Origin of the sequence: Microbacterium sp. P26, assembly GCF_023712585.1 — a bacterium.
GTDB lineage: Bacteria > Actinomycetota > Actinomycetes > Actinomycetales > Microbacteriaceae > Microbacterium > Microbacterium algihabitans_A.
In genome coordinates this window covers 225,286-340,628 of record NZ_JAMAXZ010000002.1, presented here as the reverse complement: position 1 = coordinate 340,628, position 115,343 = coordinate 225,286, and the positions used below count along the sequence as shown (strand labels likewise).

Annotated in this window: 103 protein-coding genes and 2 pseudogenes (2 of these 105 only partly in view); 56 read left to right on the top strand and 49 right to left on the bottom strand. The window is 70.5% G+C overall.

Features of this window, described 5'->3' with window-relative positions:
* Together chrA and M3667_RS05225 are read right to left on the bottom strand one after the other, a co-directional pair.
* Positions 1 to 202 carry the beginning of a chromate efflux transporter gene (chrA, locus tag M3667_RS05230; RefSeq protein WP_251505911.1) on the bottom strand. 992 nt of this gene lie to the left of the window's left edge, so only the first 202 of its 1,194 coding nucleotides appear in the window; its start codon is at positions 200 to 202; its stop codon lies off the left edge, out of view.
* Between the two features lie 40 nt (positions 203 to 242).
* Positions 243 to 1,199: a Gfo/Idh/MocA family protein gene (locus M3667_RS05225; RefSeq protein ID WP_251505909.1), complete on the bottom strand. Its 957-nt coding sequence runs from the start codon at positions 1,197 to 1,199 to the stop codon at positions 243 to 245.
* A 106-nt stretch (positions 1,200 to 1,305) separates the two neighbouring features.
* Here M3667_RS05225 and M3667_RS05220 point away from each other — a divergent pair, with 106 nt between their 5' ends.
* The 8 genes from M3667_RS05220 to M3667_RS05185 all read left to right on the top strand — a co-directional run bounded on the left by M3667_RS05220 (position 1,306) and on the right by M3667_RS05185 (position 9,903).
* Complete coding sequence (locus M3667_RS05220) at positions 1,306 to 2,460, top strand: polysaccharide deacetylase family protein (protein WP_251505906.1); 1,155 nt, start codon at positions 1,306 to 1,308, stop codon at positions 2,458 to 2,460.
* Positions 2,461 to 2,618: 158 nt separating this feature from the next.
* On the top strand, positions 2,619 to 3,746 hold the full coding sequence (locus tag M3667_RS05215; RefSeq protein WP_251505902.1) for a glycosyltransferase family 2 protein: 1,128 nt from the start codon (positions 2,619 to 2,621) through the stop codon (positions 3,744 to 3,746).
* Positions 3,747 to 3,780: 34 nt separating this feature from the next.
* On the top strand, positions 3,781 to 4,038 hold the full coding sequence (locus M3667_RS05210; protein WP_103206884.1) for a glutaredoxin domain-containing protein: 258 nt from the start codon (positions 3,781 to 3,783) through the stop codon (positions 4,036 to 4,038).
* Positions 4,039 to 4,048: 10 nt separating this feature from the next.
* A complete protein-coding gene (locus M3667_RS05205; protein WP_251505899.1) occupies positions 4,049 to 4,987 on the top strand; it encodes a hypothetical protein in 939 nt (312 codons plus the stop codon).
* A gap of 37 nt (positions 4,988 to 5,024) precedes the next feature.
* Positions 5,025 to 6,263, top strand: a complete 1,239-nt coding sequence (locus M3667_RS05200; RefSeq protein ID WP_251506515.1) for an aminotransferase class V-fold PLP-dependent enzyme — start codon at positions 5,025 to 5,027, stop codon at positions 6,261 to 6,263.
* 58 nt (positions 6,264 to 6,321) lie between these two features.
* Positions 6,322 to 8,070 carry a sodium:proton antiporter gene (locus tag M3667_RS16975; RefSeq protein WP_251505896.1) on the top strand — a complete coding sequence of 583 codons (1,749 nt, stop codon included), beginning with the start codon at positions 6,322 to 6,324 and terminating at the stop codon, positions 8,068 to 8,070.
* 95 nt (positions 8,071 to 8,165) lie between these two features.
* On the top strand, positions 8,166 to 8,918 hold the full coding sequence (locus M3667_RS05190) for an SDR family NAD(P)-dependent oxidoreductase (RefSeq protein WP_251505893.1): 753 nt from the start codon (positions 8,166 to 8,168) through the stop codon (positions 8,916 to 8,918).
* A gap of 508 nt (positions 8,919 to 9,426) precedes the next feature.
* The gene (locus M3667_RS05185; RefSeq protein WP_251505888.1) at positions 9,427 to 9,903 is read left to right on the top strand and encodes a dehydrogenase; all 477 of its coding nucleotides are present in this window, start codon (positions 9,427 to 9,429) and stop codon (positions 9,901 to 9,903) included.
* A gap of 128 nt (positions 9,904 to 10,031) precedes the next feature.
* On the opposite strand, the gene M3667_RS05180 is transcribed toward M3667_RS05185, so the two are convergent.
* The 8 genes from M3667_RS05180 to M3667_RS05145 form a co-directional block, all read right to left on the bottom strand.
* The gene (locus tag M3667_RS05180) at positions 10,032 to 12,371 is read right to left on the bottom strand and encodes an excinuclease ABC subunit UvrA (RefSeq protein WP_251505885.1); all 2,340 of its coding nucleotides are present in this window, start codon (positions 12,369 to 12,371) and stop codon (positions 10,032 to 10,034) included.
* Between the two features lie 217 nt (positions 12,372 to 12,588).
* On the bottom strand, positions 12,589 to 14,136 hold the full coding sequence (locus tag M3667_RS05175) for a DEAD/DEAH box helicase (RefSeq protein ID WP_251505883.1): 1,548 nt from the start codon (positions 14,134 to 14,136) through the stop codon (positions 12,589 to 12,591).
* A 184-nt stretch (positions 14,137 to 14,320) separates the two neighbouring features.
* A complete protein-coding gene (locus tag M3667_RS05170) occupies positions 14,321 to 14,893 on the bottom strand; it encodes a DNA-3-methyladenine glycosylase I (RefSeq protein ID WP_251505879.1) in 573 nt (190 codons plus the stop codon).
* Positions 14,894 to 15,014: 121 nt separating this feature from the next.
* Positions 15,015 to 17,117: an acyl-CoA dehydrogenase gene (locus M3667_RS05165; RefSeq protein WP_251505876.1), complete on the bottom strand. Its 2,103-nt coding sequence runs from the start codon at positions 17,115 to 17,117 to the stop codon at positions 15,015 to 15,017.
* Between the two features lie 242 nt (positions 17,118 to 17,359).
* The gene (gene recQ, locus M3667_RS05160) at positions 17,360 to 19,402 is read right to left on the bottom strand and encodes a DNA helicase RecQ (RefSeq protein WP_251505872.1); all 2,043 of its coding nucleotides are present in this window, start codon (positions 19,400 to 19,402) and stop codon (positions 17,360 to 17,362) included.
* Between the two features lie 169 nt (positions 19,403 to 19,571).
* A complete protein-coding gene (gene eccCa / locus M3667_RS05155; protein ID WP_251505869.1) occupies positions 19,572 to 23,576 on the bottom strand; it encodes a type VII secretion protein EccCa in 4,005 nt (1,334 codons plus the stop codon).
* A complete protein-coding gene (locus M3667_RS05150; protein WP_251505866.1) occupies positions 23,573 to 24,580 on the bottom strand; it encodes an RDD family protein in 1,008 nt (335 codons plus the stop codon). The genes eccCa and M3667_RS05150 overlap by 4 nt, the downstream gene beginning before the upstream one ends.
* Positions 24,577 to 25,941, bottom strand: coding sequence for a hypothetical protein (locus tag M3667_RS05145; RefSeq protein ID WP_251505863.1), 1,365 nt, complete (start codon positions 25,939 to 25,941; stop codon positions 24,577 to 24,579). The genes M3667_RS05150 and M3667_RS05145 overlap by 4 nt, the downstream gene beginning before the upstream one ends.
* A 291-nt stretch (positions 25,942 to 26,232) precedes the next feature.
* Here M3667_RS05145 and M3667_RS05140 point away from each other — a divergent pair, with 291 nt between their 5' ends.
* The 10 genes from M3667_RS05140 to M3667_RS05095 all read left to right on the top strand — a co-directional run bounded on the left by M3667_RS05140 (position 26,233) and on the right by M3667_RS05095 (position 34,975).
* A complete protein-coding gene (locus M3667_RS05140) occupies positions 26,233 to 26,544 on the top strand; it encodes a WXG100 family type VII secretion target (protein ID WP_144830137.1) in 312 nt (103 codons plus the stop codon).
* Between the two features lie 29 nt (positions 26,545 to 26,573).
* Positions 26,574 to 26,861: a WXG100 family type VII secretion target gene (locus tag M3667_RS05135; protein WP_230704084.1), complete on the top strand. Its 288-nt coding sequence runs from the start codon at positions 26,574 to 26,576 to the stop codon at positions 26,859 to 26,861.
* A 113-nt stretch (positions 26,862 to 26,974) separates the two neighbouring features.
* Positions 26,975 to 27,370, top strand: a complete 396-nt coding sequence (locus M3667_RS05130) for a hypothetical protein (protein ID WP_251505860.1) — start codon at positions 26,975 to 26,977, stop codon at positions 27,368 to 27,370.
* 38 nt (positions 27,371 to 27,408) lie between these two features.
* Positions 27,409 to 28,665, top strand: a complete 1,257-nt coding sequence (locus tag M3667_RS05125) for a S8 family serine peptidase (protein WP_251505859.1) — start codon at positions 27,409 to 27,411, stop codon at positions 28,663 to 28,665.
* On the top strand, positions 28,662 to 30,227 hold the full coding sequence (locus tag M3667_RS05120) for a hypothetical protein (RefSeq protein ID WP_251505857.1): 1,566 nt from the start codon (positions 28,662 to 28,664) through the stop codon (positions 30,225 to 30,227). Before M3667_RS05125 ends, M3667_RS05120 begins: the two co-directional genes overlap by 4 nt.
* A gap of 54 nt (positions 30,228 to 30,281) precedes the next feature.
* The gene (locus M3667_RS05115; protein WP_251505855.1) at positions 30,282 to 30,599 is read left to right on the top strand and encodes a WXG100 family type VII secretion target; all 318 of its coding nucleotides are present in this window, start codon (positions 30,282 to 30,284) and stop codon (positions 30,597 to 30,599) included.
* Positions 30,599 to 30,892: a WXG100 family type VII secretion target gene (locus tag M3667_RS05110; RefSeq protein ID WP_144830152.1), complete on the top strand. Its 294-nt coding sequence runs from the start codon at positions 30,599 to 30,601 to the stop codon at positions 30,890 to 30,892. The genes M3667_RS05115 and M3667_RS05110 overlap by 1 nt, the downstream gene beginning before the upstream one ends.
* A gap of 69 nt (positions 30,893 to 30,961) precedes the next feature.
* Positions 30,962 to 32,296 (top strand): type VII secretion integral membrane protein EccD, encoded by a 1,335-nt coding sequence (gene eccD, locus M3667_RS05105; protein WP_251505852.1) that lies wholly within the window; start codon positions 30,962 to 30,964, stop codon positions 32,294 to 32,296.
* 4 nt (positions 32,297 to 32,300) lie between these two features.
* Complete coding sequence (gene eccB, locus M3667_RS05100; protein WP_251505850.1) at positions 32,301 to 33,629, top strand: type VII secretion protein EccB; 1,329 nt, start codon at positions 32,301 to 32,303, stop codon at positions 33,627 to 33,629.
* Positions 33,626 to 34,975 carry a S8 family serine peptidase gene (locus M3667_RS05095; RefSeq protein WP_251505848.1) on the top strand — a complete coding sequence of 450 codons (1,350 nt, stop codon included), beginning with the start codon at positions 33,626 to 33,628 and terminating at the stop codon, positions 34,973 to 34,975. Before eccB ends, M3667_RS05095 begins: the two co-directional genes overlap by 4 nt.
* Before the next feature lie 15 nt (positions 34,976 to 34,990).
* Here the strand turns inward: M3667_RS05095 and M3667_RS05090 are convergent, their stop codons facing one another.
* Both M3667_RS05090 and M3667_RS05085 read right to left on the bottom strand, forming a co-directional pair.
* Positions 34,991 to 36,364: an FHA domain-containing protein gene (locus M3667_RS05090; protein ID WP_251505845.1), complete on the bottom strand. Its 1,374-nt coding sequence runs from the start codon at positions 36,362 to 36,364 to the stop codon at positions 34,991 to 34,993.
* A gap of 29 nt (positions 36,365 to 36,393) precedes the next feature.
* A complete protein-coding gene (locus M3667_RS05085) occupies positions 36,394 to 36,624 on the bottom strand; it encodes a hypothetical protein (protein ID WP_251505842.1) in 231 nt (76 codons plus the stop codon).
* Between the two features lie 25 nt (positions 36,625 to 36,649).
* Here M3667_RS05085 and M3667_RS05080 point away from each other — a divergent pair, with 25 nt between their 5' ends.
* The 3 genes from M3667_RS05080 (at position 36,650) to M3667_RS05070 (ending at position 38,671) form a co-directional block, all read left to right on the top strand.
* Positions 36,650 to 37,168, top strand: a complete 519-nt coding sequence (locus M3667_RS05080; protein WP_251505839.1) for a CGNR zinc finger domain-containing protein — start codon at positions 36,650 to 36,652, stop codon at positions 37,166 to 37,168.
* Between the two features lie 148 nt (positions 37,169 to 37,316).
* Positions 37,317 to 37,652, top strand: coding sequence for a GNAT family N-acetyltransferase (locus M3667_RS05075; protein WP_251505834.1), 336 nt, complete (start codon positions 37,317 to 37,319; stop codon positions 37,650 to 37,652).
* Positions 37,649 to 38,671: a pirin family protein gene (locus tag M3667_RS05070; RefSeq protein ID WP_251505831.1), complete on the top strand. Its 1,023-nt coding sequence runs from the start codon at positions 37,649 to 37,651 to the stop codon at positions 38,669 to 38,671. The genes M3667_RS05075 and M3667_RS05070 overlap by 4 nt, the downstream gene beginning before the upstream one ends.
* Before the next feature lie 4 nt (positions 38,672 to 38,675).
* Here the strand turns inward: M3667_RS05070 and M3667_RS05065 are convergent, their stop codons facing one another.
* Positions 38,676 to 39,869 (bottom strand): M15 family metallopeptidase, encoded by a 1,194-nt coding sequence (locus M3667_RS05065; protein ID WP_251505829.1) that lies wholly within the window; start codon positions 39,867 to 39,869, stop codon positions 38,676 to 38,678.
* A gap of 72 nt (positions 39,870 to 39,941) precedes the next feature.
* A complete protein-coding gene (locus tag M3667_RS05060; protein WP_251505826.1) occupies positions 39,942 to 40,634 on the bottom strand; it encodes a hypothetical protein in 693 nt (230 codons plus the stop codon).
* 131 nt (positions 40,635 to 40,765) lie between these two features.
* Between M3667_RS05060 and M3667_RS05055 the strand changes: the two genes are divergently transcribed.
* Positions 40,766 to 41,872, top strand: a complete 1,107-nt coding sequence (locus M3667_RS05055) for an Rv2578c family radical SAM protein (RefSeq protein ID WP_251505824.1) — start codon at positions 40,766 to 40,768, stop codon at positions 41,870 to 41,872.
* Between the two features lie 72 nt (positions 41,873 to 41,944).
* Here M3667_RS05055 and M3667_RS05050 read toward each other — a convergent pair whose 3' ends face one another.
* Positions 41,945 to 44,263, bottom strand: coding sequence for a DEAD/DEAH box helicase (locus M3667_RS05050; protein ID WP_251505821.1), 2,319 nt, complete (start codon positions 44,261 to 44,263; stop codon positions 41,945 to 41,947).
* Between the two features lie 403 nt (positions 44,264 to 44,666).
* On the opposite strand from M3667_RS05050, the gene M3667_RS05045 reads away from it, so the two are divergent.
* From M3667_RS05045 to M3667_RS17115, 3 genes and pseudogenes are all read left to right on the top strand, one after another.
* A complete protein-coding gene (locus tag M3667_RS05045) occupies positions 44,667 to 45,299 on the top strand; it encodes an antibiotic biosynthesis monooxygenase (protein WP_251505818.1) in 633 nt (210 codons plus the stop codon).
* Positions 45,296 to 46,201, top strand: a complete 906-nt coding sequence (locus M3667_RS05040; protein WP_251505816.1) for an aldose 1-epimerase family protein — start codon at positions 45,296 to 45,298, stop codon at positions 46,199 to 46,201. The genes M3667_RS05045 and M3667_RS05040 overlap by 4 nt, the downstream gene beginning before the upstream one ends.
* Positions 46,202 to 46,444: 243 nt before the next feature.
* Positions 46,445 to 47,068 (top strand): annotated as a pseudogene (locus M3667_RS17115) (DUF998 domain-containing protein); the annotation flags it as partial.
* Positions 47,069 to 47,570: 502 nt separating this feature from the next.
* On the opposite strand, the gene M3667_RS05035 reads toward M3667_RS17115, so the two are convergent.
* From M3667_RS05035 to M3667_RS05010, 6 genes are all read right to left on the bottom strand, one after another.
* Positions 47,571 to 50,732: an efflux RND transporter permease subunit gene (locus tag M3667_RS05035; RefSeq protein WP_251505813.1), complete on the bottom strand. Its 3,162-nt coding sequence runs from the start codon at positions 50,730 to 50,732 to the stop codon at positions 47,571 to 47,573.
* Positions 50,733 to 50,812: 80 nt separating this feature from the next.
* A complete protein-coding gene (gene crcB, locus M3667_RS05030; protein ID WP_251505811.1) occupies positions 50,813 to 51,178 on the bottom strand; it encodes a fluoride efflux transporter CrcB in 366 nt (121 codons plus the stop codon).
* Positions 51,175 to 51,540 carry a CrcB family protein gene (locus M3667_RS05025; RefSeq protein WP_251506512.1) on the bottom strand — a complete coding sequence of 122 codons (366 nt, stop codon included), beginning with the start codon at positions 51,538 to 51,540 and terminating at the stop codon, positions 51,175 to 51,177. The genes crcB and M3667_RS05025 overlap by 4 nt, the downstream gene beginning before the upstream one ends.
* Positions 51,541 to 51,555: 15 nt before the next feature.
* Complete coding sequence (locus M3667_RS05020) at positions 51,556 to 52,371, bottom strand: hypothetical protein (RefSeq protein WP_251505809.1); 816 nt, start codon at positions 52,369 to 52,371, stop codon at positions 51,556 to 51,558.
* A gap of 239 nt (positions 52,372 to 52,610) precedes the next feature.
* Positions 52,611 to 53,576, bottom strand: coding sequence for a DNA topoisomerase IB (locus M3667_RS05015; protein WP_251505806.1), 966 nt, complete (start codon positions 53,574 to 53,576; stop codon positions 52,611 to 52,613).
* A 3-nt stretch (positions 53,577 to 53,579) separates the two neighbouring features.
* Positions 53,580 to 53,849 carry a Rho termination factor N-terminal domain-containing protein gene (locus M3667_RS05010; protein ID WP_251505803.1) on the bottom strand — a complete coding sequence of 90 codons (270 nt, stop codon included), beginning with the start codon at positions 53,847 to 53,849 and terminating at the stop codon, positions 53,580 to 53,582.
* 193 nt (positions 53,850 to 54,042) lie between these two features.
* Here M3667_RS05010 and M3667_RS05005 point away from each other — a divergent pair, with 193 nt between their 5' ends.
* From M3667_RS05005 to M3667_RS04995, 3 genes are all read left to right on the top strand, one after another.
* A complete protein-coding gene (locus M3667_RS05005; protein ID WP_186325427.1) occupies positions 54,043 to 54,207 on the top strand; it encodes a hypothetical protein in 165 nt (54 codons plus the stop codon).
* A gap of 310 nt (positions 54,208 to 54,517) precedes the next feature.
* The gene (locus tag M3667_RS05000; RefSeq protein ID WP_251505800.1) at positions 54,518 to 55,363 is read left to right on the top strand and encodes a DUF4097 family beta strand repeat-containing protein; all 846 of its coding nucleotides are present in this window, start codon (positions 54,518 to 54,520) and stop codon (positions 55,361 to 55,363) included.
* Entirely contained in the window at positions 55,363 to 55,968 is a 606-nt protein-coding gene (locus M3667_RS04995) for a PadR family transcriptional regulator (protein WP_251505797.1), read from the top strand. The genes M3667_RS05000 and M3667_RS04995 overlap by 1 nt, the downstream gene beginning before the upstream one ends.
* 4 nt (positions 55,969 to 55,972) lie before the next feature.
* Here M3667_RS04995 and M3667_RS04990 read toward each other — a convergent pair whose 3' ends face one another.
* Positions 55,973 to 56,503, bottom strand: a complete 531-nt coding sequence (locus tag M3667_RS04990; protein ID WP_251505794.1) for a universal stress protein — start codon at positions 56,501 to 56,503, stop codon at positions 55,973 to 55,975.
* 160 nt (positions 56,504 to 56,663) lie between these two features.
* On the opposite strand from M3667_RS04990, the gene M3667_RS04985 reads away from it, so the two are divergent.
* Positions 56,664 to 56,846, top strand: a complete 183-nt coding sequence (locus M3667_RS04985; protein WP_056225789.1) for a DUF3073 domain-containing protein — start codon at positions 56,664 to 56,666, stop codon at positions 56,844 to 56,846.
* A gap of 134 nt (positions 56,847 to 56,980) precedes the next feature.
* Here the strand turns inward: M3667_RS04985 and M3667_RS04980 are convergent, their stop codons facing one another.
* Genes M3667_RS04980 through purM form a run of 3 tightly spaced genes read right to left on the bottom strand, consistent with a single transcriptional unit; the run spans position 56,981 to position 60,819 of the window.
* Entirely contained in the window at positions 56,981 to 58,198 is a 1,218-nt protein-coding gene (locus M3667_RS04980) for a CynX/NimT family MFS transporter (protein WP_251505791.1), read from the bottom strand.
* On the bottom strand, positions 58,195 to 59,670 hold the full coding sequence (purF, locus tag M3667_RS04975; protein WP_251505788.1) for an amidophosphoribosyltransferase: 1,476 nt from the start codon (positions 59,668 to 59,670) through the stop codon (positions 58,195 to 58,197). The genes M3667_RS04980 and purF overlap by 4 nt, the downstream gene beginning before the upstream one ends.
* A gap of 6 nt (positions 59,671 to 59,676) precedes the next feature.
* A complete protein-coding gene (gene purM, locus M3667_RS04970; protein ID WP_251505785.1) occupies positions 59,677 to 60,819 on the bottom strand; it encodes a phosphoribosylformylglycinamidine cyclo-ligase in 1,143 nt (380 codons plus the stop codon).
* A 93-nt stretch (positions 60,820 to 60,912) separates the two neighbouring features.
* On the opposite strand from purM, the gene M3667_RS04965 reads away from it, so the two are divergent.
* A complete protein-coding gene (locus M3667_RS04965; RefSeq protein WP_251505783.1) occupies positions 60,913 to 61,524 on the top strand; it encodes a zinc-binding alcohol dehydrogenase in 612 nt (203 codons plus the stop codon).
* A gap of 6 nt (positions 61,525 to 61,530) precedes the next feature.
* Here the strand turns inward: M3667_RS04965 and M3667_RS04960 are convergent, their stop codons facing one another.
* The gene (locus tag M3667_RS04960) at positions 61,531 to 61,866 is read right to left on the bottom strand and encodes a potassium transporter Trk (protein WP_144830260.1); all 336 of its coding nucleotides are present in this window, start codon (positions 61,864 to 61,866) and stop codon (positions 61,531 to 61,533) included.
* 79 nt (positions 61,867 to 61,945) lie between these two features.
* Positions 61,946 to 62,302 (bottom strand): sterol carrier family protein, encoded by a 357-nt coding sequence (locus tag M3667_RS04955; protein ID WP_251505779.1) that lies wholly within the window; start codon positions 62,300 to 62,302, stop codon positions 61,946 to 61,948.
* Positions 62,303 to 62,589: 287 nt separating this feature from the next.
* Here M3667_RS04955 and purD point away from each other — a divergent pair, with 287 nt between their 5' ends.
* Positions 62,590 to 63,861, top strand: a complete 1,272-nt coding sequence (purD, locus tag M3667_RS04950; protein ID WP_251505776.1) for a phosphoribosylamine--glycine ligase — start codon at positions 62,590 to 62,592, stop codon at positions 63,859 to 63,861.
* Positions 63,862 to 63,982: 121 nt separating this feature from the next.
* On the opposite strand, the gene M3667_RS04945 is transcribed toward purD, so the two are convergent.
* The gene (locus M3667_RS04945; protein WP_251505773.1) at positions 63,983 to 65,392 is read right to left on the bottom strand and encodes an ice-binding family protein; all 1,410 of its coding nucleotides are present in this window, start codon (positions 65,390 to 65,392) and stop codon (positions 63,983 to 63,985) included.
* A 179-nt stretch (positions 65,393 to 65,571) separates the two neighbouring features.
* Here M3667_RS04945 and M3667_RS04940 point away from each other — a divergent pair, with 179 nt between their 5' ends.
* The 3 genes from M3667_RS04940 to M3667_RS04930 are packed head-to-tail and all read left to right on the top strand — an operon-like array spanning position 65,572 to position 67,025.
* Positions 65,572 to 65,913, top strand: coding sequence for a TfoX/Sxy family protein (locus tag M3667_RS04940; RefSeq protein ID WP_251505770.1), 342 nt, complete (start codon positions 65,572 to 65,574; stop codon positions 65,911 to 65,913).
* 9 nt (positions 65,914 to 65,922) lie between these two features.
* Positions 65,923 to 66,516 (top strand): class I SAM-dependent methyltransferase, encoded by a 594-nt coding sequence (locus tag M3667_RS04935; RefSeq protein WP_251505767.1) that lies wholly within the window; start codon positions 65,923 to 65,925, stop codon positions 66,514 to 66,516.
* 2 nt (positions 66,517 to 66,518) lie between these two features.
* Entirely contained in the window at positions 66,519 to 67,025 is a 507-nt protein-coding gene (locus tag M3667_RS04930) for a GNAT family N-acetyltransferase (protein WP_251506509.1), read from the top strand.
* 92 nt (positions 67,026 to 67,117) lie between these two features.
* Here M3667_RS04930 and M3667_RS04925 read toward each other — a convergent pair whose 3' ends face one another.
* The 3 genes from M3667_RS04925 to M3667_RS04915 all read right to left on the bottom strand — a co-directional run bounded on the left by M3667_RS04925 (position 67,118) and on the right by M3667_RS04915 (position 71,291).
* Positions 67,118 to 68,680, bottom strand: a complete 1,563-nt coding sequence (locus M3667_RS04925; RefSeq protein WP_251505764.1) for an MFS transporter — start codon at positions 68,678 to 68,680, stop codon at positions 67,118 to 67,120.
* Positions 68,677 to 69,300 carry a helix-turn-helix transcriptional regulator gene (locus M3667_RS04920; protein ID WP_251505761.1) on the bottom strand — a complete coding sequence of 208 codons (624 nt, stop codon included), beginning with the start codon at positions 69,298 to 69,300 and terminating at the stop codon, positions 68,677 to 68,679. Before M3667_RS04920 ends, M3667_RS04925 begins: the two co-directional genes overlap by 4 nt.
* A 224-nt stretch (positions 69,301 to 69,524) precedes the next feature.
* Complete coding sequence (locus tag M3667_RS04915; protein WP_251505758.1) at positions 69,525 to 71,291, bottom strand: BCCT family transporter; 1,767 nt, start codon at positions 71,289 to 71,291, stop codon at positions 69,525 to 69,527.
* A 121-nt stretch (positions 71,292 to 71,412) separates the two neighbouring features.
* Here M3667_RS04915 and M3667_RS04910 point away from each other — a divergent pair, with 121 nt between their 5' ends.
* The 5 genes and pseudogenes from M3667_RS04910 to M3667_RS04890 form a co-directional block, all read left to right on the top strand.
* The gene (locus M3667_RS04910) at positions 71,413 to 72,345 is read left to right on the top strand and encodes a phosphoribosylaminoimidazolesuccinocarboxamide synthase (RefSeq protein WP_251505755.1); all 933 of its coding nucleotides are present in this window, start codon (positions 71,413 to 71,415) and stop codon (positions 72,343 to 72,345) included.
* Positions 72,346 to 72,464: 119 nt separating this feature from the next.
* Complete coding sequence (locus tag M3667_RS04905) at positions 72,465 to 73,802, top strand: uracil-xanthine permease family protein (RefSeq protein ID WP_251505752.1); 1,338 nt, start codon at positions 72,465 to 72,467, stop codon at positions 73,800 to 73,802.
* A 275-nt stretch (positions 73,803 to 74,077) separates the two neighbouring features.
* Complete coding sequence (locus M3667_RS04900; RefSeq protein WP_251505750.1) at positions 74,078 to 74,290, top strand: hypothetical protein; 213 nt, start codon at positions 74,078 to 74,080, stop codon at positions 74,288 to 74,290.
* A 105-nt stretch (positions 74,291 to 74,395) separates the two neighbouring features.
* Entirely contained in the window at positions 74,396 to 75,727 is a 1,332-nt protein-coding gene (gene nhaA / locus M3667_RS04895) for a Na+/H+ antiporter NhaA (RefSeq protein WP_251505747.1), read from the top strand.
* Positions 75,728 to 75,883: 156 nt separating this feature from the next.
* Positions 75,884 to 76,057: pseudogene (locus tag M3667_RS04890) on the top strand (MerR family transcriptional regulator); the annotation flags it as partial.
* A gap of 103 nt (positions 76,058 to 76,160) precedes the next feature.
* Here the strand turns inward: M3667_RS04890 and M3667_RS04885 are convergent.
* From M3667_RS04885 to M3667_RS04825, 12 genes are all read right to left on the bottom strand, one after another.
* On the bottom strand, positions 76,161 to 76,970 hold the full coding sequence (locus M3667_RS04885; RefSeq protein ID WP_251506506.1) for an aldo/keto reductase: 810 nt from the start codon (positions 76,968 to 76,970) through the stop codon (positions 76,161 to 76,163).
* Between the two features lie 69 nt (positions 76,971 to 77,039).
* The gene (locus M3667_RS04880) at positions 77,040 to 79,619 is read right to left on the bottom strand and encodes a glycoside hydrolase family 78 protein (protein WP_251505744.1); all 2,580 of its coding nucleotides are present in this window, start codon (positions 79,617 to 79,619) and stop codon (positions 77,040 to 77,042) included.
* Positions 79,616 to 80,623: an NAD(P)-dependent alcohol dehydrogenase gene (locus M3667_RS16755; protein WP_285837452.1), complete on the bottom strand. Its 1,008-nt coding sequence runs from the start codon at positions 80,621 to 80,623 to the stop codon at positions 79,616 to 79,618. Before M3667_RS16755 ends, M3667_RS04880 begins: the two co-directional genes overlap by 4 nt.
* A gap of 29 nt (positions 80,624 to 80,652) precedes the next feature.
* On the bottom strand, positions 80,653 to 81,549 hold the full coding sequence (locus tag M3667_RS04865; RefSeq protein WP_251505740.1) for a carbohydrate ABC transporter permease: 897 nt from the start codon (positions 81,547 to 81,549) through the stop codon (positions 80,653 to 80,655).
* Positions 81,550 to 81,554: 5 nt separating this feature from the next.
* Positions 81,555 to 82,439, bottom strand: a complete 885-nt coding sequence (locus M3667_RS04860; RefSeq protein ID WP_251505738.1) for a carbohydrate ABC transporter permease — start codon at positions 82,437 to 82,439, stop codon at positions 81,555 to 81,557.
* 69 nt (positions 82,440 to 82,508) lie between these two features.
* Entirely contained in the window at positions 82,509 to 83,804 is a 1,296-nt protein-coding gene (locus M3667_RS04855) for an extracellular solute-binding protein (RefSeq protein WP_251505736.1), read from the bottom strand.
* 93 nt (positions 83,805 to 83,897) lie between these two features.
* Positions 83,898 to 84,950, bottom strand: a complete 1,053-nt coding sequence (locus M3667_RS04850; RefSeq protein ID WP_251505730.1) for a LacI family DNA-binding transcriptional regulator — start codon at positions 84,948 to 84,950, stop codon at positions 83,898 to 83,900.
* A gap of 86 nt (positions 84,951 to 85,036) precedes the next feature.
* Positions 85,037 to 86,050: a LacI family DNA-binding transcriptional regulator gene (locus tag M3667_RS04845; protein ID WP_251505727.1), complete on the bottom strand. Its 1,014-nt coding sequence runs from the start codon at positions 86,048 to 86,050 to the stop codon at positions 85,037 to 85,039.
* 257 nt (positions 86,051 to 86,307) lie between these two features.
* Positions 86,308 to 87,762: a glycoside hydrolase family 1 protein gene (locus M3667_RS04840; RefSeq protein WP_251505724.1), complete on the bottom strand. Its 1,455-nt coding sequence runs from the start codon at positions 87,760 to 87,762 to the stop codon at positions 86,308 to 86,310.
* Between the two features lie 29 nt (positions 87,763 to 87,791).
* Entirely contained in the window at positions 87,792 to 88,697 is a 906-nt protein-coding gene (locus tag M3667_RS04835) for a carbohydrate ABC transporter permease (protein ID WP_251505721.1), read from the bottom strand.
* Entirely contained in the window at positions 88,694 to 89,779 is a 1,086-nt protein-coding gene (locus tag M3667_RS04830) for a carbohydrate ABC transporter permease (RefSeq protein WP_251505718.1), read from the bottom strand. Before M3667_RS04830 ends, M3667_RS04835 begins: the two co-directional genes overlap by 4 nt.
* A 75-nt stretch (positions 89,780 to 89,854) precedes the next feature.
* Positions 89,855 to 91,126 (bottom strand): ABC transporter substrate-binding protein, encoded by a 1,272-nt coding sequence (locus M3667_RS04825; protein WP_251505715.1) that lies wholly within the window; start codon positions 91,124 to 91,126, stop codon positions 89,855 to 89,857.
* A gap of 227 nt (positions 91,127 to 91,353) precedes the next feature.
* Here M3667_RS04825 and purS point away from each other — a divergent pair, with 227 nt between their 5' ends.
* The 7 genes from purS to M3667_RS04790 all read left to right on the top strand — a co-directional run bounded on the left by purS (position 91,354) and on the right by M3667_RS04790 (position 97,564).
* Positions 91,354 to 91,602, top strand: coding sequence for a phosphoribosylformylglycinamidine synthase subunit PurS (gene purS / locus M3667_RS04820; protein WP_251505713.1), 249 nt, complete (start codon positions 91,354 to 91,356; stop codon positions 91,600 to 91,602).
* Positions 91,599 to 92,306, top strand: a complete 708-nt coding sequence (gene purQ / locus M3667_RS04815) for a phosphoribosylformylglycinamidine synthase subunit PurQ (protein ID WP_251505711.1) — start codon at positions 91,599 to 91,601, stop codon at positions 92,304 to 92,306. Before purS ends, purQ begins: the two co-directional genes overlap by 4 nt.
* Before the next feature lie 82 nt (positions 92,307 to 92,388).
* A complete protein-coding gene (locus M3667_RS04810; RefSeq protein WP_251505710.1) occupies positions 92,389 to 93,819 on the top strand; it encodes a LuxR family transcriptional regulator in 1,431 nt (476 codons plus the stop codon).
* Positions 93,820 to 93,853: 34 nt separating this feature from the next.
* Positions 93,854 to 94,561 (top strand): GntR family transcriptional regulator, encoded by a 708-nt coding sequence (locus tag M3667_RS04805; protein ID WP_251505709.1) that lies wholly within the window; start codon positions 93,854 to 93,856, stop codon positions 94,559 to 94,561.
* 107 nt (positions 94,562 to 94,668) lie between these two features.
* Positions 94,669 to 95,163, top strand: coding sequence for an ureidoglycolate lyase (locus M3667_RS04800; protein ID WP_251505707.1), 495 nt, complete (start codon positions 94,669 to 94,671; stop codon positions 95,161 to 95,163).
* A gap of 2 nt (positions 95,164 to 95,165) precedes the next feature.
* A complete protein-coding gene (locus tag M3667_RS04795; protein WP_251505705.1) occupies positions 95,166 to 96,638 on the top strand; it encodes an NAD(P)/FAD-dependent oxidoreductase in 1,473 nt (490 codons plus the stop codon).
* The gene (locus tag M3667_RS04790) at positions 96,635 to 97,564 is read left to right on the top strand and encodes an NAD(P)-dependent oxidoreductase (RefSeq protein WP_251505703.1); all 930 of its coding nucleotides are present in this window, start codon (positions 96,635 to 96,637) and stop codon (positions 97,562 to 97,564) included. The genes M3667_RS04795 and M3667_RS04790 overlap by 4 nt, the downstream gene beginning before the upstream one ends.
* Positions 97,565 to 97,651: 87 nt before the next feature.
* Here the strand turns inward: M3667_RS04790 and M3667_RS04785 are convergent, their stop codons facing one another.
* From M3667_RS04785 to M3667_RS04760, 6 genes are all read right to left on the bottom strand, one after another.
* Entirely contained in the window at positions 97,652 to 98,464 is an 813-nt protein-coding gene (locus M3667_RS04785) for a lytic murein transglycosylase (protein ID WP_251505701.1), read from the bottom strand.
* Positions 98,465 to 98,564: 100 nt separating this feature from the next.
* On the bottom strand, positions 98,565 to 99,776 hold the full coding sequence (locus tag M3667_RS04780; RefSeq protein WP_251505700.1) for an ROK family protein: 1,212 nt from the start codon (positions 99,774 to 99,776) through the stop codon (positions 98,565 to 98,567).
* 107 nt (positions 99,777 to 99,883) lie between these two features.
* A complete protein-coding gene (gene mmsB / locus M3667_RS04775) occupies positions 99,884 to 101,104 on the bottom strand; it encodes a multiple monosaccharide ABC transporter permease (protein ID WP_144830375.1) in 1,221 nt (406 codons plus the stop codon).
* A 5-nt stretch (positions 101,105 to 101,109) separates the two neighbouring features.
* A complete protein-coding gene (gene mmsA / locus M3667_RS04770; protein ID WP_251505698.1) occupies positions 101,110 to 102,639 on the bottom strand; it encodes a multiple monosaccharide ABC transporter ATP-binding protein in 1,530 nt (509 codons plus the stop codon).
* A gap of 130 nt (positions 102,640 to 102,769) precedes the next feature.
* Positions 102,770 to 103,891: a multiple monosaccharide ABC transporter substrate-binding protein gene (gene chvE / locus M3667_RS04765; RefSeq protein WP_144830380.1), complete on the bottom strand. Its 1,122-nt coding sequence runs from the start codon at positions 103,889 to 103,891 to the stop codon at positions 102,770 to 102,772.
* Between the two features lie 216 nt (positions 103,892 to 104,107).
* Positions 104,108 to 104,677 (bottom strand): NTP transferase domain-containing protein, encoded by a 570-nt coding sequence (locus tag M3667_RS04760; RefSeq protein ID WP_251505695.1) that lies wholly within the window; start codon positions 104,675 to 104,677, stop codon positions 104,108 to 104,110.
* Between the two features lie 51 nt (positions 104,678 to 104,728).
* Here M3667_RS04760 and M3667_RS04755 point away from each other — a divergent pair, with 51 nt between their 5' ends.
* The 10 genes from M3667_RS04755 to M3667_RS04710 all read left to right on the top strand — a co-directional run.
* Complete coding sequence (locus M3667_RS04755; protein ID WP_251505692.1) at positions 104,729 to 105,709, top strand: XdhC family protein; 981 nt, start codon at positions 104,729 to 104,731, stop codon at positions 105,707 to 105,709.
* Positions 105,706 to 107,004, top strand: a complete 1,299-nt coding sequence (locus M3667_RS04750) for an amidohydrolase family protein (protein ID WP_251505690.1) — start codon at positions 105,706 to 105,708, stop codon at positions 107,002 to 107,004. Before M3667_RS04755 ends, M3667_RS04750 begins: the two co-directional genes overlap by 4 nt.
* Positions 107,001 to 107,627, top strand: coding sequence for a helix-turn-helix domain-containing protein (locus M3667_RS04745; RefSeq protein ID WP_251505688.1), 627 nt, complete (start codon positions 107,001 to 107,003; stop codon positions 107,625 to 107,627). The genes M3667_RS04750 and M3667_RS04745 overlap by 4 nt, the downstream gene beginning before the upstream one ends.
* 15 nt (positions 107,628 to 107,642) lie before the next feature.
* A complete protein-coding gene (locus M3667_RS04740; protein WP_251505686.1) occupies positions 107,643 to 108,590 on the top strand; it encodes a PDR/VanB family oxidoreductase in 948 nt (315 codons plus the stop codon).
* Positions 108,591 to 108,882: 292 nt separating this feature from the next.
* Positions 108,883 to 110,133, top strand: coding sequence for an amidohydrolase family protein (locus M3667_RS04735; protein ID WP_251505684.1), 1,251 nt, complete (start codon positions 108,883 to 108,885; stop codon positions 110,131 to 110,133).
* Between the two features lie 27 nt (positions 110,134 to 110,160).
* A complete protein-coding gene (locus M3667_RS04730; RefSeq protein ID WP_230704039.1) occupies positions 110,161 to 110,937 on the top strand; it encodes an ABC transporter ATP-binding protein in 777 nt (258 codons plus the stop codon).
* The gene (locus M3667_RS04725) at positions 110,934 to 111,827 is read left to right on the top strand and encodes an ABC transporter permease (protein ID WP_251505681.1); all 894 of its coding nucleotides are present in this window, start codon (positions 110,934 to 110,936) and stop codon (positions 111,825 to 111,827) included. The genes M3667_RS04730 and M3667_RS04725 overlap by 4 nt, the downstream gene beginning before the upstream one ends.
* A 116-nt stretch (positions 111,828 to 111,943) precedes the next feature.
* Positions 111,944 to 113,122 carry an ABC transporter substrate-binding protein gene (locus M3667_RS04720; RefSeq protein ID WP_251505678.1) on the top strand — a complete coding sequence of 393 codons (1,179 nt, stop codon included), beginning with the start codon at positions 111,944 to 111,946 and terminating at the stop codon, positions 113,120 to 113,122.
* A gap of 222 nt (positions 113,123 to 113,344) precedes the next feature.
* A complete protein-coding gene (locus M3667_RS04715; protein WP_251505675.1) occupies positions 113,345 to 114,676 on the top strand; it encodes an FAD-binding oxidoreductase in 1,332 nt (443 codons plus the stop codon).
* A protein-coding gene (locus M3667_RS04710; RefSeq protein WP_251505671.1) for a creatininase family protein crosses the window boundary here: on the top strand, positions 114,673 to 115,343 show its 5' portion. The gene runs 109 nt beyond the window's last position; only the first 671 of its 780 coding nucleotides appear in the window; its start codon is at positions 114,673 to 114,675; its stop codon lies beyond the right edge, outside the window. Before M3667_RS04715 ends, M3667_RS04710 begins: the two co-directional genes overlap by 4 nt.

Genomic DNA, 115,343 nt, shown 5'->3' with positions numbered 1-115,343 from the left:
AGCCGACCTGGCTCGAAGCCGGTCCGGGCAAAAACTGGCACAGCGCGACGAGGTCGGCGTAGGCGCGGTCGTCCATCCACCGGCGTCGCACGACGAGGTCGTCGCGGAAGTAGCCGAGATGCGCGACGGGTCCCCCGAACGACGTCACTCCGAGGCGTAGGAACGCCCGGAACACCTCTCCCACCCGGCCGTCTCGCGTCATCCGCCGATCCTCTTCCTCAGGGGAAACGGGAGGTGAATCCTCAGACCAGCGGAACCGCGAGGATCTGGTCGATCGCCCGCAGCGTGAGACCGGTCAGCTCCTGATCGCGGGCGATGTCGACGCCGCCGATCGCCTCGCGGAAGCGCTCGATCTCTCCGACCATCGGGTTGTCGGGGGCTTCGACGCGGACGACCTCTGCCGCGCCCCCGCGCGGAGTGAGGGTCAGCAGTCGAGGGGCCTCGATCGCATCGATCGCGAGAGAGGCGTCTTCGCCCTGGATCTCGCTGAGCAGAGAGGTGTCGGTGATCTTCGACCACGCGACGTCGGCGAGAAAGCCGTCGTAGACGGCGAGCGCCGAACCGAGGCCGTCAGTCGCGGAGGCGATGCCGACGCGTGCGCCCTGCAGTGCGCGCGGCGCCCCGAACAGCCGCACCAGAACGTGCAACGGATAGACCCCGAGGTCGCGCAGCGCACTGCCGCCCAGCGCGGGGTCGAAGATGTTCGTCTGCTCCCCCGCGAGCACGTGGTCGTACCGCGCCGAGCGCTTCTCGTACCGGAACGAGACGCGACGCAGTCGTCCGAGCCGGGGCACGAGCCGCGCCACTTCCGCCAGCCCGGGGTCGTACGCACTGCGCATGGCCTCGAGCAGCACGACGCCCCGCTCGCGTGCGTGAGCGACCGCTGCATCCCACTCGTCCGCGGTCAGGACCGCGGGCTTCTCGACGAGGGCCGGGATGCCGGCATCCGCCGCTGCGCGCACCTGCTCCGCGTGCACGGCGTTCGGGCTCGCGAGGTACACGGCGTCGACGTCGGGGGCGGCGAGGAGGGCGTCGAGCCCCTCAGCGGTGCCGGGAGCCCCCACGCGATCGGCGAACTCCCGCGCCCGCGCCGCGTCGCGGGAGGCGACGCGCGACACCTCGACCCCGTCGACGACACCCACCGCGTGGGCGAACTGCTCGGAGATGGAACTCGTGCCGACGATGCCGATGCGGATCATTCCTTCATCCTCCCGCGACGGGCGGGCGCGGATCGAATCGCGTATCCGAGCGTTCGCGTCATCTCACTATGCTCTCGCCGATTCGCCCACCCGATCCCGAGGCCCCATGCACAGCACCCGAGTCGCGCAGCGCCGCCGCACATCGCGCGCCGTCCGTCGACGCCGCTCCGTCGTCGCCGCCGTCCTGTCCGTCGCCCTGATCGCCGCCGGCGTGACGGCCCTCGCGGTGACGCGCGGCGTCGCTCGGCCGGAGGCCGGCGCCTCGCCCACCGCGGAGGGTCCCACCCCGGCGGGGACGCCCACGCCGACTCCACTCACGCCGGCGGAGCAGCTCTTGGCGACCACCGCCGATCCGAACGCCTGCGCGGTGTCGTTCGAGGGTGATTCGCTCGCGCTCACCCCGCAGCTGCAGACCATCGGTGCGCGGTACGAGGCACTCCCCCTTCCCGCGCAGCCGGGTCGCGTCTTCGCCGGCTGGTACGCCGACGCGGGCGCGGCGAGCACCCTCTCGCTCGCGGAGCGCATCAACGGAGCCGACCTCGTCTCGTGCACCGATCGCCGGCGCACCCTGCACGCCGGGTGGACCACCCCCGAGGCCAACGCGGCAGAGCAGACGCGGCTGCCGATCCTGATGTACCACCAATTCACGCAGAAGCCCGGGGGCGAAGACGGCTGGCTCCGCCTCAACTACGCCTTCATCGGCGACTTCGATGCGCAGATGGCGTACGTGCAGGACGGCGGGTTCTACCTGCCGACGTGGGACGAGGTGAGCGCCTTCATCGACGGGCGCCTCTACCTGCCCCAGCGATCCGTCGTGGTCACCGACGACGACGCCGACAGCTCCTGGCTGGATCTCGCCGCCCCCATCGTCGCCGCGCGCGAGGTGCTCACGACCTCGTTCGTCATCACCTCCGTCCGCACCGCGCCCGCGCCCAACCCGTTCGTCCTGCAGCGCTCGCACACGCACGACATGCATCGAGCCGGGGCGAACGGCCGGGGGCGGATGGTCAACGAAGACGCCGCCACGATCGCGGCCGATCTCGAGCAATCGGCGCAGATCCTGGGGGCGAAGGAGGTCGTCGCTTATCCCTACGGACACTACGACGACACGACGAAGGAGGGGGTGCGGCGGGCCGGATTCGAACTCGGCCGCACGATCGAGCACGGCTACGTGCGCATCGGCACCGACAAGTTCGCCCTTCCCGTCATCCGCGTCAACTACGGCATGACGGTCGACGACCTGCGTGCGAGCATCGGGTGACGACACCGCGTTTTCGCCGTCTCACGGGCGGTTTCTCATGGATCGCTGGGGTGAACATCCGCTACCTCCCAGGGAACTCCGCCACAATCCCAGATTGAGCACGCGTCGGCCGGTCTACGCTGTGTATTTCTGACTTACCGACGAAAACGCGAGCACCCATGGATCTATCCGTCATCGTTCCGACCTTCAATGAAGGCCCGAACGTCGCCGAGTTGGTCCGGCGCACCACGCAGGCACTGCTCGGCCGCACGGTCGAGGTCATCTTCGTCGACGACTCCACCGACGACACTCCCGACATCATCCGGGCCGTGGCCGCCGGCGCCGAGATCCCCGTGCGCCTGATCCACCGCGACGACCCCGTGGGCGGTCTCGGCGGCGCCGTCGTCGAGGGCATCCGCGCTGCGGAGGCCGACCGGTGCGTGGTCATGGACGGCGATCTGCAGCACCCGCCCGAGGTCATCGCCGAGCTGCTCGCCCGCGCCGAAGAGGGCGACGCCGACGTCGTCGTGGCCTCGCGATACATCGCCGGTGGCACCTCCGACGGTCTGGCCAACGCCGTGCGCACCACGGTCTCGCGCGCGTCGACGCTGCTGACCAAGGCGATGTTCCCGAAGAAGCTGCACAACTGCTCCGACCCGATGACGGGCTTCTTCCTCGTCGACCGTCGCTCACTCGACATGGACACCCTGCAGCCCCGCGGCTTCAAGATCCTGCTCGAGATCCTCGCCCGCAAGCAGATGCGCGTGGCCGAGGTGCCGTTCTCGTTCGCTCCGCGCTTCGCCGGCGAATCCAAGGCGTCGTTCAGCCAGGGCATGCGCTTCCTCACCCAGCTGACCATGCTCCGCTTCGGCCGCATGTCGGCCTTCGCGCTCGTCGGCGGACTCGGCGCCCTCGCGAACCTGGCGATCATGTGGGCGCTGCAAGCCGTGGGCGTGCAGTACCTCATCGCCGCCGTCATCGCGAGCATCGTGACGATCGTGGCCAACTTCCTCGCCCTCGAGTACCTCGTCTTCGCCGACATGCGCGCGGAGTCGGGTCTCATGCGGCATCGCTTCATCAAGTCGTTCACGTTCAACGGCGTCGAGGCCATCGTGCGCATCCCGGTGATCTGGGTGCTCGTGAGCCAGGCGCACTTCCAGAGCGTCGTGGCTGCCGCGCTGACCCTCGTCGCCGCGTTCGTCGTGCGCTTCGTGTTCCACGCCCTCGTGGTCTATGCGCCCAAGAAGAGCCGCGTCAGCAAGGTCGTCCACGCCATCGAGCCCCTCGAAGACGAAGTCACGGCCTGACGCCCGGCTGCCGGGGGCGGCGTACGCTGGAGACATGTCCTCCGACGCACCCATCCGTATGTTCGGCGCCGACTGGTGCCGCGATTGCATCCGTACGAAGAAGCAGCTCGACGAGCTCGGCATCGACTACGAGTACATCGACCTCGTGGCCGACCCCTCGGCCGCCGACGTCGCCAAGGAGATCTCGGGTCGCACCAGCATCCCCGTGGTCGTCTACCCCGACTCCAGCCACCACGTCGAGCCCTCGAACGCCGACGTCGAGTCGAAGCTGCGCGAGCTCTCGCTGATCTGATCGGGTCGGCGTGACCCTCTCTGCCGCATGGCCGGTGCGCCGCGCGCTCACCGCAGAGCTCGGCACGGCGTTGCCCGCGTTCGTCGATCATCACGTGCACCTGCACCTGATCGACGCCGCAGGCCTGCCTTCTCGCGGGATCGCCGCGGTCGTCGACCTCGGCGGCGATCCGATGACCCTCGCCCGGCGCGGCTCCGGCCTGCCGCGGGTGTCGTTCGCCGGAGCCTTCCTGACCGCACCCGGCGGATACCCCTCGGGCAGGTCGTGGGCTCCGGCCGCCGTCGTGCGCACGATCACCGACGCGTCTCGGCATCCGGGAGTCGAGGGCGGAGCCCGCACCGCCGTGGATGAGCAGGCGGATGCCGGAGCCGCGGTCATCAAGATCGCCCTGCACGCCGACGCCGGGCCGGTGGTGTCCGACGAGGAGCTCGCGACCATCGTGACGTCGGCGCGGGAGCGCGGCCTACCGACCGTCGCGCACGCCCAGGGGCGCGAGCAGGTCGACCGGGCGATCGCGGCCGAAGTGGACGCGCTGGCGCACACGCCTTTCGACGAACCCGTGACCCGTCGACAGATCTCTCGCGCGGTGTCGGGCGGACAAGCGTGGATCTCGACGCTCGATATCCACCGGGGCGCCGACCGCGCGCAGGCGATCGCCAACCTCCGCGCCTTCGCCGCCCGCGGAGGGCGCGTGCTCTACGGCACCGACCTCGGCAACGGTTCGCTGCCCGTCGGGCTGAACCGCCGTGAGCTGCTCGCCCTGCACGAGGCCGGGGTGCGGGGAGACGCGCTCATCGACGCGCTGACCGATCCGTGGCCGTCGGTCCGGTCCGACGACGCGGTGTCGACGTTCATCGCGGGCCCCGCCCCCACCGACCCCGACGACGTGCCGACGTGGCTCAGCCGCGGAACCGTCGTCCCCACCGAGGAGCTCACCCGTGTCGACTGATCCCACCCCCGACTTCGGTTCCGTCGACGCGCTCGAGGTGCCCCACCACTCGCTCCGCGACGCCGCCGCACGTGCGGACGCGGCCGATCCCCTCGCCGCCCACCGCGACGCCTTCGTGGGCTCCGAGACCTCGCTGGTCTACTTCGACGGCAACTCGCTGGGCCGACCGCCGCGCGCCACGGCCGAGCGGCTCTCGCGCTTCGTCTCTGAGGAGTGGGGCGGTCGCCTCATCCGCGGGTGGGACGAGTCGTGGATGGAGCTGCCCTTCGCCGTTGGCGACCGCATCGGGCGGGTGGCCCTGGGCGCGGCATCCGGTCAGACCGTGATCGGCGACTCGACCACGGTGCTGCTGTACAAGCTGCTGCGCGCCGCACTCGACTTCCAGATGGCCGCCGACCCCGACCGGGTCGAGATCGTCGTGGGCCGAGACGACTTCCCCACCGATCGCTACCTCGTCGAGGGCATCGCCGCCGAGCGCGGTGCGCGTCTCGTGTGGGTCGACGTCGACACGACGCGGGGAGTGGATGCCGATCTGCTCGAAGCCGCCGTGAGTCGACGGACCGCGGTGGTGCTGCTCAGCCACGTGTCGTACCGCTCCGGATTCCTCGCCGACGGGGCCGAGCTCACCGCGATCGCGCATCGCGCCGGGGCCCTCGTGCTGTGGGACCTCTGCCACTCCGCCGGCTCGGTTCCGGTCGAGCTCGACGAATGGCAGGCCGATCTCGCCGTGGGCTGCACCTACAAGTACCTCAACGGCGGGCCCGGCTCCCCCGCCTTCGCGTACGTCGCCGCGCGCCACCAGGGGGTCCTCGCGCAACCCGTGCAGGGGTGGATGGGCGCGGCCGACGTGTTCTCGATGGGCCCGGTGTACCGGCCCGCCGAGGGCATGCGCCGCTTCCTGTCGGGCACTCCCCCGGTGCTCGCGATGATCGCGATGCAGGACACCCTCGACCTGCTCGAGGAGGCAGGTATCACCGCCGTGCGCGAGAAGTCGATCGCCCTGACGGAGTTCACCCTCCGTGCGAGCGATGCGCTGCTGGCGCCGCTCGGTGTGCGACTCGCCTCGCCTCGCGACCCCGCAGAGCGCGGCGGCCACATCACGCTGTCGCACCCCGCCATGCGCGCGGTGACGGCACGCCTGTGGCGTCAGGACGTCATCCCGGACTATCGCGACCCGCATGGGCTGCGGATCGGCCTGTCACCGCTGTCGACGAGCTTCACCGAGACCCTCACCGGCCTCGAGGCGGTCGCCGCCGCGGTCCGTGCCGAGAGCTGAGGGCTGACACCGGGCTCGCGCATCGAGGGCGCCGCGGGCGGAGGGCTAGCCTCGGAGGGTGATCGATCCCCTCCTCCTCGTCGTCGCCGGGGTGGTCGTGGTCGCCCTCGCCACCGTCATCGCGCCGCGCTTCAACGTCGCGGGGCCTCTCGTGCTGCTCGCGATCGGCGCGGCCGTGAGCCTGCTGCCGTTCGTGCCGCCCTTCGCGCTGAACCCCGAGGTCATCCTCATCGGCGTCCTCCCGCCCCTGCTGTACTCCGCGGCCGTGCAGCTGCCCGCGATCGAGTTCCGCCGCGACTTCGCCCCCATCGCGGGGCTCTCCGTACTGCTGGTGGTCTTCAGCTCGCTCGTGCTCGGGGTGTTCTTCTGGGCGGTCATCCCCGGGCTCGGCCTCGCGCTGGGCATCGCGCTGGGCGCGATCCTCAGTCCGACGGATGCCGTGGCCACCTCGATCGCGAAACGCCTCGGCATCTCGCCGCGGGTCGTGACCATGCTCGAGGGCGAGAGCCTGCTCAACGACGCCACTGCGCTGGTGATGCTGCGCACGGCGGTCGCCGCCGTGGCATCCGGATTCGCTTTCGGCGACGCGCTGGCCAACTTCGCCTGGGCCGTCGTGATCGCGCTCGCACTCGGCGCTGTCGTCGGCTGGGTGAACCTGCGCGTGCGCGAGCGCGTCACCAACTCGGCGGCCAACACCGCGCTGAGCTTCACGATCCCCTTCATCGCCTACCTCCCCACCGAGCACCTCGGCGGGTCGGGACTGGTCGCCGCCGTGGTCGCGGGGATCGTCACCGGCCAGGGCGCCGCGCGGCGTTTCACGCCCGAGCAGCGCATGAGCGACCGGCTCAACTGGCGCACAATCGAGCTGATCCTCGAGGGCGGGGTCTTCCTCGTGTTCGGCCTCGAGCTGAAGGACATCGTCACCGCCAACCTGCGCGAGCACGAGGGGCTCTGGCACGGCACGTGGCTCGCGCTCTCGGCCCTCGGCATCACCCTCGCGGTGCGCGCGGTCTACGTGTCGAACCTCGTCTGGGTGCAGGGTCGCCGCAGCCGGCGAGCCGACCGCCACCAGGAGCGGATCGACGGGGCCCAGGAGCGACTTGACCGCTTCGAGGAGGCGTACCGCAACGCGCCCGAGCAATTCGGGGCATCGGCGGGGAATCCCGAGCGTGCAGAGCGACGCATCGGCTGGATGCGCAGTCGCATCAGGCGCACCATGGCCGACCTGGACTACTACCGCGACACCCCGCTGGGCGCCCGCCACGGAACCGTCATCGTCTGGGCCGGTATGCGCGGTGTCGTCACGCTGGCTGCCGCGCAGACGCTGCCGACCGACACGTCGCAGCGGCCGCTGCTGATCTTCGTCGCGTTCCTCGTGGCACTGTTCAGCCTCGTGCTGCAGGGTCTCACCCTCGGGCCCGTCGTGCGCGCCGTCGGACTCACCGGCGAGGGCGGAGAGGGGCCGTCGCGCGAAGAACAGCAGGCTCTCGACCTCGAGCTGCGCGAGGCCGCCGTCGCCGCCGTGGCCTCGGGCGCGCTGACGCGGCGCAACGGCGACGCCTTCTCCCCCGAGCTGGTCGAGCGCGCCGGGGCCCTCGTCGTGCGCCCGCCCGACGAGGAGGCGACCGAGAGGGTGCGCGATCTGCTCGAGCTGCGCCTGGCCTCGATCGAAGCGATGCGTCATCGCCTCGGGGCGCTCAGCCGCGATGGCCGATACAGCACGGCTGCACTGCGGCACGCTCTCGCCGAGCTCGACGCCGACCAGCTCAGCCTCGAGCTGCGCATCGACGACGGCGACGACGACTGACGCGGAATACCCCGCCCCTCTCCGCCGTTTCCATTCATGCGCATGCGGTCACCGCGAAAGTCGTGGCGGCTCGACGGCGGGAGAGAAGAGCATCCATGAGCAGGTTCAGCCAGAAGGTCGCCCTCGTCACCGGAGGCGGAAGCGGAATCGGTGCCGAGATCGCACGGAAGCTGGCCGGCGAAGGCGCCTCGGTCGTCGTCACCGACATCAACGAGGACGCCGCGCAGAAGGTCGTCGCGCAGATCACCGAGGCCGGCGGAACCGCCGCCGCGTTCGCGCAGAACACCGCGAAGTGGCAGGACTCCGAAGCAGCCGTGGACTTCGCGAAGCAGACCTACGGCGGCCTCCACCTCGCCGTCAACAACGCCGGCATCGGTGGCCCGGCGGCCACCATCGGCGATTACGACGTCGATGCGTGGGACCGCGTGCGCTCGATCAACCTCGACGGCGTCTTCTACGGACTGAAGTTCCAGCTGCCCGCCATCGTCGCCTCGGGCGGCGGAGCGATCGTCAACATGGCGTCGGTGCTCGGCTCGGTCGGCATCGCTCAGAGCTCGGCCTACGTCGCCACCAAGCACGCGCTCGTCGGGCTGACCAAGGTCGCCGCTCTCGAATACACCGCGCAGGGTGTTCGCACCAACGCGGTCGGCCCCGGCTTCATCGACACCCCCCTCGTGCGCGCCAGCCTCTCGCCCGAAGCGCTCGCGGACCTCGAGACCGAGCACGCCGCCGGTCGCCTCGGAACGGATGCCGAAGTCGCCGCGCTCACGCTCTTCCTGCTGAGCGACGACGCGTCGTTCATCTCGGGCAGCTACCACCTCGTCGACGGCGGATACTCGGCCCACTGAGTTCGCCCCGTCGTTCCCGGGCCCGTCGCGCAGCGCGCGGCGGGCCCGCGGCGTCGATGGGCGATCGGTCGGGCGTCCCGCAGCGCGTGGCGGGCCCGCGGCGTCGATGGGCGATCGGTCGGGCGTCCCGCAGCGCGTGGCGGGCCCGCGGCGTCGGTGGGCGATCGGTCGGGCGTCCCGCAGCGCGTGGCGGGCCCGTGCCGCCGGTGGGCGATCGGTCGGGCGTCCCCGCGCGCGGCGGGCCCGTGCCGCCGGTGGGCGATCCGCGAGCGGAGTGCCGCGCGGCGCGGGGCTTGCACCGCCGGACAGGGGACGACGATCGATGGTGGGTCGGTCACCTCGCACCATGTCCCACATTCGGCTGGGTCAGGTCGCCCCAGACCGCACTTTTCGGGACACACACCGCTATAAGTGGGACGCGGGTGCGCTGAACACGGCCGGGACGCCGGCCGGCGGGAGAGAAGGGGATTCGCAGGGGTCGTGAGGCACAATGGACGCGGAGGTTTCCATGAGCGATCCGATCCCGACGATGCCGTCATCTGCGGATGCCGCCGGGACCAGCCCGGTGCCCCTCGCACACGCGGCGGCCGAGTGCCCGAAGTGCTTCACCGAGCTGCAGAGCGACCGCGACTGGTGGCGCGCCCGCCCCTCGGGTTCTCGCCTGGTGGGCTTGGTCGTGTCACGCCCCGACATGGGGTCGGTCAAGCAGCAGCGCGACGACCTGACCCGCTTCGGCGTGCCGATCGAGGGCTTCCGCCACCCCGCCCCCGAGACGCTCGAGGGGTGGGCGGGCCGCCTCGACCGGTTCTTCGGAACCCTCACGCGCGGCGACGTCCTCGTCGTCGCGAGCGTGCACGCGCTCGGACTCACGCGCGAAGACGAGACCCGCGCGGTCGCCGATCTGCGTCGCCGCGGCGTCATCGTCAAGGTGCTGTCGCACGGCGACCGTCACCTGCACGACGCGACGCTCCACACGCACAGCTGAGGCGCGGTCGCTCCGCCGCTGTCGCGAGGGAGATCTCTGAGCCTGTCGAAGGGACCGGGCGATTCGCTGGTTCCTACCGTGGTGGTGCGAAAGGCCCCCGAGCCCGTCGAAGGGTAACGGGGCTCCTCTCAGGCGCCGACGTAGCGCGCGAGATGCTCCCCCGTCAGGGTCGAGCGCTGCTCCACGAGCTGCGCGGGCGTCCCCTCGAACACGATCGAGCCGCCATCGCGGCCCGCCCCCGGGCCGAGGTCGATGATCCAGTCGGCGTGGGCCATGACGGCCTGGTGGTGCTCGATGACGACGACGGTGTTGCCGTCGTCCACCAGGCGGTCCAACAGCCGCAGCAGCGTGTCGACGTCGGCGAGGTGCAGGCCGGTGGTCGGCTCGTCGAGCACATAGACGGCGCCCGCCTTCGCCATCGAGATCGCGAGCTTCAACCGCTGCCGCTCGCCTCCCGACAGGGTGCTCAGCGACTGACCGAGGGTCAGGTAGCCGAGCCCCACATCGCGGAGGCGACCGAGCACCGCAGCGGCCGGCCCCTTCGTGAGGAACTCGGCTGCCTCGTCGACCGACATCGCGAGCACCTCGGCGATGTTCTTGCCGTCGAGGGTGTACGCGAGCACGTCGTCGGAGAAGCCGGTCCCGCCGCAGAGCTCGCACACGGTCTCGACCGTCGACTGGAAGCCCAACTGCGTGACGATGACGCCGAGGCCGCGACAGGCCGGGCAGGCGCCCTCGCTGTTCGCGCTGAACAGGGCGGGTTTGACCCCGTTGGCCTTCGCGAACGCCGCGCGCACGGCGTCGAGGATGCCGGTGTACGTGGCGGGACTGCTGCGCCGCGATCCCTTGATCGCGGTCTGGTCGACGACCACGACATCGTCGAACGCGGGCAGGTTGCCGTGGATGAGAGACGACTTACCGGAGCCGGCGACCCCCGTGACCACGGTCAACACCCCACGTGGCACGTCGACGTCGACGCCTCGGAGGTTGTGCTGGGTCGCGCCGCGGATCGGCATGGATCCGGTGGTCGACCGGACCTTCTCACGCAGCTGGGCCCGATGGTCGAGGAAGCGCCCGGTGAGGGTGTCGGAGGCACGGAGTCCTGCGACGTTACCCTCGAACTGGATCGTGCCACCTGCACGCCCCGCTCGCGGGCCCAGGTCGACCACGTGATCGGCGATCTCGATGACCTCGGGCTTGTGCTCGACCACGAGCACGGTGTTGCCCTTGTCGCGCAACTGCAGAAGGGTCTCGTTCATGCGCTGGATGTCGTGCGGGTGCAGCCCCGCGGTCGGTTCGTCGAAGACGTAGGTGATGTCGCTCAGGCTCGAGCCGAGGTGCCGGATCATCTTCGTGCGCTGCGCCTCACCGCCCGACAGCGTCCCGCTCGCGCGGTCGAGTGACAGGTAACCGAGGCCGATGTGCACGAAGGAGTCGAGCGTCTCGCGAAGGCCCTGCACGAGGGGCGCGACCGACGGATCGTCGACCGTGCGCACCCAGGCGGCGAGATCGGTGATCTGCATGGCCGCGGCATCCGCGATGTTCACGCCGTCGATGCGCGACGAGCGAGCACCCTCGTTGAGCCGGGTGCCCTCGCAGGCCGGGCAGGCGACGAACGTGACCGCGCGGTCGACGAAGGCGCGGATGTGGGGCTGGAGCGCGTCGCGGTCTTTCTGCAGCATCGACTTCGTGATCTTGGGCACGAGGCCCTCGTAGGTCATGTTGGTGTTCGCGATGCGGATCTTGGTCTGCTCGCGGTACAGGAAGTCGTTGCGCTCCTGCTCGGTGAACTGCTCGATCGGCTTGTCGGCGTCGAAGAAGCCCGATTCGCTGAAGACGCGCACCATCCAGCCGTCGGCGGTGTAGCCCGGCACGAGGATGGCGCCGGCGTTGAGCGACAGCGTCTTGTCGACCAGCTGATCGAGATCGATGTCGCTGACCTGACCGAGTCCCTCGCACTCGGGGCACATGCCGCCGGTGATCTCGAACGAGCGGCGCTCCTTCTGCCCCTTCTTCGCACCGGTCGCAATGGTCACGGCACCCGCGCCCGAGATGGACGGGACGTTGAACGAGAACGCCTGCGACGAGCCGACGTGCGGCTGCCCGATCCTGCTGAACAGCACGCGCAGCATCGCGTGCACGTCGGTGGCCGTGCCGACCGTGGAGCGCGCGTTGGCGCCCATGCGCTCTTGATCGACGCGGATGGTGGCGCTGAGGTTCTCGAGCGCGTCGACGTCGGGCCGCGACAGCTCGCCCATGAACTGCTGCACGAACGTGGGGTAGGTCTCGTTGATGAGCCGCTGCGACTCGGCCGCGATCGTTCCGAACACGAGCGACGACTTGCCCGACCCGCTGACCCCGGTGAACACGGTGAGCCGACGCTTGGGCACGTCGAGGTCGACGTTCTTCAGGTTGTTCTCGCGGGCCCCGCGCACGCGGATGACGTCGTGGGCGTCGGATTCGGTCATGAACGTCTCCTCGGGATCGACCCCAGTGTGGCGGAGACCTCCGACATCCGCGAGGCGCGGCGGCTCTCGGCGCCCGGCGCGGTGCCGTCTGCATCCCCGCACCACGGCAGCCGGCTCCCGAGCTCCCGCGCCGTCGTCCGCAATTACACGACGGCTCCCCGACCGGAGACGACGATGCCCCCGCAGACGGAGCTGCGGGGGCATCGGGAGGATCGACTCAGCCCTGGGCGCGACGGTTCGTGCGGGGGCTGCGTGCTCCGACGACCATGCCGGTCGTGGGGGTTCCGGATGCCGAGCGGCCGGCGCCCTGCGGACGACCTGCACCCGTGCGCTGACCACCGGCGGCCGACTGGCCGCGGCCCGCGCCGGAGGAACGCTGGCCCTGGGCGCGACCGCCCTGCGGGGCGCGCCCGGCGGCGGGAGCATCGGCACCCTGGGCGCTGCCACCCCGACCGCGGCGCTGGCGACCGCCACCGGCTGCGGGAGCCACGGCATCCGCGCCCTGCGTGCGCTGTGCACGCTTGCGCTGGGCGTTGGCGCCCTGCGAGCGACCGCCTCCCTGCGGCTGGGCCACGATGGGCTCGGGCTTGACGTAGGCGGCGACCTCGCCGACGAGCGCGACGACTTCGGGAGAGGTCGGGGTCACGGCCGTGGGCGTGGCCGAGATCTTGGCCTTGCGCAGGATGTCGAGGGTGTCGCGACGCTGCTCGGGGAGCATGATCGTGACGACGTCACCGGCGGTGCCGGCACGGGCGGTACGGCCCGAGCGGTGCAGGTACGCCTTGTGCTCGACGGGCGGGTCGACGTGGACGACGAGCTCGACACCGTCGACGTGCACGCCGCGGGCGGCGACGTCGGTGGCGACGAGCACCTTGGCGCGTCCGTCGCCGAAGGCGGCGAGGTTGCGGTCGCGCTGCGGCTGCGACAGGTTTCCGTGCAGGTCGACCGAGGGGATGCCCGCGGCCGTGAGGGCCTTCGCGAGCTTCTTGGCCTGGTGCTTGGTCCGCATGAAGAGGATGCGGCGCGCGGTGCCCGAGGCGAGCGTCTGCACGAGGTCCTTCTTGGCGTCGGCGTCGGCGGGAGCGAAGACGTGGTGGGTCATCGCCGCGACGTGCGAGTGCGCCTCGTCGACCGAGTGCAGCACCTCGTTGCGCAGGAAGCGCTTGACGAGCTTGTCCACACCGTTGTCGAGGGTGGCCGAGAACAGCAGGCGCTGACCACCGGCGGGCGTGCGCGACAGCAGACGCGTCACGCCGGGGAGGAAGCCGAGGTCGGCCATGTGGTCGGCCTCGTCGAGCACGGTGATCTCGATGTCGTCGAGGCTCGCATAGCCCTGACCGATGAGGTCTTCGAGGCGACCGGGGCATGCGACCAGGATGTCGACTCCTCCGGCGAACGCGTCGACCTGGCGCTTCTGGTTCACGCCGCCGTAGACGGTGGTCGTGACCAGGCCGTAGGCCGCGGCGAGGGGCTTGATGACCTCGTCGATCTGGTTGGCGAGCTCACGGGTGGGGGCGAGCACGAGCGCACGGGGCTTGCGGCCACGACGGCGGTCGTTCTTGCCGGCGAGGCGGGCGACGAGGGGAAGCGCGAAGGCGAGGGTCTTGCCCGAGCCCGTCTTGCCGCGGCCGAGCACGTCGCGGCCGGCCAGGGTGTCGGGCAGGGTGTCGGCCTGGATGGGGAACGCGTCGTTCTTGCCCTGCGAGGCGAGAACGTCGACGAGAGGGGCGGGCACGCCGAAGTCGGCGAAAGTCTGGGACGTCATCAATACTCCTGCCGCGGCGCACGCGCGCACGGCGATTCGGGATGCCGCGAAGCCGCGGCCAAGTGGGCGAAGGCGCCGAGTGGCGCATCCGTTCGCCGTGAAGGTCAAAGGCCCGAAAGAAGGGGCCGGTGCGTTCGACGACGCAGGGAGCGAAGGCTCCCGATGAGACCAGTCTAGCGGGGCGTCACGCCTCCGCGCGCCAGCACCCCGCGACGTGGTCGTCGACCATGCCCGCGGACTGCATGAGCGCGTACATCGTGGTGGGCCCGACGAAGCGGAAACCACGGCGCCGCAGCTCTTTGCTCAAGGCGGTCGACTCGGCGGTGACGGCGGGCACTTCGGCGAACGTGCGGGGAGGGGTGTGCGCCACCGGCGCGAACGACCACATCAGCGCATCGAGCTCGCCGTCGGCCATGCCGTCGACCAGGCCGGCGTTGCCGATCACGGCCTCGATCTTGGCGCGATTGCGGATGATCCCGGCATCCTGCATCAAGCTCTCGACGTCGTCGGGGCCGAAGGCGGCGACCACCGCCGGATCGAAGTCGCGGAACACCTCGCGGAAACGCGGGCGCTTGCGCAGGATCGTGATCCAGGCGAGCCCGGCCTGGAAGCCCTCGAGGCTCATCTTCTCGAACAGGCGGCGGTCGCCGTGCAGCGCCGTGCCCCACTCTTCATCGTGGTAGCGCTGGTACTCGACGTCGTTGCCCGCCCAGGCGCAGCGCCGGATGCCGTCGGCTCCGGTCACGAGATCGGTCATGGGACCCAGGCTAGAGGGGGCCTCCGACACCGCGGCATCCGGAGCCTCGTCCTGCCCCGAGAACGGGGCCGCACGAGACAGGCCGACCCGTCGCGGATCGGCCCGTTCTCGCGCGGATGGGTTACTTGCCGGGCTTCTTCTCCGGCACGGGAGCCGTGCCCGACGCCTTCAGTTCGGCGTAGTACGCGGCCGCCTCGTTCTGGCGGTCGTCCTCGACACCCGAGGCGATCGACGCCCGGATGTGCTCGGGACCGTAGCCGAACGCGTCGACCAGGTCTTGCGCGTGCGGGCGCAGACGACGGCACAGGCGGTCGATGTAGCTCGACACCGCGGCCCCGCGCTGCGCGGAGAGGCGGCCGTTGATGAGGTACCAGGCGAGGTGCTTCTCGATGAGCTGCAGGCCGAAGAGGTCGCGCAGCCAGGTGAGCACCGTGAGCGTGTCGCGGTCGGTGATGCGGTTGATGGCATCGGTGAACGCCTCCCACTGCAGCAGTTCGCCGTGCGCGCGCGCCGCTTCGATCAGCTGCGCCTGATTCTCGTTGAACAGCGCCGCCGCATCTTCGCGCGAGAGCTTGGATGCCGGACGCAGGCGCCCCGCGATGTCGGCGATCATCTGCTGCACACGGTCGGCGAGCAGCTCGTGCTGCTGCTCGGCGCGCAGGCCCCGCTCGACCGCACGAGCAGTGGAGCCGAAGTCGGACACGGCCTGGCCGAGCTGACGCATGCCCGCGCCGTGGAACAGCTTGCCGGCGGTCTGACCGACCGCGAAGGCGGCCAGCTGCTTGGCGTCCTTGCCCTTGAACTGCCGCGCGTAGTCGGCGAGCAGTCGCTTGCCGACGAGCTGCAGCAGGATGTTGTTGTCGCCCTCGAACGTCACGTAGATGTCGAGGTCGGCGCGCAGGCCCACGAGGCGGTTTTCGAAGAGGAAGCCCTGCCCGCCGCACGCCTCGCGCGACTCCTGCAGGGTGTCGAGCGCGTGCCAGGTCGACAGCGGCTTGAGTGCTGCGGCGAGGGTCTCGAGGTCTTCGCGGTCGGCGTCGGTGTCGAGGCGACCGCTGAAGACGCCGTCGAACTTCTGCAGGAACTCGTCGTGGGCGAAGATCTGCGCATAGGTGGTGGCCAGACGCGGGAGCAGGCGACGCTGGTGCTTGCCGTAGTCGAGCAGGGTCACCTCGGGGGTGCCGCTGCCGGAGTCGAACTGACGACGCTGGTTGCCGTAGGTGATGGCGATCGTGAGGCCGATGGCCGAGGCCCAGGCCGCGGCACCGTCGAGCGACACGCGACCCTGCACGAGAGTGCCGAGCATCGTGAAGAAGCGACGACCGGGGCTGGCGATGTCGCTCGAGTAGGTGCCGTCGGCGGCGACGTCGCCGTAGCGGTTCAGCAGGTTGGTACGCGGGACGCGCACGTGGTCGAAGTGGAGTCGGCCGTTGTCGATGCCGTTCAGGCCGCCCTTGAGGCCGTCGTCCTCACCGCCGATGCCGGGGAGGAAGTTGCCCTCGTCGTCACGCAGCGGCACGTAGAAGCAGTGCACGCCGTGGTTGACGCCCTCGGTGATGAGCTGGGCGAAGACCGTCGCCGCCTTGCCGTGCAGGGCCGCGTTGCCGAGGTAGTCCTTCCACGCACCGCGGAACGGCGTGTGGATGACGAACTCCTCGGTCGCGGGGTCGTAGGTCGCGGTGGTGCCGATGGCCGACACGTCGGAGCCGTGCCCGGTCTCGGTCATCGCGAAGGCGCCCGGGATGTCGAGGCTCATGATGCCCGGGAGCCACTTGTCGTGGTGCTCGCGCGTGCCCAGCTGCAGCACCGCCGAGCCGAACAAGCCCCACTGCACGCCCGACTTGATCTGCAGGCTCGGGTCGGCGGCGACGAGTTCTTCGAACCCGGCGATGTTGGCGCCGTTGTTCTCTTCGCCCCCGAAACGCTTCGGGAAGGCGCGGTGCACGGCCTTGTTCTGCACCAGCAGGTGCAGCTGGCTGAGGGTGCGCTCGCGGTGCGCATCCATGCCGAGGCTGTCGTCGCGCCAAAGGGCGGGATCCTTGATCAGCTCGCGCGCCTGGCGGCGGGTGTCGCCCCAGGTGCCGAGCAGCAGGTCGGTGACCCGCTCGGTATCGATACGCGCCTCGGAGGCCTCGGCGGCGGAGTGCGGCGCGGTGGGCGCACCCCCGACGGGCGTACGCGTGCTCGTGGCGGGCGTGGTGGGACGGACGGCGGCGTCGGTCATTCTCGGCACCTTTCGACGTTGCAAAGGACGTCTCTTACGGTAGGTGTCCCACAACGACAACCCAAACCTCCTGTGCGATCCGCACAACACCGGCGGGCCCCGCTGCGAGAGGTCGTTGTGGGTGGTCAACATTCCCGTGAGAGGGCTGAGCGATCGCGCGTGACCGGTGGCTTCGACGGGCTCCTCCACCTCGGCTAGGTGAGGTCCTTGAGCCTGTCGAAGGGACCGGACCGGTGCGCGGTTCAGTTCGCGGCAACCACCGTCAGGATGCCGTCGCCGTACGCCTCGCGCTTCTTCGCGCCGATGCCGGTGATGCCGTCGAGATCGGCGATCGCGGCCGGCCGCGCGGCGGCAATCGCCCGCAGGGTCGCGTCACCGAAGACGATGTAGGCCGGCACGCCCTGCTCGCGGGCCTTCTCGGCGCGCCAGGCGCGCAGCGCCTCGAACAGGTCGCGGTCACCGGGGGCCACATCAGCGGCGCCCGAGGTGCGCTGCCTGCTACCGCCGCCGCCCCCGCCGCCGGTGCGGCCGAGGGCATCGCGTCGCAGCGGCACCGGCGTCTCGCCGCGCAGCACGCCGGCCGAGGCCTCGCTCAGCGCGAGCGTGCCGTAGTCGCCCTGCGCGACGACGATGCCGCGGGCGAGCAGCTGACGGATGACGCTGCGCCAATCCTGATCGCTCAGATCGGCCCCGAGTCCGTAGGTGCTGAGGCGGTCGTGCCCCTGCTGCGAGATGCGCTCGGTCTTCGCTCCGCGCAGGATGTCGATGAGATGCCCCGCGCCGAACGCCTGTCCGCGCTCGCGCTGCAGACGCACGATCGTCGACAGCAGCTTCTGGGCGGCGACGAGTCCGTCCCAGGTGTCGGGAGGGGTGAGGCACGTGTCGCAGTTGCCGCACGGCTCGGAGCGCTGGCCGAAGTAGTCGAGCAGGTTCTGTCGACGGCAGCCGACCGTCTCGCACAGCGCCAGCATCGCGTCGAGGTGCTGACCGAGCCGCATCTTGTAGGAGCGGTCGCCGGGTGACTGGTCGATCATGCGGCGCTGCTGCACGACGTCGCCGAGGCCGTAGGCCATCCAGACCACCGAGGGGTCGCCGTCACGACCGGCGCGACCGGTCTCTTGGTAGTAGCCCTCGACGGACTTGGGCAGGTCGATGTGGGCGACGAAGCGCACGTCGGGCTTGTCGATGCCCATGCCGAAGGCAATCGTCGCGACCATGACCACCCCGTCTTCACGGAGGAAGCGCGACTGATGCGTCGCCCGCACCGACGAGTCGAGACCCGCGTGGTACGGCAGGGCGTTGAGCCCCTGCGACGACAGGTAGGCGGCGGTCTGCTCGACGGTCTTGCGACTGAGGGCGTAGACGATGCCGGCCGAGCCCTCGGGCTGCGACCGGATGAACTGGACGAGCTGGCGGCGCGGGTCGACCTTGGCGTCGATGCGGTACTGGATGTTGGGCCGATCGAAGCTCGCGACGAACCCACGCGCGTCGCGCAGGCGCAGGCGCTCGACGATCTCTTGCGCCGTCTCGGGCGTCGCCGTGGCCGTGAGAGCCATGCGCGGCACCCCGGGGAAGCGCTCGGCCAGATCGCCCAGGGCGAGGTAGTCGGGGCGGAAGTCGTGGCCCCACTGCGACACGCAGTGCGCCTCGTCGATCGCGATGACGCTCAGTCGCCCGCGCGAGAGCAGGCCGAGGGTCTGCGCCCCGTTGAGGCGCTCGGGGGCGACGTAGAGCAGATCGAGCTCGCCCGCGAGGTACGCCTGCTCGACGGCCTGACGCTCGGCCGGAGCCTGGGTGGAGTTGAGGTAGCCCGCGCGCACGCCGTTGGCGATGAGCGCCTCGACCTGGTCGTGCATGAGAGCGATGAGCGGGCTGACGACGAGGCCCGTGCCCGGACGCACGAGCGCGGGCACCTGGTAGGTGACGCTCTTGCCGCCACCGGTCGGCATGAGCACGACGGCGTCGCCCCCGTCGACCACGTGCTGCACGATGTCTGCCTGGTCGCCGCGGAAGGCGTCGTATCCATAGACCTCGTGCAGCACCTCGCGCGGGTCGCGCCCGGTGAAGTCGCGCACCGCCGGCAGTTCGCGCGCGGTGCCCGTCGCGGCCGCCGCGCGCGCGAAGGCCGACGTGGGATCGACGGGCGGGGGCGGGGCGTCGAAGTCGTCGGGCGGCCCGAACAGGTCGGGGTCCCAGTCGGCGCCGGCGTAAGGATCGTCGGGGACGTCGAACGGCTCGGGCGGCGCGTCGGCGTAGGGCTCGGAGGCGGCGCCGGGATAAGTCACCCGACAACGGTAACCCGGGCCACCGACACCGACACCGCCCCGGCATCCGTCGGGGGAAGACCGGGACGACGGGACGGCTGTGGAGAAGGCGTGGCGCCGCGGGCGGGCGGAATGGAGACCGCCGCGGCATCCGTCGTGGATGCCGCGGCGGCTCAGGAGAGAACGTCGCTCAGTGCGCGGGCGGTGAGAACGCCAGCTGCGCGGCCACGAGTCCGTGCTCGCGGCTGACGATCTGCGCGCGACCCGGGGCCGCGCGCTCCGGCTTGACGCGGCCGATGAGAGCTCCCTCTTCGGGGTTGCCGCCCAGCAGGATGCCGGTGACGCCCAAGTCGGTGAAGCGCTGGATGATCGGGTCGTACGCCGCACGGCTGGCGCCGCCCGAACGTCGCGTCAGGATGACGTGCAGGCCGAGGTCGCCCGCCTGGGCGAGCAGGGGCTGGAGCACCGCGAGCGGGTTGCCCTGGCTGGTGGCGACGAGGTCGTAGTCGTCGACCAGGATGAAGCCCTCGGCTCCCTTCCACCAGCTGCGCTCGCGCAACTGCGCGGGCGTCACGTCGGGTCCGGGAATGCGCGTGGAGAAGTACTGCGCGAGGTCGTTCATGCCGCCGGTGGCCAGGTCGTGCGAGGTCAGGTAGGCCCCGAGGTAGTCGTCGGGGATCTCGCCCAGCAGCGCGCGGCGGTAGTCGACGACGAAGATCTTCGCCTCGGCCGGCGTGTACAGGCGCTGGATCTCGGCGGCCGTCGCCCGCAGGAACGACGACTTGCCCATCCCCGAGTCGCCGTAGACGAACAGGTGCGGTTCGACCTTGGGGTCGATGCCGAACGGCGAGAGCTGGGCCTCTTCGATGCCCAGCAGCAGCCGACCGTCGCCGGGTTCGGTGAGCGCGCGCACCTCGTCGAGCGAGATGTCCTCCGGCAGCAGTCGCAGCTTCGGACCGGGTTCGCCGTGCCAGGCGGCGGCGACCTTGGCGATCATGTCGGACACGCCGTCGGCGATGGTCGCGGCATCGTCCGAGCCGTCGATGCGCGGCACCGACGTGAGCATCTGCAGCTTGGTCGGGCTGAGTCCGCGTCCCGGCTGGCCGACCGGGACGTTCGCGGCCTGCTTGCGGTCGACGTCGGAGTCGGTCGGATCGCCGAGGCGGAGTTCGACGCGCGTCTGGATGAGGTCCTTGAGGTTCGCGCGGATCTCGAGCCACCGGTTGGCCGTGACGACGACGTGCACGCCGAAGCTGAGTCCTCGCGCGGCGATGGTCTGCACGCGCACCTCGAGCGGCTCGAACTCCGAGCGCAGCGTCGACCAACCGTCGACGACGAGGAAGACATCGCCGAAGCCGTCGTCGAGTCGGCCCTCGCGCCGCCGCGAACGGTAGGTGTCCATCGAGTCGACGGCGTTGCGCCGGAAGTACTGTTCGCGCGCGTCGAGCACGGCCTCGACCTCGGCGACGGCGCGTCGCACGGCCTCGGGTTCGGTGCGCGTGGCGACGCCCGCGACGTGCGGGTGCTGCTGCATGGCGGTGAACCCTCCACCGCCGAAGTCGAGCACGAAGAATTGGAACTCCTGCGGGGTGCCCGTCAGCGCGAGGGCCGAGACGAGCGTGCGGGCGAGCGTCGACTTGCCGCTGAGCGGCGAGCCCACGATGGCGACGTGACCGGCTGCCCCGCCGAGCGAGACGGTGAGGTTGTCGCGGCGCTGCTCGAGCGGGATGTCGACGACGCCGATCGGCACCGTGAGCGCTCCGGCCTCGCGCCACCGCTTCGAGACGAGCCCGAGGGTCGGGTCTTCGGCGAGGTCGGGCATGAGGGCGTCGAGCGGCGACGGCTCGGCCAGCGGCGGAAGCCACACCTGGTGGGCCTCGGGTCCGCGATCCTTCATGCGGTCGACGGCGATCTGGAACGTCGAGCGCCTCTCGGCCACCGGTGCCGCGATGGCCGCGGGCGCGGCATCCGGAGTCTCATCCGACGGGTCGTCGTCGGGCTGCGCGAGCGCGGTGAAGACCTCCACGCGCGCCGGACCCGAAGACGTGCCGCCGAACTCGTCGACCGCGACGCCGGCGACGCCCTTGGGACGCCCCGACACGTACGCCGCACGGAACTGCACGAGGTTCTCGGTGTCGCTCTTGAGGAAGCCGACGCCCGGCTCCTGCGGGAGCGTATAGGCATCGGGGGTGCCGATGATCGTCCGGGACTCGGATGCCGAGAAGGTGCGCAGACCGATGCGGTACGACAGGTACGTGTCGAGGCCGCGGAGCTTGCCCTCTTCGAGTCGCTGCGACGCGAGGAGCAGGTGCACGTGCAGCGAGCGGCCGACGCGGCCGATGTTGAGGAAGCTGTCGACGAACTCGGGCTTCGCGGTCAGCAGCTCGGAGAACTCGTCGACGACGATGAGCAGGGCCGGGAGCGGGGCGAGATCGGTGCGGCCGCCGCGGCGGGCGGCCTCGTACTCTCCGACGTTGGCGAAGTTGCCCGAGGCGCGCAGCAGCTCCTGGCGGCGCACGACCTCACCCTGCAAAGCGTCCTGGAAGCGGTCGACGAGCGCGAGCTCGCTGCCGAGGTTGGTGATGACCGCCGACACGTGGGGCATCTCGGCCATGCCGGCGAACGTCGCGCCACCCTTGAAGTCGACGAGCACGAAGTTCAGCTGCTCGGGCGAGTGCGTCATCGCCAGAGCGAGCACGAGCGTGCGCAGCACCTCGGACTTGCCCGAGCCGGTCGCGCCGACCATCACGCCGTGCGGTCCCATGCCCTGCGACGCCGACTCCTTCAGATCGAGCACGAGCGGCGCTCCCGAGGGCTCCTGCCCGATCGGCACGCGCAGGCGATCGCGCTCGAGGCGGGGAGCCCAGGCGCGGTCGAAGTCGACCGAACGCACGTCGGGAAGGCCGAGCAGCTCGGTCAGCTCGAGCTGCCCCTGCGTCGTCGGCGCATCGACGACGACCATCGGGGCGGGGCGCAGCGGCATGAGCCGCCGGGCGGTGGCCTCTGCTTCGGCCACGGTCATGGCATCCGGAACGAAGGTCTGCGCGCGGCCCGCACCGTCGATGAACTCCGCGGTCGCGGTCGGAGCCTTCTCGTCACCACGGCGCACCCGCACCGGAGCGGGGGTGTCGGCCAGAGCGACGCGCGCGCTGAGCGGATCGTCGAGTTCGTCCCACCGGACGGGGAGGTCGACGACCGTCACGCCCTGCGCCCCTTCGAGCCCCGCGAGTTGCTCGTGGCCCGTGATCTCGACGCCGTCGACGATGAGAAGGACGTGCGGGGTCACTCCGGCGCCGGGGGCGAACCGCGGGCGCGAGGCGAGCTGCGCGGGGAGCATGTCGACGAGCTCGTCGACGGATGCCGCGATCATGCGCGCCGGCCCGAGGCGGTCCTGCACCCGCGACGACATCGCGTGCGGCAGCCACTTCACCCAGTCCCACGCGGCGGTCTGCCCGGGACCGGCCAGCACCGCGACGATGACGTCTTCGGGATCGTGCAGGGTCGCGGCCGACGCCACGAGCGAGCGGGCGAGGCTGCGCACGGCCTCTTCGTCGGAGCCGACGAGCTCGACCCGCGCGTAGTCGGCGAGCGGGAAGCCCAGCGGCAGATCGCGCTGGATCTCGTGCGTGAGCATGAAGCGGTGCGCGGCAGAGGCCGCCACCGGGTCGAGCTGGGCAAGCGGCGGAAGCTCCGGCGCCTCGAGGGTCAGGCTCAGGGGCTGATCGGTGACGCCGATGCGCGCGAGCAGGAACGTCTCGTCGCCCGGCTGGCGCTCCCACACCCGCGAGCGCTCCTCGGCGATGAAGGGCAGGGCCGCGGGGGCGGGCATGATCCACCCGCCGTGACGACGCTGCTTGCGCGCGGCGACGCGCACCGTCTCGCGAAGGTCCGCGAGGTACGCGAGGTACTCGCGGCGGTTGCCGAGCACCTCGGCGTTGCGCTGCGCGCGCTGGCGCCAGCCGTTGACCGCGACGAAGCCGAGCGACGACAGCAGGAACATGCCGCCGATGAGGAAGCCGGTGGGGCCGCTGTTCGAGATCGTCACCATGACGATCGCGCCGACACTGCCGAGCATCGGCAGGAGGGATGTCAGGATGCCGCTGCCGCCCTCGTTCGGCACGAGCTCGGGCGGCGGCTGCAGGACGATGCGTCCGTTGGGCTGCGACGGCGGGGCGATGCGCGGACCCGTGCTCACACCGGACCTCCGATCAGGCGACTCAGGGTGAAGACTCGTTCGCTCAGACGAACGCGCGCGCCGTCTTCGAGCAGCGTGCGGGCGCCGGGACGTAGGGCGTGCACCGTGCCGTCGTCGGCGATGATCTCGGAGCCGTTGGTCGACCCGGCGTCGATGACCCAGGCGTTCTCGCCGTCGTGCTCGAGCCGCAGGTGGGTCTTCGAGATCAGCCGGTCGGGATCGTCGACCACGATGAGCAGGTCGCCGGGCTCGTTCGAGACGGGCGCACGTCCGAAGTTGACGGCCGCGGGAAGATCGAGCTGCTCGCGCTGGCCGGTGTCGAACACGATGAGCAGCTGCGCGTGCTCGGTGCGCGGGGCGGATGCCGCGGGCTCGGGGGTCACCGCGACGGGACCGGGGGCGATGACCGGGGCCCGCTCACCGGCGGCGGCGGGAGCGTCGATCGCGACGAGGGGCGTCTCCCACGCGGGGGCCTCGGGGAGGTCGACGACGGCGGCGTCGACCCGCAGCGGTTCGCGCGAGGTGGAGGGGCGAGCGTGCACCGTGGGCTCGGACAGTTCGCGGACGTCGTCGGCATCCGTCGTCTTGCCCTTGGGCACCGACAGCAGCACCGTTCCGGCCGCACGATCGGCCCACGACCGTCGTCGCCCGCTCTTGTCGAACGCGGCGGAGGCCACCACGACCCAGGCACCCGCCACCAGCACGAGACCGCCGAGCACGACGAGCGAGCCGCGGACGAACGCCCGCCCGGCGCCCGGGACGAGAGGCTCGCCGACGCGCGCGGCGCGCAGGCCGAACAGCAGGGCGCCCGGCGTCAGGCCGCGTCGCGCCTGCAAGATCCACAGGCCCAGGAGGGCTTCAGCGGCCACGGCGGTACCGAGGACCGGGGAGCCGAGGAGGAATGCCACGCCCGAGGCGATGACCACCAGGGCCGCATCGACGCTGAAGGCACCCAGTCGCACCCCCACCGTCGCGGGCGCGCCGAACGGCGGCGTCTGCGTCATGTCGCCATCATCGCACGCGCGATCTCCACCGCTCCGGCGGCCAACATGCCCGCCGGAAGAGAGAACGCCGTCGCCAGCGCCTCGAAGACGTCGCCCGTGCGCGACCACCCGAGCGAACGCAATCCGCGCCCCACCGGGACCACCAGCAGCGCGGCGCCGAGGCCCACCACCAGCAGGAGCCCCGCCACGACCACGAGGAGCCCCGACGGAATCGTCGGCACGAGGGCCGCGAGCACCGCCGCGACGATGACGGCCGCCCCCACGCGGGCCACCCAGCGCAGGAACGGCACCGTGCTCTTGCGAGAACTGAGCAGAAGAGCCAGGACAACGGTGGATGCCAGGGCGATGCGCCCGGCCATCACGACGGGGTTGTCGACGGCGAAGGTCGGTAGAGCCGTGAACGCGCTGGCGGCGCCGGCCGCCACGAGCATGACGACGCCGATCGTCAACCGCGCGGTCGAGCGTTCGACCAGGGCGTCGGCGTCGTCGGCCTCGATCGTGCGCACCTCTTCGGGCAGGTTCTGACGCACCGTCCAGCGGGTGCTCTGGAAGCGGCCATAGTCGATGAAGGTGCCGGGTTCGACGTCGACCAGGCTGGCCTGGAGCACCCGCTGCGCGACGGGGACGAGGCCGAGGGTGATCGCCGCCGGCGCCGAGGGGTCGAGGTGCAGCAGGAGGGAGAGCCCCCACACGGCGGCGAGGATGGCCGCGATGATCGTGGCGGTGCGCCCCTGCGCGCGCAGGGTGTCGGTCGCGCCGAGCACTCCCACGACGCCCGTGACGACGGCGCCCGCGAGGAGCCCTGTGAACACGGCGACCAGCTCGGTCGAAGCGAGCTGGTCGGGCACGACCGCGACACCGCCGCCGAAGGCGAGGGCGAGGAGACCCACGACCGGAGCGAGCGTCGCGGTGCGAGCGGAGGCGCGGAGGGCGAAGACGGTTGCCGCGGCGAGCGCCGCCAGCAGAGCCGCGGCGGCGACGACCGCGCGCACGTCGGGCGGGAGGGCGTCGGCACCGATGAGGCGGACGAGGGCCAGGATGCCGCCGGCGGCCGCCATGACCCACCAGGCCGCCGTGGCGCGCGACGACGCGACCGGTCGCGAGGATCGCCCTGTCGCCTGCGCGACGGCGGCGCGCGGGTCGACCAGCACGAGCACGACTCCGTCGTCGAGGGTGGCCATCTCGGTCGAGCGGTCGATCTCGCGCCCCGAGACGCCGACGACGTGCACCGACCCGTCGGAAGCGGACCCGGCGGCCCGCAGCACGTCGTCGATGCGAGCGTGGAGCGGGACGACCAGGTCGAAACGCGCAGCGCCGTCGATGAGCGCGACACGTCGCCCCTGCATCACTTCCGCGCTCAACGGTCCCCCTCGTTCTCGCGCCACCGGCCCCAGGGCCGTCGCAACCGCACCAGCGTATCCACCCCGCGGGCATGCTCCGGTCTTTCCTCCCACCACCGGGGATAAAGATGAGAGTTTTGTCATCTGCGAATAAGCGCAAGCGGCTTGTATCCCGGCACCGCTTTACATATGGTCGTGACCCGGTGGGGGGCTCCGGTTCTTCATCGATCCCGCGCGCGGGGCCGAATCCCGCGTGTGCAGACATGATCCGCAACGCCCGGGTTCGCCCGGAGGAACATCGAGGAGACACACGTGGCAGATCTCATCGCGGCCCAGGAGGGTGCGCTACGACGCGGAGCCGAAGCCGTCAACACCGCCAAGGGCGGCATCGACGAGCAGGTCCGCAAGGTCCGTTCCGAGCTCGACCAGGTTGCCGGTTTCTGGACCGGCGCAGCGGCCGGTTCGTACACGCAGCTCATGGCGCGCTGGAACGAAGAGACGACGAAGCTCAACAACGTGCTCGTCACGCTCGAAGACGCTCTGCGCGGCACCGAGCGCGACCAGGCGGCTTCGGAAGAGTCGCACCAGCAGACCATCGGCAACCTGGGCTCGCTGCTCGGCTGACCCCGCTCGACACGAAAGAAGGAACTCTCATGCAGTCCATGTCCGTTCGTCCCGAGCAGGTCATCGCCCTCTCCGGTCAGATCCGCAACGGTGCCTCCGGCATCCGCACCCGTCTCGACGAGCTCGAGTCGCAGGTCAACGCTCTCCGCTCCTCGTGGGACGGTGACGCGCAGACCGCCTACGACCAGGCGCAGGCCCAGTGGACGCAGTCCATCACCCGCCTGAACGAGCTGCTCCAGCAGATCGCCGGCAAGACCGACGAGATCGCCCAGGGCTACACCTCGACCGACAAGTCGGCCGCAGGCCGCTTCGCCTGACCCCCTCCGGAGCCGGTGGCCGCCGCGGTGGCCGCCGGCTCCCGGGCTCACGCCCGTGCGCGGCACGCTGCCGCCCTCCATACATTCCGATCACAGAGAAACGAGTGATCCCCATGGCCGAGTCGATCTTCCTCAATCTCGAGCTGGCGCTGCAGCGCGTGCTGCAACTGACCCAGGTGCCCGAGGAGCTCCCCTCCTCGGGAGCCATCGAGATCGTCGACGGCAACGGCACCGAGCCCGCCGCGGCGCGCTTCACCACTCTTCTCCGCGAGCAGGCGCTGACTCTCAGTGCTGAGGTGGAGAACCTGCGTGCGACTGTGTCGCACAACGCCGACGCCCTCTCGCAGGCGGCGCGGGCGTTGCAGGAGACCGACACGTCCGGCTCGCTGATGTCGCAGAACGCCCTGTCGCTCGTCGAATCGGCGTCGGAGCCGGAAGCGGGAGCCGACCCCTCGTCGGCCGGGGGCAGAGCTGGCGTGCAGTCCGTCCTCCCCGGTGCACCCCGGTGACGCGTCACCGAGTTCACGTCGGACGCACGCTCGGAGCCTTGCTGATCGCCGGGGCCCTGGCGAGCGGCGGTTCCACACAGGCCGCGAACGCCGCCGCCGGCGGCGAATACGACTGGTGGTACGACGCCTACCAGGTGCAGGCCGCGCACGACGCGGGCATCACCGGCGCCGGGGTGAAGGTCGCCGTCATCGACGGGCAGATCGATCCGAGCCTCCCGGTGTTCGAAGGCCGCAACCTCACCGTGAGCGAGGCTCAGCCGTGCGATAACGGTGCCGCGTCCGCGACCGACTCCGCCAACGACTCCTCCATCCACGGCAGCACGATCACAGCGATGATCATCGGCAACGGAGCCGGCCCGAGCGGGATTCGCGGAATCGCGCCCGATGCGGCCGTGACCTTCTATGGGTACGGGTCCGCGACGGAGAAGACGGAATACTGCGAGAGCCCCGAAGCCGGCCTCCGCGATTTCGCCTTCGCCGTCAAGACCGCCGTTGATGACGGTGCGAGAATCATCACCACCTCCGTGGCCATGACGGCCTCCCCGAGCGATGCCCCTGCCATTGCGTATGCGGTCGCGAAAGGCGCGATCGTGCTCGTGGCCACGCCCAACGCGGACTCCACGTCATACGAATCGAACAACCTCAGCACGATGAACGGTGTCGTGGCCGTCTCCGCCATCGACAGCTCGGGCGACCTGCAACCCGGCGACGACGGGTCGCCCTTCGGTGTCGCGCACGCCGACGTCGTGGCGGCCGGGGTCGACCTGCCGACCGTGGGAATCTTCGGCGACTGGGACTCGAGCGGGGTCACGACCGGATCATCGTTCTCGGCCCCGGTCGTCGGCGGGATGCTCGCCCTCGCGGCGCAGAAGTGGCCCGAGGCCACCGGAAATCAACTGGTCCAAGCGATGATCGCGACCACCAACGGAACCCAGCACGATCCGACGCGCACCGAGGACGGATACGGCTACGGTGCCGCGTGGTTGCCCTCGATGCTCAGCGTCGATCCCACCGGCTATCCGGACCAGACACCGCTCATGAACAAACCGGCGGGCTACCCCACCACGGAGCAGATCGACCGCGCTGTCGCCGCCGGAGGTTTCTCCCCCGACGAGCAACCGCGCAGCATCGACCAGTACGCCGACGCCGAGCCCTCTTCGACTGGCTCCGATCTCGGAGCGCTGGTGATGTGGGCCGCGATCGGTGTCGGGGTCCTCATCGTGGTAGCCGTGGTCATCATCGTGCTCATCGTCTTCGCCCAGCGCCGCAAGGCCGGAAAGGGGAACAGATCGTGACAGGTATCTGGGAACAACGTCTGCAGAATCTCGCCGAGGGCGGCGTGCCCTGGGACCTTCCCACACGTTGGGAATTGGCCGGGGCGCTCGAGTCGCTCAAGCAGGTCCTCGACACCGCCGCGGGAGACCCCGGCCTCGCGGGCGCGGCGGGCGATGCGGCACGAGCCAAGTTCACGCTGACGTCCAAGGAGATCGACGACCAACTCGCCTACCTCCGGGAGCACGTTCCCAGTCGGCTCGACCAGGCGAACGAGGTGCGCCAGCACGCGCGTGATTCCGCGGCGTCCCTTCCCCAAGGCCAGATGGACCCCGGGCAGCAGGCCATGGTCCGCGGGGCAGCCGCCGGAGCCTCGATCATCTTCGGTCCGGTCGCGTTCCTCGCCGGAGAGGGAGCCGGTCGCGCCATCAACGACTACATGGCCTCGCAGCGCGAGGCCGCCGCGAAAGATGCCGTCGAGAAGCACTCCGATCAGCTCGATGCCGTGCAGATCGACAGGCCTCCGAGCTTCGGGAAGGACCAATTCGGTCCTACCCCGCCGCCTCCCCCACCCCCGCCGGTTTACCCCGCCGACGGCGGTACCGGCTCCACCGGAGGGCGCAGCTTCCAGTCATACCCCGAGTGGGACATGACCCCCGGTGGCGGCGGCCCGAACGGCGGCGGCAACGTCGGCGGTGGCAACATCGGCGGCGGCGGCGAGATCGGCGGCGGCGGTAATGACGGCGGCGAGGTCCCGACGGGCCCCGGACCCGGTGAGTACGGCCCGTTCCCCGCGCCCACCCCGGTTCCCGGCGGCCCGGCGCCCATCGACATCGGCAACGTTCCGCCCGACCCGACGCCCGACGGTCCGGTGATCGGAAGCCCGACGCTGCCCGGCGGCATCTCTCCGATGCCCGGCGGAGGTCTCGTCGCCGGTACGCCCGGCGGGCCCGGTGCGGGTATCGGCTCGGGCCTCGGTGCGGGCCTCGTCGCCGGCGGCGGTGGCGCGCTGGCGCTCGGCCGCGTCGGTGGTGGTGGGGCCGGTGCCGGCGGCAGCCTGTTCGGCGGCGGTGCGGGCGGGGCCGGAGGCTCGGCCAAGGCCGGTGGCGGCGCCCGCTCGGGAGGCCTGCTCGGCAAGACCCCCGGTAGCGCTGGTCTCGGAGCCCGTGGCGTCGGCGGCCTCGCCGCCGGCGGCGGCACGCCCGGTTCGACCGCGGCCCGCGGCGCCGGTGTGCGCGGCGGCGCGAGCGGACTCGGCGGTGCGGGCGGTGCCGGAGGCACGGGCGCTGCCGGCGGATCCGTCAAGGGCGGGGCCCGCGGCGTCGGCGTCGGAGGCGGCTCGGCAACAGGCGGATCCGCAAAGGGCGGGGCTCGCGGCGTCGGAGGCGGCTCGGCAGCCGGCGGCGGCCGCGGAGCGGCCTCGGGCTCGCGCGGCGTCGGCGGCATGGGCGGCCCCGGATCGCGTTCCGACCGCAAGGACGAGGCCGCGCGCGGCCTCGGAGGCCCGATCGCTCCTCGCATGGAAGACGACGAAGAGATCGCCCCCCGGTCGGAGAACGCCCAGGCCGGCGGTCGCGACGAGTGACCGCTCGCCGAACACGTCCCTGCCTGATCGACTCCACGAAAGAGGAGAACCACGATGTCTGACCGCATCTCCGCCGGAGAAGGCGCGCTCGTCCGCGGCGCCGAAGCGGTGTCGGGCGCGCACGCCGACGTCAACGACAGCGTCCGGCGCGTGCTCGCCGAGCTCGACGAGCTCGCCGGCAATTGGGTCGGCGACGCCGCCTCGTCGTACAGCGCGCTGGTCAACGAGTGGACGGCCAGCGCCGACCGCTTGAACAGCACGCTCGTGACGCTCAGCGCCGCGCTCCGCTCGACCGCGCAAGACCAGGAAGCGGTGGAGGAGCAGCACCGCACCACCATCCACGGACTCGGCTCGATGCTGGGAGGCCAATGATGAGCGACCTTCGCGTCACCCCCGAAGCACTCCATTCAGCGGCGGGTCGCCTGCGCGCCGAGTCGGCCCGCATCGATGCGACCCTGGGCGGACTCGACGCCGAGGTCTCGCGACTGCGCGGCCAGTGGGAGGGCATGGCCCAGGTCGCCTACAACAACGCCCAGCAGCAGTGGAGTGCGACTCTCGAGCAGATGCGCGACGTGCTGCAGCGCATCGCGAACGCCACGGACTCCATCGCCGATGACTACGTCAGCGCCGACCGCGCCTCCGCGGCGCGGTTCGACGGGGCGTGACGCACCGCCCCGATAGGCTTTCGGGGTCTGACCGCAGGGGGGCTTCGGTCCGGAAAGAAGGGGCCGCAGATGGCTGACGTCATGAATGCGACGCGTGCGTTGCTGCGTCTGTCGGTGCAGAGCGAGGGGCGACGTCTCGACATCGCCGTACCGGCCCAGGTGCCGGTCATCGAGTTCCTCCCCGGCTTCGCGCGCTCACTCGGTGTGCTCGATCCGTCGATGACCTCGGCGGGCTACGCCCTGCACCGTGCGGACGGAACGACCGTCGATCCCTCGCTCGGGGCCTCGGCCCAGGGCATCGTCGACGGCGAGGTGCTGACGCTGGTACGCGGCGGCCTCGTCGCCCAGCCGCGGGTCTACGACGACATCGTCGAAGCGGTGCTCGACGCCACGGCGCAGCAGAACCGGCCGTGGACGACGCGCGACAACGCTCGCACCGCCCTGGCCGTGAGCCTCGCTCTTCTCGGCGTCTGCGCGGTGCTGCTCCTGGCCGCCGGACGCACCCTGCCCTTCGGCGCCCTCGTCGCCGGCGGAGGTGCCATCGTGCTCCTCGTCGTCTCCGCCGTGGTCGCACGTCTCGGGCAGCGCGAAGCGGGCCAGGGTCTCGGTATGGCAGCGGCCGTCTTCGGCGCCGTCGCGGGCTACCTCGCGATCCCCGCAGCGATCGACATGTGGGGATGGCCGATGGCCGCAGCCGGCGGCGGTGCGTTCGTCATCGCCGGCGTCTCTCTCGCCCTGACGCGGGAGCGCGCCGAGCTCCAGCTCGCTCCCCTCGTCGCGGGCGGCGCGATCGGCGTCGCGGGCACCCTCGCCGCCTTCTTCCCCCCCGCCATGGTGTGGACGCTCATGATCGGTGTCGTCGGCACGCTCGCGGGCGCCCTCCCCTGGCTCGCGATGGGCACGACGCGGCTGCGCGTGTTCTCGCCCCAGAGCGACGTGGAGATGTTCGCCGATCCCGAGCCGATCGACGCCGACGACATCGCCGCTCGCGTCGCCCAGGGCAAGCGCATCCTCATCGCCCTGCGTCTCGCCCTCGCTGCGGCCGTGCTGGTCGCCACTCCGCTCGTGGCCGCGCAGAACGCCACGGGCGCGATCCTGTGCGCTCTCGCCTTCGCCGGCATGATGTTCCCCTCGCGGCAGACCTACGCCCGCTCGGGCGTGCTCACGGTGATGGCCACCGGCGTGCTCGGCCTCGTGGTGGCCGGCGTCGTGGCGTCGCTGTCGCAGCCGGGTCTGCGCGTCGGCATCCTGATCGTGCTCGCCGTCGCGACCGTCAGCGTGGTGACCGTGACGCTGCTGGCGCCCAAGACGCGCCTGCGCCTCATCCGCGTCGCCGACACCGTCGAGCTGCTGGTGCTCGCCTCGCTCCTGCCGCTGTCGGTCATCTCGTCCGGGCTGGCCTGACCCGATGGCCACCAAGGGCGATCTGATCGAGGCGCAGAACTTCTCGCGCCGGCGTCTGCTCACCGCGTTCGTCAGCGGCGCCCCCGGCGGTAAGGAACTGCAGCCGACCTCTCCCCTGCGGGCGGTGATCGCCGCGATCGCCCTCACCGTGATCGTCGTGCTGGTGGGCGTGTTCTACGGCCTCATCCGCCCGGGTCTTCCGACCGGCTGGGAGAACGGCAAGCTCGTGCTGGTGTCCGACACCGGAGCGCGCTTCGTCACCGTCGACGGCGTGCTCCACCCGGTGATCAACACCGCCAGCGCCCGACTGCTGCTGCCCGCCGACAACTTCGGCGTCATCTCCACCGACCAGGCGACGCTCGCCGGCACGCCCGTCGGAAACACGCTCGGCATCACGGGCGCCCCCGACGAACTGCCCCCCGCATCGGGCCTCATCAACTCGGGCTGGAGCGCGTGCGTCACCGACGACGCCGCCGTCGACGTCCGCGTGAGCACGGCCGGGGCTCCGACTCCCGCCCCGGGCAAGGCCGTCGTGGTCTCCGTCGACGGCCTTCTGCACGTGGTGCAGGGCGAGCGCAGCTTCGCGGTGTCGAACGAAGACCCGGATGCCGTGTTGCGCGCCGCCGGCATCTCGTCACTGAACCCGGTGCCGGTCTCGGCCGCCTGGCTCGACCTGTTCACCGCGGGCAAGCCGTTGACGCCGATCACCCTGAAGAACTTCGGCCAGGGCGTACCGGGTACCTCGCTCAAGGTCGGCGAGGTGATCCGCCAGTCGGGCACCCCCGACGACGAGCGCTATCTGGTGCAGACCGGCGGGGTGCTCGTGCGCCTGACACCTCTCGCCTGGCAGTTGTACCAGCTCGGAAGCGGCAGCAACCTCGGTACGAACGTCACCGAGGTCTCGATCGACGAGACCCGCAACCTCCCGACCGCGACGCAAGACCTCGGTCAGGACTGGCCCGAGACCGCCTTCGACACCGTCGCCGCGGGCCAGCGCCCGTGCGCCGTGCTCGAGGGCGGCGAGGGTCAAGCCGTCACGGCCCTGGCCACGCAGCCGACGTCGACGGCGGTGACCGCCGGGGTGCAGGTCGAGCCCAGCCACGGCGCCCTCGTGCGGGCCGGCGGGCGCGGCGATCAGAACTCGAGCGTGCTCACCCTGGTGGATGCCACCGGCACGGCCTACCCGCTCCCCGGCGCGAGTGAAGAGGTCATCTCCCGCCTCGGGTACAGCACCGACGATGTCGGCGCCGTGGCCGACGGGTGGACGGCCCTGCTCGCGACCGGCCCGTCGCTGACGGAGGGCGCCGCGCAGACCACGCCGGAGACGAAGTGATCGCGGGCATCCGACGCGTCGGCGCGATCGCGCTCGCGACCGGCATTGTGCTCGCGGGAGTGCCCGCCGCGGCGCACGCCGGAGTCGGCGCCCCGGTCGCTGCGCAGGGCCTCGGCCCGGCATCCGGGATCGTGTCGGCCACGCAGGAGCAGTGCGATGCGTCGACGCGCGTGACCCAGACCCCGCTGGCGCTCGCCCAACTGCAGAGCGACGCGGCCTGGGCGCTCACTCGCGGAGCGGGCGTCACCGTCGCGGTGGTCGACTCGGGCGTGGCGAAGAATCCGCACCTCGACGACAACGTCGTGCCCGGGGTGAACCTCGTGCCCGACGGCACCGACGCGAACGGTCGAACCGACACCTACGGCCACGGCACCGTCATCGCGGGCCAGATCGCCGCGCAGGTGATCTCGGGCTCCGGGGTGCAGGGACTCGCCCCCGAGGCGAAGATCCTGCCCATCCGCGTCTACGCGGGCGACGAGAAGTCGCAGATCGATGCCGGGATCGGCCCGAACACCGCCCGCATGGCCGAGGGCATCCGCATCGCCGCCGACCGCGGCGCGCAGGTCATCAACGTCTCGATGAGCACGACCGAGAAGAACGGCGCCCTGGCCGACGCCGTCGCCTACGCGAAGTCGCGCGGCAGCCTCGTCATCGCGAGCGCGGGCAATCGCGATTCGACGGCGGCGGTCGAGCAGAGCGATGCCGACGGCGTCCGCTACCCGGCCGGGTTCTCGGGCGCGATCGGCGTCTCGGCCACCAACCTCGAGAGCGCCGTCACCAGCGACAGCATCCGCGGCACGCACGTAAGACTGTCCGCCCCGGGTCAGGCCATCGCCTCGGCCTGGCCGTTGGGCGGCGACTGCGTGGTGTCGAAGGAGCAACCCGCGACGAGCTACGCCGCAGCGTATGTGGCGGGTGCTGCTGCTCTCGTCGCGGCGGCCCACCCCGACGAGACCCCCGCCCAGTGGGCGTACCGCCTCGAGGCGACCGCCGTGCGGCCGCAGCCCGACGATCGCTCGAACATCACCGGGTGGGGCTTCGTGCAGCCCTACGACGCGATCGTGCTGGTCCCCGGCTCGGGGCTACGCGGGCCGAACAGCCCGTTCCCCGGCGCCTCGCCCACGGCCTCGCCGACCGGAACGCCGGCTCCCGTGGCCGTGGTCGTCGGGCCGGGTCCGGATGCCGCGGCCATCTCGACCATGACCGGCATCGGCGTCGCGGGGCTGGTGGCGCTCGGCGCCATCGGCGCACTGGCCGTCTACGTCAGCCGCCGTCGCGAAGAGACCGCACCGCGGCGCCCGGCGCCGACGGGTCGTGGCCTGTACGGTCCCGATTCCGCGGAGTAGGAACGCCCGGCGAGGTCAGACCGTCGCCTCGGGGCGCAGCTCCACCTGCGCGTCGCCGAGTCGAAAGCGGTTCGGGACGATCGCCGTGCCTCCGGCCGGCAGCTTCTCGACGCGACCGTCGTCGTGCGCCAGGGTCACTCCGTTGGTCGACTCGAGGTCGGTGATCGTCCAGCCCGTGACCGTCCAGTCAAGGCGGGCGTGACGCTTCGACATGGTGCGCGTGTCGTCGGTCACCGTGACGTACTGCACGCCCTCGTCGTCTGCGGACGGGCGGCGGCCCAGCACGACGGTGCGGCTCTCGAGGGCGACGAGGTCTCCACCGGGCAGGCGCAGGCTCCACTCCCCGCGGCGGCGCGACCGCGGGCGTGCCGTCTGCGTCATCTCCTCGATGGGCGAGGCGGCGGCCGACGACTGCTCGTCGGGGCGCTGCGCCGTGGAATCGGTCGTCTCGGCGACCCGGCCGAGCTCCGCGCGCTCGGCGGCGGGCGCGTCAGCGGCGGCGGTCGCGGCGACCGCTGTCTCGGCGCCGTCAGCGACGGCGGGCGCGCCGGCGTCGGCGGCCACGGTGACCGGTGTCTCGGCACCGGCAGCGACGGCGGGCACCTCCACGTCGGGCGCAGAGCTCGCCACCTCGACGGAGGGCGCGGATCGCGGGACCTCGACGGCGGGCACGGCGGCCGGAACCTCGGCGACCGGTCCGTCGGCGAGCGACGCGGCACCGCGCGGCGCGACGGTCGTCTCCTCCGCGGGCACCTCGCCGATGACGACGGGCCCCGGCAGCACCAGAACGCTCGGCGTCTCCTGCGCGACCGACCGCGCGCGACGCCCTCCGGCGGCGGCCGCGGGCGGAGGCGGATCCGTCGTCGCGGAGGAAGCTGAAGAGGGAGTGGCAGAGGACGCCGCGGAAGGGGCCGCCGTCGAAACCGCAGCGCCCGACTCCTCCGCCCCCGGCACGGCACTGATCGGCGCGGGCTCGCCCTCGGCCATGGTCACGACCTCCGCGTCGTCATCGGTCGCGTGATCCACGGCATCCGGAGTCTTTCCCCCGGCAGCGAGCACCCCCGCCCACGCGGGAGGGAACACCAGCGCGAGGGCCGTCGTGCCCGCCCCGCGCCCGCTGGGCTCGCCGAGACGGTGCGCCGCGCGCGCCTTGAGCACGAGCCCATAGACGTTGACGCCCGGGACCAGCAGGAGTACGGCCCGCACCGGGTCCTGCCGGCCGAGGCGGAAGATCTCGGCCTCGTTCAGCAGCGGAATCCACGCCCGCCAGGGCTCGCCCCCGCGGCCCGCGAACACGCGTGACAGGCCGATGGCGTACCAGACGTGCAGCACGAGGGCCAGCACCAGCACCGCTCCCGCGGTCACGGCGATCAGGCTCAGAGCATCCATGCGTCCTCCGTCGACGGTCTGACTCGACGCTACCGTGCAGGGTGGCCTCCGACCTCGCCGGCAGGGGGCGAGATCCGCGACACCGCGAGGGGAACGACGACGCTCGCGGCCTCGAGGTCGACGCGGCGCGCCCCGCACGCGGAGCAGCGGACGTACCTAACCCGACCCTGGCTGGTCGAGTGCGCCGACTCGGTGGCCCAGCCGTGTTCGTGAGGGGCGGATGCCGAGACGGCGAGGGCGAGCAGGTCTGAGGCGGTCATGACCCCAGCGTGATGTAATGCCGTTATGCATCTCAACCCTTACGGGGAGTACGCGGTCCTGTTGGCCGCATCGCTCGCGAACGACTGGCCCGCCGATCGCGCCGGCATCGAGCAGCGCACGCGCGAGATGGGGATGACGATGACCTTCCCCGCGGCATCCGCAGATCACGAACACACCCGCGCGGTCATCGACGAGTGGCTCCGCGTGGTCGACGAGACCGACCCGGCCGCGCGCGCCGCACTGCTGAACGGGCAGATGGCCGCGGTCACCGCCTACCCGCGCCTCACCGACCACGACGGCGAGGGATGGCACCTGCACTACCGGGACAGCGACGAGGCGCTCCCCCGCGTGCTCGCCGCCGTCATCTCGGTGGGCACCTCCCTTCACCTCGTCACGCGCGGCATGAACCGCCTCGGCCGCTGCGCCGCCGAACCGTGCACGAACGTCGTCGTCGACGTCACCCGCAACGGCCGTCAGCGCTACTGCTCGGTGCGCTGCGCCAACCGCGCCGCCGTGCGGAGGCACCGCTCGCGCGTCGGGTGAGGGCGAGCGGAGGAGCGACTCGCACCGGAAGGTCCTCCGTTCCCCGAATGCCCTGCTGCTCTAGCCGACGACGTCCCGGATGCCGCGGGGATGGCGGAACATCACGGCGGGTGCTTACGTTGCTGTGGACACCGACGAAGGAGATTCCATGGCCGACGAACTGACCGTGACCCGCAATGACGAGGCGAGCCGCTACGAGATCCATGTGGGCGACGAGCTCGGGGGCTTCATGGAGTTCCGCCCCGCCAGCGGCGACCGCACCGAGCTGCCCCACACCGAAGTCGACCCGGCGTTCAAGGGTCGAGGCCTGGGCTCGACCCTCGCGAGCGAAGCGCTCTCCGACCTCGCCCGCCGTGGCGACACGATCATCCCGTCGTGCCCCTTCGTCGCGCACTACCTGAGCGAGCACGACGTACCCGGCCTGTCCGTCGATCAGCCCGAGCAGGGCGACGCCGACGCGGCCGGAGGCGGCGACCGGTCGTGACCCGACTCGACGTCGCTCCCCCGGCATCCGAGGGTCCGATCGAGTGCGACGGCCCCCGCGCGTTGATCGTCGAGGCACGGGAGGTGCCGCTGGGCGGCGTGCGCGGCATGGAAGTGCACCGCACCCTCCCCCACCGCGCGTTGCCGATGGTGGGTGCGTGGTGCTTCCTCGACCGCTTCGGCCCGCAAGACACGCTCATGCGCGTCGAGCCGCACCCGCACATCGGACTGCAGACGGTGACGTGGCCGATCATCGGCGAGGTGCGGCATCGCGATGCCGTGGGCAGCGACGTCGTCGTGCGCCCCGGTGCCCTGAACCTGATGACGAGCGGCGCGGGCATCGCTCACTCCGAGTACTCGGTCGGTGAGGGCCCGATCCCCCTCGACGCCCTGCAACTCTGGGTGGCGCTGCCCGAAGCCCGGCGGCACGGGGAGCCGGCCTTCGAGCGCCACGAGAACCTGCCGGTGCTCGACCTGGGCGAGGGTGCCGAGGCGGTCGTGGTGATGGGCGCGCTCGGCGAGGTCGTTTCGCCCGCGACGGTGCACACGCCGATCGTGGGTGCCGAACTCCGCCTCCCGGCCGGCGCCACCGTCCGCGTTCCCCTCCGTCCCGAGTGGGAGTACGCCTTGTACGGCATGACGGGCACCGCCGAGGTCGAGACGGGGGCGGATGCCGTGAACGCCGACGCCGCGCGACGACCCGGCACTCCTGCTGAGTCGGGGTCCACGGCATCCGTCGATCACACCCGCTTGCTCTACCTCGGCCGGGGCCGCGACCATGTCGAACTGCGCAGCGACGAAGGCGCCCGGGTGTTCCTGCTGGGCGGGGAGCCGTTCGAAGCTGACATCGTCATGTGGTGGAATTTCGTGGGTCGTTCGCACGACGAGATCGTCGAGGCCCGCGAGGCGTGGGAAGCACAGGCGCCGCGCTTCGGGACCGTGATCGACCACGGTCCCGAGCGCATTCCCGCACCGCCCCTGCCGGCGGTGCGGCTCACGCCACGGAGGCGGCGGGGCTGATCGCTCAGTAGGTCGGCGCCGCGGGGAGGCCGAAGAACTCCTCGAGGGTGGTGAAGCCGCCCTCGTGGTACGCGCGTGCGAGCTCGGGACCGATGTAGCGCAGGTGCCACGCCTCGGGCTCGTATCCGCTCACCGCTTCGCGGCCCTCGGCGTACCGCGTGACGAAGCCGAACTCCCACGAATGCTCGCGCACCCACGCGCCCTGAGCCGACGCGGCGACGTCGTCGAGGGTGCGGCACGAACCGTTGCAGGGCACGATGTCGACGGCCAGACCCGACTGGTGCTCGCTGTAGCCGGGTCGGGCGCTCTCGCGATCGGCACCCTCCACGCCGCTGACGCGCACGCGGCCGGCGTAGGTGGACTGCTGGGTCGTGTACGAGCGGAACGCGCTCAGGTAGCCGATCTCGCCGGCCCCCGCGTCGGAGGCGGCCTTCACCATCGCGGTGAGCGCGTTCGCCGCCGGGGTGCGCAGCGCGGAGTCTTCGAGCGCGCGGACGTTCGCGGGCATGATGAGGTCGCCTGGGTAGTAGTCGACGGGGTCGAGCGGGCGCTGCTTGTTGACGACGACCCACTCGCGGTTCGGGTCGGAGAGCGATACGCAGGGCGCGATTCCGGATGCCACGGCCTCACGGAACGCGCTGCCTCCGCCCGCCGCGGCGATGGCAGCACCGTCGTCTCCGGCCGAGAGCGCCGCCGTGACGGCCGGGTCATCGCACGGGGTGGCGGTCGCCGCCACCGCCGACACCTCGGGCACGGGCAGCCCCTCGGAGGGGACAGCGGGGGGACCGGCGATCGCCGCGGTCACGGCGGAGTCGTCGGTACTCGTGGAAGCCGTGGCATCCGCCCCTGCGCCGATCGCCAGGCCGACGGCCACCGTCGCGGTCGCGACGACCACCGCGAACGCGCCGGCGACGACCGCGAGCCGGCGACGGCGGGCCGTCGGCAGAGCGGAGAACCACGCGGTCGCGGCACGGAGTCGACCGCCGTCGGACGAGGAGGGCGAGGCCTCGACCGGCGCGAACGAGCGACGGCGAAGCGGCGCCGCGCTCGGTCCGGCCTCGCGCAAGGCCCGGCGCGTCGGCGACGCGGACGTCTCGGCCGGGGCCGGGGCGACCGGCACGGAGAGCGCCGCCGTCGCGAGTCGCTCGGCCTCCGCGCGCGCGGCGCGGCGGGGAGAGAGCTCGGAATCGGGGGACATGACTGGTCCCATTGTCTCCCGGGACCGCGGACCGGTCGACCCCGCCTTACCCGGTGGACGCCCGCGCGGCCCTCACAGCGCGTCGCTGAAGGCGACTTCACCCGCCGCGACGAACACGAGGACGATGCTGAGCGTGCCGGCGACGAGCAGCAGGGCGGGATGCGCGAGCCCGACCACCACCCGCCGGGTGCGCGGCGACTCGGCGAAGAGCTGCTCGGGGATGCGGTGCCGCGTCGGCACCGGCGCCCACCCGCGCAGGCGCGCGATGTACCCGACGCAGCGGAAGATGAGCACGGCCCACAGCACCGCGACGATGAAGGGCACGACGGCGCCGAAGATCTCGAGCGCCTCCTCCCATGCCGCTTCGGTGTTCGAGCGGGAATCCTCGGTCAGCTGCACCGCGACGGCCGCACCGAGTACGACGGATCCGATCCACAGGATGAGCGCCCCGAGCAGGGCGAAGAAGCGCGCGAAGAAATGACCGAGGATCGACGGCTCCGACTCCAGGTGCGCACGAGGCGTCTGCGACAGCACGAGCAGCGTGGAGCCGAGAGAGGGCAGTGCGGCGCTCAGCGACACCGCCACCCGCAGCAGCTCCGGGCCGTCCGTGAGGTCGACGACGACGATCAGCACGGCCATCGCCGCGAGCCAGATCCACCCTGCGGCTGCGGGATGGCGCTCGACCCACGACGGATGCAGGGGCTCGAGGCGGCGCCCGGCCGCCGTCAACAGCGCGTGGCCTCGCACGTGTCGCACGGTCTCCATGCGCCCCTCGTTCCCGTCGCGGCGGACGAACCAGCGACGCCTGTCACAGTATCGCGAGGGGATTCGAGCATGGGAGCGATTATCCGCTGCCGGGGCTTGCCACGATGTAGAACATGTGTTCGAATATCGGTATGCGGTGGCAAGGTCAACAACTCGGCGTCGACGACTCGGGAGCCCTCCCGGGCATGGAGCGCATGGACGGTCTCGTCCGCTCGGTCACGACGCCGGAGTTCGCCGGCATGACCTTCCACGAGGTCCTCTGCAAGAGCGCATTGAATCGCGTTCCCGGGGTTTCGGCCATGCCGTTCGACTGGACGGTGAATCCCTATCGCGGATGCACTCATGCTTGCTCGTACTGCTTTGCTCGAAAAACGCATGAATACCTCGACCTCGATTACGGCGCCGATTTCGACTCGCAGATCGTGGTCAAGGTCAACGTCGCCGACGTGCTGCGCACAGAGCTGCGGCGCGGGTCGTGGGCCCGCGAGCCCGTCATGCTCGGGACGAACACCGATCCGTATCAACGTGCCGAGGGGCGCTACCGCCTCATGCCCGACATCGTCGGCGCCCTGACCGACAACGGCACGCCGTTCTCGATCCTCACGAAGGGCACGTTGCTCCGACGCGACCTTCCGCTGCTCACTGAGGCGGCGCAACAGGTGAAGGTGTCGCTGGCGATGTCGATCGCGGTGTTCGACGACACACTGCAGCACTCGATCGAGCCGGGCACCCCCAGCGCCGAGGCGCGCCTCGACACGGTGCGCGCGGCGACGGAGGCGGGGTTCCGCGTGACGGTGTTCCTCATGCCGATCATCCCGCACCTCACCGACTCGATCGCCGCCCTCGATCACGCCCTGGCCCGCGTCCGCGCTGCGGGTGCGGCGCGCGTCGTCTACGGAGCGCTGCACCTGCGCCCGGGGGCGAAGCAGTGGTTCTTCGAGTGGCTCGAGCGGGAGCACCCGCACCTCGTGTCGTCGTACCGGGGGCTGTACCCCGGCGTGTCGACCTCCGCCCCGAAGGCCTACCGCACCTGGCTCGGCAAGCGCATGCGACCGCTCCTGCGCATGCACCGCCTCGACGGGTGGGACGAAGACAACCACCCGCGCGGACGCCCGCAGCCCGGCCTCGCGGCACGCACGCCGACGCCGGCGAGCAGCCTCGGACCCATCAGGTCGACCGGGGTCCCGGCATCCGCCCGCCCCCGTGTCGCGCCGGCGAGCGAGCCCACGCTCTTCTGAGGTCGCGACATGGCCGGCGTACGACGAAGGCCCCCGTCCGCGCGATGCGGACGAGGGCCTCCCTGACGACGATTACGCGTCGACGTTCGAGAGCTGACGGCCCGAGAGCTCCTCGAGGACGTCGTCGCCGAGCGCGGTTTCTTCGAAGGGAGCCTCGATCTCGGCGCGGTCGAGCAACTCGGTCATGCGACGACGACGCTGGCGCGTGATCAGCGTGACCACGGTGCCGGCGCGACCGGCGCGACCGGTGCGGCCCGAGCGGTGCAGGTACGTCTTGTACTCGTCGGGGGCGTCGGCCTGGATGACCAGGTCGATGTCGTCGACGTGGATGCCGCGGGCGGCGACGTCGGTTGCGACGAGCACGTTCACGCGACCCGAGGTGAGCTTCTCGAGGTTGCGCGTGCGCTTCTGCTGGTTGAGGTCACCGTGCAGGGCGACGGCCGAGATCCCGGCGTCGTCGAACTGCTCGGCGAGCATCTCGGCATAGGCGCGGGTGCGGGCGAAGACGAGCGTCTTGCCGGCGCGGTCGACGAGCGAGTCGAGGATCTGCGCCTTGTCGCGGTGCTCGATGACGAGAACGCGGTGCTCGATGGTGCTGGAGTCCTGGTCTTCACCGGCGACCTCGTAGACGGCCGGCTCGACGAGGAACTCGTCGACCAGGGCCGCGACCTCGCGGTCGAGCGTGGCCGAGAACAGCAGCTTCTGGCTGCCCTTCTTGGTCGCGCGCAGAATGCGCTGCACGGGCTCGAGGAAGCCGAGCTCGCACATGTGATCGGCCTCGTCGAGGACGGCGACCTGCACCTGCGAGAGGTCGAGCTTGCCCTGGTTCAGCAGGTCTTCGATGCGACCCGGGGTGCCGATGACGATGTCGACGCCCTTCTTGAGCGCACCGACCTGACGCGCCTGGGGCACGCCGCCGTAGACCTGGGTGGTGAACAGGCCCACGCTGCGCGCGAGCACCTGCACGGTGCGGTCGATCTGCAGGGCGAGCTCGCGCGTGGGGGCGAGGATGATCGCCTTGGGGGCGCGAGCGAACTCCCGACGCTGACCCGCCTGCGAACGCAGGATGCTCTCGACCAGCGGTGCGCCGAAGGCGATGGTCTTGCCCGAGCCGGTGCGGCCGCGGGCGAGGACGTCGCGTCCCTCGAGGATCGGAGCGACGGTGGCCGCCTGGATCGGGAAGGGGCTCGCCGCACCGAGACCGGCAAGGGCGCGAACGAGGTTGTCGCCCAGACCCAGCTCGGCGAAGCCGGCGCCGGTCACGGTCGCGGCGTCCACGGCCTCGGCTTGCAGGCGCTCGTGCACGACGTCGACGCGCTGCTCGTGCTCGGCGGAGCGCTTCGGGGTGTTGTTCCAATCGCTGCGGCTCGGGCCGTCGTTGCGGCTCGGGCCGTCGTTGCGGCGGGGGCGGTCATCGAACGAACGGGCAGGACGCTCGCTGCGGTCGAACGAACGCGCGGGGCGCTCACCGGCGTCGCGACGGGGACGCTCGTCACGATCGAACGAACGCGCGGGGCGCTCGGTGCGGTCGAAGGAGCGGGCCGGACGGTCGTCGAACGAACGGGCAGGACGCTCGCTGCGGTCGAACGAACGCGCGGGACGCTCGCCGGCGTCGCGACGGGGACGCTCGTCGCGGTCGAACGAACGCGCGGGACGCTCGTTGCGGTCGAAGGAGCGGGCGGGACGGTCGCTGCGGTCGAACGACCGGGCCGGACGGTCACCGGCGTCGCGACGGGGACGCTCGTCACGATCGAACGAACGCGCAGGACGCTCGCTGCGGTCAAACGAACGAGCCGGACGCTCGTTGCGGTCGAAGGAGCGGGCAGGACGCTCGTTGCGGTCGAAGGAGCGAGCGGGACGCTCGTCGAACGAACGCGCGGGCCGGTCGTTGCGGTCGAACGACCGGGCCGGACGCTCGCCGGCGTCGCGACGGGGACGCTCGTCGCGGTCGAACGAACGCGCAGGGCGCTCGTTGCGGTCGAACGAACGCGCAGGACGCTCGTTGCGGTCGAACGAACGCGCGGGACGCTCACCGGCGTCACGACGGGGACGCTCGTCACGATCGAACGAACGCGCCGGACGGTCATTGCGGTCGAACGAACGCGCGGGGCGATCGTCGAACGAACGGGCCGGACGGTCGTCGCGCGCCGAGGTGCGGATGTTGCGGGCCTCGGTACGGCCGGCGCGGTCGGCGGCGTTCCAGCGGCCCTTGTCGGGGGTGGCCTCCGACTCGGGGCGGTAGCCGCGGTGGTTGGGGCTCTTGCTGCCGGGCTTGGCGGGGCCTTCGGTTCCGGGGCGACGCTTGCGGTCCTGGAACGAGGTCTTGGCGCCGTAGCGGGGCTCGAAGTTCTTGGCGGCGCGGCCGCCGGCGGGCTTCTTGTTCTTGGGCATGGAGAAACTTCCTGGGTTCTGTTCGCGCGAAACAGCGACACCGCTCGTGGCGGTGCGAAACCCGGACTCTCGTCGGCCGGGGGCCAATTCACTAGTGATGGTCGAGGCCGCGATCGCGTCCTGTCCATCGGCCCCTTGGACTACAAACCCATCCGCGCATCACGCACGGTGTCCAGAGCCGACCGCACCACGTTACAGGGGGCGCCTGGGAATGGCATCCATGCCCCTCGGATGATCCATGTCCCACTTATGGCGCCTTCGCGGCGCATCAAACAGCCGTACCTGGGACATCACCCCGCCGAAAGTGGGACGAGGGTGGTCGAGAGAGGGACAGGGGCGGTCGGGAGCGGGACAGGTTTCGGGGAGAGAGGGACTCAGCGTCGCGCTGACGGAAGATAGACGCATGGCAGACACCGACGCCCACCCCATCACGGTGGCGATCGAGCGGCGCATCGACCCGACGCGCACCGCCGAAGCGACCTCCTGGATGCAGGCCGGCACCGACCTCGCGACCGCTTTTCCGGGCTTCCTCGGCTCGGGCTGGGTGCGCGCGGGCGAAGACAGCGACCTCTGGTACATGCTGTACCGCTTCCGCGACATCACGACGCTCGAGGAGTGGGAGAGCTCCCCGCAGCGGCAGTGGTGGCTCGACTCGGGCCGCCCGTTCGCGCGCGAGGAGCGCAGCGAGCGTCGCACGGGCATCGAGGGCTGGTTCGACGCCCCGCACGGCTCCATCCTCGAAGCGGCGACGGTGACGGATGCCGGGACCCAGCCGATCCAGCAGCCCGTGCCCCCGGCTCCCCCGCGCTGGAAGCAGGCGGTGACGATCTGGGTCGGCTTCTTCCCCACCAATCTGCTGGCGTCGTGGCTGCTGGGGTTCATCCCGGGTTTCGCCGAGGTGCCGCTCGTGCTGCGCGTGCTCGCGACGACCCTCATGCTCACCCCCGTCATGACCTACGCGGTGCTCCCGTGGGTCACCCGCATGCTGCAGCCCTGGTTGCAGCGCCCCCGCCGATCGCGAAAGGCACAGCCATGACCGCCGACCCCACCGGATTCCGCTTCCGCCTGCGCGGCGAGCGCTCGTCGGCCGAGATCACCCAGGTGGGTGCAGCGCTGCGCGCGCTCACCGTCGACGGGGTTGATCTCGTGCCGAGCTATCCCGACGACGCCCCGACGCCCGCGGCATCCGGGGTCGTGCTCGTGCCGTGGCCGAACCGCATCCGAGACGGTCGCTACACCTTCGAGGGCGAAGACCTGCAGCTGGCCATCAGCGAGCCGAAGTTCGGCAACGCCAGCCACGGACTGCTGCGGTTCGGCACGTACCAGGCGATCGAGCACACCGACACCCGGCTCGTGCTCGGAGCCGACGTCGTGCCCCAGACCGGATACCCCTTCCACTTGCGCACACGCGTGACCTTCGACCTGCGCGACGACGGCCTGCACGTCACTCACGCCATCGAAAACGTCGGAGCACGAACGGCCCCCGTGGCGCTCGGCGTGCACCCCTACCTGCAGATCGGGGGCGTGCCGACGGCCGATCTCGTGGTGCACTCCACCGGCACCTCGACGCTCGTCGTCGACGAGCGCAACATCCCCGTCGCCGAGGTGCCGGTCGATGCCGCCACCGATCTGCGCGCGGGCAAGCGCCTGGGCGACGCCGCCCTCGACAACGGCTATCGCGGGTTGGAGCGCGACGCCGAGGGGCGCGCGCGCCACACGCTCACCGCTCCCGACGGACGACGTCTCGAGCTGTGGCAGGACGAGGGCTTCCGCTGGGCCCAGGTGTTCACGACCGACCGGTATCCGGGTCACCCGCTCGCCGTCGCGATCGAGCCGATGACGGCCCCCGCCAACGCCTTCGCCACCGGAACCGACCTCGAGAAGCTCGCACCGGGGTCGATGCTGCGCCGGGAATGGGGCGTGCGCTTCACCGCGTGATGCATCCTTGTCCCCCAAATGGGGGACAAGGAATTAGCCATATGACCTGGGAAAATCCCAGGCAAGGGCTTTCCTAGAATGGCGGCGCGAACGTTACCATGAGCGGTGACGGATTTCCGTCAAGGCCGGGGGAGGCAGAGGACCAAGGTTTCCCCTTGTCTTCTACCCGAACGAGCCGACGGGGGCCGAGGGTCCCGCGATGAGGGGGGATCCCCGTTCCGTCTGAAGGAAAGATCCCCCATCATGAGCACCGCGCTCCGCTCCGCCGTCCCCGTTTCTGTCTCGGTGCCGCGTCTGACCGGCCTCACGCGTCGACTCGGGACGTTGTCCTCGCTCCACGTCGGTGCTGCGGCCCTGACCACGCTGGTCGGCGGCCTGCTGCTCGCGATCGCGACCACGAGCGACCCGCTGTGGTGGCAGCTGCACTTCAGCCAGCTCGGCATCTTCGGCGATCTCTCCAGCGCATTCTTCAACACCACGCTCAAGGTCAGCGGACTGATCGTGGTGGTCTTCGCCTTCTGCGTGCGTCGTGACATCGCGCGTCTCGGGCGTGGCCCCGTGCGCCGGGGCGCGGCCACCGTCGCCTTCCTCTGCCTGAACTGCGTCGGCGTGAACCTCGCCCTGGTCGGCTGCATCCCCCTCAACACCGACAAAGACCTGCACGACAAGGTCGCCGGCTCCATGGTGCTCGGATTCCTCGTGCTGCTGCTCAGCGCTCCACTGATGTTCAACCGCCTCGGCAAACGCATGGCGATCGGCACGGGGATCGCGCTCGTGTGGCTCATCGCCTCGATCACGCTGTTCGTGTCGGCCACGATCAACCTCGCCCTCTTCGAGACGATCTCGTGCGCGGCGATGTTCGCATGGTCGGGCATGTTCACGCAGATCCTCGCGAGTGCGTCCGCCAAGACCACGCGCGCGGTGGCGGGGGGAGCGGATGCCGTGACTCCCGCTGTCGCCCACGCCGCCCCGCGCCGCCGCGGCCGCTCGGTCGTCGCCGCGCGCTCGCGCGCCTCGCTGCGCCCGCTCGGCGCCGCTCGCGCACTCCCCCGCCTGGCGCAGACGCGCGTCATCACGATGACGCCCCTGTCCGCCTCGCCCCTCGAGCGCTTCCTGACGGTGCTCGCGCGCACCGAGCGACCGCTGTCGATGAGCGACCGCACCGGAGTCGCGGCATCCGGAACCGCCCTCACCTCGGTGATCGCCCGCACCACCGCACCACAGCGCGCTACCGACCGGCGCCCGTCGACTCACGTCGCTTCGCGGCTCCTCGCGATCAGCTTGGGCGCCGCGTCACCCGCGCGCACCCGGCCCGTCGCGGAACGCTCCGCTGCCGCTCGGGGCCCCGCGGCCTCTCGTCCGCGCGGGATCAGTGCTTCTCGCGCAGCTCGCGCCGGCTCAGCGGGTGGTCGTCGTCGGCCGTCGGCGCGCTCGGCACGGACTCTCGCTCCGCGCGGCGCTGACGGCGGCGCTCGCTCGCTCCTTCGATGAGGTTGTAGAGCGTCGGCAGCACCAGCAGCGTCAGGAACGTCGACGATACGAGTCCGCCGATCACCACGACCGCGAGCGGCTGCGAGATGAACCCGCCGTGGCCGGTGATGCCGAGCGCCATCGGCACGAGCGCGAAGATCGCCGCGAGAGCCGTCATGAGGATCGGTCGCAGACGTCGCGCTCCGCCGACGATCGTGGCCTCGAACACGCTGAGACCCCGCGCCCGGTACTGGTTGACCAGGTCGATCAGCACGATCGCGTTGGTCACGACGATGCCGACGAGCATCAGCGCGCCGATCATGCCGGCGACGCCGAGCGGCACGCCCGTGATCAGCAGCATGAGGATCGCTCCGGTCGCCGCGAACGGCACCGACACGAGCAGTTCGAGCGGCTGACGCAGCGACTTGAAGGTCGCCACCATCACGACGTAGACGATGAGGATCGCCGCGAGCAGGGCGAGGCCGAGCTGGCCGAACGCATCCTGCTGACTGGTCACCACACCGCCCACCTCGGCTGTGGCGCCCTCGGGCAGCTGCACGTCGGCGAGCGCCCCGCGCACGGTCGCCGAGGAGCTGCCGAGGTCGTCGGAGGTCGGCGTCACGGTGATCGTCGCGGTGCGAAGGCCTCGCGCGGTGGTGATGGAGGGAGCCGTCTGGCTCTCTTCGACGGTGGCGATCTGGTCGAGGCGCACGGTCCCGCTCGCGCTGGGGATCTCGAGCGCGCGCAGGTCGTCGATCGTCTGCGGCGGGTTCGCCGTGGCGAGGTACACGGTCACCCCGCGGCCGTCGAGCTCGACGGTGCCCGCCTGACGGGGCTGCTGCGCCCCGGAGACGAGGGCGCCGACCGTGCGCTCCGACAGACCGCGCTCCGCGGCGGCGGCGCGGTCGACGCGCACCGAGACGAAGGGCAGGGAGGCCGACAGGCTGCTGGTGACCTGGCCCACGCCCTCGCGGCCCTGCAGCTGCGACACGACGGCGTCGCTGGCCTGCTGGAGCGACGAGCCGTCGGCGGCGGTCACGTCGACGGTGATGTCGGTGGAGCCGAAGCCGCCGCCGGATGCCGCGACCTCGATCTCACCGGCGTCGGTGAGCTGCTCGAGCTCGGTGCGGACGCGCTCGCGGAGCTCGACCTGGTCGGCTCCGGACTCGGAGGTGATCGAGTACGTGATGCCCGAGCCGCCGCCCGCGAAGGCGTCGCGCAGCGCCGAGCCGCTCGAGCCGATCGAGGTCTGCACGGTCTGCACGCCCGGGGTGTCGAGCAGCACGGCTTCGACCTTCTGGGCCGCGGCGTCTTCGGCGTCGAGGCTGGGTGCCGAGCCGATCTTCTGCGTGACGGTGAAGGTGTTCTGACCCGAGTCGCCGAGGAAGTCGGTCTTGAGCAGGCTCGCCGAGAAGAAGGTGCCGACCATGATGACCACCGCGAGCCCGAGAGTGATCCAGGAGTGTCGCAGCGTCCAGCTCAGCACCGGCACGTACGCCTTCTGCAGACGCGAGGGCGGAGCGTCCGGCGACTCGGGATCGACCGCGTTGCCGTCGGAGTCGCGGATGACCTTGCCGGGCTTGAGGAACCACGACGCCAGCACGGGCACGATCGTCAGCGAGACGAGTAGCGAGGCGGCCATCGCGATGGTCACGGTGAGCGAGAACGGGCGGAACAGCTCTCCGGTGACGTCGCCGACGAAGGCGATCGGCAGGAAGACCGCGACGGAGGTGATGGTGGATGCCGTGATGGCAGCGGCCACCTCGCGAACCGCGCGCACGATGGTGGAGATCTTGTCGGCGTCGCCGACGTAGTGGCGCTTGATGTTCTCGATCACCACGATCGAGTCGTCGACGACGCGGCCGATCGCGATGGTCAGGGCCCCGAGGGTCAGGATGTTCAGCGAGTAGCCGAACGCCTGGAGCCCCACGAAGGTGATCAGCACGCTCGTCGGGATCGAGATGGCGGTGACGAGCGTGGATCGCACCGACATGAGGAAGACCAGGATCACCACGACCGCGAAGACGAGGCCGAGAAGACCCTCTTGAGCCAGGGCCTCGATGGACTGCTCGACGAACGGCGCCTGGTCGAAGACGACGGTGAAGGTCGCGCCCTGCCCGAGCTGCGATTCGAGGGCGGGAAGCGCCGCGAGCACTCCGCGCGAGACGTCGACGGTGTTGGCCGCGGGGAGCTTCGTCACCGCGATGGTGAGGGCCGGCTCGCCGTTGACGCGCGACAGCGTCGTCACCGGGTCTTGCTGCAGGGCGACGTCGGCCACGTCGGCGATCGTGGTCTGGCCGGCCGCGATCTGTGCGGCGTCGGTCGGCACGAGCGGGAGGGCCGAGATCTCGTCGACGCTGGTGAGCTTCGAGCCCGTCTGCACGGTGAGGGTCTGATCGTTCTCGGTGAGCGAGCCGCCCGGGAAGAGCACGCCGTTCGCGTCGAGCGCGTCGGTGATGGCCTGCTGGCTGAACCCGCGTTCGCTCAAGCGGGTGGCATCCGGAGTGATCGTCACCCGCTCGCCGGTGCCGCCGACGATCTGCGCGCCGTTGACGCCCGCGACGTCTTCGAGGTCGGGAACCACGCTCGTCTGGAGGGTCGCCTGCGTCGCCTGCGCGTCGGTGAAGCCCGTCACGGCGAGCTGGATGACGGGGAAGTCGTCGATGCTCGCCGACGCCACCGTCGTGTCGGCGGAGTCGGGCAGCTGGTCGTTGATGCGGGCTATCGCGGCGAGGATCTTCTGCTGCGCAGCCGCCAGGTCGGTGCCGTAGGTGAACGACGCCGACACGATCGACGAGTTCGTCGTGCTGGTGGCGGTGGTGGACTCGAGCCCCTCCACCCCGCGGATCGCGTTCTCGATCGGCGTCGACACGTCGGTCTCGACGACCTCGGGCGACGCACCCGGGTAGGTCGTGATGACGGCGAGCTGCGGGAACTCGATCGAGGGAATGAGCTCTTGCTTGAGACTCGTCAACGCGAGACCGCCGAAGATCGCGGCGACGATCGTGACGAGGGCGATGAGGGCGCGGTTCTTCAGGCTCAGAACGGCCAGGTACGACACGAAGGACCCTCCGGGATCACATTCGATACAGGTGTGTATCGAACCTCAGTATCCCATGGGGTTTCCGAGGGCGGTCCGCTCTAGAGCAGCGAGCCCACCGTCAATCCGAGCGCGGCGGCGGCGACGGATCCCGCGAACGAGACGACGGCGTACGACAATGAGGCGCGTGTGCGCCCTTCCTCGGCCAGCAGGGCGGTCGTCACGGCCACTGCGCTGAAGGTGGTGTACCCGCCGAGCAGGCCGGTCCCGAGGATCCAGCGCCACGTCTCGTCGGCGGGTAGGGCGCTCAGGATGCCGAGGACCAGGGCTCCCGTGAGGTTCACCGCGAGGATCCCCCAGGGGAACCCCTCGCCCGTGCGCCGGCGGATGAGCACGTCGACGACGTAGCGCAGGGCCGCCCCGATGCCACCGGCGACGGCGACGGCGAGGAAGACGAGGGGCGTCATGAGGGCCGCCGCCCGCCCCGGCCGAGCAGCACGCCCACCCAGGCCCCCGCGGTGCCCACGACGACCGTCGCCACACCCCACCACAGCAGTCCGGGATCCGCCGACTCGACGGCGAGCGAGCTGTAGGTCGTGAAGCCGCCGAGGACACCGGTGCCGATGAACAGCTGCACCCTCTGAGCACGCGAAGACGCCGGCATCCGGGCCCTCCACCCGAACAGGATGCCGATCGCGAACGCCCCCGCGACGTTGATGATCGGCACGAGGGCGGGTCCGAGGTCGTCGCCGAGCGCGAGGGTCAGTCCCGCGCGCACGGCGGTGCCGATCGCACCACCCACGGCGACGAGGACGACGTCGCGCCACATGCTCACCGCGCCACCCTACGCCCGCGGCCGCTGCACGACCTTCGCGTCGAGCCACGCGACGAAATCGGGGAAGTCGTCGAAGACGCTCATCGCAGTGAACAAGGTGCGACCCCGCGCGTCCGTGCCGCGAAGCCGTCCGCCCGACGACCACGAGAGCGACGCGATCTCGGATGCCGCGACCCTCCGCGACCGGCGGAGTCCGGGGCGGACGAGAAGGTGATCGTCGTAGCCGACGATGCGCGCGCGCCCGGCCGAGAGCGCCCAGAGGAAGATGACCGCACCGAGGCCGCCGAGGGTGCTCAGCCACACGGTGACTCCGACGACGGCGAGTGGCCCACCCCCGACGGCCTCCGTTACCGCGAGGATGACCGCGGCCGCGAAGAAGACGAGACCCGTGCCGCGGGCGATCAGGTGCTGCGAGGGGGCGCGTTCGACGACGAAGAGGGGCCGGTCGACCCCGTCCTCCGACGGCGGAGCGCTCTCGTCCGCGACCGAGGGGTGGGGCGCGCGACCGGGTCGACCCTCGACGTATCGACGCCGGATCAGATAAACCACCGTCGCGAGCACCACGGCCGCGCCGATGAGCGCGAGCCAGGCGATGCCGGTGATGAACGCCATGGCGACGGCCGCAAGCGAATACGCGATGACCGCGAGCACCGCCGTCTCACGCTGCCGACGCCTCTTCCACGTCGCTTTCCAGCCTCGGGGCGCCGTGCTCTTCGACATGGCCCGGGCTGTCGCGAGCACCTGCGGATCCGCGGCCAGTCGAGCGACCTCCTCGTCGGTCCACTCGTCGCGCCGCCACCCGCGCGGGTCAGCGGAGTTCTGCATGGCGGCGCGCAGAAGGTTGCGGAAGGCGTCATCCTGACGGAGTCCCCGCCGAAGGACTCCCCGCGACGCACCGGTCGGTCGAAACAGCTCCTGGGCACCGGGGACCATCTCGTACAGCGCGCGGGCCTCCGGCGTCAACAGACCGAAGAGACGCGTCGCAGCCTCCTGCGGATCGGCGAGCCCACCCCTGGGCGGGAGTGCGTGCGGAGTGGTGGGAGTGTTCGGAGTCGGGCCCACTCTCACTCCCCCAGGATGAGTCGCCGGATCGCGGCGTCCATCGAGCCGCCGAGCTCCATGGTGCGGCCCTTGCGATACAGCGAGAAGACACGCGGGTCGATGTAGCTCGCCCGCGCCACGGCGGGGGTGTTGCCCAGGGCGTCTGCGGTCGCGCGGACGGCGGCGACCTCGGCCTTCTTGCGCTCGTTCTTGCCGCCGACGGCGCCGACCTTCGCGAGAGCCTCCGCCGCGAGGATCGTTCCGCGCAGCGTCCGGAAGTCCTTCGCGCTGAACGGCCCGCCCGTGAGCGAGCGCACGTACCCGTTGACGTCGCCGGGGGTCAGGGGCACGCGCCGCCGGCCCCGCTTGAAGGTCAGCAGTGCCGCACGCGGACGCCCGAACGCGAGTTCTTCGACGATGGCGGCGAGCTCCGCGTCGCGCAGAGACAGCTCCGCCCGCTTGCCGCTCTTGGCGGGGAATGACAGACGAATCAGGTCGCCGTCGACGGTCGCGTCCCGGCGCTGCAGGGTCGTCAGGCCGCGGCTGCCGTTGGTGACGAAGTAGCGCGCGTTGCCGACACGCGGCGCCACGAGGTCGAGGAAGCGGAACGACACCGCCAGCACGCGTTCGCGATCGGCCTCGGCCCGTCGGAGCGATTGCGTCACCCGGGAGCGCGCCCGCGGAAGCGCCTCGGCCAGCTGCAGGGCACGGGCGAATTTGCCCTTGTCCTGCCGCTTCGACCAGTCCGCGTGATAGGTGTACTGCCGCCGCCCCGCCTCGTCGGTGCCGACCGCCTGGATGTGCGCGTTGGGCTCCTTCGCGATCCACACCTCACGCCACGCGGGCGGAATGACCAGGCCGCGAGCGCGCTCCGCTTCATGCTCGGGCACCGCGGCTCCGGTGTGGTCGACGAAGCGGAACCCCGAGCCGGAACGCACGCGCCGATAGCCCGGGTCCTCATAGGGCCGGACGCGGATCAGTCGCGCCATGGATCAGTGCGACCGGAGCAGGTCGATGAGCTCCGCCTTCTTCTTGCCCGAGTACCCGGAGATGCCGAGCTCTTTCGCGCGCTGCTTCAATTCGGCGACCGTGCGGTCTTCGTAGTCCTCGGCGTGCCCGCCCTTGGCGCCCACCGTGTCGCGACCCTGCGCCGCAGCCGCGTTCGAGATGCGCGCGGCCTTCTCCTTCGAGTCGCCCTGCGTGCGCAGCTCCTCGTACAGATCGGGATCTTTCAGACTGTTGGATCCTCGCCCCTGAGGCATGATCGGCTCCTTCCGACGGATGGCTCGACCGTACGACCGCGCTCGCGCCGCGGTCCGCGGGGTTGACAACAGCCCGGCTATCAGCCGATTTCGAGGGGCGTCAAGCCCGGGGGCGGGCGGCGTCGGCAGTGACACGCTGGACAAAACCCACTCGCCAGGTGCCGCCCACGAGGCGGCGAGCAAGGAGCCCCCCATGAACATCTTCCTGATCATCATCATCATCGCCGCGATCGTCATCGCGATCGTCAGCGGCCTCAGCCAGGCGGCCAGCTTCCTGCTGTGGGTCGCCATCATCGTCGGCCTCATCGCGCTGATCGTGCTGTTGTTCCGACTGATCAGCGGTCGCAAGCCCGTCTGACCGCCCCACGATCACGCGGGTTCTCCCGCTCCGGATGCCGCGTCCTCCTCGAGGGCGCGGCATTCGTCGTTTCCGTGCGCGAGGTGGCTGAGCCTGTCCACTCAAGCACCCGTACGCCCCGGTCCCTTCGACGAGCTCAGGGACCTCCCCGTCCGCACGCACACCCTCGCGACCCGGCCCCTTTCGCCGAGCTCAGGGACCTCCTGTCAGCGACCTCACAGCCCTTCACACCGCCTCCAGGGTTGACGCACTCGCGATATATCGCGATACTCGACCTAACGCGATATATCGCGAGTGAGGAGCATCAACCATGGAGAAATGGATCGTCCACCCCGGCGAGACCCGCGTCATCGACGTCGGCGCGCTGCGCGAGGTGAAGATCGGGCTCGTCGGCGGCCAGGTCGACGTCATCGCCCACGACGAACCCGGGGCACGCATCGAAGTGCACGGCGTCACGGTGAAAGACCTGCGCATCGAGATGGTCGACGACCGCCTCGAGATCGACCACCCGCAGCTGCGGTGGGACAACTTCCTCGAGGTCTTCCGCAACTTCGGCGCCGGCGGCCCGAAGGCCGAGGTCAGCGTCGCGGTCCCCCGCAACGTCGCCCTCACCCTCGGCGTGGTCAGCGCGAGCGCACTGGTCTCGGGGCTGCGCACCGACGTGCGCCTGAACACCGTGTCGGGCGACATCATCGTCGACGGCCTCGTCGGCGACGTCGACCTCAATGCCGTCTCCGGCGACGTGCAGGTGCGCGAGCTCGACGGCGCCCTCAGCGCCAACAGTGTCTCGGGTGACGTCGCCGCGACCGGCCGCATCACCAAGGCCTCGATCGACACGGTCTCGGGCGCCATGCTCGTCGACTCGACGGGACCGACGCAGTCCATCTCGCTGAACTCGGTGAGCGGCACCGGGACGATCCGCCTCGACCGCTCGCTGCCCGCCAATTACGTGTCGCGGTCGGTCAGCGGCCGCGTGCAGATCGACGGCCAGGTGCGCTCGGGCAAGGGCCCGACGAACTACACCGGGTCGACCGGCGCCCTCGCGGGTCAGTTCGTCGACGTCCGCGCCAACACCGTCTCGGGCGAGATCACGGTGCTGCGCCGCGGCATCTCCGGTCTTCGTCCCGAGGAACTCGCCGGAGAGGAGGAGTGGTGATGAGCCCCGTCTTCTCGCACGGCGATCTTCGCCTGTACATCCTGAGCCTTCTCGATGAGGCCCCGCGCCACGGATACGACCTCATGCAGGCGTTGTCCGAGCGCACGGGCGGCACCTACTCGCCCTCGGCCGGCACCATCTACCCCCGCTTGTCGAAGCTGGAGGAAGAGGGCCTGGTGACCAAGTCGGTCGACGGTCGCAAGACCGTGTACGAGATCACGGATGCCGGGCGCGCCGAGGTCGCATCGCGTTCGGGCGACCTCGAGGGCATCCAGGCCGGCCTCGCCGACAGCGTGCGGCTCATCGCCGACGAGGTGCGCGGAAGCGTCCGCGACGCCATGCGGAGCCTGCGCGCCGATCTCGCCGCGGCATCCCGCGAGGAGCGCGAGCAGGCGCAGTCGGTGCCCGCCGACGATCCCCGCTCCCGCAGTCGCGAGCAGCTCTCGCGCGCCGACGCGGCGATCAACGAGTTCCGCGGACGCGTGCGCAGCCAACTGCGCGCCCACGTCGCGCGGGGCGGCGAGCTCGCGGCATCCGGAGTCGACGAGATCGAGTCGGCATTGCGTGACGCGTCCGAGGCCGTGACCCGGGCGATGCGCGGCTGACGCCTCACTCCCAGGGCAGCTCCTCATCGGCGGCGGCCGGTTCTCCCAGCGGAACGACGAGAACCGGCCGGCGCTGCCGATGACTCAGCCGCGCCGCGACCGAACCGGTGAGGAACTCCCGGAACGACTCGCCGATCCCGCGCTTGCGGGTGCCCACCACGAGGAGTCCGGCATCGACCTCGTCGGCGAGCTGGATGAGGGCGAGGGCGGGGTCGCCGATCACCTGCCGGACGCTCCAGTCGAGCTCGCGGCCGGCCAGCGCTTCGCCCGCCGCACGACGCACCTCGTCGAGGGCGGCCTTGGCTGCGGCGCCCGCGACGTCGACGGTCGAGGAGTGCACGTAGCCGTCGGGGTCTTCGAACGCGACGAACCGCGTGGTGTCGACGTGCACCACGATCAGCGGCGCCTTCGACAGCGCGGCGTACCGGGCCGCTTCGCGCACGACCCGCGACGACTGCCCGGGGACGACACCGGCGATGACCGCGCCGGTCGCGGTCTCGGGACGGGGCTGGTCCGGGCGGGGCTGATCGGTCATGACGGCTCCTGTCGCGACGGGGCGCTCCCCCCGCGAGCCCACGACGGCTCGGCCGGAATGCGCCGTGATATCCTGGCTGTTACTCTTACCGGCTCGGTCCGGAACCGCAATACGCAGGGCTCTCAAGCGGCCCTCGACGTCGATCGTGAGGGGGTCTCGCATGGGGCGTGGCCGTCAGAAGGCGAAGAACACCAAGATCGCCCGTGAGCTGAAGTACGACACCTATTCGGTGAACTACTCGGCTCTCGAGCGCGAACTGGGTGCACCCGCTCCGGGTGAAGACGCGTACGTCGACAAGTGGGCCGACCAGTACAGCGACGAGTACGACAACGAGAAGGCCTGACGCCTTCGCGTTCGTCTTTCCCCTCGCGAGGCCGTATCGGTCCGGAGCGGTGATCGTCGTACCCCGATGAATAGATACGCCGAAGGGCGGTGACGTTTCTCGTCACCGCCCTTCGTTCGTGTGCCTCGAACGGCTCACCACGTGCGGCCGGTGCGGCGCTCCCACGCGTCTTCGACGCTCTCGCTGCGCGCCATGATGATCCCCGCGGGGGCCGCGCACGCGATGACCGCGCCAAGCACGATCAAGCCGGTGGTCCAGCCTCCGGTGATCTCGTGCGTGAGGCCGAGCGCGAGGGGCATGAGGGCCGCGATCGCGTATCCCACGCTCTGCACGAACCCGCTGAGCGCGACGGTCGTCTCGTGCTCACGCGTCCGCAGGCCGAACAGCACGAGGGTGAGCGGGAAGAGCAGCGGCGGGATGCCGATGAGCACGACCCACAGCACGGTCGCGGCGCCGGGGGCGACGAGCAATCCGGCCACCCCGACGACGCCGGTCACCACCGCGACGACGTAGAACGGGGTCGTGCGCCCGAGGCGCGCCACCAACAGGGGGACGAGCAGCGAGACAGGCAGGCCCATGAACGAGAAGAGCGCGAGCAGTCCGCCGGCCTCCGCGGCATCCACTCCCGCCACATCGATCAACAGCGGCGGAAGCCACGCGAACATGCCATAGGCCACCGAGGAGTTGACGGCGAACGTGACGACCAGCGCCCACGTCTGCGGCACGCGTACGAGGCGTGAGAGCACGGCCGTCCGCGGCTCGTCGACGGCGTCGATGCGCGCCGCGCGGGCACGCAGGCTGAGCGCCACCCACGGCAGCACCGCCGCGACCGCGACCACCGCCCACACGACGAACGACCCGCGCCACCCCACGGCTCCCGCCAGCGGCACCGCGACCAGCGGCGGCGTGAAGGTCGCCACCGCCATCGTCGTGCTGTAGACGGTCGTCATCAGGCCGATGCGCTCGGGGAAGTACTTCTTCACCACGGTGGGGATGAGCACATTCGCCACCCCGACGGCCGCGAACACCCCGGCCGTCGCCGCCAGCAGCGTCAGCGCGTTCCCCGCAGCCGCCCGTGCCGCGAGCATCGCGGCCGCCACGATCGCCGCGAGCAGCACCGTGCGCTCGAGCCCGACCCGTCGCTCGATCGCGGGGGTCACCATGCCCGACAGTGCGAACGCGACCGGGGGCGCCATGCCGATGAGACCGACCACCGCCGTGGGCAGCGCGAAGTCGCGACCGATCGCATCGAGCAGGGGCGACAACGACGCCACGGCGATGCGCAGCGTCAACGCCAGCAGCACGATCGCGGTGGCCGCGAGGGCGATGGTTCCCGCGCTGCGGCGGGTCAAGACTCCTGGCTGCCCTCGACCCAGGCGAGGTACTCCTCCGACACGGTGCCCGTCACGTAGCGACCGTCGAAGCAGCTCATGTCGAGGTCGGTGAGGTCGGTGCCCTCCATGATGGCGGCCTTGAGGTCGTCGACCTCCTGGTAGACCAGGTAGTCGCAGCCGAGCTCTTCGGCGATCTCAGGGATCGTCCGGCCGTGGGCGACGAGCTCGTGACGCGAGGGCATGTTGATGCCGTACACGTGGGGGTAGCGCACCGGCGGTGCCGCCGAGGCGAACGTCACGCTCTTGGCCCCGGCATCCCGCGCCATCTGGATGATCTCGCGGCTGGTCGTGCCGCGCACGATCGAGTCGTCGACGAGGAGGACGTTCTTGCCCTGGAACTCCGTCGACATGGCGTTGAGCTTCTGGCGCACGCTCTTCTTGCGCACCGCCTGCCCCGGCATGATGAAGGTGCGGCCGACGTAGCGGTTCTTGTAGAAGCCCTCGCGGTACTCGATGCCGAGTTTGCGGGCCACCTGCATCGCGGCCGGACGCGCGGAGTCGGGGATCGGCATGACCACGTCGATCGCCCCCGCGGGGGTGTACTTCGCCACGGTGTCGGCCAGGCGCTCGCCCATGCGCAGGCGGGTCTCGTAGACCGAGACGCCGTTCATGACAGAGTCGGGGCGCGCGAGGTAGACGTACTCGAACGAGCACGGCGCGAGCGTGGGGTTCTCGGCGCACTGCTGGGAGTGCAGCGTCCCGTCGAGGGTGATGAACACCGCCTCGCCGGGCAGCAGGTCGCGCACCACCTCGAAGCCGGCGTTCTCGAGCACCAGAGACTCCGAGGCCACGATGTACTCTTCGCGCGGCTCTCCGCCCGGCACGAGCGCGGCGGGACGCTTGCCGAGGATGAGGGGGCGGATGCCGAAGGGGTCGCGGAACGCGAGCAGGCCGTAGCCGGCGATGAGGGCGATCGAGGCGTACGACCCCTCCACGCGCTCGTGCACGCGGGCCACCGCGCGGAACACCTGGGCGGGGTCGAGGTCGGGACCGGTGATCTCGGACTGCAGCTCGGAGCCGAGGATGTTGACGAGCAGCTCGGTGTCGCTGCTGGTGTTCAGGTGCCGACGGTCTTTGTGGAACAGCTCGCCCGTCAGCTCGCGCGTGTTCGTCAGGTTGCCGTTGTGCACCAGCACGATGCCGTAGGGCGCGTTGACGTAGAAGGGCTGGGCCTCTTCTTCGTTCGACGCGGTGCCCTTGGTGGCGTAGCGCACGTGCCCGAGGCCGATGTCGCCGAGCAGGGCGCGCATGTCGCGGGTGCGGAACGCCTCGCGCACCTGGCCGCGAGCCTTGTGGATGTGGAACACGCCGCTGGACTCGGCCGTGGCCATGCCCGTGGAGTCCTGTCCCCGGTGCTGGAGCAGGAGGAGCGCGTCGTAGATCTCCTGGTTGACCGGGCCCTGCCCGGCCATGCCGACGATGCCGCACATGAGGTGTTAGCTGGCTCCGTTCGCCGGCGTGCCGGCATCCGCATACGTTCCGACCAGGCGCACGGCGCCTCCGTCGACGCCCTTGGCGCCCTGTTCGTACTCGCCCTCGGGGCGGGCGCCGTCGCGCACGACGCCGACCTGCCACGTGGCGATGCCCTCGGCCTGCAGCGCCGCGATCGCGGCGTCGGCCACCTCGGGGGCCACGACCGCGAGGAAGCCGATACCGAGATTCCAGGTGCCCTCGGTGGCCGTGAGGTCGAGGCCGCCCATGTCGGCGAGCACGCGGAACACCGGAGACGGGCTCCACGTCGAGCGATCGACGTCGACCCAGCTGTCCTGCGGGAGCACGCGCGCGAGGTTGGCGGCGATGCCGCCGCCCGTGACGTGGCTGAGGGAGTGGATGCCGGAACCCACCGCACCGTCGTCGAGCAGGCGCAGCAGCGGCGAGGTGTACAGGCGCGTGGGCTCGAGGAGCGCCTCGCCCCAGGTGTCCCCGAGCTCGGCCGAGGCCGAGCCGTATGCGATGCCCGCGCCGGTGATGATGTGGCGCACGAGCGAGTAGCCGTTGGAGTGCAGGCCGCTGGAGGCCAGCGCCAGCACGACGTCGCCGCTGCGCACGCGGTCGGCGCCGAGGATGCGGTCGGCCTCGACCACGCCGGTCGCGGCCCCCGCGACGTCGTAGTCGTCGATGCCCAGCAGGCCGGGGTGCTCGGCGGTCTCGCCGCCGACCAGTGCGGTGCCGGTCATCGCGCAGCCGCGCGCGATGCCCGCGACGATGTCGGCGATGCGCGGGGGCACGACCTTGCCGCACGCGATGTAGTCGGTCATGAACAGCGGACGGGCACCGACCACGACGATGTCGTCGACGACCATGCCGACGAGGTCTTCGCCGATCGTGTCGTGCTTGTCGATGGCCTGCGCGATCGCGACCTTGGTGCCGACGCCGTCGGTGCTGGTCGCGAGCAGGGGCCGCGCGTAGTCGCGGAGCGCGGAGGCGTCGAAGAGACCGGCGAATCCGCCGACCCCGCCGAGCACCTCGGGCCCGTGCGTGCGGCGCACGGCCGACTTCATCAGTTCGACGGCGAGATCTCCGGCGGCGGTATCGACGCCTGCGGCGGAGTATGGGTTTTCGTGGGGAGCGGAAGCCACCGCAACAGACTACCCGCGCTCGACACGCGCGGGTGTCCGCGCCCGCGCGCAAGGCCCGGTCGACGACGCGGTAGGGATCTCTACAATGACGCCATGACGGGCGGGCAGCCGGAGTGGGTGATCCGCGAAGACGCGGCGCAATCGGTGCTCGTCGCGCTCTATCTACGCCAGGTCATCGGCATCCGGGCCCCCGAGGAGCTCCCGGCGCTGCGCCGCGTGCCCACTCCCCTCACGGTGTCGAGGTCGGACGACGCGCAGGCCCGGCTCGAACGCGAGTGGCGGGGGTACTGGGCCATGACCGTCGAACCGCAGGCGCACCCCTCCCCCGTCCCCCTCGAGCTCATCGACGGCTTCGACACTCTCGTGACCCTCCCCGAGGGGCGAGCCGAGGCACTGCGGGCGGCGATCGACGACCACGCCGACGACGCCGTCGAGTTCGCGCGCCTGTCGCACGACCGCTACTCCCGCGAGGCGGCGGCACGACCGGGGGTGTCGTACCGCGCCTACGCGAGCGCGATCGCCGCGCACGAGCGGATCGTGGGGCGACGCGCGCACTCGTTCGAACTCAACGTGCAGGTGCTCCCGCTCGCCCAGCGGGGTGTGTGGTGGATCGGCTCGCTCACGGTCGCGGTGACCGACGGCCTGCGCGGCGACGTCGCCGCATTCGACACGGCGATCCACCCGATCATCGCCGAACTGGCGTGATGCGGGTCAGACCTCGTACTGCTCGTGGTCGACCATCACCTGGCGGGTGCGGCCGCCGAGCGTGCGCTCGAAGATGAGGGCGACGATCGCGGCGAGCACGACGCCGACGACGACGCAGATCAGCGCGGTGAAGCCGAAGACCTGCAGCTCGGAGTACACGACCTGCGTGTAGGGGCTGAGGTTGGAGCCGTCGATCGCGAACGTGAGGATGAGGGCGGCCAGGATGCCGAGGAAGGCACCCGCGGCCAGGAAGACGCCGTACTTCGGCGCGCGGCGGACGGTCACGGTCTCGATGTCGTCGCGGACGTACACCGGTCGTTCGGGGGCGGGCTGCTCGGCCATAGGCCCATTGTCCCACCGCCGGGCGCGCAGCGGGTCGTGGGTTCTGGAGGGCGGAGAGCCGCGGATGCCGCGACCCGGGCTACGGCCGCAGCGGCAGCAGCGCGCTGATGTCGGCGCGCACGCCCGAGGCGACGATGCGGCCGGCGGTCACGGCATCCGCCCAATGCTCTTGCCCCGTCGCGACGGCGATCCACGTCGCGGCATCGGTCTCGACCACGTTGGGCGGAGTTCCGCGCGTGTGCCGGGGGCCCTCGATCACCTGCACCGCGCCGAAGGGCGGCACGCGCATCTCGACCGAGTTGCCCGGGGCCTTCTCGACGAGCAGCTGCAGCAGGTAGCGCACGGCCGTGGCGGTCGCGGGGCGCAGGGCGTCTCCGGCGGCGACCGCGGCGAGCGCTGCGCGACCGTCTCCGGTCTCGATGCGGCGGGGAGGCATGGCATCCACGGTACCCGCAGGTCGGTGGCGGGGGCGCCGGGCGGCGTGGGGCGGCACAACGCAGGAGATCGGCGCGCGGACACCGCAGAACCGCCGCTCCGGCGCGCTCTGTCGCTGGATCTCCTGCGTCCTGTCCGGGGCGCCCTCCTCGGGGCCCACCGCGACACAACGCAGGAGAAGATTTGCACCCGCGGAGCCAGGCGGGCTCGATCGAGCGGCCGGACGGCCGCGCGTCCTGCATTGCGCCCGCGGCGGAGCCGCCACCCCGCGCTCGATAGGCTGACCGCGTGAGAATCCTGGTCCTCGGTTCGGGCGCGCGCGAGCACGCCATCATCCTCGCCCTGCGTTCGGAGGAGGCCTCGCACGCCATCTTCGCCGCCCCCGGCAACGCCGGGATCGCCCGCGAGGCTCACCTGGTCGACCTCGACCCGATGAACCCGACGGCCGTGCTCGAGTTCGCCAAGAGCGAGGCGATCGACCTCGTCGTGGTCGGCCCCGAGGCGCCTCTCGTCGCAGGCGTCGCCGACCCGCTGCGCGCGCACGGCATTCCCGTGTTCGGCCCGGGCAAGGCCGCCGCCCAGCTCGAGGGCTCGAAGACGTACGCGAAGCGGATCATGGATGCCGCGGGCGTGCCCACCGGAGGAGCCGTACGCGCGCACGACAGCGCCACCGTCGAAGCCGCCCTCGACCGGTTCGGCGCCCCCTACGTCGTCAAGGCAGACGGGCTGGCCGCGGGCAAGGGCGTCATCGTGACCTCCGACCGCGCCGCCGCCCTGGCCCACGCCGAGAGCTACCTGTCGAGCGGCGCCGTGCTGATCGAGGAGTTCCTCTCGGGCCCCGAGGTCTCGCTCTTCTTCCTCAGCGACGGCGACCACGTGGCCCCGCTCAGCCCCGCGCAGGACTTCAAGCGCCTCCGCGACGGCGACGAAGGGCCCAACACCGGTGGCATGGGCGCGTACTCTCCGCTGCCGTGGCTCGACGAGCGCTTCGGCGGCGAAGACGAGTTCGTCGCCCTCGTGACGCGCGAGATCGCCGAGCCCGTGATCCGGCAGATGGATGCCGAGGGCACGCCCTTCATCGGGCTCCTCTACGCCGGGCTCATCCTGACCGAGCAGGGCGTGAAGGTCATCGAGTTCAACGCCCGTTTCGGCGACCCCGAGACGCAGGTCGTGCTGCCGCGTCTGATCGACCCGCTGTCCCGCCTTCTGCTGGCGGCGGCTTCGGGCACGCTCGAGGACCAGCCGCGCCCCGCCTTCGCCGAAGCGACCGCCGTGACGGTCGTGCTGGCGAGCGAGGGGTACCCCGAGGCTCCGCTGACGGGCCGAGTGCTGACGGGACTCGACGCGGCCGAAGAGGTCGACGGGGTGCACGTCGCTCACGCGGCCACGGCCTTGCGCGACGGTGAGCTCGTTGCCACCGGGGGGCGAGTGCTGAGCGTGGTCGCGACCGGCACGACCTTCGCCGAGGCGCGTGAGGCGGCATACTCGGGGCTCGAGCGCATCGGCCTCGAGGGCGGGCAGTTCCGCACCGACATCGCCGCGCGGGTCGCCCAGGCCTGAGCGCCCCCGCCGGGGGACTCGCATCGCGGCCCCCGGGGCCACGGCCGCCCCTGAGGAGCGGTCGACCGCCGGCACGACGAAGACCCCCGACCGCAGGGGCCGGGGGTCTCGGTTCAGAGGCTCAGGAGCGACGCGCTCGGCGACGGACGATGAACACGGTGGTCAGGCCGGCCACGAGAAGACCGACAGCGAGCACCAGCGCGACGGTGGCATCGGTACCGGTCACGGCGAGTCCGCTCGGGCTGCTCGGGGTGTTCGGCTGCGACCAGGTGGGAGGCACCGACGGCGATGCCGAGGGGCTCACGCCGGGCTGAGACGGTGACGGCGAGGGGCTCGCACCAGGGCTCGACGGTGACGGAGACGGGCTCGCACCAGGGCTCGACGGTGACGGAGACGGGCTCGCACCCGGGCTGGACGGCGACGGTGAGGGGCTCGCACCCGGGTTGGACGGGGACGGGGACGGACCAGCACCAGGGTTAGACGGCGACGGGCTCGCACCCGGGCTGGACGGCGACGGCGACGGACCAGCACCCGGGTTAGACGGCGAAGGCGACGGGCCAGCACCCGGGTTAGAAGGCGACGGGCCAGCACCCGGGCTGGACGGCGACGGCGACGGACCAGCACCCGGGTTAGACGGCGAAGGCGACGGGCCAGCACCCGGGTTAGAAGGCGACGGGCTCGCACCCGGGCTCGACGGCGACGGCGAAGGGCTCGCACCCGGGCTCGACGGCGACGGCGACGGGCTCGCGCCCGGCTCGGACGGCGACGGGCTCGGCCCGGACGGCGTTCCGGGCGGAGGGCAGTCTTCGGCTGCGGAGATCGTGTTGGTGTCGAGCGTCACAGCCCCGTTCAGCGCGATGACTCGCCCCTCGACCTGAGCCGCGGTGGTCACGGTGACCGACTGGTCGGCGACGACGGTGCCCTGGAAATCGGCCGCGGTTCCGAGGGTGGCCGAGCTGCCCACCTGCCAGAACACGTTGCACGCCGTCGCTCCGCCGGTGATGGCGATGCGGCTCGACGATCCGATGATCAGAGTGGATTCGGCTTGGAAGACCCAGACCGAGTCCTCGCCACCCGTGAGTGTCAGGGTGCCGGTGTCGGCCAGCGAGAGCGCCCCGCCCGAGTAGACGCCCGGAGACAGCGACAGGGTGTCGAGCTCGGCGAGCCCGGTGCGGGTCGGTGTGAGCGACGCCGCGGTGCCGTATGCCGTCAGCGCGTCGCGCTGCGCTTGCACAGCGACGGCGTCGGTCTGGTGCACCGTTCCGTTGACGACGCCGTTGGGCAGACCACCGAAGCCGGTGATCGATGTGCCGGGAGCGATGCCGAGGTCGCCGTTGACGACCGTGGGACCGGTGTTGGTGACCGCGCTGGCGCCCAAGACGCCGTAGTCGATCGCCGTGCCGAGGTCGATGGGCCCGTCGGCGACGGTGGCGGCGGAGGCCTGGGAGATCAACCCGGCCCCCAGGAGTGCAGCGAGGCCGACGCCGGTGACGGCCAGGGTGAGAGGGCGGATGTTGCGGGACGTGGCCATAGTGGCCCCTGTCTGATGACGAAGAGGCATAAGCGAACGTCGACGACGCATGATCTCCGGTTCTCGAAGTATGTTGCACTCAGCTGGTTCATAGGGTTTTTCGGATCTATTGGCGACCAATTGCCAGGTTCATCGACGCTGCGTGCATCGTCGGCACGTGCGCCGCTAACGTGTCGCGCATGGTCGAAAGGGAAGCAATGGAGCGCGGCCGTGCGATCTTCGACCCGATCGCCGAGCGCGAATGCGCGCTGCCCGGCGTCGACATCGGGCGGATGTTCGGCACCGAAGGACTCCGCATCCGCACGAAGGTCTACGCCTTCGTCGTGCACAAGGGCTCCCTGGTGGTGAAGCTGTCCGAGGAGCGCGTCGGCGACCTCACCGCCGCGGGCGACGCCCGGCCGATGGTCATGCGGAACCGGCCGATGCGCGAATGGGCCGAGGTGCCGATCGAGGCCGGATCCGACCGATGGACCGCGCTGATCGCCGAGGCCCGCGGCTTCGTCGACGAGATCACGCCGTAGCCTCGAGCGATGAGTTCGACCGCGTACGAGGCTCGGGCCGACGAGTACATCGCCGCCCTGGGAACGATGGACATCGTGCACCCCGTCGACCGCCGCATCGTCGACACATGGGCCGGGGCGGTGGAGGGACCGGTTCTCGACGCCGGCTGCGGTCCGGGACACTGGACCGCGCACCTCGCCGGACGCGGCCTCGACGTACGGGGCGTCGACCTCGCGCCGCGGTTCGTCGCGCACGCACGGGCGGCGCATCCCGGCATCCGGTTCGATCTGGGCAGCATCGACGCCCTCGAGATTCCGGATGCCACCCTGGCCGGCGTCGTGTCGTGGTTCTCGACCATCCACCACGCGCCGGCCGACATCGGCACCCCGCTGCGCGAGTTCGCGCGGGTGCTGCGGCCGGGCGGCACGCTGTTGCTCGGCTTCTTCGTCGGCGCGACTCTCGAGCCGTTCGCTCACGCCGTCGCCCCCGCGTGGCGCTGGCCGGTCGAGGCTCTCGCCGACCGCCTCGACGCCGCCGGTTTCGACGTGACCGAGACGCACACGCGCTCGACCCGCGGCGAGCGCCCCGTCGGCGCGATCGCCTGCGAGCGGCGGGCCGCGTGAGCATGCCCGTGTCGTTTCGTCTCGCGCGTGCCACTGTGTTCGACGCCCCTGCCGTCGCTGCGTTCCAAACGATGGTGTGGGGCCAGACGTACAGCGGCGTGATCGCGGAACCACTGCTCGCGGCGACCTCGATCGACCGCACGTCTCGGTGGACGGATCGAATTTCGACCGGCGAGCGCGAAGTGACTATCGCGCGGATCCGCGGCCGGACGGTGGGAGTAGCCAGTACATCGCGGGGGGCTCCCCCGCTCAACGGGCTCCCTCCGACAGAGCTGTGCACGTTCTACCTGCACTCCGAGGTCCACGGAACAGGACTTGCGGCTCACCTCCTGCACGAGGCGATCGGCGTGGAGGACGCGCATCTACTGGTTTTTGAGGTGAACGAGCGCGCCCGGCGCTTCTATGAGCGCCACGGCTTTGCCGCGTTTGGCGAACCTCAGTTCGATGAAGGTACGGGCCTGATGGAGCGGCGCATGATGCGTTCGCGCCGCCGCCCGGGCGAGTCCTGACCAGTCCGTGTTCGGCGGGAGTTCGCGCGAACCGGGAAAGCAGAAACGCCGCCGCCCCCGCACCCGGGGACGACGGCGTCGCTGTGGAGCGGTTACTCCCCCGCGGCCGCCGGCGCGGCCTGGGCCGCCTGCTGCGCGGGTGCCGCATCGCGCGGGGCGCCGTGCGGACGGATCACCGAGGGGCGCTTCATGAAGAGCACCGCGACGAGACCGACGGCGATGACGCAGATCGGCAGGATCAGCGACTGGCCCATGGCGGTCGAGAAGCCCGCGACCACCTGCGGCGGCAGCGCACCCGAGCCGAAGCTCGCCGACGCGTCGGCGGCACCGGGCAGGTTCGCTTCGAGGCGCGCCTGCATGAACGCGGCGATGGATGCCGAGCCGATCACCGATCCGACGGTGCGGGTGGTGTTGTAGATGCCGGCGCCCGCGCCCGCCTGACGCGGCGGCAGGTTGCGCGTCGCGGTGGTGGCGAGCGGGCCCCACATGCCGGCGTTGCCGACGCCCATGAGGGCCGAGGGGATGAGGAACGCCCAGATCGGCGCGTCATTGAGGATCAGCGCGAGGTAGAGGCCGAGCGATCCGCCCACCAGCAACAGGCCGGGCACGAGCAGGAAGCGCGGGTCGGTGCGGTCGAGGAGCTTGCCCGCGAAGGGTGCCAGCACCCCCGAGAGGATCGCGAGCGGGATGAGCAGCAGCGCCGACTCGGTGGGGGTGAGGCCCCGCGCGAGCTGCAGGTAGAACATCTGCGGCAGGGCCATGCTCGTGACGGTGAAGCCGACCGTTGCGATCGCGAGGTTGGCGACCGAGAAGTTGCGCTCGCGGAACAGGTCGAGGGGCACGAGGGGCTCGCCCTTGCTGCGCGCCTGCGTCCAGATGAACACGCCCATCACGACGACGCCGGCGGCGACCATGACCCAGATCCACGTCGCCCAGGAGTAGTGCTCGCCCTCCTGCAGACCGAAGACGATGAGGAAGAGGCCGACGGCGCTCAGGATCACCCCGAGGATGTCGAACTTGTGGGCGGTCTTCGGCAGCTGCGGCACGAGGATCACCGCCGCGACGAAGCCGATGATGCCGACGGGGATGTTGATGAAGAAAATCCACTCCCACCCGAGGCCGTCGACGAGCAGGCCGCCCGCGAGCGGGCCGACGAGGGTCGCGACACCGGCGGTGGCACCCCACAGGCCCATCGCCGCACCACGGTTCTGCGGCGGGAAGGTGCGGGTGATGACGGCCATGGTCTGCGGCGTCATGAGCGCGGCGCCGAGGCCCTGCACGGCGCGGGCGACGATGAGCATCTCGAGCGAGGGCGCGAGACCGCACGCGAGGGAGGCGATCGTGAAGATCGCGAGGCCGACCAGGTAGATGTTCTTCGGGCCGAACCGGTCGCCGAGGCGTCCGGTGATCAGCAGGGGGACCGCGTAGGTGAGCAGGTAGGCGCTGGTGACCCACACGACGTTGTCGAGGTTGTTCGTGTTGGGGTCGAGCGCCGCCTTGATGGCGGGGTTCGCCACCGAGACGATCGTGGTGTCGACCAGGATCATGAAGAACCCGATGACCAGGGCCCAGAGGGCCGGCCAGGGGCTGCGTTCGGTGGTCTTGTGCGACCCGGTGCGGGTGGAGGCCGCGGAGGCGGCGCGGGAGTCGGTCATGGGGTGGTCTCCTTTGAGACGCGATGCTTCTTCTTGATGTGTTCGGGGATTTCGGCGATGCCCCAGGCGAGGGAGCGATCGGCGAGGCGCGCACGCAGGGAGTCCTGCCACGCGAGTTCGGCGTCGAGCAGAGCGGACTGCCGCTGCAGCTCGACGAGGAATTGTTCGGGGGTCTCGCGCGCGACCGACTCGGCCAGCCCGGCGCGGTGCTCGTCGAGCGAGGCGAGGAGCAGGGCGCGGCGGGCGTCCAGCAGGTCGATCACCTCGGCGCGGTCGAGATTGTGGGCCTCCGATAGCGCGACGCGGAAGTCGCTCGCCCGGTCGATCTGGGGCAGCTCGGCGCGCACCCATTCTTCGACGGCCCGATGGCCGGCATCCCGAATCGTGTAGGTGGTGCGCTCGGGACGATTGCCGTCACGGTCGACGCCGACTTCGGCCAGCAGGCCGTCTCTCTCGAGACGCGCGACCGTGTGGTAGATCGTGCCCTTCTGCAGGGGCACGAGGCGGTCGTCCCGACGCTCCTTGAGCAGCCGGACCAGCTCGTAGGTGTGCATGTCACCTTCGCGCAGAGTAGCCAGGATCATCACGGCGACCGGGGTGAGGCGACTGGGCTCCGGCACCCGTCCTCCTCATGGTCCGTGTCGACTAGTCCACGTGGACTATACGCCCTCTCGGCGCCCGAGGCGAATTCGTGCGGGTGAACATCGCGTATCGAAACGCCGCCATCGCCGCGCTCAGTCAACGCCCGGGTGGTCGTCGGGATGGAGGGCTTGCGCCCGACGCAGAACACGCCGCGCCCGGTGCGGACGCGGCGTGTTCGGGAAGGGGTTCCGGATGCCAGGACTCAGGCCGACGGCGAGTCGCTCGAGACCGCCTCGGGAGCCTTGTCCGCCTCTGCTCGGGCCTCTTCGCGTGCCTCGGCCTGCGCCGCGACCGAACGACGGTGGCGCCACCGGGCGGGGATGCCGAAGATCCCGCGCTGGTTGGGCTCTTCGACCTCAAGGCCGTAGTGCTCGCCGATCGAGTCGCGCAGCTGTGCCCGTTCGGCCTTGTCGTAGGCCTTCATCTCGCGCCGGAACGCCACGACCGTGGCCCAGCAGATGGCCAGCAGCACGATGCTGAAGGGCAGGGCGATGCTGATCGCCGCGGTCTGCAGGGCGTTCAAGCCGCCCGCGATGAGCAGGGCGAACGCGATGACCGCGGTGGCGAGGGCGAAGAAGACGCGCACCCACTTCTTCGGCGTCTCCTCGCCGCCCGTGGCGATCATGCTCATCACGAGGGCACCCGAGTCGGCGGAGGTCACGAAGAACACCGCGATGAGGATGAGGAAGCCGACGATGAGCACCCCGGATGCCGGGACGTTCTCGAGCATCTGGAACAGCGCCGTCGACACGTCGACCGACCCGTCGGGACCGGTGTACGACGCCGTGCCCGTGAGCTCGCCGTAGATCGCGGTGCCACCGAGCACGGTGAACCACAGGATGCCGACGAGCGTCGGGACGAGGATCACGCCGACCACGAACTCGCGCACGGTGCGACCGCGCGAGATGCGCGCGATGAAGATGCCGACGAAGGGCGCCCACGAGATCCACCAGCCCCAGTAGAACGCCGTCCAGGCACCCTGCCAGGCGACGCCGTCATCGCCCGCGTAGGCGCTGACGGTGAACGACAGCCCCACGAAGCTCTGGATGTAGTTGCCGATCGACTGCACCACGTCGCGCAGCAGGAACTCCGTCGGGCCGACGAACAGCAGGAACAGCATGAGGAGCCCGGCGAGCACGAGGTTGATGTTCGACAGCCACTTCATGCCCTTGCCCACGCCCGACAGGAGCGAGAAGAGTACGAACCCGGTGATGATGCCGATGATGATCGCCTGGCTGATGATGCTGGGCGGGACGACGCCGAGGAAGTCGAGTCCGGCGCTGATCTGGATGACGCCCAGACCGAGCGAGGTCGCGACGCCGAAGAGCGTGCCGACGAGGGCGGCGACGTCGATCGCGTTGCCCCATCCGCCCTGCACCAGACGCGCTCCGAGGATCGGCTCGAGGGCCCAGCGGATCGTGCGCGGACGACGACGGCGGTGGAAGGCGTAGGCGAGCGCGAGACCGAGCACGACGTAGATCGACCACGCGTGCACACCCCAGTGCAGGAACGTCTGCGACATCGCCTGCTGCGCGATCTCGGCGGGGGTGCCCTCGACACCGGGACGAGGGGAGACGAAGTGGCTCAGCGGCTCGCTCACGCCGTAGAAGACGAGGCCGATGCCCATGCCCGCGGCGAAGAGCAGCGCGAACCACGACATCGTCGAGAACTCGGGTTCGTCGTCGTCTTGCCCGAGCTTGATGTTGCCGAAGCGGCTGAAACCCATCGCGAGGGCGAAGACGACGAAGAACGCCGCGATCAGCACGTAGTACCAGTTGAAGGTCGAGACGATGAAGGTCTGCACCGTGGCGAACGTGGCCTCGGCCGCGGTGGGGAAGAACAGCGCGAAGGCGATGAAGGCGAGCGCGATGCCCGCGGCGGGCCAGAAGACCCAGCCGCGAATCGTTCTGTGGCTGCTGCCCGCGTGGGGGTCGATGGCGACCGCGGGTCCGGGGGTGTCATCGGTCATTCCCCCGAGGGTAGCCAAGGGGTCCGCGGCGCCCGGGGGGCAGGCGTCGCCGAACGCGTTGTGACAGAATCAGCCTTCCGCGCCGTCGTGGGCGGCGGGTCGCACCCGCGATAATGAGCGGGTGACCACCGCTCCCCCGCTCGAGATCCCCGGCTGGCGCCATGTCTATTCCGGCAAGGTGCGCGACCTCTACGTCCCCGCCGACACCGCCGCGAACGCCACCCCCGCGCACCTCCTCGTCGTGGCGAGCGACCGCGTGAGCGCGTTCGACCAGGTGCTCTCCCCCGGCATCCCGGGCAAGGGCGAACTGCTGACCACGCTGAGCCTGTGGTGGTTCGACCAGCTCGCCGGAGCCGACGGCGGTCGCGCGATCCCGAACCATCTGGCAGCCGACCACGCTCTGCGGGGCGACGATGCGGTCGAGGTGATCCCGGATGCCGTGCGGGGGCGCGCGATGCTCGTCCGTTCCCTCGACATGCAGCCGATCGAGTGCGTCGTGCGCGGCTACCTCACCGGCTCGGGCTGGGCCGAGTATCAGGCGGAGGGCACGGTGTGCGGCATCCGTCTGCCCGAAGGCCTGAACGACGGCGACCGGCTGCCCGAACCTCTCTACACGCCCGCCTTCAAGGCGCCGATGGGCGAGCACGACGAGAACATCACCTTCGAGCGCTCGGTCGAGCTCGTCGGCGCCGAGACCGCTGCGGCCCTGCGCGACCTCTCCCTCGAGATCTACCGTCGTGCCGCCGCGACCGCCGAGGCGCACGGCCTGATCCTCGCCGACACCAAGTTCGAGTTCGGCTTCGACGATGCGGGCGTGCTGACCCTCGCCGACGAGGTGCTCACCTCCGACTCGTCGCGGTACTGGGACGCCGAGGCGTGGCGCACCGGATCCACCCCCGCCGAGCGCATGGCGAGCTTCGACAAGCAGATCGTGCGCAACTGGCTGGCCCAGAACTGGGACAAGCAGGGCGAGCCGCCTGCCCTTCCCGACGAGATCGTCGAGCGCACGCGCGAGCGCTACGCGACGCTGCTCGGCCTGCTCACCGGCGCCTGACCCACCTCCGCGGAGGCTTCGACAGGCTCAGCCACCGCTCATCGACCGGCCCCCGAGCCGCCACCCCGGTCCCTGAGCCTGTCGAAGGGACGCACCGACCACATCCCCCAAGGAGACACATGTTCCGCTGGAAGCTGCACGGCAACGGCCGCACGGTCGAGCCCGGGGCCGTCGTCGCTCCCGGCGAGCGCCTGAACTGGGGCGCAACGATCGCGATCGGCCTCCAGCACGTCATCGCGATGTTCGGCGCGACCTTCCTCGTGCCGGTGCTGACGAAGTTCCCGGTCTCGACCACGCTGCTGTTCTCCGGCATCGGCACGCTGCTGTTCCTGCTCGTCACCAAGAACCGCCTCCCCAGCTATCTGGGCTCATCGTTCGCGTTCATCGCGCCGATCACCGCCGCCACGACCATGGCCGGCACAGGCTCGGCGCTCGCGGGCATCGTCGCCGTGGGTGTGCTTCTCGCCGTCATCGGCGTCATCGTGCAGTTCGCGGGCCTCGGCTGGGTCGACAAGGTCATGCCGCCGGTGGTCGCGGGCGCGATCGTCGCCCTGATCGGCTTCAACCTCGCCCCGGTCGCGTGGTCGAACTTCCAGCTGCAGCCCCTGCCGGGCACGATCACTCTGGTCGCGGTGATCCTGTTCAGCGTGCTGTTCCGCGGCTTCCTCGGGCGCATCTCGATCTTCCTCGGCGTGATCGTGGGCTACGTCGCGACCGTGATCATCCAGGCCGTCTCGGGTGAGACGCTCATCGACTTCGACGCCGTCGCCCAGGCGCCCTGGGTGGGTCTGCCCACGTTCGAGATCGCCGACTTCACCACGCCCGCGACCTGGTCGGTCATCGCGATGTTCCTCCCCGTCGTGCTGGTGCTCGTGGCCGAGAACGTCGGTCACGTGCGGGGTGTGGCGGCGATGACGGATGCCACGGCCAACCGCTCCACCGGTCGCGCCCTCATCGCCGACGGTGTCGCCACGACCCTCGCGGGAACCTTCGGCGGCTCGGGAACCACGACCTACGGCGAGAACATCGGCGTCATGGCCGCGACCCGCGTGTACTCAACCGCGGTGTACTGGGTCGCCGGTCTCACCGCGATCGTGCTGAGCCTCTCCCCCAAGGTCGGTGCGGTGTTCAACACCATCCCGCCGGGTGTGCTCGGTGGCGTGACGACCGCGCTGTACGGCCTGATCGGCATCATCGGCATCAAGATCTGGGTCGACAACCGCGTCGACTTCTCGCGCCCGGTCAACCAGTACACCGGTGCCGTCGCTCTGGTGCTGGCGATCGCCGGATTCACGATGAAGTGGGGCGACTTCCAGCTCGGCGCCATCGTGCTCGGCTCGGTCGCGGCGCTGCTCATCTACCACCTCGGCAACGCGATCGCCCGCGCCCGCAAGACCGGCGCCGATGACGGCGGTCCGATCCCCGCGGTGGGCCCGCTGGGCGGCGACCCGAGCTGAGTCGCCGGGGTCTCGGCATCCGGTGCCGAGGTCACCCGATCCGCACGAGCGCACCTGTTCCGAAGCTGCCGGAGCATGTGCGCTCGTGCGCTTCGAGTGTTCTCGAGGGGATGCCGCGTGGCGGCGAATGCGGTCCTGGGGACTCGCGCCGACGCGCGGTGAGCACACGGTTCATCGCCCCGCAAGAGGGGATGCGGTCGAACGCTCGCTCGGTAACGTCGCCCACCCGGCGAGGCTCGACCACCGCCTCGTCATCGTCGACGAAAGGCACGATCATGGCATCCGGAACCACCGACCCCTCGCAGGCCGCCGCCGACGAGAACGCGTACGAAGGCGCAGACGTCGAGGTCTCACCCGACGGGCACGACTCGGAGGGCGAGCAGAAGCCGGGCGGGCTCGGCGCCGACGGCACCATTCCGAACAACCCCGACGGTGTCGCTGCGGGCCACTCCGACACCGCGTCGCACTTCAACGCCGAAGAGGACTGACCACGAGCGACCGGCCGGTACCGCTCACCGTGGCACGGTAAACTGGACTCTGGTGCGTCGGGAAGTCTGGTCGACATTTCGTCGATCGACCCCTCAGGAGGCCTCATGAGCCACGAAACCACCCGCGCGCCGAGCTGGCCGGGCTACCGCGAAGTCCACCGCGTCACGACCCTCCTGCGCCGCGAATCCGTCGGTGGCATGCTGCTGGTCGTCGCTGCTATCGTCGCGATCGTCTGGGCGAACTCCCCCGCGTCCGACGCCTACTTCGCGCTGCGCGACTTCCGCATCGGCTACGAGCCGTGGCACCTCGACCTGAGCCTGGGAACGTGGGCGGCCGACGGTCTGCTCGCGGTGTTCTTCTTCATGGTGGGCCTCGAGCTGAAGCGCGAGATCGTCAGCGGCAGCCTGCGCCGCTTCGGCACCGCGATCGTCCCGGTCACGGCGGCGTTCGCGGGCGTCGCCGTTCCGGCTCTCCTCTACGTCGCGATCGTGCACACGCAGCCGAGCCTTCTCGCAGGATGGGCGATCCCCACGGCGACCGACATCGCGTTCGCCGTCGCTGTGCTCGCCCTCGTCGGCTCGCACCTGCCCGGTCCCCTCCGCATCTTCCTCCTCACCCTCGCGGTCGTCGACGACCTCATCGCCATCGCGATCATCGCGATCTTCTACACCAGCGACATCTCGCTGCTGCCCCTGGCCGTGTTCGCGGTGCTCGTGGTGATCTACGGCGTCATCGCCCACCGGGCGCGGGCGTGGTTCTCGCGCAACGCGTGGGGCGCATGGGTCGTGCTGCTGCCGATCGGCTTCGCCGCGTGGGCGTTCCTGCACGCCTCGGGCGTCCACGCCACGATCGCCGGTGTGGCCCTCGCCTTCACCATTCCCGTCGCTGCCTCGCGGCGTCAGCCCGAACACCACGGCATGGACCTCGCCGAGCAGTTCGAGCATCGTTTCCGCCCGCTCTCCAGCGGCATCGCGGTGCCGATCTTCGCGTTCTTCGCCGCGGGTGTCGCGGTCGGAGGGGGCGGGGGCATCGTGCGTGCACTCACCGACCCCGTGACCATCGGCGTGGTCGCCGGTCTCGTGTTCGGAAAGCCGATCGGCATCCTGCTCGGCGTGCGGCTGCTCACCCTCGTGACGAAGGTGCGCCTCGACCCGGCGCTGAAGTGGATCGACCTCGCCGGGGTCGGACTGCTCGCCGGCATCGGGTTCACCGTGTCGCTGCTGATCGCCGAGCTGAGCTTCCCCGAAGGCTCTCCGCACACCGACGACGCGAAGATCGCGATCATGGCGGCCTCGCTCCTGGCATCCGTCCTCGCCTCCGCCGTGCTGCTGGTGCGCAACCGCCGCTACAAGCAGCTCGAGCAGGACGAAGAGGTGGATGCCGATCGCGACGACATCCCCGACGTGTACCAGCGGCCGCTGCCCGACGCCCGCTGAGCGGCGTCCCCGCGACGTCACGAGAACGGGCTTCGCGACGGGGACAGGACGATTTCCGCCGGAACGGCCTGTTCTCGTGACATCTCCTGTTCTCGTGACGGGCGGCTTGACCCTCACGCGACGTGAGGGCGCAGCCTTGTCGGCATGATGAACGACATGACACGAGAGGGGCTGCCGGTCGGCGAGACCGCCGCGCAGCTCGGGCTGACGGTGCGGACCCTGCACCACTGGGATGAGATCGGGCTGGCCCGTCCGGCCGCGCGTTCGGCCGCCGGCTATCGGTTGTACACGGATGCCGACCTCGAGCGCCTGCGCCGCATCGTGGTGTACCCCGACACCCCCGCGTGGGCGTGATCGTCGTCGGCGGAGCCGATCAGATGGAGGCCCATCGCCGACGTGTAACGCCAGCCGCTGCGGTGAGGTGGAGGTCCCGCTATCCGACGGAGAGGGTGAGCTGAGCCAACTCCCTCTCGGAGAGGACGACGTCGGCCGCGTCGATGCAGTCATCGAGGGTCGCCGTCCGGCCAGCGCCGATGATCGGGATGATCCCCGGCGAGACCGCCCACTCCCAGGCCAGCGCGATCTGCTCCGTCGAGACACCCCTGGCCGCCGCGATCAGCTCGAAGTCGCGGGGTATGGTCGCCGTCCTCCGGCGTCCCCCGCCAAGCGGCGAGTACGCCAGGTAGGCGACCCCCTCTTGCGCGAGAGAGGCCGCGAACCTCAGATCTGCCGCCGCCAGCGGGGAGAACTCGTTCTCGACCGCGTCGACTCTGGCGACCGCAGATGCTCTCGCATAGAGCAGCGGCGTGACGTTCGAGACCCCCACGTACCGCACTCTGCCCTCGGCGCGCAGTTCGTCCAGAGCTCCGACGCTCTCCTCGATGGGAACCGCAGGATCCGGATGGTGAAGGAAGTAGAGATCGAGTCTCTCGACACCCAGCGCGGCGGCGCTCGCCGCGCAGTCACGACGCAGAGCGGCAGGCGACCCATCGACCGGGAAGTCCGCCCCCCGTCGGTAGTGACCGCCCTTCGTCGCGACCATGACGTCATCACGCGCCGAGCCGAGGCCGCGCAGGGCGCGCGCGATGAGCTCCTCATTGTGGGCCGAACGATCCGAGGTCGTGTAGGCCCGAGCGGTGTCGATCAGCGAGATCCCCTGCGCGACGGCGTGCCGGATGAGGCGCACGCTCTGCTCGTCGTCGCGGGCGGAGGAGAGCGACCACCTCGCTCCCCCCAGCCCCATCGACGAGACGCCGCGCTCTCGAATGGCCCTCTGCCCGATCACGATGGCCTCCGCGTCACCCGCGCGGCGTCAGACCGTCGCGGGGATCTGCGACGAGGTCGTGTAGGTATGGACGCCGGATCCGACCTCGATGCTCTCGCCACCTGGGAGCTCGACCACGCCCGTCGCTCCCGTCGGGACGACGACTCTCACACTCAGCTCCCCCTCGTCGAGGTGCCAATCGATCGCGGCCCGCCCATAGGGCGTCTCGTGGGCTGCGCGCGCGAAGGTGAGACCGCCGCCTGGCTGCGGTCGGAAGGCGATCCGACGATAGCCCGGGTCGATCGGGGCCAGTCCCCCCACGGTCCGGTGTATCCAATCCGCCACCGCGCCCAGGGCGAAGTGGTTGAACGAGGTCATCCCGCCGGGATTCACCGTGCCATCGGGGAGCAGGCTGTCCCATCGCTCCCAGGTCGTCGTTCCTCCGGAGAGCACCGTGTAGAACCACGACGGGCATTCCCGCTCGAAGAGGAGGTCATATGCGACATCGACGTGCCCCGAATGGGTCAGCGCGTCGGTGATCAGCGGTGTTCCGGCGAACCCGGTTGCGATCCGGTTGCCGCCCTGACGAACCAGATCAGCCAGGCGCTGACCCCAGCGTGCGATCTCCTCCGCGCCGTCGGCCAGATCGAACTCGATGGCGAGGGCGTAGGCGGTCTGCGCGTCGCTGGTCAGAAGGCCCGAGGCGGCCACGTACTCGCGACGGAAAGCATCCTTGACCTCTTCTGCCAGACGGCGGTATCGCCGAGCGTCCTCGTCGTTGCCGAGCACCTCCGCCATCTTGGCGAGGTGGCTGCTGGACCAGGCGAAGTAGGCCGTCGCCACGAGATACCGATCGGTGGTGGCATCTGCGGGATCGTGAGGCGGGGCCGCGGGATCGAGCCAGTCGCCCAGCTGGAATCCGGAGTTCCACAACCGGTCGGGCCCAGCCAGCCGGGTGACCAGATCAACCCACCGACGGGCCGAGTCGTACTGGTCACGGAGGATGTGCACGTCGCCGAACTGCCGATAGAGGGTCCACGGGGTCAGGACCGCCACGTCGCCCCACGCCGCACCGGGGCGGATCGGCGTCCACTCGTCGCCGCCGGGGATGACCGGGACGTACCAGGGCACGGTCCCGTCGGGGAGCTGCTCGACGGCCACGTCGCGCAGCCACGAGCGGAGCATCCCGGAGCAGTCGTACAGGTACGACGCCGCCGGGGCGAACACCTGCAGGTCGCCGGTCCATCCCAGACGTTCGTCGCGCTGGGGGCAGTCCGTGGGGATGTCGACGAAGTTGTCGCGCATCGACCACCGAACGTTCTCGTGCAGACGGTTCAGGAGCGCGTCGGACGACTCGAACCAGCCCGTGCGCTCCATGTCGGTGTGATAAACCCGCGCAACGACGGCACCTGCTTCGATCTCACCCGGCCAGCCGCTGATCTCGGCGTAGCGGAAGCCGTGGATGGTGAAACGCGGCTCCCACGCGAGCGGACCACCATCGGTGACCAGCACGTCCGTCGCCGCAGCGCCGCGTAGCGGTCGCGTGTACAGTTCCCCGTCCTGGAGCACCTCGGCGTGGCGGATCGTGATCTCCCGTCCGGCTTCGGCGCGCACCTGCAGGAGCAGCCGCCCGGAGATGTTCTGCCCGAAGTCGAGGATCCACGCACCGGATGCCGCGCGCTCGACCGAGACGGGAGCGAGCTCCTCGGTGCACCGCACGGGTGCACCTTCGGGCGCGACCAGGGTGGCGTGGTCGACGGGTAGCGCCCTCGCGGGTCGCCACGACGGGTCTGACGCGCCGGCCCAATCTGCGCGGTGAAGACGAGCGTCGTACCGTTCGCCCTCGTAGAGACCTGTGGTCAGGATGGGGCTCGGCGCGACCTCCCAGCTGTCGTCGGTCGCGATGACCTCTCGGCGGCCGTCGACGTATTCGACCTCCAGCTGTGCGATCAGCCCGATGTCGCTGCCGTAGAGATTCGGGTATCCGCCATGGAAGCCGAGACGGCCGCGATACCAGCCGTCGGCGAGCCACGCGCCGACGGTGTTCGCCCCGGACACGAGATGCCCTGTCACGTCGTAGGTGTAGTACCTCAGCCGCTCTCCGTACACGGTCCACCCCGGGGACAACGCGTCGTCTCCGACGCGACGACCGTTGATCTCGACCTCGTACAGTCCGTGCGCGGTGGCGTAGAGGCGAGCGCTCACGATCGTGCCGTCGAGGTCGAATCTCCGACGCACGCGCGGGGGTCGCCGCAAGGCCTCCGCGTCTTCAGCCCAGTCGGGCCCGACGACTGATGCGACCCAATCGTGCTCTTCGAGAAGGCCCGCCTCAACGGGGGCGGACGGCGACCATTCCGAAACCGAGCCGTCCTCCCCGTGCACGCGGACACTGACGCTCACGCGCTCCCGAGAGCGCAGCGGCGAGAACGGCCACGCGAGCAGAACGGAGTCGGCGTCGGCGATGAGGGCGGTTGTCTCGACGCGGCCGTGCACGGACAGCTCGAGCTCGTACGCGCTCTGGCGCCACCCGGCCGGAGCGGAGGTCTTCCACGACAGGCGAGGTGTGGCGACACCGATGCCGAGCGCGTGCGGCAGATGCTCGAACGTGACGGGGGATACGTGGATCATGCGGGGGACTTCTCATCCTGCTGGGGGTGGACCATGGGTTTGAGGGCGGACGGGTCACGGCCCGGCAGCATGAGCGCCTCGTGTACGCCGCTGAGCGGATGGACGCTGGTGACGAGTCGGCGCAGATCGACGCGCCCGCTCGCCGCCAGGGCGATGGCATCCGGGTACTGATGCGCGTAGCGGAACGTGCCGGTGAGAGTGATCTCGCGGGACTGGATGACGTCGAGGGGAAGCGACGTCGTGCCGTCGGCCGACATGCCCACCAGCACGGCGCGACCGGCGGGTGCGAGCGCCGAGATGCCCGCGCGGACCGCCGCGCCCACCCCGGAGCACTCGATGAGCACCGTGAAGCCCGACGGGAGCTCGCGCGCACCCACCTCGATCGTGTCCGTCGCGCCCGATTGCTCCGCCACGGTGAGTCGACCGCGCGCCACGTCGCTGACGGTCACCTCGGCGCCTGCCGCACGGGCGACCTGGAGCACGAGGAGTCCGATCGGACCTGCTCCGCTGACCAGGACACGGTCTCCGATGCCGACCGACGCCTTGCGCACTGCCCACAGCGCCACGGCGAGCGGCTCGATGAGTGCCGCTTCATCGTCGTCCAAGCTGTCGGGCACGTCGTGGGCGAAGTCCGAAGAGGTCACGACCTGGGTGCAGAACGCACCGTCGATAGGCGGCGTGGCGAAGAACCGCACGTCAGGGCAGAGGTTGTAACGACCCGACCGGCACAGTGCGCATCGCCCGCAGGGAATGCCCGGTTCGAGCGCCACCCGACTGCCGACCCGGTGCGGCGAAACACCCTCCCCCACTTCCACGATGACTCCCGACGCCTCGTGTCCGAGGATCAGGGGCGCCGTCACGACGGTGCTTCCGATGCGGCCGTCGCGGTACCAGTGCACGTCCGAGCCGCAGACACCGACCGATCGGATTTCCACCAAGACGTCGTTCTCGCCGAGGGGCACCCCCGGGCGCGTTTCCACGACGGTCGTCTCGACCGCGGTCATGACGGCGCTCCGCACCGGTTGCGGCGCGCTCACCCCTTGACCGCCCCGCTGGCCAGACCTGCCATGATGCGCTGGTTCAGCACGAGATAAATGGCCAGGATGCCGAAGACGTTGATGCAGATGGCGGCGAAAAGCGGACCGTACTGCGTCGCGCCGAACTGCCCCGTGAAGTTCAACAGCCCCACCTGCACCGTCCGCAGCTGCGAGGAGTTGGTGAACGTCAGTGCGATGAGCAGGTCGTTCCAGAAGAAGAAGAACTGCACGAGGCCGACGGTCACGATCGAGTTGCGCGCCATCGGCAGGGCAACCGACCGGAACGAGCGGAAGATCGAGGCGCCGTCCAGGGTCGATGCCTCGAAGACCTCCCGCGGAATCGCGCGGAAGTACGTCGCCATCATGAACACCGTCAACGGCAGACCGGTGGCGGTGTACGTGATGATCAACGGCCACAGCGAGCCCGTGATGCCCGCCTGGAAGTACACCGAGAACAGCGGCAGGAGGATCATCTGGCCCGGAACCATGATGCCCGCCAGGAAGAGGAGCAGGATGCCGCCGCGTCCCCGGAAGACCATGACCTCCAGCACGAAGCCGGCCGCGACACCCAGCACGAGCATGAGGAAGAGCGCGGGGAAGACGGCGAGCACGCTGTTGAGGAGATACTGGCCGATGTTGCCGGTGACCCAGGCGTCGGCGTAGTTCTGGAAGTTCAAAGCCCGCGGGAGTGCCCAGGTGGGCGCGTTGAGGAACTCGTCCTGGCTCTTGAAAGAGTTCATGAGCAGCCAGAGCAGGGGCAGCACCTCGATCGCGACGAGGAGCGCGATGAGGATGGAGCCGGGAATGCGCCGCAGCGTCGACCGGCGCACCGGTGCACGGCGCGGGGCACGCTCGACGGAGGTCGGGGTCTTGGGCAGGGTGGCAGTGGACATGGAGATCAGCCCTTCGTGACGTCGCGTCGCGACGACCGGAAGATGAAGACGGTCACGATCAGGCAGAGCATCGTCAGCAACAGCGCGATAGAGGCGCCGTAGCCGTACTCGCCGTAGCTGAACGACGTCTGGAACATGTAGAGGGTCAGCGGCGTGGTGGCCGTGCCGGGCCCTCCGTTGGTGAGCGCGACGATCGAGTCGAAGACCTTGAGCGTGCCGTTGATCGAGAAGATGATCGACGACAGCAGCACGGGGAGCGACAGCGGCAGCACGATGCTGCGGACCATGCGCCACCCGGTGGCCCCGTCGAGTCGCGCCGACTCCATGATGTCGTCGGGGATGTCGAGGAGCCCCGTGTACAGCAGCACGGCGTAGAAGCCCATCGAACGCCAGAGGTCCATGATGACCAGCACGACGATCGCGCTGACCGGGCTTCCGAACCAGTCGATTGACTCCATTCCGAAAAGGTTCAGGATGCCGTTGACCGGACCGGTCTGGGGTGCGACCTCGAACAGCTTCTGGAACATCAGCGCGACGGCCACCGTCGGGATGATCACGGGGAAGAAGACGAGCGTGCGCACGACGCTCCCGCGGTTGCGCAGGATGAAGACGTAGAACAGCGCGAGGAGATAGCCGAGCAGGACTTGGCCGGCGGTGATGATCACCGCGTAGATCAGGGTGAAACGCAGCGCCTCGCCGACGCGCGGATCGCTGAACAGGCGGACGAGGTTGTCGACGCCCACGTATTCGAAGCCCGAGATCGCGTTCCCCTCGAAGAGGGTGTATCCCAGCGACCAGACCACGGGGATGAGCATGACCAGGGAGTAGACGATCAGCGCCGGGCCGAGCAGAAGCGCGATCGCCCTCTTGTCGCCGAGGACCTTGTGCATAGCGGATGTTCCTTCGCGTGAATGGCGGAGGCGAGGACCGTTCGCAACGGCCCCCGCCTCCTCGGAGGGTCAGCCCAGGTCTGCCTGGACCAGGCCCATGAAGTCCTGTGCCGACATCGCACCGGTGACCAGCTGAGCGGCGTTCTTCTGGCTCGTCTCCGTGGCCTTGGCGTTGAAGAGCGCCTCGAACCACAGCACCGACTCCTGCGTCGACGCGATGCGGTCCTGGACGAGCTTGGTGAGATCGTCGACCTGCACGTCGCCGTTGACCTTGAAGCCCGAGATGGTGTCGGCCTCAGAAAGCGACTGCGCGCCGTAGTTGTTCGCGATGCAGGTCAGCCACTTGCCGGTGTTGTCGTTGTACGCCTTGGCCGATAGAGCCATCGGGAGTCCGACGTTCGCCGGAGTCTGGCTGGAGTCACCCGCACCGCCGTCGACGTCGGGGAACGGCATGAACCCGATGTTGTCGGAGCCGATCTGGTTCGCCGACTCGTCGGCGAAGTTCGCCAGCGCCCAGCTGCCCATGTAGAAGAAGGCGGCCTTGCCGGTCAAGAAGGTGTTGAAGGCCGTGTCGTAGTCGATCGAGCCCACGCCCTGGCCGAAGTACCCCTTCGCGCCCAGGTCGGCGACGGCTTGAGCGGCGGCGACGTACTCGGGGTCGGTGAGCTTGGCTTCGCCGTCGGCGACCTTCTGCAGAGCGTCGGGACCGAGGTCGCGGAAGATGTAGCCGCTGATGAGGCGAGTGATGGGCCATCCCTGCTCGCCGGAGGCGGAGAAGGGCTGGACTCCTGCACCCTGCAGCTTCGCCGCACCGGCCGCGAGCTCGTCCCAGGTGCTCGGCACGTCGATGCCGTTGTCGGCCAGCAGCTGCTTGTTGTACCAGACACCCTCGATGTTGTACTGGTACGGCAGCACGTTGAACCCACCGTAGAGCTGCTCGATGGTCGAGATGGCGGCGGGCTCGATCTGGTCGATGACCCCGAGGTCGGTCAGGGTCTTGTTCAGGTCGAGCACCTGGCCACCCTGCGCGAGCTCCTTGGTCAGGGCGGGGGCGTTACCTGCCGCGTACTGGACCGGGAGGGCGTTCTGTCCGGCGAGCAGCTGCAGCTTCTGGTCGAGCTGCGTCTGCGGGACGGTCTCGACCTGGAGCGGCTGAGCGTCGTTCTCGGCCTTGCACTGGTCGGTGCTCAGGCTGGTGAGCAGCTCGGGGATGGTCGTGTTCTCCTGGTTCACCAGGAACGAGAACGACGTCGCACCCGCTGACCCGCCGCCGCCGCCGGCGCAGGCGGTGAGGGCGAGGAGCCCGGCGGCACCGAGCGAGGTGATCGCGACCATGCGGCGCGAGCGCGTGAATGCTGTGGACACTTTTCCTCCTTGAAAATGCGCCTCGTTCATTGAAGCGCTTCAAAAGGATTATGCATGGGTCGAAAGGACGCGTCAACTCCTTTTTGAAACGCTTCAGTCCCGAGGGGGCATCGGACGCTCACGGCCGACCGTGCTCTCGCGGACGACGAGTTCCGGCCTCAACATCGTCGTGACGTGCCGGTGCTCCGCGGGGTCTTCGTCGATCTCGGCGAGCAGCAGCCGCAGCCCCTCACGCCCCATGTCGAGGCCCTGCATCTGCACCGAGGTCAGCGGAATCATGCCACCCCAGGCGGCGGAGTTGTGGTCGCACCCCATCACCGCGACATCGCCCGGCACCTCCACACCCTCGGCCCCGAAGACCTGGATGATCGCCATCGCCAGCAGATCCGTGACCGCGATCACGCCGTCGAGACTGCCCCGACGCACGTCCTTCACCAGCCCCTCGGCCGCCCTGAGCCCTCCCGGCGGATCGAGGTTCTCCGTCGGCACCTCCTGCAGACTGACGCGCCCTCCCTCTTCGGCGACAGCGCGTCTCACGCCGCGCCGACGCAGGGCGACAGGCTGCAGATAGTCTCGGCCGCCGACGAACGCCAACCGGGTGCGTCCGCTGTCGATGAGGTGTCGCGCGGCGAGGTAACCGACCTCCTCGTTGTCGACGAGCACCTGGCAGCAGTCGTTACGTCCCGTGTCGAAGTTCAGCACGACGGTCGGCCGCCCATGCGTGCGGATGCGGGCGACGTCCTCACCCGCGTCCTCCATGGGAGCGAGCAGGATTCCGCCCACGCGAGCGCCGTCGAAGAAGTCGAGATCCGCCCGCTGCTGGTCCACCCTGTTGTCGCTGTTGGCCATCAGGACGTTCATTCCCAGCTCGGACGCGAAGCGCTGAGCGCCACGTGCGATGTCGACGAAGAGCGAGTTGCTGATGTCGATCACCACCAGCCCGATGCTGCGCGATCGCCCCGCGGCGAGTTGCTGCGCATTGGTGTTACGCACGAAACCCAGTTGCGCGATCGCCCCCTGCACTCGCTCGAGAGTGGCGGGAGCGACCTTGTCGGGATGGTTCAAGACATTCGACACCGTGCCCAGCGCCACTCCGGCAGCGCGCGCGACGTCCGACATGCTCGGCGTCCGCCTCGTCTGCTGCACCAACGCCTCCTTCGACCGCTGCGACTCTGAGAAGGATGCTAACGGATCGGCGCACCGCGTTGATGCGCTTCAACACCCGCGGCGGCTCACGCCGAGGCGCGCTCGATGACTTCCGTGGGGAGGATCGTCGCGTGCACGGCGGGACGCCCGGCGAGGATGTCGAGCAGAACGGATGCCATGTGCCGGCCCTGCGTCAGCGAGGGCTGACGGACGGTGGTCAGCGCCGGCGAGACCGCCGTCGACACGGCCGAGTCGTCGAAGCCGATCACGGCGATGTCGCGACCGGGCTCGATGCCCTTCTCGCGCAGCACTTCGTAGGCGCCGCGCGCCATCAGGTCGCTCGCGACGAAGAGGGCGTCGGGCCTCTCTCCCGCCGCGAGGATGCGCGTCATCGCGCTCGCGCCGCCCGGCTCGGTGAAGTCGCCGTTCTCCACGGCGACGGGGGTCACGCCGGCCTCGGCCATCGCCGCATGGAAGCCCTTGAGACGGTCGATGCCGGCGGGCATGTCGGTCGGTCCTGAGATCGTCGCGAGGCGCCGGTGCCCGCGGTCGAGCAGGTACGTGGTCGCAAGCCGACCCCCCTCGACGTTGTCGACGTCGACGTAGTAGTCGTCGGCGCGGATGCGCGCGGGGCGTCCGCCGTAGACGACGGGCACGACGTCGGCCACCCGGTCGAGGAAGGTGTCGCTCGTGTGGTGCGAGGCGACGATGGCCCCGTCGACACTGCCGCTGCGCAGGTAGCCGAGCGCCTTGGCGCTGGCGTCGTCGCTCGCGATCAGCATGTTCATGATGTAGTCGGACTCGCCGATCACCTCGCCGATGCCCGCGACGATCGAGGCGAAGAACGGGTCGCCGAAGAAGCGGTCGGTCTGCTCGGGGATGACCAGCGCGATCGCGCGCGTCTGCCGGCTGGCGAGCGAACGCGCCGCGCGGTTGGGCACGTACTGCAGCTCGTCGATCGCCCGACGCACGGCCTCGAGCGCCGACGGCGAGACGGCGGTGGAGCCGTTGACGACGCGCGACACGGTCGAGCGCGACACTCCGGCGCGCGCGGCGACCTCTTCGATCGTGGCGGCGCCCCGCGCGGGTGCGAGATCCAACGCTTCCCTCCTTCGGGGGCCGGTGAGACGGCTTCGGCGCGAGCGCCGGCGGGAACCGGTCGCGCGATAGTGCGAGCGTACTGCGGGCGAGAGTGCTGTGCGCAGCGACACCCGGGGTACGAGAACAGGCCAAACTTACACCGTATGTCTACGACGCACGACCACGCGCGCGGGTCGGGTCGCCTCGATGGATTCGCCGCCGCCAACGACGAAGGCCCGGCCCCCTGGACGGGTGGCCGGGCCCTCGCTCGTCCGACTCAGCGAACGACGGCAGGCTCCAGCGCGCGCTGCGCGATGACCCGCGCATACGCCAGGCCCGAGTCCTTGATCGTGCGCTCCTGCGTGGCGTAGTCGACGTAGACGATGCCGAAGCGCTTGGCGTAGCCCCAGGCCCACTCGAAGTTGTCCATGAGCGACCAGTAGAAGTAGCCGCGCACATCGACGCCCTCGTCCACGGCATCCAGCACCGCTCCCAGGTGCGCCTCGACGAACTCGACGCGCTCGGCGTCGTGCACGCGGGTCTCGCCCGCCTCGGCGACCGGCTCGTCGTCAAACGACGCGCCGTTCTCGGTGACGTACAGCGCCACGCCGGCCTCGGCCGCGTACTCGTCGCTCACGCGCTCGAGCAGGCGGGTGAGCCCCTCGGGCTGCACCTCCCAGCCCATGTTGGTGCGCGGGAGGCCGCGGTCGTGCCAGTACAGGTTCTCGCTGGCGGGGAACGGCTTGCCGATCGGGCGCGGGGTGGGGGCATCGCCGGCGGGCGGGTCCACCTCGGGGGGCGTGCCCCCCACGAACTCACCGTGGTAGTAGTTCACGCCGAGCGAGTCGATGGGCGTCGAGATGACATCGAGGTCGCCGGGCTGCACGGCCTCCTGCCAGCGCGCGACGGCCTCGGCGTCGGTGTCGCGGAAGTCCTTGATGATGTCGGCCGGGTAGGTCCCGCGGAACACCGGGTCGAGGAACCAGCGGTTGAACTGCCCGTCGATGCGCCGTGCGGCGTCGAGGTCGGCGGGGTTGGTGGGGTCGACGGCATCCGCCACCGTCAGGTTCAGCGTGATCCCCAGGTTGAGCGAGGCGTCGCGCGCGCGCAGCTCACGCACGGTCTGACCGTGCCCGAGCAGCAGGTGGTGCGCGGCGAGCATTCCCTCGGCCTGCGAGTAGTGGCCCGGAGCGTGCGCACCCGCGGTGTAGCTGAGGAACGACGAGCACCACGGCTCGTTCAGCGTCGTCCACACGTCGACGCGGTCGCCCAGGGCGTCATGCATGTCGAGCGCGTACTCGGTGAAGCGCTCAGCCGTCTCGCGCACGGTCCAGCCGCCGCGATCCTGCAGCGCCTGCGGCAGATCCCAGTGGTAGAGGGTCAGCCAGGGCAGGATGCCGGCGCCGAGCAGTTCGTCGACGAGACGCTTGTAGAAATCGACGCCCTTCGGGTTGAGCGCTCCGCCGTCGGGGCGCACGCGCGACCACGACGTCGAGAAGCGGTAGGTCTGCAGGCCGAGCTGCTTCATCAGCTGCACGTCGCCGGCATAGCGGTGGTAGTGGTCGCACGCGACATCGCCGTTGTCGGCGTTGATCACGGCATCCGGCACGCGGCTGAAGGCGTCCCAGATCGACGCGGTGCGGCCGTCTTCGAACGCCGCCCCCTCGATCTGGTAGGCCGCCGTGGCGGCACCGAAGAGGAAGCCCTCGGGGAAGGCTCGGGCATCGGACATGGTTCGGGTTCCTTCCGTGGGCGCAAGGGTCATCCCTTGACCGCCCCTTGCATGATGCCACTGACGAGCTGCTTGCCCGCGAACACGAACAACACCAGGAGCGGAATCGTCGACAGCAGCACGCCCGCCAGCACGATGGAGTAGTCGACGAAGTAGTTGGACTGCAGCAGCGACAGGGCCACCGGCAGCGTGGGGTTCTGGCGGTCGAGCACGATGAACGGCCAGAAGAAGTTGTTCCACGCACTGACGAACGTGAACAGTCCGAGCATCGCCGCGGCGGGACGAGCGGCGGGCACACCCACCGTCAAGAACGTGCGAAACGAGCTCGCCCCGTCGACGCGCGCGGCCTCGATCAACTCGTCGGGCACGGCCTGGCGCAGGTACTGCGTCATCCAGAACACCCCGAAGGCGCTCGTGAGCGCGGGGATGATGATGGCCCCGAGCTGACCGGTCCACCCGAGCTCGCTGAACAGGATGTACAGCGGCACGACGCCCAGCTGCATCGGCACGGCCATGGTGCCGACCACGAACAGCAGCAACCACGGCCCGCCGCGGAACTTCAGCTTCGCGAACGCCCACCCCGCGAGGGTCGAGAAGAAGACGACGGATGCCGCGATCAGGCCGGAACTGATGATCGAGTTCAGCAGCGCGGGCCAGAAGTTGACGGCCTGGTCGCCAATCACCGCGGCGGCGTTGGTGAAGAAGTTCCCTCCGGGGATCCACGAGCGGTTGGCGTCGCGGATGGTCGAGGCGTCGCCCGAACCGATCAGCAGCGACCAGTAGAACGGGAACACGCTGGCCAGCAGGACCGCCCCGAGGGTCGCATAGACGATCCACCCGGGACGGGATCCGCGCACGGGACGCGGACGACGCCGCCCTCGCTCGGGCAGGTCGCGATCGATCACGGGCACGGGGGCCGGGGTGACGGCGGTCATCGACCCGCCTCCTTCCTGGGGGTGGCGAGGCGCGCGGCATCCGCCTCGAGACGGTCTTTCGCGGCACGGGCTTGAGCGCGCCGTTCACGCCGCGACCGCGGGTCGCGTGTGCCCTCGTCGCGCACGAGCGTGCGGGTGACGAGCATGTTGATCGCGCCGATCGCGAGGATGATGATGAAGAGGATCCAGGCGAGCGCGGCCGCGCGGCCGAAGTTCCACTCGCCCCAGCCGATGTTGTAGAGCCACAGCGTCACCGTGAGCCACTGGTTGTCGGCCCCACCCGTGCCGTTCTGGTCGTACATGCGCGGCTCGTCGAAGATCTGCAGGCCGCCGATGGTGGCGGTGATGATCACGAAGATCAGCGTGGGCTTCAGGCTCGGCAGGGTGATCGAGAAGAACTGGCGCACCTTGCCGGCGCCGTCGACGGTCGCGGCCTCGTAGAACTCGCGCGGAATGGCCTGCATCGCGGCGAGGAGGATCAGGGTGTTGTAGCCGGTCCAGCGGAAGTTGACCATCGTCGCGATCGCCACGTGAGAGGCGAGAGCGTCGGAGTGCCACGGGACGGCCGGAAGGCCGAGGTTCTGCAGCGTGGTGTTCACGACGCCGTACTGGTCGCCGAACATGTTGCTGAAGATGAGCGCCACGGCGACGGGGGCCATGACGTAGGGGATGAGCACGCTCATGCGCCAGAAGGTCTTGGCGCGGATGTTCTGGTCGAGCATCGCGGCGATGAAGATCGCGACGATCAGCTGCGGGACGCTGGAGAGCAGGAAGATGCTGAAGGTGTTGCGCAGGGCGATCCAGAACTTGGGCTGCGAGAGCACCCAGGCGTACTGGTCGAAGCCGATGAACTCGCCGGAGCCTCGGACCAGGTCCCAGTCCATGAACGAGATCACGGCCGTGTAGGCGATGGGGAAGAGCCCCGTGATCGCGAACAGGACGAAGAACGGCGAGATGTAGAGGTAGGGCGAGAGCTTGAGGTCCCACGCGCTGCGGCGCTGACCGAAGCCCAGCCGCCGGGGCTGGCGCTCGCCCGCGGGGGCCGCCGCCGGGCGGGACGGCCTTTCGAGTGTGCTTGTCACGGTGGTGTCTCCTCCTCGAGACGAGGGGCGGATGCCAGGGGCCGTTGCTGCATCCCCGGCATCCGCCCGCATCGGTCAGGACAGGGCGTCGACCTCGGTCGCCCACTGCTTCCACGAGTCCGCGGCGCTCTGGGTTCCGTCTTCCACTCGCGTCAGCGCCTTCTGCATGGCGTCGTTGATCTGGAAGTAGTACTTGCCCTTGTACGGCGAGACCTTCACGGCCTGGGCGCGCTCGGAGAGCATCTCGCCCACCGGGGCGTTGTTGAAGTACGCGTTGGTGTTGGTCAGCAGCGCGTCGGCCTTCAGGGCGTCGACCTGGCTGGGGAAGGTTCCGGCCTCTTCGAACGCCTTGACCTGGGTCTCGGGGTCGGTCAGCCAGTCGGCGAGCTCCTGCGCGGCTTCGACGTTCTTGCCGTTGGCGGGGACGGTCAGGTACGAACCGCCCCAGTTGCCGGCGCCGCCGGGGAAGACGTTGGCGATGTCCCAGCCCTTCACCTGGGGGGCGTTGCCCTCGATGACGCCGAGCATCCAGCCGGGGCAGAGCATGGTGGCGAAGGCGCCGTTCGACAGGCCCGCGAACCAGTCGTCGGACCACTGGCCGAGGTGCGCCGACTGCGTGGCGCTGGCGGCGAGCACCTGGTCGTAGATCTTCTTGACGTCAGGGTTGTCGGTCGCGGTGATCTCGCCGTCGTCGGGGTTCTCGTAGGCGGCCTCGACCTGGTTGATCGCGCCCTGGTAGGTGCCGCCGGCGGAGTCGAAGAAGGCCTTGCCCGTGGCGGCGACGTACGTGTCGCCCGCGGCGAAGTAGGTCGACCAGTCGCCCTCGAGCATCTTGGCGACCTCGGCGCGGTCGGTCGGGAGCCCTGCGGCGGCGAACAGGTCGGAGCGGTAGCAGACACCCTCGGGGCCGATGTCGGTGCCGTAGCCGACGAGCTTGCCGTCGGGGCTGGTGGCGGCCTCGACCTTGTAGTCGAGCCAGCGGCTCTTCAGGTCGTCGGGGACGGGCGCGAGCAGGTCGGCATACTCCATGACTTCGGGCAGCCAATCGACCTCGATGGCCTCGATGTCGGCGAGGCCGGTCTTGCCGAGCTTCTGGAAGTAGTTCTCGCGAGCTTCGTTGCTGGTCGCGGCCTTGTTGTGCACGATCTTCACGTTCGGGTGCGCGTCCATGTACTCCTGCAGGAGCGCGTCGGTGTAGCCGAAATCGTTGAAGGTGGCGACGGTGAGGGTCACCTCGCCGTCGGCTCCGGAGCCGCCACCGGCGCCGGAGCAGCCGGCGAGCACGAGGGCGGAGGTGGACGCGACGGCGGCGACGAGCGCGGTCCGGCGCAGGGCACGAGTATTCACAGATCACTCCTTTGTGGTGGGTGCGACCGCGGCGATGAGCCCTCGCCTGCCTGCTGTGGGAGCGCTCTCAGCGGTCGGGTTGAGAGTATGGGATCGCTCCCAAGAGGTCAAGGGAGCGCTCCCACATTCACCCTGCGCGCTCACCCCGTTGCTCCGCGACGTCTGCGGTCGAGGCGCACCCTCCCGTAGACTGGGCTTCACAACGCCACCCGACATCTGGAGCTGAAGTGCCCACCATCGTCGTCGACGTCATGCCCAAGGCCGAGCTTCTCGACCCCCAGGGAAAGGCCGTGGCCGGCGCCCTGTCGCGGCTCGGTGAGACCCGCTTCTCCGACGTGCGCATCGGCAAGCGCTTCGAGCTCACCGTCGAGGGCGAGGTCGACGAGGCCACCCTGGCGCGTGCGCGCGAGCTCGCCGACGAGATGCTGTCGAACGCGGTCATCGAAGACGTCGTGAACGTCGAGGTCGTGGAGTGACGGCCCGCATCGGGGTCATCACCTTCCCCGGCTCGCTCGACGACCGCGACGCGCAGCGGGCCATCCGTCTCGCCGGCGGCGAGCCCGTCGCGCTCTGGCACGGCGAGCACGACCTGCGGGGCGTCGACGCCCTCGTGCTGCCGGGCGGCTTCAGCTACGGCGACTACCTCCGCGCCGGCGCCATCGCCGCCTTCGCGCCGATCATGGCCGAGGTGAAGGACGCCGCAGCCAGGGGCATGCCCGTGCTCGGCATCTGCAACGGCTTCCAGATGCTCGTCGAGGCGCACCTGCTGCCCGGCGGCCTCATCCGCAACGCCCACCAGCAATTCATCCGCCGCGACCAGCGCCTGCGCGTCGAGAACGCGTCGACGGCCTGGACCAGCGACTTCACCGAGGGCGACGAGATCGTCATCCCGCTGAAGAACGCCGATGGCGGATACATCGCGGATGCCGAGACCCTGGCCCGCGTGAACGGCGAGGGCCAGGTCGCCTTCCGCTACCTCGGGGTCAACCCCAACGGCTCGCTCGACGACATCGCCGGCCTCACCAACGAGCGCGGCAACGTCGTCGGCCTCATGCCCCACCCGGAGCACGCAGTCGAGCCGGGGTTCGGCCCCGGCACCTCCGCGGCGATGCGCTCGGGCGTCGACGGACTCGGGTTCTTCACGTCGGCGATCGCGGCCGTGGTGGGCGCCTCGGCCTGAGCCACCCGGCTCTTGATCGACGTATCCTCGAAGACGTTCGTGGGGGAACGGTTCTCCCTCGCGCGGTGACGAGGAGACCGGAATGAGCGACGTCGACGGGGGCGGGACCGCAGCCGTCCGCGCCGCCGCCGTGCACACGTCGCTCCGCCTCGCGCCCGGCCGAGGGGTTCCACTCCTTCGCCACCTCGCCCTGTTGGCCGAAGTCGACCTGGGTCCCGCACCGCGCGCGTGGACGGAGCCGCAGGCCCGCCTGCTGTCGGCGGCGCTCGTCGCCCGGGCCCGCACCGACGCCCTCGGCGAGGGGATCGCGCTCATCGAGCGCTATTTCGACGACGCGCGACTCACGCGACCCGCCTCCATGTCAGCCTCGGCGCGAGCGGAGCTTCTCACGAGCGCCGCGGAGTATCTGAACGCCATCGGCAGGCCGCAGGTCGCCGTCCGCTATGCCGCCGAAGCACTGCTGTTCGCCGACGAGCCGTCCGAGCGCTTCCGCGCTCTCGCCGCCCAAGCAGAGGCCCTCGCGGTCAACGGCGAGTTCGACGAGGCGAGCGTCGTCGTGGCCGAGGCACGCGGGCTGTTCCACGGCGAGGGGTGGGATGCGAGCGAGATCTCGCACGGCCTGCTGTTCGCGGAATCATTGATCGGGGTGGCCCATGCTGACCCCGCGGCCCTGCTGTCGAATGCCGACGCGCTCGAGCAGGCCCGGCCCGACGACCCCTACTGGAGGTTCTCCGCGGGCGTGATGCGGGTGGTCGGACGCTGGCTGCAGGGCGACATCGCGATCGCCCTGGCGAAGGCGCGGCAGCTGCTGCACGGCTCGGGCCGCACCCGCAGCTACCGGCTCATGCGCGAGCGACTCCTGAGCATGACGAGCGGGCTGCTGACCGTACAGGGCGAATACGGCGAGGCCCTCGCTGTGATCGCGGATCGGGTGAGCCATCCCGGCCACGCCATCTGCTTCGAATCGCAGCGCGCCACCGTCCTGCTGCAGCTCGGGCGCGACCAGGAGCTCCTCGACTCCACCGAAGCCTGCGTCGCGATGGAAGACCACTGCCTCTCGCCACTGTCGGCACTGTTGAGCCGCCGCGCCGTCGCCCTGTTGCGTCTCGGCCACGACAAGCGGGCCGCCGCGAGCATGGCATCCGCCCTCACCCTCATCGAGCGCACCGGCGGCTCGAAGATCTCATTCCTGCTCATCCTCAGCGGCGAGGCCGAGAGCCTGCTCGACCTCGTCGAGGCGGAACGACCGGCCCTGCGGGTGATGGTCGACTCCGCCCGCGCGGCCCTCCCCCTGCCCACGGCGCCCTCGCAGAAGGAACGGCGCATCGACCTCACCGCCGCCGAGCGCGAGCTCGCCCGGATGCTGCTCTCCGACCTCTCGCTGACGGAGATCTCGCAGCGACGAGGGGTCTCGGTCAATACGGTGAAGTCGCAGGTGCGCTCGATCTACGGCAAGCTCGGCGTCTCGAGCCGGGCCGACGCCCTGCACGCCCTGCGGTCGCCGTCGTCGTGAACCCGTCCGCGCGCCGATCGGAGAAGATGGGCGTGTGCGCGCACCCGATCAAGATCCCGTCATCGACCGCATCCTGGCGCTGTGGAACCCCGACGAGCACACGCTCCCGTCGGAGCCGCGCCTGGCGGAGCTGACCGGCGCGAGCCGCGCCTCGGTGCGCGAGGCGCTGATCCGCCTCGAGGAGCGCGGCTACGTCCACCGCACGCAGGGCACCCGCACCACCGCCAACCGGCGCCTGCCCGAGGTGGGACGCCGCATCGACGAGCAGTTCGACCACTCCCTCTCGATCCGCGCGGCGGGGTACGAGCCGCGGTTGCAGGTGGTGTCGGCGGAGCGCCGCACGCTGGCATCCGCCCCCTCCCGCTTCGATGATCTGCCCGACGGCACCGAGGTGCTGCGCACGGTGAAGGTGTGGAGCGTCGACGATCAGCCCTACGCCCTCGCCGAGGACCTCATCCCGGTGACCCGTGAGGTGAAGCTCGATCCGCAGCGGCCGGTGTTCGACCTGGCCGAGGCCGGCAACAGCGTGCAGGTGGCGTGGGAGACGATGTGGGTGGACGCCGTGGCCCTCGACGCCGAGCGCGCCGAGGCCCTGCAAACCCGGCCGGGTCTGCCGGTCATCGAGATGACGTATTGCGGGTACGGCGCCGACGACCGCGTGGGGTACTGGTCGCGCGAGGTGCAGCTGCCCGCCCCGGCGGGGTTGCGCAACGCGCTCATCCGGCGCGTGCACCGCGGCTGAGCGTTTCGCGGGTGTAACCGCTCAGTGAACTTGTCGGACAAGCACTCGGGAGACTTGTCGGACAAGCGTAGCCTCGTGGCATCCACCCGACGCGAAGCGAGGACCCCATGACCGACACCCTCACCACCCACCACCTGTCGGCGGAGCCGCTCACCGCCTCGGCCTTCGAGCCGTTCGGCGTGCTGCTGACCCCCATGGAGGACGGCACCCCGTTCACCTCGGAAGAGGCCGTGCTCGACGTCTCGAACGGGATCCCCCGCTTCTACCTCATGCACCTCGACGACAAGGCCCCCGAGTTCGTGCGCGTGACGCGCCACCTCGAGACCACGCAGACGCTCATGGCCGTCGGCGACGTCGAGTGGACCATCGCCGTCGCCGCTCCCGGGATCGAGGAGCCGACGCTCGACGACCTGCGGGCGTTCCGCATTCCGCCGCGCACCGCCATCACGATGCGCAAGGGCACCTGGCACGCGGGTCCCTTCTTCGCCGAGCCGAGCATGGACTTCGTCAACCTCGAGCTCGACGACACCAACGTCACCGACCACCACAACCACCGCCTCGACGACGCCTTCGGCGTGCGCGTCGTGATCGACGGGGAGTGAGCGTGCCGACCCCCCTGCCCGACGCCGCGGCGCGCCTCGCCGCCCTCGAACGCGAGGCCGCGCACCAGAGCGCTCTCAGCGCCGGAGACGGACGTTCATGGGTCGACGAGCGCGACCGGGTGCACCCCGTGGTGATCGTGGGCGCGGGCCAGGCGGGTCTCGTGCTCGCGCGCGGCCTGCGCCGTCGCGGAATCGACGACGTCGTGGTGATCGACGCCGCCCCCGCCGATGCGACCGGCCCCTGGACCACCTACGCCCGCATGCACACCCTGCGCACGCCGAAGGACATCGCGTGGCCCACGTGGGGCACCCCGGCCGTGAGCCCGCGGGCGTGGTTCGAGGCCGTCTACGGCGTCGAGGCGTGGAACGCCCTCGAGTACTTCCCCACCACCGCGTGGCACGGCTTCCTGCAGTGGTACCGCGAGGTGTCGTCGGTTCTGACGGTGGCCTCGACGCGGGTCACCGCGCTGCGCACGGCCGGCGCCGACGACCCGCTGCAGCTCGATCTCACCGGGCCCGACGGCGACTGGACGCTCGACGCCCGCCACGTGGTGCTCGCCACCGGCATCGAGGGCGCCGGCGGCCGCCACCTTCCGCCGCTGCTGCGGTCGCTGCCCGCAGACCGCGTGTTCCACACCCACGACGACATCGACTTCGACGCCCTCGCGGGCCTGCGCATCGGCGTGCTGGGCGCGGGGACCGGCGCGTTCGACAACGCCGCGACCGCGCTCGAGCACGGCGCGGCCAGCGTCGAGGTGCACATGCGCCGCCCCGCGATGCCGCAGGTGAGCCCGTACCGGTGGATGGAGTTCGCCGGCCTCATCGAGAACTACGGCTCGTTCACCGACGCGCAGAAGTGGGCGTTCAACGTGCACCTCTCGGCCGTCGACCAGCCCGCGACGCAGAACGCCCTCTGGCGCGCCCACGCGTTCGACTCCTTCCGCTTCGTCACCTCGTCGCCGTGGCAGCACGTCGAGTGGACCGGCAGCGACATCGCGGTGACCACGCCGCACGGCATCCGGAACTACGACGTCGTGTTCGCCGCGACGGGGACCGCCGCAGACCTCACCCAGCGCCCCGAGCTGGCGGGGGTGGCTCCGGATGCCGCGTTGTGGAGCGACCGCCTCACGCCCGAGGCCGCGGCGCAGAACCCCGGCCTGGCGGCGTTCCCCTACCTCGACGACGACTTCGGCCTCGTCAGCCGGACCTCGCCCGAGCGGTCGGCGCTGTCACGGATCCACATGTTCAACCACGGCGCGCGCATCAGCCAGGGGATGCTGAGCCACCAGATCCCAGGGCTCGTCGGGGGCGCGACCAAGCTCGCCGCCGCGCTCTCGCGGCGCCTGTTCGAGCACCACGCCGAATCGCTGCTCGCCGAATACCTCGCGTACGACGTACCGGTCGGAGTGCACATCGGCCGTCGAACGCAAGTGCCGCATCCCACCTTCGCGCCGGAGGTAGCGTCGCTGTCGTGACCCCCTCGACTCCCCTGCTCGTGTCCGTGCCCACCGACCGCCTCCGCGACGACCTGGGCGAGCTGCCCGACGGCGTCGAGGTCGTCGTGTGGGACATGACCTCGGCCGCGCCGCGCGACCGCTTCGACATCGTGGTGCCGCCGTACATGGGCATCGACGGCGTGATCGAGCGTCTCTCCGAGATCGAGGTCGGTCTTGTGCAGGGGCAGTCGATCGGCTACGACAACGTCGAGGGGCGCCTGCCCGACGGCATGCGGTTCGCCAACGCCTCGAGCGTGCACGAGACCGCGACCGCCGAACTCGCCGTCGCGCTGGCGCTGGCCGCGCAGCGGCGGATCCCCGAGTTCGTGCGCGCGCAGGACCGCCACGACTGGCTCGGCGGCGGTGCCACCGGCCTCGCCGATCAGCGTGTGACTCTGCTGGGCTTCGGCGGTGTGGGGCGCGCGATCGCGGCCCGGCTCAAGCCGTTCGAGGTGTCTCTGCGCGCCGTCGCCTCGCGCGGCCGCCTGCAGGACGAGGTCGAGGTCTTCCCCCTCGGCAAGCTCTTCGAGGTGCTCGCCGACACCGACGTGCTCATCGCCTCCCTCCCCGGCGGAGACGCGACCCGCCACGTCATCGACGACGAGGCCCTGTCGGCACTGCCCGACGGAGCGCTTGTCGTGAACGTCGGCCGCGGTCCGCTCGTCGACACGGATGCCCTGGTCGACCACGTGCGCCGTGGCCGCATCCGCGCGGCGCTCGACGTCACCGACCCCGAGCCGCTGCCCGCCGACCACCCGCTGTGGAGCCTCGACGGCGTGCTCATCGCCCCGCACGTCGGAGGGGCGACGGATGCCATGCACCCCCGCATGGCGCGCTTGGTGCGCCGCCAGATCGATCATCTGCGGCGCGGCGAGGAGCCCGAGAACGTGGTGCTCGGCGGCTGAGCGCTGCACGCACCCCCTGGTGAGTGTCCACGACACTCCGCGTGAGCCCGCCGGGTCGAGGCGTGTTTGGGAGACTCGACAGGCCGATCAACCCGCCGCACGGGACGCGTACGCGTTCGCTATGGCGGCGACGGCGTCGACGTAGCTGTCGAGGTGGTTGTACGAGAACACCGCGCGGCGCCAGCCTGCGGCATCCGTCATCTCACCCGACGCGCACAGGTACCGCGCCGCGGCGAGGGCCGCATCGTCGATCTGGTTCGGATCGACCACGCCGTCGCCGTTCGCGTCGGCGCCCCACCTCTCCCACGTCGCGGGGATGAACTGCAGCGGACCGACCGCGCGGTCCCACCAGGCATCGCCGTCGAACCGTCCGCCGTCGGTGTCGGCGATCGCGGCGCTCGCAGACCCGTCGAGGGCGATCCCCCGGATGGGCGGGTCGGGGTACCCGTCGGGCCGCAGCGTGCCGCCCGAGTGCGTGCCGTGGCCGGATTCCACGGCGCCGAGCCCCGCGAGGGTGGTCCAGCCGAGTCCGCACGCGGGCTGCTCGCGCTGCACCGTGAGCGCGGCCGATGCGTACGCGCGCACGGCCCGCTCGGGAATCCCGGTGCTGCCCGCCGTGGCCGCAGCCCACGCGGGATCGGCCGCGACGACCGAGGAGATGACCGCCCCGCCCGCAGCCGCCTCGACGGCCACCGGGTCCGGCGCGCTCTCGACGACGTCGGTTCCGGATGCCGCGGCCACCGACACCTGCGAGGTCGCACTCGCACAGCGCTGCGCCTCTTCCTGGGCCGAGGCGTGCGCCTGCGCCTGGGCGACGAGCACCAGCATCCCCGCGCCGAGCACGACCAGCGCCGCGAGCCACGGCCAGATCGGGCGGCGGCGGAGCTCACCGACGTCCACGCGCACCTCCCGAGCGGTGCTCCGACGGCATCCGCGTCCCGAGACGATAGGGGCGCCCGCGGTCGCCCGCGTGAACGGACGGGATACGAGAGGCGCCGCGTCAGCCGCGGAAGCCGGCCGGGTTCGACAGCAGGTCGGCGAAGGCGAGCTCGGCGGGTCCCACCAGCATGAGACGCGAGCGCAGGTGCGCGCGCTCGAGACGGATCGTGCGGCCCTCGGCGCCCAGCGGGTGCACGCGCACTGCGTCGGCCAGGCGCTCGCGGCTGACCGAGAGCAGGGCGCCGAGATAGCCCGAGAGCACGACGGTCTCGGGAGCGAACGCGTTGACGAAGTTGGTGAGGGCGAGCGAGAGCATCTCGACCTGCCGCGTCACCTCGGTCATCACCCGCGGATTGCGGGCGACGCCGAGTTCGACGTCGAGTTCGTCTTCGTCGAGCTTGCGGCGGCCCAGCAGCGGCTCGAGCAGGTCGAGGCTCACCTCGGCCTCGAGGCACCCGCGACGGCCGCACACGCACGCGCGTCCCCGCGGGTCGACGACGGTGTGCCCCAGTTCGCCCGCGTAGCCCGAGGTGCCGCGCAGCAGCGTTCCGTCGATGATCAGGCCGCCGCCGATGCTGTGCATCGCGCCGCCGAGGTACAGCAGGTTGCCGACCCCCACTCCGACGCCGAAGCGCGACTCGGCGAGGGCGCCGATGCTGGCGTCATTGCCCGCGGTCACCGGCATGCCGAGCTCGTCGCTCAAGCGGGCCGAAACGGGATCCCGCCTCCAGCCGAGGGTCGGCGAGACGAGCACCGAGCCGTTGGCGTTGACGAGCCCCGGTACCGCAAGACCCGCGCCGACCACGCGATAGTGGCGGTCGATGTCGGCGCGCATCGCCTCGACCGACGACGCGACGATCTGCACGAAGCGCCGAGGCGAGGGGGCGCTCGCGGTGTCGTGACGCAGCCGCGCGTGCACGACGCCGCCGAGACCGACCAGGGCGACGGTCACCGCGTGCGGCTCGGCGCGGACGCTGAGGGCGGCGACGTGGTCTTCGGGTTCGATGTCGAGCGTCGGGCGCCCGACCTTGCCGGTGCGTTCACCGCCGGGCGCCTCGCGCACGAGGCCCAGCTCGGTCAACTCCATCACCAGGCCGGTGACCGTCGAGCGGTTCAGGCCGGTGCTCGCGCCCAACTGAGCGCGCGAGAGAGCACCCCGGGAGTGGAGGAGCGAGAGGACGGACGCGAGGTTCTGCTGACGGATCAGATCGTTCGTCGTACGGCCAGTCGGCGGCGCGAGCGGGGTTGCGGGCTCGAACACGGCAGGAGTCATGAGGGTCGCACCTCCCCCATCATCGCATCACGACGCGACGACACCGAAAGCGGATCAGCGGGTGAAGCGGATGGGGAGCGGGCCCCGGGGCCGCGCTCCCCATCCGATCACGCACCGCCGTTGCGCCGCTTGTTGAAGATGTCGAACGCGACGGCCAGCAGCAGCACGATTCCCTTGATGGCCATCTGCCAGGCGGCGTCGACGCTGAGGATCGACAGGCCCATGTTGAGCACGCCCATCACCAGGCCACCGACGACCGCGCCGACCACGGTGCCGATACCGCCCTGCACGGCCGCGCCTCCGATGAACACCGCCGCGATGGCATCCAGCTCGTAGTTCTGACCGGCCGCGGCGACCGCGCTTCCGGCGCGGGCGGTGCTGACCACCGCGGCGAGACCGGCGAGGGCGCCCATGTTCACGAAGATGAAGAAGTTGACCCACTTCGTCTTCACACCGCTCATCACGGCGGCGAACAGGTTGCCGCCCATCGCGTAGATGTGGCGACCGAAGGTCGTGCGGTTGAGCACGAACGTGTACGCCAGCACGAGCACGGCGAGGATGATCAGCACGATCGGGGTGCCGTTGTAGGTCGCGAGCGTGAAGGCGGCGGCCATGATCACGACGACGGCTGCGGCGTTCTTCAGCCAGAACGACCACGCCACCTCCCGCGGCAGCTCGAGTCGGCGCAGGGTCGCGCGGGTGCGCAGCTGCTGCACGATGAGCAGCACGCTGGCGAGCGCGCCCAGCAGGAGCGTCAGGGCGTCCCAGTTGCCGAGGTAGCCGAGGAACGGCGGCAGCCACCCGGCGCCGATCGCCGTGAAGCTGTCGGGCAGACCGCTGATCGTGCCGCCGGTGAGCAGCACCAGGGTGAGACCGCGGAACAGCAGCATGCCGGCCAGGGTGACGATGAAGGCGGGTATGCCGACGAACGCGACCCAGAATCCCTGCCACGCGCCGACGATCGCGCCGACGACGAGCGAGAGGACGACCGCGAGGTACCAGGGCAGACCCCATTGATTCATCGCGATCGCCGCGATCGCACCCACCATCGCCACGACCGAGCCGACCGAGAGGTCGATGTGCCCGGCGATGATGACCATGACCATGCCGATCGCGAGGATCAGCACGTAGGCGTTCTGCTGGATGAGGTTGTTGACGTTGCCCGGCAGCAGCAAACGGCCGCCGGTGAGCACCTGGAACAGCGCGATGATGATGACGAGGGCGGCGAGGATGCCGAACTGACGGAAGTTGATGCGCGACAGGATGCCGCGACGGCGCGGCCCCGGTTGCGTCGGCGCCTCGACCGTCTGGGTGGATGCGGTGGCCATTGCTCTCAGTTCCTTCCGGCGGTCATGTGCCGCATGAGCGTCTCCTGGGTCGCGTCGTCGCGGCTGACCTCGGCCGTGATGCGTCCCTCGGAGATGGTGTAGATACGGTCGGAGAGGCCGATGACCTCGGGCAGCTCCGACGAGATGACGATGACGGCCTTACCCTGGGCCGCGAGTTCGTTGATGATTCCGTAGATCTCGTACTTCGCGCCCACGTCGATGCCGCGGGTCGGCTCGTCGAGGATCAGCACGTCGGGTCCGGTGAACATCCACTTCGACAGCACGACCTTCTGCTGGTTGCCGCCCGAGAGCCGCCCCGTGATCGCCGCGACGCTGGGCGCCTTGATGTTCATCTTGTAGCGGTACGAGTCGGCGACCTTGTACTCGCGGTACCGGTCGACGACGCCGAGGCGCGCGAGACGGGCGAGGGCGGATGCCGAGACGTTGACCTGGATGTCGCCGATGAGGTTCAGACCGTACTTCTTGCGGTCCTCGGTGGCGTAGGCGATGCCGTGCTTGATCGCGGCGTCGACCGTGCGCACGTCGATGGCCTTGCCGTTCTTGTAGACCTCACCCGAGATGCCGGTGCCGTACATGCGGCCGAAGATGCTCATCGCGAGCTCGGTGCGGCCGGCGCCCATGAGACCGGCGAAGCCGACGATCTCTCCCGCGCGCACCATGAACGAGGCGTCGTCGATGACCACGCGCTCGGTGTCGACCGGGTGGTGCACGGTCCAGTTCTCGACGCGGAACAGCTCTTCGCCGATGTCGGGCTCGCGCGGCGGGAAGAGGCTGTTCAGGTCGCGGCCGACCATGGCGCGGATGATGCGCCCCTCGTCGGTCTCGGGGTCGTCGCGCAACATCGTCTCGATCGTGCGACCGTCGCGGATGATGGTGATGCGGTCGGAGATGCGCAGCACCTCTTTGAGCTTGTGGCTGATGATGATGCAGGTGATGCCCTGCGCGCGCAGCTGGTCGATGAGATCGAGCAGGTGCGCGGAGTCGTCGTCGTTGAGCGCGGCGGTCGGCTCATCGAGGATGAGGAGCTTGACCTCTTTGGCCAGCGCCTTGGCGATCTCGACGAGCTGCTGCTTGCCGACGCCGAGCTCGAAGATCTTCGTCGCCGGATTCTCGCGCAGACCCACGCGCTTGAGCAGTTCGGCGGCGGCGGTGTTGGTGGCGTTCCAGTCGATGACGCCGCGGCGCGACTTCTCGTTGCCGAGGAAGATGTTCTCGGCGATCGAGAGGTACGGGCTCAGCGCCAGTTCCTGGTGGATGATGACGATGCCGGCGGCCTCGCTGTCGTTGATCGAGCGGAAGGCCATCTGCTCGCCCTCGAGGGTGATCGTCCCGTCGAAGCTGCCGGTCGGGTAGACGCCGCTCAGCACCTTCATGAGCGTCGACTTGCCCGCACCGTTCTCGCCGCAGACGGCGTGCACCTCACCCCGGTACACGTCGATCGACACGTCGGCCAGGGCCGGCACGCCGTTGAACGACTTCGAGATCCCCGACATACGCAGGATCGGTTCGGTCATGGTGTGTCCCTCTCCCGCCCCTCCGGGCGGCTGTTCGGCTCCGCCGCCCGCAGGCGGCCCTACTGCTCCGCCGCCCGAAGGCGGCACGGGGAGCGGCGGGGCGGGCGAACCCGCCCCGCCGCAGAGTGGATCAGAGCCCGACGTCGGAGGCCTTGAGGAAGCCCGAGTCGATGAGCTTGGACTGCACGTCGTCCTTGACGACGACCTCAGGCGTCAGCAGGTACGAGGGCACGACCTTCTTGCCGTTGTCGTAGGTCTTGGTGTCGTTGACCTCGACGGTCTTGCCGTCCTTGATCTCCTGGATCATCGTGAAGACGCGGTCACCCAGCGCGCGGGTGTCCTTCCAGACGGTCATCGACTGCGTGCCGTCGAGGATCGCCTTGACGTTGGCCTTGTCGGCGTCCTGACCCGTGATGATCGGGTAGTCGGCACCGGCGGTGTAGCCGGCCGACTTCAGCGAGGCCTCGATGCCGATGGCCAGGCTGTCGTTGGGCGAGAGCACCACGTTGACCTTCTTGCCGTCGCCGTAGAACGACGACAGACGGTTGTCCATCTCGGCCTGGGCCTTGTCGGACGCCCAGCCCTGGATGCCGATCGACGCCCACGCGTCGTCGTTCGCGGGCGACTTTCCGCTGGGGACGACCAGCTTGCCGCTGTCGACGTAGGGCTTGAGCACGTCCCACGCGCCGGCGAAGAAGAACTTCGCGTTGTTGTCGTCGGGGCTGCCGGCGAAGGGCTCGAGGTTGAAGGGGCCCTTGCCGTCCTTCAGGCCGAGCTGGTCTTCGATGAACTGTCCCTGCAGGGTGCCGACCTTGTAGTTGTCGAAGGTGGCGTAGTAGTCGACGTTCTCGCTGCCGTTGATGAGACGGTCGTAGGCGATGACGGTGGCGTTCTGCGACTTGGCCTCTTCGAGCACCGGGCCGAGGGTCGAGCCGTCGATCGCGGCGATCACGAGGATCTTCGCGCCGCCCGAGATCTGGTTCTGGATCTGGCTGATCTGCTGGTCGGTCTTGTTGTCGGCGTACTGCAGGTCGACCGTGCAGCCGGCATCCGTCAGCTTCTTCTGCAGCTGCTCGCCGTCGTTGATCCAGCGCTCCAGGCTGCGGGTCGGCATCGCGATGCCGACGTTGCACTCTCCGGTACCGCCGGAGGCAGCGGCGCCGCCGCCGTCGGCCGGACGGGTGGAGCTGCAGGCTCCGAGACCCACCGCGAGAGCGGCGATGGCCGCTCCGGTCAGGATTTTCTTCAGCATGTGATCTGCGTTCCTCTCTGAACTGCAGGGACCCTCATGGTCGTACCCGCGCCCTCCCCGGCGTCGGATCGGGTACGTCGTCGTTCCCGGCTGTGTGACCCGTCGAATTATGACGGCTCCGAAAAAATATCCATCCGGTGGGGTTTTGTCTATAGCCACGTCAAAATTACGCACACCGTGACCTGAGCGTGATTTCCGCTCGCGCAGGGGCGACCCTCAGCGCGTGTCGTGGTCGCGCCCCGACCACAGGTCGCCGCACTCCACGAGCTCGGCGTCTTGCGCGATGAGGTACGGACGCGCCCCGATGTCGCCCCGCACCGAGGCCGCTACCGGCGCCCAGTGCGCTCGGCCGAGCAGCACCGGATGCCCCGGTGCGCCGTCGTAGGTCGCCTGGGCGAGGGCCTCGGGCGCGGCCCGACGGACGAGGCGCGACACTGCCGCGGCCGGCACCTCCGGGGTGTCGACGGGAAGCACGACGACGGCGGACGAGCTTCCGGATGCCAGGGCTCCGAGCCCCGCGCGCAGCGACGCCGCCATGCCCGTGGCCCAGTCGTCGACCCGCACGATCTCGACACCCGCGGGCACGAGCTGGGCTGCCTCGTCGGCCGCCGCACCGAGCGTGACGGCGACGTCCCGGCATCCGCCCTCGATGAGGGCACGGACCGCCAGCGCGAGCCACGGGGAGCCTGCCGGAGTGCGCGCGAGCGCCTTGGGGCCGCCGAAGCGCCGCCCGGCGCCGGCCGCCAGCACGAGCCCCGACGTGGGCACGGGAGGGTCGGCGGGCATGGTCACGACAGCGTAGCGTGCACGAAACACGCCCCGACTACCGTCGCCGTCATGCTCGAACTGGCCGCCGATCTGGTTCCGCTGCTCGCGGCCGACGTGCCCGTCGCGGCGGTCACGGTGACCGCGGTCGTGCGCAGCGCACCGCGCGGAGTGGGGGCGACGCTCGCCGTCACCCGCGACGCGCGCGTGATCGGATCCATCTCGGGCGGATGCGTCGAGAACGACGCGGTCATGCTCGGCCTCGACGCTCTGCGCACCGGCTCGGTGCGTCGCGCGCGCTTCGGTTTCGCCGACGACGGCACCGTCACCCCGATCGCGGCCGGACTCGCGTGCGGCGGGGCCGTCGATGTCGTCGCCTACCCGGTCGAGGCGTCCGCCCTGCCCGCTCTCGAGGCCGCGCGCGCCGGCCGCGAAGCCACCCTGCGCCTCCCCCTCGACGGGGACCCCCTCGTGCTGCATCGGCCGGCGCTCCCCCGCCTGCTGGTGCTGGGCGCGGGCGAGCACGCCGCAGCACTGTGCCGTCTGGGCGCGGCCGCGGGCTTCGCCGTGACCGTGTGCGACGACTGGGCGCTGCTGGTGACGGCCGAGCGCTTCCCCGACGCCAGCGAGCTCGTCGTCGCCGCCCCCCACGACTTCCTTGCGGGCCTGGACGACGTCGACGAGCGCACCGCCGTCTGCGTGCTCACCCACGACGAGCGTCTCGACGTCCCCGCCCTCGCCACCGCGTTACGCATGCCGGTGGGCTTCGTCGGGGCGATGGGCGCGCGGGCGACCGTCGCGCGACGAGCGGCCCTGCTGCGCGCGGCGGGGGTGACCGACGCCGAACTCTCCCGGCTCCACTCCCCCCTCGGCCTCGACCTCGGCGGGCGCTCACCTGAAGAGACCGCTCTGTCGGTGATCGCCGAGATCGTCGCGAGCCGCAACCAGGCGAGCGCCCGCCCGCTCCGCGAAGGACGCGGGCCGCACCTCCACGCAATCGTCGACACGGATGCCGAGGCGGTCACCGCCTCGTGCGCGGTGAGGATCGCGTGAGCGTCGTCGTCATCCGCGGCGCGGCCGCCGTGCTCGAAGGACCCGGTCGCGTGCGCACCGGCGAGGTCGTGATCGACGACGGAATCGTCGTGGACGCCGCCGACACGACCGGAGCCCGCATCGTCGACGCCACGGGCTGCGTGGTGACCGCGGGACTCGTCAACGCCCACCACCACCTGCTGCAGACGGCGTTCCGCACGCTGCCGGGAACCCGCGGCATCCCGATGCGCGAGTGGCTGCCCGCGATGGCCGCGGCGTACGGGGCCGCGGGCGTCGACCCCGAACTGACCGGACTCGCGGCGCGCGCGGGCCTCGCCGAGGCCCTGCTCAGCGGGGTGACCACGGTCGCCGACCACCACCTGACGTGGCCGCAGGGCGCCGACGACGTCGGCATGGCCCGCGCGGCGGCCGCCGCCGCGACCGGCCTCGGGGCCCGTCTCGTGTTCGTGCGCGGCGCCGCTCGCGATGACCCGCAAGAGGCCGCCGCCTCGGCCGAGGCGATCGTCGCCGCCCTCGTCGCCGACCGCCCGGGCGGGGTCAGCGAAGACGGCATGCTGCAAGTCGCCGTCGGGCCGGCCGGCGTGCACAGCGACCCGCGCGAGACCTTCGACCTTCTCGCGGAGGTCGCGCGCCGCCACGGACTGCGGCGCCGCACCCAGGCCAACGAGGTCGTCGACGTCGAGGTCGCCCTCGAACGCTACGGCCGACGCCCGATCGACCTGCTGCAGGACTGGGGATGGGTGGATGCCGATGTGACGCTCGCCCACCTGTGCGACGTCACCGCCGACGAGATCTCGCGCCTCGCGGCCGCCGGGGTCACGGCGACGCACGCCCCCGGCTGCGACGTGCCCATGGGCTGGGGCGTCGCCCCGGTCCGGCGCCTGCTCGACGCCGGCATCCCGGTGGGTCTCGGCACGAGCGGCGGCGGCAGCAACGACGCCGGACACCTGCTGGCCGATGCCCGCCTCGCAATGCAGGTCTCGGCCCTGGTGGGGCCGCAGCTGCCGGCATCCGAGGTTCTGACGATGGCGACGGCGGGCTCGGCCGACGGACTCGGTCGACCCGAGCTGGGCCGGCTCACCCCCGGGTCGGCGGGCGACGTGTGCGTCTGGGACGTGACGGGAGTCGCCGACGCGGGCGTGGCCGATCCGATCGCGGGACTGCTCTGGGCCGCGCCCGGGCGCCGACCGCGCACGGTGATCGTGGGCGGTCGGGTCGTCGTCGACGAGGCGCGACTGGTCGACGCCGACGAGGCCGAGATCGTCGCCCGGCTGTTCGAGAGGGTGGGACGATGACGACCATGGCCCCCGCGATTTCCGCCGAGACGACGCCCACGAGCGAAGAGCGTCTCGGCGCCCACCTGCGCGGACTCCGCAAGGCGCGCGGCCTCACCCTCACCCAGCTCGCCGAAGCGGCCACCCTGTCGCACCCCTTCCTCAGCCAGCTCGAGCGCGGCCTCGCCCGGCCCAGCATGGCCAGCCTCGAAAGGCTCGCCCGCGCCCTCGGCACGAGCCGCGTCGAGTTGATCGCCGCCTCGGAGCCCCCGCGCGCCGACCACGACGCGCAGCCCTCGTTCGTCGCCGCGGGCGAGGGCGTCGTCGGCCCCTACGCCGAAGGCACCGCTCGCCTGCTGGCCGAGGGACCCCGGCGCTTCGAACCGCTGGAGTTCACCGGCTCGAACGATCAGCCCGGCGACCACTACGTTCACGACGAAGACGAGTTCCTCACCGTGCTCGAGGGCTCGGTCGTGATCTCGTTCGGGCCCTTCGGCGAGCGCACGCTGCACGTCGGCGACTCGGTCTACTGCCGGTCGGGCACACCGCACCGCTGGCACTCGCCCGGCGGTCGCACCTACCGCCTTCTCATCGTCAAAGAGGTCGTGCACGGCGACGGCGCCGACGACGCGATCGACGTCTAGCGAACAGGAGTTCTCGTGAGTGCAGGGGTGACCTTCGACGCGGTGGTCCGCGAGAGGCGCGACGCCGCCGACGGCGTGATCGTGCTCGACCTCGAGCGCGCAACCGGCACCCTGCCGCACTGGTCACCCGGAGCGCACATCGACGTCGTGCTGCCCGGCGGTGTCGAGCGCCAGTACTCGCTGTGCGGGTCGCCCACCGCGCGCGGCACCTGGCGCATCGGCGTGCTGCGCGAGCGCGAGGGCTCGGTGTGGCTGCACGAGAACGCCCACGTCGGAGAGACGCTGCGCGTGCGGGGTCCGGCGAACCACTTCCTCTTCGCCCCCACCGCGGGGCGGTCGTACGTCTTCGTCGCCGGGGGCATCGGCATCACCCCGATCCTGCCCATGCTCGAAGCGGCGGAGGCCGCGGGAACGACGTGGACGCTGCTGTACACCGGGCGCTCGCGGCGCACGATGGCGTTCGTCGACGAGCTCGAGCAGCGCTACGGCGACCGCGTCGAGGTGTTCGCCGCCGACGAGGGGCGCCGCCTCGACCTTGATGCACGGTTCGCCACGCCCGTCGCGCGCGAGGTCGTCTACGCGTGCGGGCCGGCCCGGCTGCTCGAGGGACTGGATGCCGCCATGGCCGGCTGGCCGCGCGGGAGCCTGCACGTCGAACGTTTCGAGGCCAAGGTGCTCGGCCCGCCGGTGTGGGCGGAGCCGTTCGAGGTCGACCTGATGATGTCGGGCCTCACGGTGACCGTGCCGCCCGAGCGCTCGATCCTCGACGTGGTGGAGGAGCAGGGCATCGTCGTTCCCTCCAGCTGTCGCGTCGGCACGTGCGGAACGTGCGAGGTCGCTGTCATCGACGGCGACATCGAGCACCGCGACTCGGTGCTGTCGCCCGAGGAGCAGGACGCCAACCGCACCATGATGCCGTGCGTCTCGCGCGCGGCCTGCCCGCGGATCACGCTCGAGCTGTAGGGCCCGAGGTCCCTGAGCCGACGCCGAGGTCCCTGAGCCTGTCGAAGGGACCGAAACCCACGCCGCGCCCGGAGGCTTCGACAGGCTCAGCCACCTCGACGGGCCGCGCCTGTCCGACAACTTTGTCGAGAGGGTCATGCGGGGGAAATACAGCGGAAACGCACGGTTCCTAGCATCGGATCATCGCCGGATGTTGGTCACACCAACACTGACGCAGCCGCCACAAGCGGCTCAGCCCCGCTGAGGTGGCTCCCGTCTTGCGCTTGTCTTCCCGACTTCTCCGGAGGCCCTCGTGTCTGCCGCTCCACCCGTCTCGATTGCCGCACTACGCGGCGTGCGCCTGACCTCGGGCGCGCTCGTCGACATTGCGCTCGACGGCGACGAGGTGCTCGCGGTGGTGCCCGCCGGCAGCCCCCTCCCCGACACCGACGGCGAAGTCCTCGACCTCGGCGGCTACCTCGTCACCGCGGCCGGCGCCGAGCCCCACGCCCACCTCGACAAGTCGCAGTCGTGGGACGCCATCCAGCCCGCCTTCGGCGACCTCGAGCGCGCCATCGAGAGCTGGCACGCCTTCGCGATGACCCTCGACGAGGACGACACGCTGCGACGGGCACGATCCACGGCGCTGCGCATGTTGGCATCCGGAATCACCTCCGTCCGCACGCACGTCGATCTGCTTCGCGGCGACGACGCTCTGACCGGCGTCCGCGCCCTGGTGCGCCTGCGCGAAGAGCTCGACGGTCTCATGGACATCGAGCTCGTCGCCCTCGGGGGTCCGAACATCCCGGATGCCGTGTTCGAGGCCGCCCTCGACGCGGGAGTCGACCTGGTCGGAGGCGCACCCCACCTGGCCGACGACCCGATCGCCGACCTCGAGCGACTGATCGCGCTCGCCCGTCGTCGCGACGTGGGTCTCGACCTGCACACCGACGAGAGCCTCGCCGGCGCCGACACCCTCGCCGCGTACGCCCGCCTGGTCGCCGGGTGGAACCGCCCGCGCACCGCCGGCCACTGCGTGCGCCTGAGCATGATGCCCGCCACCGACCTCACCCCGCTGGCCGACGAGGTGCGCGCGGCCGACATCGGCGTGATCGCCCTGCCCATCACAAACCTCTACCTGCAGGGATGGGAGGTCGACCACGCCGTCCCGCGCGGCATCGCCCCGATCGGCCGGCTCAAGGCCGCGGGCGTGCGCGTCGCCGCCGGGGCCGACAACGTGCGCGACCCCTTCAACCCCGTCGGCCGGTGCGACCACCTCGAGACCGCCTCGTTACTGGTCGCCGCGGGCCACCTCGCCCCCGCCGACGCCCTCGACGCCGTGACCATCGGCGCTCGAGACGTCATGAACCTCCCCTTCGCGGGACCCGTGGCCGGCGCCCGCGCCGACCTCGTCGCCGTGCGCGCCGCCTCGATCGGCGACGCCGTGGCCTTCGCCGACGCCGACCGCGTCGTGATCCACCGGGGGCGGCTCGTCAGCCGCACCACGGTGACCACCGTCACCGCCGTCCCCACCCCGACCGCCGCGCCCGCGACGGCCTCCTGACCACCCGAACGGAAAGCGAGCGCCCCCGTGACCTTGGCCTCCCCCGCTCCCGCAGACGTCGCGGCGTCCACCGCCCCTCTGCTGGACTTCCGCAACGTCGCCATGACGTTCCCCAACGGCACCACCGCCCTCTCCGGGGTCGACCTCACCGTCGAACGCGGCGAATTCGTCAGCGTCGTCGGCCCCTCGGGCTGCGGCAAGTCGACCCTGCTTCGCATCGCCTCGGGTCTCGAGACCGCGAGCGAAGGAACCGCCTCCGTCGCCACCGACCGCATCGGCTACGTCTTCCAGGACGCCACGCTCCTGCCCTGGCGCGACGTGCAGGCCAACGTCGAACTGCTGGCCGAGCTCAACTGGCAGCCCAAGCGCGTGCGCACCCCCAAGGCGAAGTGGGCGATCGAGCTCGTCGGCCTCAAGGGTTTCGAGAAGCACCTGCCCAAGCAGATGTCGGGCGGCATGAAGATGCGCGCCTCGCTCGCCCGCTCGCTCACGCTCGACCCCGAACTGTTCCTCTTCGACGAGCCCTTCGGCGCGCTCGACGAGATCACCCGTGAGCGCCTGAACGACGAGCTGCTCAAGATCTTCGTCGCGCAGAAGTTCGGTGGACTCTTCATCACCCACTCGGTCTCCGAGGCCATCTACCTCTCCACCAAGGTCGTCGTGATGTCGGGTCGCCCCGGCCACCTCGTCGACACCTTCGAAGTCCCCTTCGACATGCCCCGCGACCCCGAGATCCGCTACACCGCAGAATTCGCCAAGCTCGTCGGCGAGGTCTCCCACGCCCTCCGGGAAGGACACTCATGAGCACCACGTCTGCAGAACCCGTCGTCACCGAGACGTCGGAGACCACGGCATCCGTTCCGCCCGTGCAGCCGCCCGCCCCCCGCACCACGGCGACCCGCCGCCGCGGCTTCGGCGCCCGCGTGGCCATGATCTTGCCGCCGTTGGGCGTGCTGGTCGTGCTGCTGGGCGCCTGGTACGGCATCTCGATCGCGCTGGCCGCCTCGGGCAAGGGCTTCCTCATGCCCATGCCGCACGAGATGTTCACCATGGGCTTCTTCGACCCGCAGGTGGGCGCCGACATCTGGGTGGCGCTGTTCCGCACCACCGGCGTCGCCCTCACCGGCCTCGCCATCGCGATGGTCATCGGCATCGGCTGGGCCATCGCCATGTCGCTCGCCCGCTGGGTCGAGCGCTCGACCTACGCATACGCCGTGATGCTCCAGTGCATCCCGATCCTCGCCCTCGTGCCTCTGGTCGGCTTCTGGTTCGGCTACGAGTTCCTCGCCCGCGTCATCGTCTGCGTGCTGATCGCGCTGTTCCCGATGGTGTCGAACACCCTGTTCGGTCTGCAGTCGGTCGACAAGTCGCAGCGCGAGCTGTTCCGCCTGCAGAAGGCGAACAAGTGGACGGTGCTCACCAAGCTCACCCTCCCCGCGGCGCTGCCCTCGATCTTCGTCGGCATGCGCACCTCGGCGGGCTTGTCGGTCATCGGCGCGATCGTCGGCGACTACTTCTTCCGCCGCGGCGAGCCGGGCATCGGCTCGCTCATCTCCAACTACCAGTCGCGCCTGCAGAGCGCCGAGCTGTTCGCCGCGATCCTCGCGGCCTGCCTCCTCGGCGTCGTCATCTTCGCCCTGTTCGGCTGGCTGTCGAAAGTGGCCGTCGGCCGCTGGTACGACAGCACCCTCTAGGCCTCCAGATCCCGGATGCCACAGCCCCTCCCGCGCGAGAGTGCGGGAGGCGGCATCCGGAGTACCCGAAAACACCCGCACCCGAGAGCTCCACCCGTCACAGAAAGCGAACCAGCATGAAGCGCTCCACCCTCCTTCGCGGCTCGGCCGTCACCGGCGCCGTCGCGATCGCCCTCACGCTGACTTCCTGCGCCGGCAGCGCAGCGGAGAACGCCCCGCCCTCCACCGACATGGCCATCGGATCGGTCGACCTGTCGACCGACTGCCCCTCGACCATCGTCGTGCAGACCGACTGGAACCCCGAGGCAGAGCACGGTCACCTCTACGAGATGATCAAGGACGACTACACGATCGACGCCAACACCAAGGCCGTCACCGGCCCGCTGATGGCGGACGGCGAGTACACCGGCGTCAACCTCGAGATCCGTGCCGGTGGTCCCGCGATCGGCTTCCAGACCGTGTCGGCCCAGATGTACCAGGACGACAAGATCACCCTCGGATACGTCAGCACCGACGAGGCGATCCAGCTCTCGGGCACCACGCCCACCAAGGCGGTCTTCGCGCCGCTCGACATCAGCCCGACCATGGTCATGTGGGACCCCGCGACCTACCCGAACGTCAAGACCATCGACGACGTGAAGGGCGCCCTGTCGGCCAACGGCGGTGTGTGGCGCTACTTCGACGGCTCGGCCTACATCGAGTACCTCAAGAGCGCGGGTCTGGCCGACTCGGCGATCCTCGACGGCTCGTACGACGGCACCCCGTCGAACTTCGTCGCCGCCGGCGGCAAGGACATGCAGCAGGGCTTCGCCTCGGCCGAGCCGTACGTGTACCAGAACGAGGTGTCGGCATGGGGCAAGCCCGTCGACTTCGCGCTGATCCACGACGCCGGATGGCAGACGTACCAGTCGTCGATGTCGGTCAAGGCCGACAAGTTCGACGAGCTGTCGCCCTGCCTGAGCAAGCTCGTGCCCGTGCTGCAGAAGGCCGGCGTCGACTACTACAACGACCCGAAGGCCGCCAACGACCTCATCCTGAAGCTCGTCGACGAGTACGCGACCGGCTGGACCTACACCCAGGGCGTGGCCGACTACTCGGTCAAGACGCAGGTCGACCTCGGCCTCGTCGGTGACGGCCCCGACTCCACCTACGGCAACTTCGACGACGCCCGCTTCGCGGACTTCTTCTCCAAGGCCAGCAAGGTGTACACCGACCTCGGCACCCCGCCGGCATCGGGTTACACCCCCGCCGACCTGTACACGAACGAGTTCATCGACTCCTCGATCTCGTTCTGACCCGCCCGGCCCGGTCCGCCTCGTGCGGGCCGGGCCGCCGGTCGCCGGTCCCAGGTCCCTGAGCCTGTCGAAGGGACCGGAACCGGCGGGAGACCGGTGGCTTCGACACGCTCAGCCACCTCCCCACCACGAACCCCGCATCACGCCCGGTGGCTTCGACACGCTCAGCCACCTCCCCACCGCCCTCGGCATCCGCCCCACCGTTCCACCCGGAGAACCCCCATGAGCGACACCGCCACCCGCGTCCTCTCCCTCGAGGACGAACTGCTCGACCTGCTCGGCCCCGCCGCCGTCAGCACCGAACCGCGCGTGCGCGAACGCGCCAGCGTCGACGGCTCGCCGATGTCGCCGATCATCGCCGCGAAGCTTCCGCTGGGCCTGGCCGACCTCGTCGTCTTCGCCGCGGATGCCGAGCAGATCGCCACCGCCGTCGCCGCCGCCGCGCGACACGGGGTGCCGATCACCGTGCGCGGCAAGGGCACCGGCAACTACGGCCAGGCGATCCCCATGCAGGGCGGCCTCGTGATCGACACCACCCGCGCCAAGGCGATCGTCGAGGTCGGTGATGGCTTCATCACCGCCGAAGCCGGCACCCCGATGGTCATGCTCGAGCAGGCCGCGTGGGCGAGCGGCCAGGCCCTGTGGATGTACCCCTCCACCGCACAGTCGACGATCGGCGGCTTCCTCTCCGGCGGATCCGGCGGCACCGGGTCGATCGAGCACGGCTCGAACGACCGCGGCTTCGTCGCCGCCCTCGACGTCGTGCACGCCGACGGCAGCGCCCAGATCCTCCACGTCGAGGGCGATGAGGCCCAGAAGTACGTGCACAACTACGGCACCGCGGGCGTGATCGTGCGCGCGACCGTCCGCCTCGAGCCCCTGCGCGAGTGGCGGGGGCTGTGGGCGAGCTTCCCCGACTTCGCCGGCACCCTCTCGGTCGTGCAGACGATCGGCAACCTCACCCCCACCCCGCGCCTGGTCTCGGGCGACGGCGTCGAGATCTCGGCGGCCCTGCCCACCGACGAGGCGATCCCCGAGGGTCGCTCGAGCCTCCGCGCGATCATCGATGCCTCGCTCGTCGACGAGGTCACCGCGATCATCGAGGGTGCGGGAGGTCGCGTCGAGGCGGTGCGCGAGGGCCCGCAGGCCAGCATCCGCCTGTCGATGCTCAGCTACAACCACCCCATCGAGTGGTACCAGAAGAGCCAGCCGCACGAGGTGTTCCACCTCGAGGTCGCGGGCGCTCCGCTGGCCGACGACATCGAGGCCGTCGAGTCGGTTTTCGCCGGCGGCAAGCTCCACGTCGAGTCGACGAAGGCCTTCCCCATCGGCATGCTGGCGGCCCCCTACGTGAGCGAGGAGGATGTGTACCGCGGCATCGCCGAGCTCAACGCGATCGGTGTCGGCGTGCACAACCCGCACCAGTGGAACGTCGACTTCAACGTCGAGCAGACCGCCGAGACCGCCGCCCTCACCGATCCGAACGGTCTGTTGAACCCCGGCAAGCTCAACCCCGATTACACCGGAGCGCGCAAGGGAGCGATCATCTCATGACCCGTCTGCTGGCCGAACTGAGCGGCCCCGCGGCCGCCGAGGCCCTTACCGAGGAATCCATCATCGTGCTGCCCACCGGTGCGATCGAGCACCACGGCCCGCACCTGCCCTTGGCGACGGATGCCATCGTGGCCGAGGCCTCGGCCACCGCCGCCGTCGCGCGCGCCGCCGCGCAGGGCCTCGACGTGTGGCAGCTGCCGACGCTGTCGATCACGAAGTCCGACGAGCATTCGTGGGCGCCGGGCACCCTGTGGCTGACCCCCGAGACGATGATGCAGACGATCGTCGACATCGGCCGGTCGCTGCTGACCACCCGCGCCCGCACGCTGGTGTTCCTCAACGGTCACGGCGGAAACGTCGCCCTGCTGAACGTCGCCAACCGCGAGCTGCGCCGCCGCTTCGGTCTGCGCACGTTCTTCATGCCCGCGGCCCGCGTGCCCTCGTTCGACGGCACCGACGGCGGACCCGACGAGCACGGCACCGGCATCCACGCCGGTCACGGCGAGACGAGCATGATCATGCACCTGCGTCCCGAGCTCGTCGACGCCTCGAAGTTCGAGGCCACGGTGCCCGCGCACATCGGCGACTTCCGCCACATCGGCTTCAACGGCAAGCCCGTGACCTTCGGGTGGCTCTCGAACGACTTCGGCCCCACCGGCGTGCTCGG

Bases quoted from the DNA above. Each gene is read 5' to 3' on its own strand.
- M3667_RS04955 (WP_251505779.1), bottom strand. From the start codon at position 62,302: ATGCCTCCCCGCCGCATCGAGACCGGAGACGGTCGCGCAGCGCTCGCC.
- M3667_RS04885 (WP_251506506.1), bottom strand. From the start codon at position 76,970: ATGGGGCTGGGGGGAGCGAGGTGGTCGCTCTCCTCCGCCCGCGACGAC.
- M3667_RS04715 (WP_251505675.1), top strand. From the start codon at position 113,345: ATGAGCGACACCGCCACCCGCGTCCTCTCCCTCGAGGACGAACTGCTC.
- M3667_RS04860 (WP_251505738.1), bottom strand. From the start codon at position 82,439: ATGCACAAGGTCCTCGGCGACAAGAGGGCGATCGCGCTTCTGCTCGGC.
- M3667_RS05020 (WP_251505809.1), bottom strand. From the start codon at position 52,371: ATGCAGAACTCCGCTGACCCGCGCGGGTGGCGGCGCGACGAGTGGACC.
- M3667_RS05025 (WP_251506512.1), bottom strand. From the start codon at position 51,540: ATGTGGCGCGACGTCGTCCTCGTCGCCGTGGGTGGTGCGATCGGCACC.
- mmsB (WP_144830375.1), bottom strand. From the start codon at position 101,104: ATGGCCACCGCATCCACCCAGACGGTCGAGGCGCCGACGCAACCGGGG.
- M3667_RS05010 (WP_251505803.1), bottom strand. From the start codon at position 53,849: ATGCCTCAGGGGCGAGGATCCAACAGTCTGAAAGATCCCGATCTGTAC.
- M3667_RS04905 (WP_251505752.1), top strand. From the start codon at position 72,465: ATGTTCCGCTGGAAGCTGCACGGCAACGGCCGCACGGTCGAGCCCGGG.
- M3667_RS04835 (WP_251505721.1), bottom strand. From the start codon at position 88,697: ATGACCGCCGTCACCCCGGCCCCCGTGCCCGTGATCGATCGCGACCTG.
- M3667_RS05015 (WP_251505806.1), bottom strand. From the start codon at position 53,576: ATGGCGCGACTGATCCGCGTCCGGCCCTATGAGGACCCGGGCTATCGG.
- M3667_RS05005 (WP_186325427.1), top strand. From the start codon at position 54,043: ATGAACATCTTCCTGATCATCATCATCATCGCCGCGATCGTCATCGCG.
- M3667_RS04965 (WP_251505783.1), top strand. From the start codon at position 60,913: ATGACGGGCGGGCAGCCGGAGTGGGTGATCCGCGAAGACGCGGCGCAA.
- M3667_RS05185 (WP_251505888.1), top strand. From the start codon at position 9,427: ATGAGCGATCCGATCCCGACGATGCCGTCATCTGCGGATGCCGCCGGG.
- M3667_RS16755 (WP_285837452.1), bottom strand. From the start codon at position 80,623: ATGACCGCGGTCGAGACGACCGTCGTGGAAACGCGCCCGGGGGTGCCC.
- M3667_RS05170 (WP_251505879.1), bottom strand. From the start codon at position 14,893: ATGACCGATCTCGTGACCGGAGCCGACGGCATCCGGCGCTGCGCCTGG.
- M3667_RS05065 (WP_251505829.1), bottom strand. From the start codon at position 39,869: ATGTCCCCCGATTCCGAGCTCTCTCCCCGCCGCGCCGCGCGCGCGGAG.
- M3667_RS04925 (WP_251505764.1), bottom strand. From the start codon at position 68,680: ATGACCGACTCCCGCGCCGCCTCCGCGGCCTCCACCCGCACCGGGTCG.
- M3667_RS04900 (WP_251505750.1), top strand. From the start codon at position 74,078: ATGGCATCCGGAACCACCGACCCCTCGCAGGCCGCCGCCGACGAGAAC.
- M3667_RS05220 (WP_251505906.1), top strand. From the start codon at position 1,306: ATGCACAGCACCCGAGTCGCGCAGCGCCGCCGCACATCGCGCGCCGTC.
- M3667_RS05215 (WP_251505902.1), top strand. From the start codon at position 2,619: ATGGATCTATCCGTCATCGTTCCGACCTTCAATGAAGGCCCGAACGTC.
- eccD (WP_251505852.1), top strand. From the start codon at position 30,962: ATGGCTGACGTCATGAATGCGACGCGTGCGTTGCTGCGTCTGTCGGTG.
- M3667_RS04985 (WP_056225789.1), top strand. From the start codon at position 56,664: ATGGGGCGTGGCCGTCAGAAGGCGAAGAACACCAAGATCGCCCGTGAG.
- M3667_RS05165 (WP_251505876.1), bottom strand. From the start codon at position 17,117: ATGACCGACGCCGCCGTCCGTCCCACCACGCCCGCCACGAGCACGCGT.
- M3667_RS05115 (WP_251505855.1), top strand. From the start codon at position 30,282: ATGTCTGACCGCATCTCCGCCGGAGAAGGCGCGCTCGTCCGCGGCGCC.
- nhaA (WP_251505747.1), top strand. From the start codon at position 74,396: ATGAGCCACGAAACCACCCGCGCGCCGAGCTGGCCGGGCTACCGCGAA.
- M3667_RS05175 (WP_251505883.1), bottom strand. From the start codon at position 14,136: ATGACGTCCCAGACTTTCGCCGACTTCGGCGTGCCCGCCCCTCTCGTC.
- M3667_RS05180 (WP_251505885.1), bottom strand. From the start codon at position 12,371: ATGACCGAATCCGACGCCCACGACGTCATCCGCGTGCGCGGGGCCCGC.
- M3667_RS04840 (WP_251505724.1), bottom strand. From the start codon at position 87,762: ATGTCCGATGCCCGAGCCTTCCCCGAGGGCTTCCTCTTCGGTGCCGCC.
- M3667_RS05150 (WP_251505866.1), bottom strand. From the start codon at position 24,580: ATGACGCAGACGCCGCCGTTCGGCGCGCCCGCGACGGTGGGGGTGCGA.
- M3667_RS04720 (WP_251505678.1), top strand. From the start codon at position 111,944: ATGAAGCGCTCCACCCTCCTTCGCGGCTCGGCCGTCACCGGCGCCGTC.
- M3667_RS04880 (WP_251505744.1), bottom strand. From the start codon at position 79,619: ATGATCCACGTATCCCCCGTCACGTTCGAGCATCTGCCGCACGCGCTC.
- M3667_RS04945 (WP_251505773.1), bottom strand. From the start codon at position 65,392: ATGGCCACGTCCCGCAACATCCGCCCTCTCACCCTGGCCGTCACCGGC.
- M3667_RS04810 (WP_251505710.1), top strand. From the start codon at position 92,389: ATGAGCGACGTCGACGGGGGCGGGACCGCAGCCGTCCGCGCCGCCGCC.
- M3667_RS05110 (WP_144830152.1), top strand. From the start codon at position 30,599: ATGAGCGACCTTCGCGTCACCCCCGAAGCACTCCATTCAGCGGCGGGT.
- M3667_RS05045 (WP_251505818.1), top strand. From the start codon at position 44,667: ATGGCAGACACCGACGCCCACCCCATCACGGTGGCGATCGAGCGGCGC.
- M3667_RS05085 (WP_251505842.1), bottom strand. From the start codon at position 36,624: ATGACCGCCTCAGACCTGCTCGCCCTCGCCGTCTCGGCATCCGCCCCT.
- M3667_RS04960 (WP_144830260.1), bottom strand. From the start codon at position 61,866: ATGGCCGAGCAGCCCGCCCCCGAACGACCGGTGTACGTCCGCGACGAC.
- M3667_RS04800 (WP_251505707.1), top strand. From the start codon at position 94,669: ATGACCGACACCCTCACCACCCACCACCTGTCGGCGGAGCCGCTCACC.
- M3667_RS05040 (WP_251505816.1), top strand. From the start codon at position 45,296: ATGACCGCCGACCCCACCGGATTCCGCTTCCGCCTGCGCGGCGAGCGC.
- M3667_RS04865 (WP_251505740.1), bottom strand. From the start codon at position 81,549: ATGTCCACTGCCACCCTGCCCAAGACCCCGACCTCCGTCGAGCGTGCC.
- chvE (WP_144830380.1), bottom strand. From the start codon at position 103,891: ATGCTGAAGAAAATCCTGACCGGAGCGGCCATCGCCGCTCTCGCGGTG.
- M3667_RS04915 (WP_251505758.1), bottom strand. From the start codon at position 71,291: ATGACCGATGACACCCCCGGACCCGCGGTCGCCATCGACCCCCACGCG.
- M3667_RS04940 (WP_251505770.1), top strand. From the start codon at position 65,572: ATGGTCGAAAGGGAAGCAATGGAGCGCGGCCGTGCGATCTTCGACCCG.
- M3667_RS04745 (WP_251505688.1), top strand. From the start codon at position 107,001: ATGACGACCATGGCCCCCGCGATTTCCGCCGAGACGACGCCCACGAGC.
- M3667_RS04935 (WP_251505767.1), top strand. From the start codon at position 65,923: ATGAGTTCGACCGCGTACGAGGCTCGGGCCGACGAGTACATCGCCGCC.
- M3667_RS04780 (WP_251505700.1), bottom strand. From the start codon at position 99,776: ATGACTCCTGCCGTGTTCGAGCCCGCAACCCCGCTCGCGCCGCCGACT.
- M3667_RS04930 (WP_251506509.1), top strand. From the start codon at position 66,519: ATGCCCGTGTCGTTTCGTCTCGCGCGTGCCACTGTGTTCGACGCCCCT.
- mmsA (WP_251505698.1), bottom strand. From the start codon at position 102,639: ATGACCGAACCGATCCTGCGTATGTCGGGGATCTCGAAGTCGTTCAAC.
- purF (WP_251505788.1), bottom strand. From the start codon at position 59,670: ATGTGCGGCATCGTCGGCATGGCCGGGCAGGGCCCGGTCAACCAGGAG.
- M3667_RS04990 (WP_251505794.1), bottom strand. From the start codon at position 56,503: ATGACCGATCAGCCCCGCCCGGACCAGCCCCGTCCCGAGACCGCGACC.
- M3667_RS04725 (WP_251505681.1), top strand. From the start codon at position 110,934: ATGAGCACCACGTCTGCAGAACCCGTCGTCACCGAGACGTCGGAGACC.
- M3667_RS04760 (WP_251505695.1), bottom strand. From the start codon at position 104,677: ATGCCCGCCGACCCTCCCGTGCCCACGTCGGGGCTCGTGCTGGCGGCC.
- eccB (WP_251505850.1), top strand. From the start codon at position 32,301: ATGGCCACCAAGGGCGATCTGATCGAGGCGCAGAACTTCTCGCGCCGG.
- M3667_RS05135 (WP_230704084.1), top strand. From the start codon at position 26,574: ATGCAGTCCATGTCCGTTCGTCCCGAGCAGGTCATCGCCCTCTCCGGT.
- M3667_RS05225 (WP_251505909.1), bottom strand. From the start codon at position 1,199: ATGATCCGCATCGGCATCGTCGGCACGAGTTCCATCTCCGAGCAGTTC.
- M3667_RS05190 (WP_251505893.1), top strand. From the start codon at position 8,166: ATGAGCAGGTTCAGCCAGAAGGTCGCCCTCGTCACCGGAGGCGGAAGC.
- M3667_RS05210 (WP_103206884.1), top strand. From the start codon at position 3,781: ATGTCCTCCGACGCACCCATCCGTATGTTCGGCGCCGACTGGTGCCGC.
- crcB (WP_251505811.1), bottom strand. From the start codon at position 51,178: ATGACGCCCCTCGTCTTCCTCGCCGTCGCCGTCGCCGGTGGCATCGGG.
- M3667_RS05130 (WP_251505860.1), top strand. From the start codon at position 26,975: ATGGCCGAGTCGATCTTCCTCAATCTCGAGCTGGCGCTGCAGCGCGTG.
- M3667_RS05050 (WP_251505821.1), bottom strand. From the start codon at position 44,263: ATGCCCAAGAACAAGAAGCCCGCCGGCGGCCGCGCCGCCAAGAACTTC.
- M3667_RS05060 (WP_251505826.1), bottom strand. From the start codon at position 40,634: ATGGAGACCGTGCGACACGTGCGAGGCCACGCGCTGTTGACGGCGGCC.
- M3667_RS05090 (WP_251505845.1), bottom strand. From the start codon at position 36,364: ATGGATGCTCTGAGCCTGATCGCCGTGACCGCGGGAGCGGTGCTGGTG.
- M3667_RS04995 (WP_251505797.1), top strand. From the start codon at position 55,363: ATGAGCCCCGTCTTCTCGCACGGCGATCTTCGCCTGTACATCCTGAGC.
- M3667_RS04755 (WP_251505692.1), top strand. From the start codon at position 104,729: ATGCTCGAACTGGCCGCCGATCTGGTTCCGCTGCTCGCGGCCGACGTG.
- M3667_RS05080 (WP_251505839.1), top strand. From the start codon at position 36,650: ATGCATCTCAACCCTTACGGGGAGTACGCGGTCCTGTTGGCCGCATCG.
- M3667_RS05055 (WP_251505824.1), top strand. From the start codon at position 40,766: ATGCGGTGGCAAGGTCAACAACTCGGCGTCGACGACTCGGGAGCCCTC.
- M3667_RS05000 (WP_251505800.1), top strand. From the start codon at position 54,518: ATGGAGAAATGGATCGTCCACCCCGGCGAGACCCGCGTCATCGACGTC.
- M3667_RS05075 (WP_251505834.1), top strand. From the start codon at position 37,317: ATGGCCGACGAACTGACCGTGACCCGCAATGACGAGGCGAGCCGCTAC.